Below are 115343 nucleotides of genomic sequence, written 5' to 3'. Positions count from 1 at the left end.
GCGTCCGCCGCTGTCACTGGCGCTGCTGTTTATTGATGTCGATAACTTTAAAGAGATCAACGACTCACTGGGCCATGCAGCGGGCGACAGGGTGCTGATGGTGATTGGCGAGCGGCTGTCGAAAACCCTGCGTGAAGGCGACGTGCTGGCGCGCCTGGGCGGCGATGAGTTTGCTATTCTGCTCGACCCGATGATCTCAACCGCGGAGTCGGTGGCCTTTGCCGAACGCATTGTCGAAATCATGAAAACGCCGGTGATATTGCTTAACAACAAGACGCTGGATGTTTCACTGAGTATTGGTATCGCGCTGTCGCCTTCGCAGGCAAACAGCGCTAAAGAGTTACTGGAAAAGGCCGATGAGGCTATGTACCGCTCGAAAAAAATATCCGGCAGTTGCTGGCATGTCTCAACCGGTATGCCGCTGACCGTCGTGACGAAAGATTAAAAGGAGTTTTCCCCATGCATCCGTATAAAACGTTTAAAACCTGGTCCCAGTTCGCCGCGATGGGACTGTGCATTTTGCTGCTGGCCGCCTGTCAGACCAAACCCGCCGGACTGACCCCGGAACAGATCGCCGTGCTGCAAAAAAATGGCTTCACCCAGACCGCCTCCGGCTGGGAACTGGGTCTGGATGCGAAAGTGCTGTTCGGGAACAATCAGGCCAAACTGTCTCCTGAAAGTGAACAGACAGTGGAGAAACTGGCGAACGAGCTCATGCACGTTGGCCTGACCAAAGTGAACCTCGACGGCCACACCGATAACTACGGCGACGCCAGCTATAACAACGATCTCTCGCTGCGCCGCGCCAATACCGTGGCCGACGCTTTTGCAAAGGCAGGTATGCCACGCGCCAATATTCACACTCGTGGATTAGGCCAGAGCCAGCCGGTCGCCAGCAATAAAACGCAGGAAGGCCGCGCGCAAAACCGCCGCGTGTCGGTGATTATTGTCGTATAAATCGCGTCGTGTGATGAAGATGGGGTGATAACACGTTTATCACCCCCTTTTATAATAATCCCACCAGATGCAGCGCGGCCTTGCAGTTATCCGTCCGGCGCCAGGCCAGCGCAATTTGCGTCGTCAACGTCTGCCCGGCAATGGGCAGACAGCGCACATTATTCTCATCAATTTTTCCCAAAGACGCAGGTACCAGCGCGTACCCAAATCCCGTCGCCACCATACTCAACGATGACGTAATTTGCGGACACTGCTGACCGTATCGCGGTGAGAACCCGGCCTCTTCGCAGGCATGAGTGACGGCATCGTAGAGCCCAGGCGACAGGTCGCGCGGGAAGGTAATCAGATTGTCATGCCGCAGCGCCGCCAGCCGCACATCTTTCCCCTGACCCAGCGGATGCGTTTTCGGCAGCGCCACCATCATCTCTTCGATATCCATCACTTTAAAGCTGAACGCTTTGCTGCGCTCGCATGGCAGGCGGATGAACGCCACATCGAGCACGCCTTCGCCCAGCGCCGTCATCAGCCCGGCCATGTCCTTTTCCTGCGGCTCCATCACCATGCCCGGATATTTGTCCCGAAAACGGTGCAGCAGTGCAAAAACTTGCGGGTTAAATGCGGTCGAGTTCGCAAAGCCGATGCGCAGCGTGCCGTTCATGCCGCGCGCCACCGCACGGGTACTCTCGAGGGCGGCATCGGTCAGTTTGATGATGTTCAGGGCTTCGTCGTACAGCACTTTTCCGGCTTCGGTCAGTTCGACGCCGCGGGTCAGACGTTTGAGTAAAGGGGTACCAATTTCATGTTCAAGCCGCTGTATTTGCTGGCTAAGAGGAGGCTGGGAGATGCCCAGCTGTTCGGCAGCACGGGTGAAGTGTCCCGTCTCTGCCACCGCAACAAAATAGCGCAGATGACGAAGTTCCATATCAAAAACGTCTCAAAGAGAACACCTCCTCATATTGGAACTCAGGGCGGAATGGCGTCAACCTTTAGTTAGCTAAGTTAACCATTCCACTGCGGAGCTCTGCATGAAAAACCATTCTGATTCCTGTTCCTGCGTCGCCGACATTGCCCGTACTGCCAGGGCGTTTACGCAACAGCATCCTGACCGTGTGCTCTATCAGTCCTCGCTGATGAGCGCCCTGCTGAGCGGCGTGTACGAAGGCGAGACCACGATGGCCGATCTCCTCAAACATGGCGATTTTGGCCTCGGTACCTTTAACCATCTCGACGGCGAGCTGATTGCATTCAACAACAATATTTTCCAGCTGCGCGGCGACGGCAGCGCACGACGTGCCAGCCCCTGTCAAAAAACACCGTTCGCCGTGATGACATTCTTCAATCCCACGAATGAATACCGCATCGAGCGCCCACACAGCCGCGAGCAGATCCACAAGGTAATCGACGACGTGGTTGCCAGCCAGAATTCCTTCTGCGCGCTGCGCATCGACGGGACCTTCAGCCGCGTCGATACACGCACCGTGCCAGAACAGCATCGCCCATATAAACCGATGCTGGAAGCCATTGAAGCCCAGCCGACCTACCACATCGAACACACTCAGGGCGTGCTGATCGGTTTTCTGACTCCGGCATACATGCAGGGCATCAACGTCGCGGGATATCACGAACACTTTATTAATCAGGAACGCAGCAGCGGTGGCCACGTGCTGGATTATCAGGTCGAGAGCGGCACGCTCACTTTCGGCACCGTCGAAAAATTGCTGATCGACTTCCCGCAGGACAGCGATTTTCTGCACGCCAATTTATGCCCGGACGATTTGAACGACGCCATCCAGTCTGTAGAGAGTTAATCACCGCATTTCGCGAAGGAGTGACACCATGAAAAATTCAGACAGTAAAACCGAGTGGAACTGCGGTGCGGATCTGGTGGTCGCACAGCTTGAAGCGCAGGGCGTCAAACACGTCTTCGGCATTCCCGGCGCCAAAATCGACCGCGTTTTCGATTCCCTGCTCGACTCCAACATCACGTTGATCCCGGTGCGGCACGAAGCCAACGCCGCCTTTATGGCCGGTGCCGTTGGCCGCCTGACCGGTAAAGCAGGCGTCGCGCTGGTCACCTCCGGCCCCGGCTGTTCGAACCTGATCACCGGCGTCGCAACCGCAACTTCTGAAGGCGATCCGCTGGTGGCGCTTGGCGGCGCGGTTAAACGCGCTGATCATGTGAAACAGGTTCACCAGACCATGGACACCGTGGCGATGTTCCGCCCGGTCACCAAGTATTCCGCCGAAGTCACCGCCCCTTCCGCGCTGGCTGAAGTGCTGGCGAACGGCTTTCGCGCCGCCGAGTTTGGTCGCCCCGGCGCGGCTTTCATCAGCCTGCCAATGGACATCGTCAACGAACCGGCCAGCGGCAAACTCCTGACCTCGCAGGCACCGGTACTGGGCAGCGCGCCGCACGATGCAATCATGCAGGTCTCACGCCTTTTGCGGCAGGCCAAAAATCCGGTGCTGTTGCTCGGCCTGATGGCCAGCCAGCCGCGTAACGCCGAAGCCATCCGCCGGTTACTGCATAAAAGCGATCTGCCGGTCACCAGCACCTATCAGGCAGCCGGGGTTATTGACCAGGCGTCATTCCATCGTTTCGCAGGCCGCGTCGGTTTGTTCAACAATCAGGCCGGTGACCGGCTGCTGCGCAACGCCGATCTGGTGATCACCATCGGTTACAGCCCGGTCGAGTACGAACCGGCGCAGTGGAGCAACGACAACGCCGAGCTGGTGCACATCGACGTGGTGCCTGCCGAGACCGACAGCGACTACCTGCCGGACGTCGAGCTGGTGGGCGACATCGCCGACACGCTGGATTTGCTGACCGAACAGATTCATCATCGCATCGATCTCAGCCCGGCCTCGATCGATATTCTGGAAGACCGCCGCCAGCAGCGCGCACTATTGGACCAGAAAGGCCGCAGCCTGAACCAGTTTGCGATACACCCGTTACGTTTGGTTCGCGCGATGCAGGACATCGTCAACAGCGACGTCACGTTGTGCGTCGATATGGGCAGTTTCCACATCTGGATCGCCCGCTACCTTTACAGCTTCCGCGCACGACAGGTTCTGATTTCCAACGGCCAGCAGACCATGGGCGTCGCCCTGCCGTGGGCGATTGGCGCAGCGCTGGTCGATCCCGGCCGCAAAGTGGTGTCAGTTTCCGGCGACGGCGGCTTTATGCAATCGAGCATGGAACTGGAAACCGCCGTCCGCCTCGGCGTAAACTTGCTGCACATCATCTGGGTCGATGAGGCCTACAACATGGTGGCGATTCAGGAACAGAAAAAATACCAGCGCACCTCCGGCATCCAGTTCGGCCCGATAGATTTCAAAGCCTACGCCGACGCCTTCGGCGCGAAAGGTTTTGCCGTCACCTCCGCCGACACGCTGGAAAGCACCCTGCGCGCCGCCATGGACGTACAAGGCCCCGCCGTCGTCGCCGTGCCGGTGGACTACAGTGATAATGCACTGCTGATGGGACAGTTGAATTTGGGGGAGATGTTTTAGGGGGAATAAACCGTAGAAATGTCAGCCGCAGTGAAAACAGACAGATCGTAAAGACGCCGTAAAATCATCCCTGATGGCTCGAACCGCGCCATCCATGGCGCGGACGCTTTACTCTTCTGCCTGTTTTTACCATCGGAGATTGGATCATCGAAACTTTATAGTCACTTGAAGCGATCTAATTAGAGCGTTTGTTTATTGGTAGCAATCATGATTTTTAATTCTTTAATCGTCAGCGTCCGGTCTTTTTTACGATGAATGACTCCGTGACAGTTAGCACATACGGGAACGAGATCGGTTTTAGGATCAACATTCTTCGAACCGCCAAACTCAGATACCGGTACAACGTGATGAATATGGATAAAGTCTTTCGCATATTCACCGTAGAAATCACCAAAATTAAAACCGCAGGCAAAACAGGTGGTCCCATGCAGACTTTTGGCCAGTTTTTTTAGCTTCTGATCTCTTTCATATATCGTGACAAACTTAGAGGTTTTCTTCCCTTCCTCATAAGAGACCAAGGATTCTTCGTCATCTTCCTTTTCAATATGAACATCTTCATTTTTGATATCACTAATGATCAGAAATGGTTCTGATATTGCCGCAGCCACGGCGATATCTGCGAATACCTCTTTTGAAATAGGACGAACGCTCGGCCGCCAATAGTTTGATTTTTGCTGTTCCGGGATATTTTCATAATATCCATCATCCTTCTTGGCGATGACAGCATGCTCGAACTTTTGGAAATCGGTCAAAGTGGCATAGAGATGACCATCTTGATCCGGTATAATTTCTTTAATTCGCCCAATACCAAAGTAATGTGGCGAATCGGATAAACGCTGTGCAGAATATTGCCGATTCTCAGACTTTAACTTTCCTTTGTAGTACACAAAGCGCATTCCTGGCTTGATATGTCTTCTGTACATTTTGGGAAAATGATATCGAACCCCAGTTTCATCATCCCACTTCGAAACATCATTCTCCGCAAGAACAACGCACATCTCTTCTTCCATCATCTATCGATACCCGTTACTTGAATCAATAGGTTGGAAGTATATGACGATCGTGGGTTCACACAACTAATGCATTTAGAGTTTGGATGATTAGATCACACTGGCTGTAAAATTAACCCATAAGATGATGAACTTATAGAGGGATGTTGGGTTTATCGTCATAGTGATTTTTGCGAGCATTTACGCAACTCGCCCCCAAGATTTCGTCCGGGATAGGCTAGCCTCTGCCTTGGTGATTTCATCTCATTTACATGCATTTCCAAGACATCTCGCAAGAATTAAAACAGCCTAAAAAACTGCTTACAGTGCTCATTTTCCCAGTAGTAGACTCTCCTCGCTGCGGCAAAATCCGTGGTCAGAATTAGCGTTCTGTCATTTTCTGGTACCTACAACCCTATGAAGAATTGGGAAATGTGGTACGGTCTGTTCTCACCCCAATTATGGTGGCTCAGACAGTGGCTTCTCACGAAGCACCGGATCCAGAAAACCGGTAACGCTAACGCTGTTTGAGCTACCACCCCGAGGTTAGCGTCTCCAGTGGTAGCAAACTCACTATTTTCTGGAGTACTCAAAATGCCAACCCTCTACGACAATACCCCGCTGGAACTGGAAGAGATCGTCGATCACTGCCGTGCGCTATCTTATGCGATTGTGACGCTGGAGAATCCACAGGCGAAAGACCTGCTGAGCTACATTCTGTGTGAACGGCTGGAAGTGCTAAATAAGGCGCTGGAACTGCCGATTGACGATGATGATGGCATTGCGGTTTGCATGGAGCAGGAACAAGCGCTTGCGCATTAAGGCAAGATAACCAGTTATGAAAAGCCAGTGCGTATGCGCTGGCTTTATGACAATCTCAACATCGTAATAGCATCCATTCATTTCCCCTAGTGTTGACCCTTCAAACTATAAATTGGATCACGCATACAGCTGCGCCGATTTTGCGAGATACCTTCCACTTCCCGCAACAAAACACTGTAAATAAATACAGGTTATTTCTTTGATGCATCAACAGGGATAGAGTCACTTCGCAGCGGCAACATCCCTGCCGGAAATGGGATTTCAACTCACTGACAATGGAATGAACATCATGACTGATACCGACAACGCCGCCTTTACCGCCAACTCCATCACCGTGTTCCGCTCGCTCATAGCCGAGATGGATTTGGGTAGCTTCGCCGAAGCGCAGCTTTACGATCTCGGTGCGCTTGCCACTGAATCCGCCGAAGGACTATGTCAGGGATTGCTCTGCCTGAGCGAAGGGCTGGAGAACTGCGAGATGCTGCCGCCGGAAGGCATTGCGCAGGTTAGCGGGTATCTGAAGGCCTCCGCCCACCTCATCCCCGCGCTGTTTGAATTGTGTGAGAAGGCCAATAATGGTCTGGCAAAAACAAAGAAGATTACAGCTTACCCAATGTATTAATGCGCCAGGCAAGATCTTGCATAAGATGGCGCGCCGCCAGGCTGTAAAAGGCGTGAATAAAAACCAAAATTGTCGAATGGGGACAAGAGTAAGAATCACCGAATTCCAGACATAAAAAAAGACACCTCAAAGGGTGTCTTTTTTTACATACTAATGGTGCGAAGGCCGGACTCGAATTTTTCACTCAACAGACTGATATCAATGTAGTTTACAAAAAGACACAAATAGTTATACCCGCACTTGTACCCACAAGTTAAAATCCGTACAAAAAACAGACATCAATAGTGGGTATAAAGCCATGCTAGTGGAACACCAATATGGCTATCAAAGAAAGATTCAAGCAGGAAGGAAAGTTTTCTTCAGAGGCACCAAAAGTTTGGTCTCAATATCGACTTGCTCGTAGTTCTCAATAAGCGCACGGACGAGATCGTCAAGCGTCCAGAGCGTCAGAGGTATCGTCGAACGGTCGGCTTCATAGCGAGCATCTTTCGTAAAGCCTCCCGTACTGACATAAAGCCCGCGATCGTCTTTATGGCGACCGCCGATAAAGCTGCGAATCTGCTGGCTCCCCATTTGCTCCCTACGATGTTTTACCTCAACGATAATTCGTGGATTTTCAAAACCGAATCCATCAGGTGAAGCAATGATGTCTTTACCCCGATCGGCACCCGCAGGTGAAACCTGCGTTTTATAGCCCATACTGCGTAAAACTCCGGCAACCAGATTTTGCATCTCATCCCAATCAAGAGAGTTGATGCGATCTTTGATACCCTCAAACGCCAGCATTTCCATATCGCGAAGCGGATCAGAAACGACCTCATCTTCATCTATCACAATTGGATTCTGAGTAATAACATCTGCAGTGGGTTTCTTATCCTGCAAAAGCTCCTCTAACGCATATTCTGGAAGCTGGAAAACCGTCAACGTGGAACCCAATGTGTTTTTGGTAGCAACAGACAATCGATCGCGATCGATTTCTTGAGTATTCCATTTAACCTGCCGAGCGATCCCCATCCCCTCTTCCACCCATTCAGGATGATATTGGAAGTCTGATGTAACTTTGCCTAGCAGATAAGTACGGTTGGCTGGAGAATAGGTAATAACCCAATCACCCTTTTGGATTTCGTTCACAAAACGCCAGACCTGCGATGCTCCAGAACGGGCTGTTCCTAGCTTCGTTAAGGGGTCTGCTTCCTGGTATAAAGCGAGCAACTGGGATCGGGACAGACCGGGTTTGACCAAAGGAGCCAGCTGAGGCCAACCGATTCCCACAATTTGTTTATCGCGGAAATCGTCATAGAGTTTGCCGCCGTCACCGCGAATCATCCACATTCTGTTGCCCATACCCGTCCCTTCATGAGGAAAAGAAATTAAGCTGGATCATAAGCTTGTTCGCCGTATGCGTCAAAACCATCAATAACGACGGACCAGCATTCCCGGATTGTGTTTGCGATGATGTGCCCAGTTAAAATTGCAGCTTCAATTTGCATGATATTTCGTCCATATAAGCAAAAGCACCGGCCCGCATCAGCTGGTGCTTTTGTAATAAGTAAATAAATATGTCTGGAATATGAATCAGGGAGGCTATTCCCAATATTCAAGGTGTTGCGTTAATACGATTTCTTTTCAATAAACCAGTTGCCTGTCGCGCCCGCAGAATATCGACAGCCCGCAGGTATGGGGACTGTTCTTGCCAGTTGAATCCCCTGCGATCAATACGAACCAGTTCGTACTTATCCACCAGAAAGTTAACGGCATCAGCCAGTGTAATACCAGCAGTGATATGTTCCTGAATAACAGTTTCATCACAGAATGGTGTGTCGTTCAGTGTCAGGCCATAGTGCTGTTCCAGCAGGCGTGTCAGTAACATTTGCCAGACAGACACGGGCGACAGACATAGCTTCGCCGCCTGCGGAGTCGTTGCAGGTAGAGTTTTCATGTTTGCTCTCGTGAAATTAGTTAGCGTTGAGTGGGATAAACGGCGATGTATATGTAGCCGCAACTGCCAAGGGTATCGGCTTCACAGGTAAAGCCGTTGTGGTACAGGGTGACGCAGTGGGCGTGGCGAGGATTCATTTCACCAGTGGTCAGCATCGACTCCAACTGGCTGATAAAATGTGGAAATGCTACATTCAGCTTGAGACACTCGGGGTCACTGAACTTACCGGTAATACTGGCCCGGTCAGCCAGATAGTGCAGCCGATTGCCCTCCTGCACCAGACGGGCTCCCAGGCGCGGCGTGATATCCCGCTGCAGGCCCCATGTGTCGTTACTTCTCATCAGGCTTCTCCTTTATCGTCAGTTCAGGGTGATACTCATCAGACAGGCATAAGGTCCGTTGCGGTCCTGGCGGCGTTCGGCGTATACCGCCAGCACTCCGGGAATGTCAGGAACTACCTTACCGGTGTAATGACAGACACTGCCGTGCCACTGGTATCTGCCGGTGCAGTATCGAAAAATGCGGGAGGCCGGATACTGACGGTATATCGTCATTGCCCGGCGTTTACTGATAATTTTCATGTCATACCTCACAGCAGACCGTGTTCAGCGAACGAATAGATTTGCTTGCCACCGACAATCAGATGGTCAGGCACACGGATATCAATGAGCTGAAGCGCCTGCACCAGACGCTGGGTTATGGTCTTATCTGCTGGGCTGGGCGTGGTGTTGCCGGAGGGGTGGTTATGCGCCAGAATCACTGCTGCTGCATTGAAATACAGAGCGCGTTTGACCACCTCCCGGGGATGTACCTCGGTGCTGTTGATGGACCCGGCGAACAGAGTTTCATGGGCAATCAACTGATTTTGCTGGTTCAGATACAGCACCATGAACTCTTCGCGTTCCAGTCCCGCCATTTTCAGTGTCAGCCAGTCACGGGCAACCTGGGTAGACGTGAATGCCACGCCTGTTTCTCGCAAGTGTCGGTCAAGCAGCGTTAAGGCGCGTTTTACCGTGCGTTGTGCGGTTAGTGGAAGTACCGGAGCCAGTGGGATAAGTGACTGTTCCATCATGAGTATCCTTAATCAATAATGCGCAAAATGGCGCTGGATTCAGGGTGCTGCAGGGCGTAATCCCGCAGGCGGTAATAGTGCTCCGTCATGGCATCGCATTCGGTGCGACAGGCGTGATGGCTGTATTCGATCAGGCAGACAGCAACGCCTGCGGCTTCCGCGCTCATTTCCGCACCATTGCCGTTCATGCCATTGAAAAGATGCCATTTATCGTCACCGTCAGCATCAGGAGCCATAAACGCTCCGCCATTGCTGAGCGTGTAAAAGGACCAGATACCACCGCTGTACTCATCACAGAAGCGATCCATCCAGGCGAAAATACGGGGTTCCAGTGTTATCCACTGCGGGATTGCGCCAAAGTACAGCGGCCAGAAATCGAGACGCTGTTCGTCAGGTACTGTTGTTGCGGTAAGGTCAAATTGAGGTTCATTAGCGGACATCAATTCGCATTGCGTTTGTGTCGTCATGGATATTCTCCGTCAATAAAAACGCCAGCGACGATGGCTGGCGTATGGGGGATAAACGATATGCAGGGATGATGAATAGCTATGGTTAGTCGGAGGAGGATGCCCTGAGGACTTAACTGTCGGATATAACAGTTAAGTCCTTCACCGGCATCAGGTTCGAAGCTCCACGCCCGCCAGACCATTCGACCTTCAGAGTCACGAACCACCAGGCGGAAGTGACTGGGCCGGACATCTTCAATGGCGATGTTTTGATACCGGCTGGTAATAGCGTCGGCCTGCTGTCGGGTAAAAGGTCCTGACGGCAGTAATTGACGTTCAGACATTCTGATAATATTTAAAGACAAAGCCCCTGACGCATGTGCGTCAGGGGCTTTAAGAGAGTGTAGTTGTGCGGATTCAGTCAGAAACCCGTCTGCACCTTATACAGGCGCAGAGTTTTGCTGCCCCTGACAATCTTCACATACAGGGCATTATCTTTTGTGCCACGCACAAACCCGGCCTTTACATCCCCTTTGCAGTCGCCGCCGTCATAAGGGATGTTAAGTCCGGTGTTAAATACCAGGTCAATAACCCCGAAGCTTCGATCTTCACAGGCTGGACCGGGCAGATCCTGAATCAGGGCAAACTTACGGTCATCACTGACATCGGCCAATGAGCAGACGGTAGTGTTGATGTCGTTTCCCTGGCACCAGTATTCCTGACCGGGATTGTCTTTATCCATCAGGCTTACTGGAAGCTGTGCGGCACCGGTACTGAAGGTGGTTAGTGATAGAATGAGAGCGGGTATGGCTGAGGTGATAATTCTTAACATGGCATTCTTCCTGAATTAATGGGTGTTCTATACACCCGATAGATTGCCAGGCATCTGTTGTGATTTAAAACGCCTGTAACCAGATTCTCAGCAGTTACCGGTACGGCGGCACAGTTCAGCCATGCTTTGCTTTGCCACCCACTGCTGCAGTTCGCGGTCTTTTTGAGAACGCTTAGCCGCCAGCGCGGCCTGTTGTTTTGGATTGACGCAATTATCAGGCACGACCAGCAGGGCTTTCGGTACGTAGGTAGACCGGGCATGATTCAACGCTTCTGTCGGATTATCTGTTCCACCCGATCTCTGTTGCGCCTCGTCCAGCAGCGAGGCTTGGGTATCAATCAGAGTGAACCCACACGCCTTACCCTCACCCTTATAAACAGAGGTCAAATCAGAGGAAGAGCCACTGGCCGTTTTGAGTGCAAGTTTGCGTACCGTTTTGGTGTTTTTGTCCGCGAGAAAATAACCTCCGTTGTATCCCATCCGCAGCAGAAACTGCCGGGTCCAGGGGTAATTATCAATGACTCTGGCACCGTAGAGCGCATTGCTGAGGGTGTTATTGTCCAGACCATCGGCTGATTTCCAGCCGTCAGCTTGCATGTATTGCCAGGCCTTAACAGTCCCTACGACATTTTCAGCGGCTACTGGCAAAATGGTACCCGCGCACAGACTGAGCGCCAGCGCCGTGGTAGTAAGTAATTTCATATCTGTTCCTTTTGGGGTGAAAACCCGTCGTCACTGACAACGAGCAGTGAGTGGAAGGTTTGAAAGTGAGGTAATACCCGAAGAAAATCGGGATGTGACAGCAAGTTACGCACCCGTGCATCCGGCACGAACAGTGCCGGGTGGAAGGTTACCGTGTGAATATCGCCCAGCGGGAAAACCGTGATATGCCCCCCGAGCTCACCGGTCAGATACCAGCAGCCGTCGCTGCACACCAGGCGGTAAGGAGCCAGGCCGGTGCAGCGACTACCCTCTGCCAGCAGCGTCACCCGACGGTGTTCAGTGATAGCGCGAACCAGTCGCGTAAACACTTCAGGCCGTGCCAGTGCCCGGGAGGTAGCGCTGTGCCAGATAAGGCAGGGAGATTCGCTGGCACTCAGGAGAGAGGTAACCATCTGGTTGTCGATATCCGGAAAGAGCGCCTCCACGCCAGAGTGACGGACGAAGGTCTGCACCGCCAGTTCCCGCTGGCGACTACCGGATAGCAGGCTGCACTGTCCGTCCCGGAACTCCAGGTCGAGATAGGTCAGCCGCTCACGAAAATCCCGACGCAGCGTGCGTACTGACACGCCGAACTCGGCAGCCAGCTTCTGCATGATCAGCGTTTCCCCCGCCACAAGGCGGCTGATAATCAGCGACAAGCGGACCGCAAGGCGCTCATGGCGGCGCTCAGTCTGAGACATGAGAGGCATTCTGCATCCTGTTAATGGACTGAAAATTAAGTGATTAGTGTAACGAGAGGGCCGGACAGGATATGGACAGCAGAAGCTGTATTTTTTTAGCAGGCCGAATACAATCAGAATGCGGCTTCGTGTCCAGTCAGAGGAAAAGTTGCCTGTAAATTGAGCAGTGAACGGACAGGTGATGTCCGCATTAATCCGGAGCTAGTATTTGTTTGTCTGAAACCCGCTGAGCATCGTTTCTGCCATCACCCACAGCGCACGGTTAAGCTTCACGTCGCCATCGATACCTCGTACTGCACGGGTATGAGTTCGCCCGCCTTTTGCACTACGTCCGCTAAGCCCACCTTTAATCAGGTTCTCCTGAATACGCTGGTATGTGGTCCACAGGTCATTGCTCTCATCCTGCCAGCGCCGAGGTGAAAGCACCTGAGGTGCTGTCACCGGCCGGTGGTCCTCACCGAAACGGTACGTTAGTGCAGCCTGTGCCAGAGCCTGTTGTGCAGGTGGTGGCAACATCAGCGACTGCATGGCATCCCGCTTTTCTTCCACACGGTCAAAAATCCCCAGCACCTCATACGCCCCTTCAATCACCTGACTCACCACATCTCCTTTGTGCGGCACCCGCACCTCGCCAAAAGACTCACCGCAGACGAGCCCGTTCTGGCATACCGCCCTGAATAACCCCGGCAACATCTGATACGAACTAGTGCCGTCATGGGAGTTGAGTAGGATTATTTCCGGAACCTGTTTACCGGTAATTTGCCCCTCACGGCGCAGGCGCAACATGTGCTTTGTATGCTCGCGACGCTCCGGGTCACGCACTCGGGTCTGACAGGCAAAGAACGGCTGAAAACCTTCGCGTTGCAGGCTGTCCAGCAGGGAAATTGTGGGAATGTAGGTATACCGTTCGCTACGCGACGCGTGTTTGTCCTCGCTGAATACACTGGGCACTACCCGAAATAACTCTTCACGGGTTAACGGACGGTCACGACGGATAACATTTGCTGCGCCAAAGCGCGAAGCCAGACGGGTCATAAGCAGACTCCTTATTGATTCAGAAAACCGATAAAAGAAAGCCCTGTCGCACAGTGGACAGGGCTCTAGAAATACTGGAACAGAAAGGGTTAAGCTCTCAGAAGAAGAAATCCCAAACGGCGCGAACCGTGCTCACCACCATATCCCGCACACTGCGAATGAGCGATTTCACTGGCTCCGGCACAAAAGGCAGCGAAGCAACAGCATCAACAACCTCACCTGCAGCTTCACCAAAACGGTCCCGGGCTTGCGATTTTACGGGCTCGCTCCGTAATGTTTCATGCAGCTGTGCATTGAGCGGACTGCTGGCACGGGCTGGCAGGCTGCGCATCATCGTTTCCACCAGTGACCCGAGCCCCCATCCCGTTCGTGCTGACACCGCGCACATCGGATTTGATGGTGTAAACAACTGTCGGATATCACTGAGCTTGCGGCTGAGATTGATTTTCTGGAGGGATGACGGAGAGCCGCAGGTGGCATCCCACTGATGGCAGGGCTCCAGTTTGTCTACCTGGTTCACCACAAACATCACTTTGTGCCGGTGAGTACCAATCACTTCACGATAAAAACGTTCATCCACCGACAACGCTCGGTCATCGGCTTTAATCACCCATAGCACGAGGTCCAGCTGTGGTAACTGACGCCGGTACAGCGCCCGATATTCCCGGTCACGGCGTTCACTTTCACCGACACCCGGCAGGTCCACCAGCACCATGCTGTGACGCCCGATACGTAACCGACAGCGCAGTGGCTCGCGGGTACAGGCTGATACATCACTAACCGGAGACACTTCTCCGGCAAACAAGGCATTGCACAGGCTGGATTTACCAGCCCCGGTTTTGCCCATAATCCCAATCACTGGTTCGTAGTGAATCAGCTTATTAAGGTAGTTCAAAATATAGCTGCGGACAGCTTCTGGCAGTAACTCCAGTGGTTTCTCCAGAGCCTGGAGGTCTTCAGATTTTTGCATCGCATTTTCTCAGACAGAAAAAGAAAATCCCCATTCCAGTGAAGGAATGGGGGTGGTCCGCATGTATAATATCTGTCTGAAATTATTTGGATTATTGCTTCCATACATCGTAAGGAAAATTCACTGTAAAATCTCCTTCTTGTCTGACTGCATAGTTTGAGTGTTCTTTGCGTATTGCAGCCATAAACAGATACCCGTCAGCAATTTTTTTTAGCGGAGCCCATGCGAGGTGCAAACGATTTTTGTTTTTAAGATTTCTCTTCATGTAATCGTTAATGCCGCAATAAAAGAAATCTTCCTCTCTGACAAAGCACAGCGAATTAATATCAAAGTAATAGTCATCGACAATTAACGACCTGAAGTTAATTATAACTGATGTGTACATCCCTTCTTTCAGGTAATCAGGGTACAGAACACAAGCATAATAACCATTATCACAGGGCCTGTATATGTCGAGCATTTTGTTTACTTTAGCGTGGAATTGTTCTCTCAGATCAGACCATCGCTCTCTGTCAGGCAATGAAAACTGAATGGCATCGTTGCTTATAACAACATAAGAAATATTTTTTATGCTTTGATTAAAGTGTCTAAAGAAAATCTCATCTTTAGCTAGCTTAGCTTCTACTTCCTTAAGTTCAAATGCAAACAGGTTTAATAACTTGGATTCCATTTCATTTTTTAAATTGTTTTGAAACACCAAATAATCGAGAGCAGGTGATATTGAATTAAGCAAATCAGAAATTACTTTCGACCTTGATACTCCATAGCTTTTTGCATATCTATCAATTGTATTAATTGTCACTTCTTTATCTGAATTAAATGTTATTCTCATAATGACTATCCGTTATGCAAATTCTAAAATATGCATAACAATAGCATGATAACCTCATTTTATCGCGATAAAAGTCACATTTTCTCGTAAAATGGAGATGGTATAACCTTGTTCACCACCCCCCTAAGCCGACAGAAGAAGTATCTGATGAATTATTTTTACGTCATTACTGATTGCTATATCGATACAGAAATCATGATAAACACCTCTCGATATCTACCTAAAATTATCAATCCCAGGCATCCAGGATTTCGATAAAAAGCTCGTTATCGGGCGTAAGTACGTTGGCTGTTTGAGAGGGGGGCTTTGTCCGTAATTTGATAATTAAGGTTAATTGGTATTATAGGGAAGTAGATCTCAGCATATAACAACTATCCCACCAGGGGATGGCACATTACTGATAGTAATAAACAGGCCTGCCAGGCAGGTAACACTTCTGGTTGCATTACAAAAAAACAGTTCCTGCTGTTCCTTTGAGCTCACCCAAAGGAATAAAACAATGCAAAGACATTACCCACACTTTAAAAAATTCACTCCGAATGATTTTCTGCTGAATATGATCAATCACCATCTTAATCAGATCCTGGCATGTCACTCCAAAATACTGGCGTTCCGAATGGATTTTGATTATCAGCGAGGTACCAACCGATTCATTCGTAATTCTTCATTTGAGATACAGGATGACCTCCGGGAGTTAACCCTGGCTGTAATGCAAATGCCTCAATTCTGTGGCTGCTTCTGGGTACTGGAATGGACAAAGACAAATGCTATCCATGCTCATGCCATTTTTTATCTTAAAGGACAGAAGCATCAGAAGTCATTTCCGTTTATTCAACAGACTGGTGAATTGTGGCTGAAGATAACGAACGGCGAAGGGAAATACGAACGTTGCAAACCGAAGGACTACTACCAGGACGATATCAATAACGTCGTTGGTTATGACAACGACGAAGGCGTTAATAGCCTGAGACGTATTGCCAGCTATCTGACGAAAGAATCCCAGAAGAACGGAAATCTGATTTGGGGATGTAATGAGGTTCCTGAACCAGCCAGACAAGGCCGCCCCAGAAAGGGCAAATAATATAACGACTTTTTTACAGCACCACCGGTTGCTATGCCGGAGAGGGCAGCAGTAATTCTTAACCCATCTCCGGTTCCCACTTAGCTACCGGAGAATTCAATCATGACCATTAAACCTACCCTGCTCGAAGACCAGTTTATCAATATGGCTTTTATCACCCAACTCACCGGGTTAACGGATAAGTGGTTTTACAAACTCATCAAAGATGGTGAGTTTCCAAAGCCCACCAAATTTGGACGCAGTTCCCGCTGGCGGAAAAGTGAAGTGGAAGCCTGGCTTCAGGTCCGTATCGAAGAATCCCATAAGCAGCAGTAAGCCTTACTTCACCAAATAACATTCATCCAGACCGTGCTTGCACTATCCGCTCTCTGCGGAGGCTTACGGCTGCATGAAATTTAATAATCAAGGAAAATTACCGATGAAAAACATCCCATTGCTTAACCATTACCAAACCTGGCTCAATGATTTTACTCGAATCAATTTGTTCCATGGTTTGTGTCAGCAGGAAATAGAGCACTGGCACAAGCTTGCGATTACATCGTGCCAGTCATCGGGTGGTATGACATCGGAAATTGTCGTCCCACAGTGTCTGTTACAGGTCACTCAAACATCCCAGGAGGAAGAGTGTGCTGTTATCCCCCGACTGAACAAACGTACTGACTATTCTCTGTTACCCGGTGTGCTGCTCAGTGAATGTTACCGCCTTGGAAAAAGCAGACTGGCGGAACAATTACAGATGTTATTCCGGCTGCATACGCAACCGGGATTTCGGCAGACGCTGACGCTGCTGTGCTGGTGTGAACTGATTACAGGCAAGGATCTGGATGAATGGTATACGCTGCACTTACCGCTTCCTGATACGCTGAAGCAATGGATGTCAGAAAAACAGAAATCATATCGAGGGCTGAAGACACTGACTGAAAATTATATTCGTGCCACCAGGCCAATGTGAGGTCTGGAAAATGCGAGTACAAAAATGTTATATCGCACAGCGCAGCACTGGCGAAATTGTGCCTGCCCGCCAAGTGAATGTGATCGAAGGTGAAGAGTGGTACTGCCATCATTGTCAGTGCCCATTGATATTCCACCTCCCCACCAGAACTTCGCCGCCCTGGTTTGAACATGATATCCCACGGGGACAACCGGAAGCCTTGTTACAGTGCCCCTGGCTGGTACAAACAAGTGGAAAACCTTCTGCCGTAGAGAAACTCCAGCAACTCGTGACACAACTGCCCTCGATTATTACGACCACGGGGTGGCAATGCACGATGTGTGGCCTGTCGTATGGTGGTGAGAAACGCTGCCCTCAATGCAGAAAAGGGATATATAGTCGGGAGATACGAATTTAGTGATACGTACCAGGCAATCATGGGATTGATTGGTACACCAGAAAGTTATTATATGGGGGCATATAACTTCGGAGTAAAAATCAATCACTTTCCATCATCCGGCCCCTGGTGCTGGTGGATTGGTCATTAGTAGCCCACGACGGGTTGGTAATATTAATTAACCAACTGATATATAAACAATATCATCTCAATACCACGCCATATACGGTCACGCATACACGACAGCCTTAATGGCTGGTATTACCACCCTTTAAATCCTTAATCCCTTTAACTGCCCATTGCGGGTAAGGCTTTGTCCTGCCCGTAATTCATTACCCAAGGAGAATTATATGTTTGACAATATCTGTCTCGATAGACGGCATGCACCATTCAACACAACTTACCTACAACGTATTCTACGCGTTATCAATAACGCGACTGCAGAGTACGCACGGACGATGGCAGTTCGGGTAGACCTGCGTCTTCCTGACAATGTGCTCATTAACCGACAGGGTCTGATATCTCATTTCATTGAATCCCTTGATGCAAAGATTACAGCGCGCTACAGAAGTAAGTTGAAGCAGGGTAAACGAACATATCCATGCCACCTGCGCGATGCCTGGGTTCGGGAAGTGGGTGAGATTAATCAGAAATCGCATTACCACATGGTGTTGTTCGTGAATAACGATACGTTCAATGGGCTGGGGAGTTACAAAGAAGATGGGACGGGCCTGGCGTCTCTGATACGAGAGGCCTGGTTAAGTGCTTTAAAGCTTAGTCACCGCCCAGAGCACTGGACGCTAGCCCGCTTTCCCGATAATCCGCTTTATTACCTGGATGTTAATTCAGCTTGTTACAGAGATATTTATGATCAACTGACGTTTCGGTTAAGTTATTTTGCGAAAGAACGCACTAAAGATTACAACAGGGAGGAACGGTCTTTTGGATGCAGCCAAAGTTAATAGGCTCGATATTACAACACGATAAACATTGGTTTTGACCAAGTTAAAATACACTGGTTACATCGTACTTTACCCTCAGCGGCATAGTCTCAACGCTTCCAACTTGGTAAACTCTCACCCAATTTCTCACGCGACAGGCAGCGTTTCAGCACTGATGCTTGTTACCCCCCCCCCTGTCGCGTTCTCAGTATTGTTTTCACCGGACACCATATGGCTATCAAGAAGAACGAACTTTACTCCTCCCTTTGGGCGAGCTGCGACGAGTTGCGTGGCGGAATGGATGCTTCACAGTACAAAGACTACGTGTTGACCCTACTGTTTATGAAGTACGTCTCTGACAAAGCTAAGGGCAACCCTTACGCGATGATTGAAGTTCCGGAAGGGGCAAGTTTTGACGATATGGTGGCCCTCAAGGGCAATAAAGAAATTGGCGAGAAGATTAACAAAACTATCGGATTACTGGCCGAAGCTAATGACCTGAAGGGCGTTATTGATATCGCTGACTTCAATGACGAAGACAAGCTGGGTAAAGGTAAGGAGATGATAGACCGCCTTTCCAAGCTGGTGGCAATCTTCGAAGGGTTGGATCTCTCTGCCAACCGCGTTGAAGGAGACGATCTGCTGGGTGATGCGTATGAATACCTGATGCGCCACTTTGCTACAGAGTCAGGTAAATCCAAGGGGCAGTTTTATACCCCTGCAGAGGTGTCGCGCATTCTGGCGAAAGTAATTGGCATCAGCAAGCAAACACCACAGGATGCTACCGTTTATGACCCTACCTGTGGTTCAGGCTCACTGTTGTTGAAAGCCAGTGACGAAGCAGGTTCCAAGGGGTTAACCATCTATGGGCAAGAGATGGATTATGCGACCAGCGCACTGGCGCGTATGAACATGATTTTGCACGACAACGCTACCGCTAAAATCTGGAAAGGCAACACCTTGGCCGATCCACATTGGAAGGATGGCAACGATAATCTGAGAACCTTCGACTTTGCTGTAGCCAACCCCCCTTTCTCCAACAAAAACTGGACCAGCGGCCTGGATGCTGCGAACGATACTTTTGACCGTTTTGTCTGGGGGACACCGCCAGAAAAGAATGGCGATTATGCTTTCCTGCTGCACATCATCAAAAGCCTCAAGAGTACCGGCAAAGGCGCTGTAATCTTACCTCACGGCGTTCTGTTCCGGGGCAATGCTGAAGCGCGTATTCGTGAGAATCTGCTCAAACAAGGTTATATCAAAGGCATTATTGGCCTGCCTGCTAACTTGTTCTACGGCACGGGCATCCCGGCATGCATCATCGTCATCGATAAAGAAGGCGCACAGGCTAGAGCGTTCAGTGCCAGTGACAATAGCCAGCAAGGCATCTTTATGATCGATGCCAGTAAGGGTTTTATTAAGGACGGCAATAAAAATCGCCTACGCGCCCAAGACATTCACAAAATTGTCGATGCATTTAATCGGGAACAGGAAATCTCTCGCTTCAGTCGCATGGTACCGCTGTCAGAAATTGCAGCCAACGACTTCAACCTCAATATCCCTCGCTATATCGACAGCAGTTATCCTGAAGATCTACACGACCTTTCAGGCCATTTGGCTGGTGGCATTCCTGATCGCGATATTGATGCTCTCAGTGCTTACTGGAAAATTTTCCCGACTTTACGTCAGGATCTGTTCGAACCTGCCCGCCCAGGCTACAGCAATGCTCGAGTAGAAGCAGTTAAAGTGAAAAGTACTATTCTGGCGCACTCGGAATTTACCGCATTCAAAGCAGGAGCACTAATCCCCTTTGAAAGGTGGTTTGCAGGTTGTCAGCTTGAAGAAATTGCTCGCGGTGACTCACCTAAACAGCTAATTGAAGAAATTGGCGAGCGACTTCTCTCTGCATATGCGTCTGAAGCCACTGCTGACACTCCGTTGCTCGAGAACTACGCTATCTATCAGTTATTAATGGACTACTGGATGGATGTGATGCAGGACGATGTTTATGTCCTGAGCCAAGATGGCTGGCAAGCCGGCAAAGTACTACGTGAGCTGGTTGTGGAAAAAGGCGAAAAACTCAAAGAGACGCCGGATCTTGTAATTGGTAAGAAGAAGTATAAGGCTGAACTGTTGCCGCCAGCACTTTTAGTAGTTCGCTATTTTGCTTTTGAGCAGAAACAGATCGATCAACTTCAAGTCGCATATGATGAAGCCGCCCAAGCACTTGAACGCTTCCTTGAAGAAAACAGCGGTGAGGATGGGTTACTTGCTGATGCAATGAACGACAAAGAGAAAGTGACTGCTGCCAGCGTTAAGGCACGACTTAAAGTTGCCACAGATAAAGAAGAAAAGACAGTACTGAAATCTGCTCAGGAATTGTTTGATTCTGAAACCAAAGCCAAAAAAGCGCATAAAGAAGCAGAGGAAAAACTGGATCTTGCTGTATTCGCTTATTATCCAAAGCTCACTGATAACGAAATAAAAATTCTGGTGGTACAGGATAAATGGAAAGCAAGTCTGACTAGTGCTCTGGAAGCGGAGATTGAACGTGTCACACAGCGGCTGGCCAAACGAGTCAAAGAACTGGAGGAGCGCTATAGCGTATCTTTGCCCGTTCTTACTCAAAATGTTACTGAACTAGAGTCAAGAGTTGCAGCTCATCTGAAGATGATGGGGCTGGAGTGGGTATGATGGAGAATCAGAGTGAAATGCATACCGACAAACCAATTCCTGCAGGATTTAAACTTACGGAAGTGGGTGTAATTCCCGAGGATTGGGCTGTTGAGCCGTTATCAATGATTACTGAACCTAAAAGGCCAATCTCCTATGGAATCGTACAAACTGGTCCTTCTGTAGTTAATGGTATCCCCTGCATTAGAGTTGTCGATATATCAAACGGAAAAATCCAAACTGATAACCTAATAACAACATCAGAAAAAATTAGTGAATCTTATCGTAGAACAATACTTCAGAAAGATGATATTTTAATTCCCCTTAGAGGTAAGGTCGGCGAGATAGCTATTGTTGATAAATATACTCAAGGTGCAAATCTCACGAGAGGTGTGGCGTTAATTGCACTAAAGAGTACGTATGATTCAAGATATGTAAAACAATATTTATCCTGTAAGGATTCAGCAGACCGATTCCTCGCATCTATGAACGGATCGGCTCTCCAAGAAATAACAATAGCAACACTAAGAAATTTTTCTCTTGCCCTACCAAGTTCGCTCAAAGAACAGATCGCCATTGGTAATGTGCTATCCGATATCGATGTCCTAATTACCGAGTTTGAGAAGTTAATCGCTAAAAAACAGGCCATCAAAACCGCTACCATGCAACAACTGCTGACGGGTCGTACTCGTCTACCGCAATTTGCTAAACATCCTGATGGAACTCTTAAGGGATACAAAATCTGTGAATTAGGTAAACTACCAGAGGATTGGACCGTATTAACCTATGGTGAAATATTTGATTTTTTATCTACATCCACCAATCCCCGCGCTGACCTCAGCCATAATGGTGAATATGGATATATACACTACGGTGACATCCATACAAAATGGAATAATAAGCTTGACGCTAGTGCCGTAGAATTGCCAAAGATATCAAAAAAATTAGTATCCTCTTCGTTTTTAGAAAATGGTGATGTAATTATGGCTGACGCTTCAGAAGATTACAGTGGCATCGGTAAAAGTATTGAAGTATGCAGTATTGGCAACAAAAAAATAGTGGCTGGCTTGCATACATATCTACTAAGAGATAAATACAAACAGCTATCTGATGGATATAGAGGTTATTTGCATAGCAATTTAAATGTAAAAAAAATAATTGATCAATTAGCAACCGGAATGAAAGTTTTTGGTATTTCAAAAAATAATCTTTTGTCTGTACCAGTACCGGTTCCCTCTAAACAAGAGCAAGCCGCAATTGCTACCATCCTCTCAGATATGGATGCCGAGCTTACTACAATGGAACAAAAACTAGCCAAGGTTCGCGATATAAAACAAGGGATGATGCAACAACTACTGACCGGACGTATTCGACTACCTCTGGAACAATATGCTTGAATATAAACATATTACACAGAATATGGGACATTACGGTAGGATCCTTATACTGTTGTGCTTACTGATTGGTACTAGGAGGACTCCATCTTGATTAGAAAACTGACAATCCATGGTTTCAAATCGATCATGCAGGAACAACCTATTGAGTTAGGAAGAGTGAACTGTTTTATTGGTGCGAATGGAGTAGGTAAAAGCAACCTTCTAGAAGCATTAGGCGTACTCGGTGCTGCTGCCAATGGAGTAGTGGATGATGAAAGCCTCCTACGTCGGGGTGTACGGGCTGGTGTACCACGACTTTATAAGAGTTCATTTGCCAGTGAACGTACACCTTCCCATATCAGAATTACTGCTACGGGTGATATGAGCGAGTGCTATAGGGCATCCCTGCTCAATCCGTTAGATTCCCCGGAACCAGCCTGGTCTTATAAGACAGAATATCTCTATGATGGGGAAAACGAGGTAATTGCCGATGGAGTCCGTAACAAGAAAAATCTCAATCCATTGGCAGGTCTAGCAGCACTTAAGATGGTGGAACTAGAAGAATCCAATCCTGCGGCACAGTTGATGAGATCCTTACAGGAATATGCAATTTATTGTCCTAACACCCCAACTTTGCGTGGAATAACCCCTGATCTTCAATCTCGCCGTCCCGTTGGGCTAAATGGAGGCCAATTAGCTGAAGCATTTGAGCTTTTACGCATCTATCTTGAATCAATGGGAGATGAAGGAGAAGAAATACTTGATGAAGTGCTGACATTGATCGACTGGGTGGCTGATGTTCGTATTACTACACAGGCCGGAAATTTACTTTCTCCCAAAGTGCCCAGGAGTAAGCATTTGCTCAAGTTTACTGACCGCTTCATGCAAAAAAGCCGCAATGAATTGACAGCTTATGATGCAAGTGAAGGAGCTCTATACGTTCTGTTTACAGCGGTATTGTGCCTCTTACCACAATCACCGAAAATATTTGCAGTCGATAATCTCGACCAAGCTCTCAACCCTCGACTACTTGCGAGTCTGACTAAACATTTGTCTAAATGGTTGCAACATTTCGATCCGCAACGTCAATTGCTGTTTACTGCACATAACCCCGCTGTATTGGATGGACTGGATTTAACTGATCCCGAAACTCGATTATTTGCTGTAGAGCGAAATAGCAATGGGCTAACTTGCTTTCGTCGCATTGAGTTGACATCTGCATTGATTAAGTTGAATCAGGAGTACCCATTATCACGATTATGGCTGATGGGTCATTTGGGGGCAGTTCCCAATGTCTGATATTCGTATAGCTCTCGTGGCTGAAGGGCCAACAGATTATGTGGTTATAGAAGCAGCACTAAAGGCAATCTTAGCCCCAAGATCCTTTATCTTGACACAATTGCAGCCAGAACCTACTCAGCCAGCAATGGGCAGTGGTTGGGGTGGTGTCTTAAAATGGTGCTATGAAACGAGCAGGCGACATATCGGTTCTTTAGATGACGATCCGACGCTAAGTAGCTTCGACCTCCTCATTATTCATTTGGATGTTGATGTATCAACCTTTCGGTACGCTGACTGTGGAGCAGACATTGTTGCACTATCACAGCATTATGGTTGGCTGGGACTCCCTTGTGCCCGGCAATGTCCTCCAGCCAGTGATTCAGCCGATGCCCTGGAGAATGTTCTAAGTTCATGGCTCGGTGGTGTAACTTTGGGGAATCATTCAGCATTATGTTTTCCAGCTCAGTCGTCAGGTATGTGGCTTGCAGCAGCAACGTTGAACGCAGGGCATCCATTGTTACTAAATGCGGAATGCAATATTGGTCTTGAAGATGGCTTAAGTCATCTGAATAAAGCGACAAAAATAAAGAAAACTAAACGAGATTATCAAGCTAAAGCACCTAATATTGTTAACAATTGGCAAACGGTTAAAGCACTAAGTATTCAGGCTCAACGATTTGAAAGTGCAATTATCGCTGCCATCTAATTTATGGATAGATTATGAATAATGTCGGCCAGCGTGAACGCATAACACAAAAACGTGTTATCCAACTATTCACCGAGCACTTAGGTTATCGCTATCTGGGAAACTGGCATAAACGCGAAGACAACAGCAACATCGAACCCGGCTTAGTTTCTGCCTGGCTAACAAAATGTGGCGTTTCAGAAGTGCTTATCGACCGAGTATTGCGACAACTTGACCGAGCCGCAAGTCTCGGCGAAGGCCGTATCCTCTACGATGCCAACAAAGAGGTCTATCGCCTGTTGCGCTACGGCGTAAAGGACAAGGAAGGTGCAGGCGAGCAGAATCAGACCATCTGGCTGGTGGACTGGAAAAATCCAGAAGCGAATGATTTTGCTATTGCTGAAGAAGTGACACACAACGGCGAAAATAAGAAACGCCCGGATCTGGTTCTGTATGTTAACGGCATTGCACTTGGTGTGATTGAGCTTAAACGTTCTACAGTGTCAGTTTCAGAAGGTATACGCCAAAACCTCGATAACCAGCAAAAAGCATTTATCCGTAACTTCTTCACCACTATCCAATTGGTGATGGCCGGTAATAATTTAGAAGGGCTTCGCTATGGCGTAATCGAAACGCCGGAGAAATATTATCTCCAATGGAAAGAAGCGGCTGAGTCCCCCCATTCCAACATGCTCGATCGTCATCTGGCCCAGATTTGTAATAAACAGCGCCTGCTGGAATTGATCCACGACTTTATCGTCTTTGATGCTGGGGTGAAAAAAACCTGTCGCCATAACCAATATTTTGGCGTCGCTGCAACGAAACCTTATATTCAACGTAACGAAGGCGGAATCATCTGGCATACCCAGGGCAGCGGTAAAAGTCTGACTATGGTTTGGCTGGCAAAATGGATCAGAGAAAATATCACTGATAGTAGAGTGCTGATCATAACCGACCGCACAGAGCTAGATGAACAAATCGAAAAAGTCTTCAACGGCGTGGAAGAGGAAATCCTTCGCACCCGAAGCGGAGCAGATTTGGTAACTCGCCTTAATCAAACCAAACCCTGGCTTATATGTTCGCTAGTACATAAATTTGGCCGTCACGAAGAGGATGACATAGAGGCCGACACTGACGATTTCATCGAACAAATGAAACGAAGTATTCATGCCGATTTTAGCCCGAAGGGAAAATTGTTCGTATTTGTGGATGAGTGCCACCGAACCCAGTCCGGCAAATTGCATTCGGCAATGAAAAGCATACTCCCAGATGCGCAGTTTATCGGCTTCACTGGCACCCCACTGATGAAGAAAGATAAGAAAAAGTCAGTCGAAATCTTCGGGCCCTATATTCACACTTATAAATTCGACGAAGCAGTGAATGATGGAGTTGTGCTGGATTTGCGCTACGAGGCTCGTGACATCGATCAACGAGTGAAATCTCAGAAAAAAGTCGACCAGTGGTTTGATGCCAAAACCTCTAAACTCTCTCGCCTTGGTCAGCAGCAACTCAAACAGAAATGGGCTTCAATGCAGAAGCTATTGTCGAGTCGCTCGCGACTAGAGCAAATTGTGGCTGACATCCTTCTCGATTTCGAACAAAAACCACGACTCGCCAACGGTCGCGGTAATGCCATGTTGGTCTGTTCTAGTGTTTATCAGGCCTGCAAGTGCTATGAGATGTTCAGTGAGGCAGGTTTCGCCGGTAGATGTGCCATCGTCACTAGCTATCAGCCGAATGCCAGTGAGATTAAAGGTGAGGAAAGTGGCGAAGGGCTGACTGAGAAACTAGCCAAGTACAACATCTATCGCAAAATGCTTGCGGAGTATTTTGAGCAGCCGGAGGCTGAGGCAGCCAAACGCGTGAGTGATTTTGAAAAAGAGGTCAAACAACGCTTTATCAAAGAACCTGGCCAGATGCGCCTATTGATAGTCGTTGATAAGTTATTGACTGGGTTTGATGCCCCCTCTGCAACTTACCTTTATATCGACAAAAAAATGGCTGACCATAACCTCTTCCAGGCGATCTGCCGGGTTAATCGACTCGATGGGGAGGACAAAGAATACGGTTATATTGTCGACTATAAAGATCTTTTCCGCTCGCTGGAAAAAACAGTTCAGGACTACACTGCAGAAGCTTTTGATGGCTACGACAAAGAAGATGTAGCCGGGTTACTGAAAGATCGTTTGCAACAGGCCAAAATTGATTTGGATGGCGCGCTTGATGTAGTTCGCACTCTTTGCGAACCAGTTCGCATGCCACGACATCAGCTAGATTATCAGCACTATTTCTGTGGTGAACCCGGTGCAGTAGCCGAACAATTATCCGAGAAAGAAGCGCTACGACTAACACTTTATCAATCTGTGGCGAGGCTTATCCGCACTTTTACTGGTCTGGCAGGTGAACTGACAGATGCTGGCTATAGTGAGCAGCAGGCAGAGAAAATCCGCCTCGAAGTTGAGTTTTACTCGAAAGTTCGCGATGAAATCAAAATAGCCAGTGGCGATCTCGTGGATATGAAGCAGTTCGAGCCAGGTATGCGGCAGATGCTAGATCTTTGGGTGGATGCCGATCCAAGTGAAACGCTGATGGACTTTGAGCAGCTAGGGCTACTTGAGCTGATTATTGAACGCGGAGAAGGCGCACTGGATGGACTTCCAGCCGACATGCGTGGCAACCAGGAGGCCATGGCTGAGGCGATTGAAAATAACGTTCGCAGAACCATTGTTGATGAAAATCCGGTCAACCCGAAATACTACGAAAAAATGTCGGTGTTGCTTGATGAACTGATTGCACTTCGTCGTCAACAGGCTATCTCCTATCAAGAGTATCTGGAGCACGTACGTGAACTAGCGAAGCAGGTGAAACATCCACAGTCAGGTAGTAAAAGTACTTATCCAGCAAGCATTGATACTCTCGCCAAGAAAGCGTTGTATGACAACCTCGGGCAGGATGAAGTGTTAGCTATAAAGATAGATACTGCAGTACGTCACACTAAAAAGGCCGACTGGTATGGAGATCGTTTTAAAGAGCGCGAGATCAGCTTCGCTATTGCAGAAGAAATTAAAGGTTATGCAGTGACGGTCGCGGATGTGATGGCCTTGGTGAAGGCCCAGAAGGAGTATCGCTGATGCCTTTGGTTACCTTTGGTGAACTCACTTTGGATTTACAGCGAAAAAAAATTAAAAACCTGCATATCAGCGTTCTACCTCCGGATGGCCGAGTAAGAGTATCAGCCCCCGTCTCACTGTCAGACACAGCGATCAGGATGGCTGTAGTCAGAAGGCTGGTTTGGATTCGACAGCAGCAAGCACAATTTCAGGCTCAGCCGCGCCAGAGTGAACGAGAAATGTGTAGTGGCGAAACACACTACCTTTGGGGAAGAGGATATCGGCTGGATGTAGTTTTAGTGGATAAGCCCGCTGAAGTGAAACTCCAAGGTGGTTGGATACGAATGAAAGTACCTCCACATTATGATACGGCCCAGCGGGAAGCCCTTCTCAACCAATGGTATCGCAGTATTTTAAAACAAAGACTGCCAAAGTTAATGGCAAAATGGCAGCCGGAAATGAAGGCTGAAGCCAGTTATGTTGGCATCAAGCGAATGAAGACTAAATGGGGTAGCTGTAATCCTCAGACCGCACGTATCTGGATAAATCTCGAGCTGGTGAAAAAACCTCCTGAATGCCTTGAATTCATTGTGGTCCACGAGCTAGTTCATCTACACGAACGCAAGCACAACGAGCGTTTTACCGCTCTAATGAACATGCACTTACCAAATTGGCGCGAACACAGAGCTAAGTTGAATAAAATGCCCTTGGCTTATAATCATTGGGGATATTGAAATTTAATCAGAAAATGGTTGATACTATTGCATCAACCATCTCCATCAATTATCAATAAAACCTTTCATTTCTCTTTCTAATTCATGCAATGTTGATAGTAGTTCTTCACGCTGTTGACGTAAGCTGTCAAGATCAATAAAAACCTGCTCTTCATGCTTCTTAACATACCGAGATATATTTAAATTAAAATCATTTTCTTGTATTTCATCAAAAGAAGCCACATGTGAAAAATTGCCGACACTACTTCTTTCAAAGTAGCATTCTGATACCTTTCCAATGATTTCATCTGTTATTAAATTGCGCCCCTTTACGGGTTTAGCCAAATCAGATGCGTCGATAAACAGGACATTAGAATTCTTTTTATCTCTCCTGAAGATCAAAATGGCGGTTGGTATCCCTGTCCCAGGAAGCAACCTATCTGGTAGACCTATTACCGCATCTAACAACCCTTCACTAACTAAATTTTTCCTTATGTTCTCCTCTTGACCTCCACGGAACAATACCCCGTGAGATACCAGTATAGCCATTCTACCAGTTGCTCTTTTAAGTGTTGAAACCATGTGCAAAATAAAGGCATAATCACCCTTAGCCTGAGGTGGAAAACCTAAATTAAAACGACCATAATCATTATGTACTAAATCATCATGATTCCAACCGATAATGTTTAACGGTGGGTTAGAAGCAACTACATCAAACTTCATCAATCTATTATCTGTATCCAGAAGCAGAGGGTTAGATATTACATCCCCCCATTCTATCCGGCTATTAATCTCGTTATGCATAATCATATTCATTTTAGCCAAGGCCCAACTGGATCTATTAACCTCTTGACCAAATAAGGTATAATTATTGCTTATAAAGGATTTTTTTATTTTTTCCCCTAGGGTAATTAAAAGAGAACCAGACCCACAAGTAGGATCACAAATACTATCTCCATCCTTAGGCTGCAATAACTCTGCAAATAGTAATGAAATACCTTCTGGGGTATAAAACTCTGCCCCCCTCATCGCCGAGTCAGATGCAATCTTTTCAAAAAGATATCTACATGCCACTTTAATCTTGTCATTACCATCCTGGGTATAACCAAAATTCATTTCAGGACGTGCAAATATAGCGAGTAAATCATTAAGCATCCGATCTCTTTCTGATCTTGCGCCAAAATTAACCGTCGCAAATTGTATAGACTCGAATAAATAACCACCTCTAATTTGACAGACCGAATCAATAGCCTGATCAATTAATCTCAGCGAGTCGTCAATCCTCTCTCCAATATAATCACCATGATTCTTAGCCTCATGATATATCTTATAAAAACTCGCATTCCGTGGTACTCGAGAAACAATTTCTAACAACTCAGAATAGTCTTCATTAATTAAATCATCTGCATAGTCAGTCTTTACATCAGAAATATATTTCAGCAATAACATTGAAAATATATAATCTTTATAAGAAGATGAGTCAACTTTCCCTCTAAATAAATCACAAGCAAGTAAAAGTGATTTGTGAAGTGCCTTCATTTCACTCATTTTCTAACTCCTCGCTATTAATGATATTTTCACATATACCATCAAAGAGCACATCGCCATTTTGTATTAGTGAATTATAAATTACTTTTTGTTTAATCCAGTTTCTATTAATAAAACCAATTTTTTCTTGAACTCCCAAATTTGGGAGTTTAACAATCACTTTAGAAACCGCTTTTGAATTAATTTTACTAATACTAGTACCTTCACTCAAACTGCGAATATATTTACTTCCGGAAGTAGAGTTTATATACCAATGTAAATAATGTGGTAGTATTAGATTTTCATTACATCTTATCACTGCTAACTGATTGGACGTAATGATTGGTTTGCCTAGATTCTCTTCGATAATCCCAGCTGAAAACACAGGCCCCCGCAGACGTAATAAAATATCATTAGGGAAAAGATAATGTTTCTCAGGATTACCTTCTGGGATAACAGAGGTTAAAGCACCAAGATCTAAAATGCCGTCAAGTCCAATATCTTTCGTCTGGATAAGATAACATGAGCCTTGCTCACCAGCATCTTGTATCGCCGATTTAAAGGGCATCCCTAAGCGGATCTCAGCAACACTCTCTAATGTAACAATTTTATGCATAAGTAAGTTAGGGAGATTACTCTCCCTTTCCTCCAGTTGTTTTAAGTACAATCGAGTGTTTCCAATTCACATCCCCCACACGTACATCTAAATCCATCTGCAATGAGGAAAAGGAGAGCGCGTGTATCAGCATGACGATACAAGCCATATTCCCTCCCTTACTTATTGACTTTTTACGCAGGGATTGATATTTTTTCTCGTTCATTTTGTTAGAGCCTCTCATAGCGGGTTTGGTCAGAATGTTTCGGGTAAAAAGCAGCGGCAACTGCTATTTACTCCCTCTCTTACCTAGGTAGTAGCGTCGTACTAGGTCAGTGAGAAGACTTTAACAGGTTTTAGAGAATTTACGCAACAGTAGCGTCGTACTACTTTTTCAAGATATGATTGTCTCTATGCATCATGGGATCATTAAGCTCATGATTATTATCATTTATCTTGCAAATCCATGATGGAAAAATATTTTGGTATTACTTTCCAAAATCAAACGGACTTACTCCTTTCTCCCGATTCGCATCAAGATAATTAGCCCACCACTGCAGCATCAGTCTGCGCTCCCCCAGATGCTCGGCCTTATGAATGTAAGCTGCACGCACTGAGTTACGTTCCTGGTGACTCATCTGACGCTCTACTGCATCCCTCGACCATAATCCAGATTCAATCAGAGAACTACAAGCCATCGTCCGGAAACCATGGCCACACACTTCCATTTTCGTATCATAGCCCATCACTCGCAAAGCCTTGTTCACCGTATTCTCACTCATCGGCTTACGCGGATCGTGATCGCCCACGAAGATAAGGTCACGGTTCCCATTCATGCTTTTGATCTTTTCCAGAATAGCTAAGGCTTGGCGCGACAAAGGAACAAGATGAGGTGTTCGCATCTTTGAACCGCGCTGAGAGTGTTTAACACCTTCCAACGGCTCGCGCTCACCAGGAATCGTCCACATAGCGGTTTCAAAATCCACTTCTGTCCAGCGGGCAAAACGTAGCTCGCTTGAACGGATGAAAACTAATAAAGTGAGTTCCACGGCCAACCTGGTTAACGGCCTGCCGGAGTAGTGATCAATGCGATGAAGTAATTCAGGAATGCGATTGAGTTCTAGCGCTGCGCGATGCTGTCTTTTAGCCGTAGCAACTGCACCGGCAATCTCTTGCGCGGGGTTATAATCGATTAAGCCGCTCTGAACGGCAAATCGCATAATCGCGGTAGTTCGTTGCTGTAAGCGAGCGGCGACTTCGAGCCGTCCGGATGACTCAACTGCTTTGATGGGTACAAGTAGGTCTCGCGTTTTCAGTTCTGCAATGTTCCGCTTACCAATGGCAGCAAAGAGATTATCCTCTAGGCTTTTCAATACACGAGCACTATGCGGTGTGGACCACTTCTGATTACTGGCATGCCAGTCCCTGGCAACTACTTCAAACGTTATCGCTTCTTGCTCCTGCTCCATCTGAACGACTTTCTTGTTCTCACTAGGATCTACACCGTTAGCTAACTGCTTACGGGCTTCGTCTCGCCGTGCCCTGGCATCCGCTAAGGAAACTTCAGGGTATTTCCCCAATGCCAGCATCTTCTCTTTGCCGCCGAAGCGATAACGTAGCCGCCAGTATTTTGAGCCGTTAGGATGAACCAGCAAAACCATGCCGTCACCATCGGTAAGCTTATAGGCTTTTTCTTCAGGCTTGGCCGTACGAACCTTCACATCACTCAGAGCCATGTTGAGTATCCTTTCAAGGGTTCTGTGTGGGTACAAACATTATCGAACCGGGATATACCCGCATTTGTACCCGCATCAGTAAGTTGATGTAGATTGAATCAGGTTGACTTATGTTGACTGAAAAAGCGAGGAAAGCCTTGCGGGGACTGGATTTTAGACATAAAAAAAGACCTCAGTTGAGGTCTATTTACATACTAATGGTGCCGAAGGCCGGAATCGAACCGGCACGCCTTGCGGCGGTTGATTTTGAGTCAACTGCGTCTACCGATTTCGCCACTTCGGCACAGAAAGTAGTATGCGGAAAACGTGGGCATTATACCCAGCCCAGCAGGTCACGCAATACTTATCCTACCTTGTTCGGTTTAAGTGTTGAAAAAACAGGCATTGGCCGCATTGCTAGTAGGTTTTGCTGACAAATATCTTTGGATTGAGCGCTTTTTTCCCATGCCGTTTTAGAAACTTCGCATTAGTATACAAACCACAAATTCTTAATGGCCTGTTGATGGATATCCGCTTGTTGAAAAAAATCTCTCTTTCGCTCCTCGCGCTGGCCTTTGCCAGTACGCCTTTATGGGGCTATGCGCAGCAGAATGCGCGTCTGGCGTCGCAGGTCGTAGATGATCATGCAGAACACATTTTTTACGGCAGCGGCGCGATGGGAATGGCGCTGGTGGTGGTGGATAATAACCAGCAGGTATTCCGCAGCTTTGGCGAGACCCGTCCCGGTTCCGACGTACGCCCGCGTGAAGATTCCGTGGTACGCATCGCCTCGCTGACCAAGCTCATCACCAGTGAAGTGCTGGTCAAAATGGCGCAGCAGGGCAAAGTCAGTATTAACGATCCGCTGCGCAAGTACGCGCCAGCCGGTGCCCGCGTGCCGAGTTACAGCGGTACCAATCCAATCACGTTGTTAAATCTGGCGACGCACACCAGCGGCCTGCCGCGTGAACAACCGGGCGGCGTGGCACATCGTGATGTCTTTACCTGGCCGACCAAAAGCGATCGCTGGAACTGGCTGAGCGTTGCTAAGCTGACCGTACCACCAGGTGCCCGAGCGTCTTACTCAAATCTGGCGTTTGACCTGCTGTCAGATGCGTTATCGAAAGCGGCTAATAAACCTTATCCGCAGCTGCTGCGCGAGCAGATTACCCAGCCGCTGGGTATGACCGATACCACGCTGACGCCTAACGCCAGCCAGTGTTCGCGGCTGATGGTCGGGCTGCGTCCAAGCCCTTGCATCAATACCATTGCCGCAGCGGGCAGCGGCGGCCTGTATTCCACGCCAGCCGACATGGGTCGCTGGATGCGCCAGTTCCTTGGGCAGCGCACCACTACCGCCGAAATGGCGCAAAAGATGTATTACAAACGTTCCGATTTAGTATCGCTGAAAGGCATGGACGTGCCGGGTATGGCGGATTCACTGGGCATGGGATGGGTAACGATGGCACCTACGCCGTTGCTGCCGCGCATCATCCAGAAAACCGGTGGCGGCGGTGGCTTCATTACTTATGTCGCGATGGTGCCTCAGCGCGGTATTGGCGTGTTCGTGGTGGTCACCCGCAGCGAGCTGACTAAGTTCAAAAACATGAGTGATGGCGTTAACGATCTGGTCGCTGAACTGGTGCGAAATAACGAAATCTGACAGCTCAGAGACCAATATACAGACGTAAAAAAAGCAGGCTCAGCCTGCTTTTTGTTTATCTGTATTGGCGGTTTTACTTCTTCTTCAACAGTAAATACATGCTGATGACGAGGAATAGTCCGCTTGGCAACAGCGCGCCTAATATCGGCGGAATACTGTAAACCAGGCTCAGCGGGCCGAAAATCTGGTCAAGTACGTAGAACAGGAAGCCGAAGCAAATCCCCGTCACCACGCGCACACCCATCGGCACGCTACGCAGCGGCCCGAAGATGAACGACAGCGCCATCAGCATCATCACCGCAACAGACAGTGGCGAGAAGATTTTACTCCACATGTTGAGCTGATAACGTTTGGACTCCTGCCCGCTCTGCTTGAGGTATTTCACGTAGTTGTAGAGGCCGCTTATCGACAGCGCATCCGGGTCGAGCGCCACAACGCCCAGCTTGTCGGGAGTCAGGTTGGTTTTCCACACACCAGTCAGCGTCTGGGAGCCGGTGATTTGTAGTTTATCGGTCAGATCGGACTCATCTACTTGCGACAGTTTCCACTCGCCATTATCGAAGGTCGCGGAAGACGCATAACGCACCGACTGCAGCTTGTTCGCGTTATCGAAGTGATAGATGTTCACGCCGGTCAGCTCTTTCTCGCCCGCCACGCGTTCGATATAGATAAAGTCATGGCCATCTTTCGCCCACAATCCATTCTGAGTGGAAAGCAGCGAACCGCCGTACATCTGCTGCGCACGGTAGTTACGCGCCATCTGTTCGCCCTGTGGCGCGACCCATTCGCCGATCGCCATGGTCAACAGCACCAGCGGGATCGCCGTTTTCATCACCGACGCAGCAATCTGCATGCGGGTGAATCCAGACGCCTGCATCACCACCAACTCACTGCGCGTTGCCAGCGTACCCAGACCGAGCAGTGCGCCGAGAAGTGCTGCCATCGGGAAGAAGATTTCGATATCTTTTGGCACGCTGAGTAAGGTGTAAAGCCCTGCGCCCGCCGCTGAATATCCACCCTGCCCGACTTTACGCAGCTGGTCGACAAACTTGATGATGCCAGAGAGTGACACCAGCATGAACAACGTCATCATGATGGTGTTGAAGATAGTGCGACCGATGTACCGGTCTAATACGCCAAACATCAGGCAGCTCCTCTCAAGCGTGCGCGGATCTTACGAACCGGCAAGGTATCCCATGCATTCAGAATCAATGCCAGCCCGAAGTAGACCAGGTTCGTTCCCCACATCCAGATCATCGGATCCAGCTTGCCTTTCGCGCCGTTGGAGCGCAGTGAGGTTTGCAGCAGGAAAAAAATCAGATAGAGCAGAATCGCCGGTAACATGCTGAGAACGCGCCCCTGACGCGGGTTAACCACACTCAGCGGAACCACTAACAGCGCCATGATGAAAACTGACACGATCAGCGTTAAGCGCCAGTTCAGCTCTGCACGCGCTTCCGGTTCATCGGAGTGCCAGAGTTGTGCCATGGTCATCTGATCGGATTCATTCGGATCAAGCTGCACGGTCTGATGGCCGATCACGGCGAGATAGTCGGTGAAGTCAGTAATGCGGAAATCTCGCAGCAGCGCGGTGCCTTCGTAGCGGGTGCCCTGATCCAGCGTGACAACCTGAGAACCATCCGGACGCTGAACCATATGGCCTTTATCAGCCACCACGACGGAAGGACGCTGGTTACCACTCGGACGCAGTTGCGCCAGAAAAACGTTATGGAACTCTTTGCCTTTCACGTTGCCGACGAACAGCACGGCATTGCCGTTCTGCGCCTGCTGGAACTGGCCTTCGACCATGGCTGCCATGCTTGGGTTGGCTTTAGCTTCCGCCAGCACTGCATCCTGATGCTTGGATGACCAGGGGCTAAGCCAGATAGCGTTGACGCCAGCGAAAACTGAGGTAAATAACGCCAAAACCAGCGCAGCGATAACCAGTGACCGTTTTCCGAGGCCACAGGCGTGCATGACCGTGATTTCACTGTCGGTATACAATTTCCCGAGCGTCATCAGCAAGCCGAGGAAAAGGCTGAGAGGAAGAATAAGCTGCGCCATTTCCGGAATACCTAAACCCAGAAGTGACAGAACTAAATTTGTTGGGATATCGCCATCGACTGCCGCTCCAAGCACTCTGACCAGCTTCTGACAGAAGAAGATGAGAAGCAGAATGAAGAGAATGGCAAATTGGCTCTTGAAGGTTTCCCTAACCAGATATCTAATGATGATCACGCTTAATACGCCTGTGAAAACTTGTCTTTTTGAAGGAAAATCGCTAGTTTCATCGCTAATCCGTCATTTATTCTCATCATATGGCAACCTTCACAGCTAAAATAGTATTACAACACCGAGAATTGGGGTGTCCTATAGGAACATGCTTATAGCCGCCAAAATAAAAACTAACGCCGTTTAAGGTTAACACAGGTCGTTAACACAATGACGGGAGAGTGTCTCCGGCGACCATTCTAGCCGTACCTCCCGCCCTTGTCTTTAAGATTCAGGAGAGTGCATGGAGTTCAGCGTAAAAAGCGGTAGCCCGGAAAAACAACGCAGTGCCTGTATTGTAGTCGGCGTTTTCGAACCTCGCCGTCTGTCACCGATTGCCGAACAACTCGATAAAATCAGTGATGGCTACATCAGCGCCCTGCTTCGCCGTGGCGAACTTGAAGGCAAAGTGGGTCAGACCCTGTTGCTGCATCATGTACCGAATATTCTTTCAGAGCGCATTTTGCTGATTGGCTGTGGCAAAGAACGCGAACTGGATGAGCGCCAGTACAAACAAGTTATCCAGAAAACGATCAACACCCTCAACGACACCGGTTCTATGGAAGCCGTTTGCTTCCTCACCGAGCTGCACGTTAAAGGGCGTAATACTTATTGGAAAGTGCGTCAGGCGGTCGAAACCTCCAAAGAATCGCTTTATACCTTTGACCAGCTGAAAAGCAATAAAGTCGAACCACGCCGTCCGCTGCGTAAAATGGTCTTCAACGTGCCAACGCGCCGTGAGCTGACCAGCGGTGAGCGCGCTATCCAGCATGGTCTGGCAGTGTCTGCCGGTATTAAAGCGGCGAAAGACCTCGGCAACATGCCACCTAACATCTGTAACGCCGCGTATCTGGCATCACAGGCGCGTCAGCTTGCCGACGCGTTCAGCACCAACATCACCACGCGCGTCATCGGCGAACAGCAGATGAAAGAGTTGGGGATGAATGCCTACCTGGCCGTCGGTCAGGGTTCGAAAAACGAATCGCTGATGTCGGTGATGGAATATAAGGGTAATCCTAATCCGGACGCTAAGCCTATCGTGCTCGTCGGTAAAGGCCTGACCTTCGATTCCGGCGGTATTTCCATTAAGCCTGCGGCTGATATGGATGAAATGAAGTACGACATGTGCGGCGCAGCTGCGGTCTATGGCGCAATGCGCGTGGTGGCTGAACTGAATCTGCCGCTGAACGTCGTGGGCGTTCTGGCAGGCTGTGAAAACATGCCTGGCGGTCAGGCGTTCCGTCCGGGCGATGTGCTGACCTCGATGTCAGGTCAGACTGTCGAAGTGCTGAACACCGATGCAGAAGGCCGGCTGGTGCTGTGCGATGCGCTGACCTACGTCGAACGTTTCGATCCTGAACTGGTGATTGACGTCGCCACGCTGACCGGCGCCTGTGTGATCGCCCTTGGTCATCACATCACCGGTTTGCTGTCGAACCACAATCCGCTGGCACATGAGCTGATTGGTGCGTCCGAACAGGCGGGTGACCGCGCCTGGCGTCTGCCGCTGGCTGATGAATATCAGGAGCAGCTGGATTCCAACTTTGCAGATATGGCGAACATCGGCGGACGTGCAGGTGGTGCTATCACCGCCGGTTGCTTCCTGTCCCGCTTCACCCGCAAATACAGCTGGGCGCATCTGGACATCGCCGGTACGGCGTGGCGTTCAGGGAAAAATAAAGGCGCAACCGGTCGTCCTGTCGCGCTGCTGGCGCAGTTCCTGCTGAACCGGGCCGGTCTTGACGGCGATGAATGATCTGATTCACCCGTCAAATAAGGTATAATTTTGACAATCAGGGTTTGGTTCGCCAAACCCTTCACAGGCGGGCGCACCCAGTTGCGCCCCTGTTTTTTCTCAGCAGCACAGTGAACTCATCATGAAACAGGCAACCTTCTTTCTTCTCGATGCGCCGGATGCCAGTGGCGAGCTCAGCTCGCACGAAGCGCTGGCCTGTCAGGTCGCCGCTGAACGTTACCGGATGGGCAAACGTGTCCTGCTGGCCTGTGAAAGTCAGGCACAGGCCGAGCGTCTGGATGAAGCACTCTGGAAGCGCGATCCGACCCACTTCGTGCCGCACAATCTGGCGGGTGAAGGCCCGCGTTTTGGCGCACCGGTGGAGCTCTGCTGGCCGGGCAAGCGTGGCAATGCGCCGCGCGACCTGCTGATCAGCCTTTTACCTGAGTTTGCAGATTTTGCTACTGCTTTCCATGAAGTGGTAGACTTCGTTCCTTACGAAGATTCCCTTAAACAACTTGCGCGCGAACGCTATAAAGCCTATCGCAGCGTGGGTTTCTCTTTGACGACGGCCACGCCGCCCTCAGTCACCACATCGACCGACGAAAATACGAAGCGAAATGGATAAGACATATAACCCGCAAGACATCGAGCAGCCGCTTTACGAGCACTGGGAACAACAGGGCTATTTCAAGCCACATGGTGATACCAGTAAAGAAAGCTTTGCCATCATGATCCCGCCGCCGAACGTAACCGGCAGCTTGCACATGGGTCATGCTTTCCAGCAAACCATCATGGACGCCATGATCCGCTATCAGCGCATGCAGGGTAAAAATACCCTGTGGCAGGCGGGAACTGACCATGCGGGTATCGCAACGCAAATGGTGGTTGAGCGTAAGATCGCCGCTGAAGAAGGTAAAACTCGTCACGACTATGGGCGTGAAGCGTTCATCGACAAAATCTGGGACTGGAAAGCAGAATCAGGCGGCACGATCACCCGCCAGATGCGCCGTCTCGGCGACTCCGTGGACTGGGAGCGTGAGCGCTTTACCATGGATGAAGGTTTATCCAACGCCGTGCGCGAAGTGTTTGTTCGTCTGTACAAAGAAGACCTGATTTACCGTGGCAAACGCCTGGTGAACTGGGATCCGAAACTGCGCACCGCGATTTCTGACCTTGAAGTCGAAAACCGTGAGTCCAAAGGATCCATGTGGCACCTGCGTTATCCGCTGGCTGACAGCGCAAAAACCGCTGAAGGCAAAGACTATCTGGTGGTCGCCACCACCCGTCCGGAAACCGTACTCGGTGATACCGGCGTGGCAGTGAACCCGGAAGATCCGCGTTACAAAGACCTGATCGGCAAAGAGATCATTCTGCCGCTGGTTGGTCGTCGCATTCCAATTCTGGGCGATGAACACGCCGATATGGAAAAAGGCACCGGCTGCGTGAAGATCACCCCTGCTCACGACTTTAACGACTATGAAGTCGGTAAACGTCACGGCCTGCCGATGATCAACATCCTGACGTTCGATGGCGATATCCGCCAGACAGCTGAAGTATTCGACACCAACGGTGAAGAAAGCGACGCGTGCAGCAACGACATTCCAGAACAATTCCGTGGCCTTGAGCGCTTTGCCGCACGTAAAGCCGTGGTAGCAGCGTTTGAAGAAGCCGGCCTGCTGGAAGAAATCAAACCTCACGATCTGACCGTGCCTTACGGTGACCGTGGCGGCGTGGTGATCGAGCCAATGCTGACCGACCAGTGGTATGTGCGCACTGCGCCGCTGGCGAAAGTCGCGGTGGAAGCTGTGGAAACGGGCGAAATTCAGTTTGTCCCGAAACAGTACGAGAACATGTACTTCAGCTGGATGCGTGACATTCAGGACTGGTGTATTTCCCGTCAGCTGTGGTGGGGTCACCGCATCCCGGCGTGGTATGACGCCGAAGGCAATGTGTTCGTTGGCCGTGACGAAGCAGAAGTGCGCAGCGAAAATAATCTGGGCGCAGACGTGGTCCTGACGCAAGACGAAGACGTGCTCGATACCTGGTTCTCTTCCGGTCTGTGGACCTTCTCCACGCTGGGCTGGCCAGAGCAGACGCCTGATCTCAAAGCCTTCCACCCTTCAAGCGTGGTCGTGAGCGGCTTCGACATCATCTTCTTCTGGATCGCGCGCATGATCATGATGACCATGCACTTTGTGAAAGATGAAAACGGTAAACCACAGGTTCCGTTCAACACCGTTTACATGACCGGTCTTATTCGCGATGACGAAGGGCAGAAAATGTCCAAGTCAAAAGGTAACGTGATCGATCCGCTGGATATGATCGATGGTATCTCGCTGGAAGACTTGCTGGAAAAACGTACCGGCAACATGATGCAGCCCCAGCTGGCCGAGAAAATCCGCAAGCGCACCGAGAAGCAGTTCCCGAACGGCATCGAACCGCACGGTACCGACGCCCTGCGCTTCACGCTGGCGGCGCTGGCTTCTACCGGCCGTGACATCAACTGGGATATGAAGCGCCTTGAGGGTTACCGCAACTTCTGTAACAAACTGTGGAACGCCAGCCGCTTCGTGCTGATGAACACAGAAGATCAGGATTGCGGCCTGAACGGCGGCGAACTCGAGCTGTCACTGGCAGACCGCTGGATCCTCGCGGAATATAACCGCACGGTGAAAGCCTACCGCGACGCAATGGATACCTATCGTTTCGATCTGGCTGCCAGCATTCTGTATGAATTCACCTGGAACCAGTTCTGCGACTGGTATCTGGAGCTCACCAAACCGGTGATGAACGGCGGCAGTGAAGCACAACTGCGCGGTACCCGTCATACGCTGGTGGAAGTGCTGGAAGGTCTGCTGCGTCTTGCGCATCCGATCATTCCGTTCATCACAGAAACCATCTGGCAGCGCGTCAAAACGCTCAAAGGCATCACAGCTGAAACCATCATGCTGCAACCTTTCCCGGAATATGATGCGGCCAAAACGGATGAACTGGCGCTGGCCGATCTCGAGTGGATCAAGCAGGCAATCATCGCTATCCGTAACGTCCGTGCCGAGATGAACCTGTCTCCGGCCAAGCCGCTGGAACTGTTGCTGCGTGGCGCAAGTGCTGATGCACAGCGTCGTGTGGAACAGAACCTGAGCTTCATCCAGTCTCTGGCGCGTCTGGAGTCCATCACCATTTTGCCTGCAGGCGACAAAGGCCCGGTGTCTGTCACCAAACTGGTGGAAGGCGCTGAGCTGCTGATCCCAATGGCCGGTCTGATTGATAAAGACGCCGAACTGGCGCGTCTGGACAAAGAGATGGCGAAACTGGACGGTGAGATTGCGTCTATCGAAGGCAAACTGTCGAACGAAGGTTTTGTGGCGCGTGCGCCAGAAGCCGTTGTCGCTAAAGAGCGCGACCGTCTGGCAGCCTGCGGCGAAGCCAAAATCAAAATTGCAGAACAGAAAGCGACCATCGCTGCACTGTAATGTTGATGAACGCATGAAATGACGAAGGCCGCGAAAGCGGCCTTTTTATTGTGCTGCCAACTCGATATCTCACGCCCATTCACTCCGACTGTGCCCATAGCGAAGAGCTGGTGATCCCCTGGACAGACTCTTTCATCTGCGGATTTTGTGTCAGCGAATCACTTTGCCGATTTCCAAAAGTCGCCATAGCATCGATCAGCATTTGTACCTGCTCGCTTACCTGCGACTGATCGTCGTCAAGGCTGATCACTTTATTTTGCCAGGCAGAACCTGAGAACACGTTGTTAAGCATTATTGAATCATTCGATTCTGTTTGGCTGGTCATTAAATGGCTATTTTTGCGGGAGAACCAGAGATCCTGAACTTCGGCATCGGTGAATTTGAGTGTATCAACGCTTCCGGTCTGGACTGCCGAATCATAAACAGCATCCTGATTTTGGCTTCGGGCAAACTGATAAGTGTCAGGATCTGCACTGTCGGAAAGTGTGCCATTGCCATGACTGCTGGTTAATACGTTATTCCCTTCGGCGCCGCTGACTCCTATTTTCATCGCCTCAATGTCGGCAAGGCTGAGAGTCTTATCGTCAAAGGCAAAATGCAGAAAGCGATCGCTGCTGCTACTAAAATACCCGCTGACGGTCACGGCATCATCGGCACCATAAGCCTGAATGACCAAATTACTCCCCTGCTTGCTAAACCGGGCTGCCGTCGCATTCACACCGGTAAAGTGAAGCGTATCGGACTGCTCCTCTTTGCTGGCGGATTCATTGACGGTATCTTTCCCGTGCCCTGCGGCGAAAATGTAATGGTCAGAAATATTATTATGCCCAATAAGTTTTTCATCAGCCGAATGACTCACGATGTAATGTTGAGAGCACGAGCTTAATAAACCTGACTCATCAGAAAATTGTGGCGTATAAGCCAATAATCCTGAACCGACGTTCACTAAATTTAGAAAACGAGAAACATCACTTTCTTTCAGGCCTTCCAGATAAATATTAAATGCTGAAAAATTCAGCGTAAAGCCACTCAGATCATTTTTAAATGTCGGCGTGATTAAGGATAGTTCCTCCTTATAAATAGTCTGAGCCAAAATCATTGATGAAACATAATCATGGAATATCTGATATTCTTCACTAAGGATCTTACCTGCATTAACCAGAGGATTAACGGTGCCATTTACAGTGCTTCGATAATCTTCACCGGTGGCCACTTCCAGGACGGCTAATTGTCTGGCATCAATATACGCTCCACGCGATCCTGAAACGGTATTACTCACCCCCGCCCATGCATATATAATCTGGTCCGTCAGAACATCAATATCATTCTGACTGGCAATAGCCTGCCTGACTAATGCTTCAAGTTCACTGTTATCCGCCATCGCCGTCTGTAAATCAGTCATATTGCCGAAACCTCGGATATAACGCATGGCTAAAATATCATCCGGTAAAGGTTGTGAGTGATTCGAACGGGTATCACCTTTGTTCACATCAAACCAGACATCGCTAGAGGCTCCCCGTGTTCCATCATTGAACGTAAAACTACTGTTCTGCTGGTGAGTATTACCGTTATCGTCAATAAGTGTAGAATTGGTATAGCCCGTGGCAATGGAACTGATCTTCAGTGAATCTAGCGAAAGCAATTCTCCGCTATCGACTTTACCGTTACTGTTTTTATCCTGCCAGACATTCAGCTGCTGCCATATTGCGTCTGCACTGTCGATTTTGCCATTGTGGTCGTCATCCAGTTCTTGTAATGCCAGATAACCATTTTTCGCCAGGGTTCCATCTTTAAGATAAGTATTGTTGCCAAAAAGCTCACGACCTGAATCTATATTGCCATCCTGGTTAATATCAAGAACCAGTAAACCGTCATCTTTCCCTACCCAGCCTGATTTTTCTGCGAAAGCATTCCCGTCGTGATCAAAATACACACCGTCAGAAAGACTGATAGTCTCAACACCGTCACTATCCAGATCAAGAATGACAGGTGACGAAGCTCTGAGAGCCTCAAGTATGGAAGGGCCAAAATAAGTCCCTAAGGCTATCGGAATGAACAAAGCCGGGTGATATGCCAGCCATGGATTATTAGCCAGAATATTATTAAAATTATCAGTTGATTGTTTAAATTCACTGCCTTTCCTTTTGGTGTACTCGGCAAGTTCGGCATAGTATTTATTTTTCTCTTCAGGAGATAAATCACTTTGATCTAAGAAGGATGCATAAGCATCTTTGGCGGCTTGGTTTTTATTTAATTCGTCAACGAAAGCATTTAAGAAAGGTATATTATTTCCTATCAAGTCGAAAAAACCTTGCTGATTGTTCTTATTTGCAGCATTTGCCTGATCATATAGATCTTTAAAATCCATAGTCATATCGATAAAACCCGCCGATGGATTTTCATCTTAAGTGGTTAAATCTACGAAATCAGAATTGGGTATTTTATCAGTATTATTTATTTTATTAGCAACGCCGAAAGGTGTTTGCGTGTTATCAAGGAAGTTAATACCGATGTTCTTTAGCACCTCATTGCTTAACCTTGTGCAGTTATAATCATTATCTCCTGCGCCGTCTGGGAGTAAATCATATGTGGGGACATTACCTTTCGTTTCATAAAAAACTTTCATTGCCACAGCAATATCATACTGTTCTTTTGTTACGATAAACTGTATCTGTTCCGTTGGAACTCTCGTAGTGACATGCTCGTAGTCAAATTTCCCTGTTGAGTCAAATCCAAACCATGACCATTCGTCCGTTGGACCGAAACTAAAATAGACAGGCTGATTCAGGCTAGTATCCTCGAATTTCAACTATGTGTGCATATATTCGTTTTTATCAAGATCGACATTAGTACCATTCATTACCGTTATAATATAACTCATAATAACTCCATTTTATTTTAATTCCAAAGTGATTTGGTAGGAACTGCACGTGCAAAGTGAAGGCTATATGCATTTATTTTTTTATTTTTTGATTGTATATAGGGAATGATGACATACCTCCCTTTCACAGGGATATTAACAAGTAAGAGAGGCCCGGACAAATGATTATCCAACTCATACCCTGAATTTAGTGCTTTTGCAGAATCCAGTTCTATTTTCTTAAATAGCTCCCCCGTCTCATAGTTATATATATTTACATAGCCTGTTATGATGTCACCTTTTTTAGACTTCATTATAATCTTACTATCTATCATAATACTAATACCGTAATCATCAGGTTTTTCAACTCTAACCATAAATTGTTGTGCGCTAATAGGGTGTTCTGGAACGACATCCTGGTTGGTTGCTGAATCAGTTTGCACTTCAGGCTTTACTGACTCATTTTTCCCTGTCGGAGACGTTGTCTGCGCAGCGGGCACCGCAACATCGGATGCCATCGCAGAGAAGGTACTTACTATAAATAATAAGCTTGTTAAGCAACTGACTTTGACTGGCTGTTTCATAGAGTTTCCAGAGTTAATAACAGTTTTTATTGATCGCTATAACACAACTCAGAATATTGTTAATTTACTCATGAGTTGTTGAGCCTGATAATTTATGCATTAGCGAATTGCAATAACAGGAAGTTATAGCACTTCACCTTATCCCTCAAGAAACAAAATATATTAATTACGAATATGTGGAGAATATCAACAACTCCGGTTACATCAATCAAGAAAATATATGCGTCGTAACTTTATATATTCACAGTTTATCGTTATCAAGATTTTTATTATATTCGTAATGCGAATGGTTTTGGGTATTTATAATATAGGGTGTGGGGGAATTGAGAAAAAATGAAGGGGACTGGTATCAGTAGTTATTCATCGTCCGGAAAGAAACGGGCAGCCTCACGCGCTGCCCGTCCCGAAGGCTGATAAAGCCTTCAATCGTCATGCGTTACAGACTGACACCAACATCAAATGCCTGCGCGATTTCTTCTGCAACGGCCGAATTGGCAGAGTCACCGTGTGCCTGCACATCCAGCAATGACAGGTCGCCAGAAACAGCCGTCGATGCCGCTACGTAGCGCGCAGTACGCACATGTGCCACCGGCGTTGCCAGACCCAGTGAGAACACCACGATCAGCGCATTGGTGAACAGTAGCCCCAGATAGGAAAGCGTTTTCATTGAAGAATGCAGTTTGACGCCGTCGCCGATACGCGTCTGATTGAACACGTAATTGCGAACCGCGACCACCTGATAGCTGGCAACCACCAGCGAGCCGATCAGAAGAATGACGATGGCAAAGAAGAAGTCGAACATATTGCTCATCAGCATCGCAGCGGCCATTTCATCAGACATGCCGCCCATTAAGACCATCTGATATATCATCGTGAAGAACGAGCCCATCAGCCAGAAGGCAAAAATCAGGAACGGCAGGAATAATAAAATGCCCAGCAGGCTGTATTTAATAAAGGCCGCTTTCTTCAATTCAGCGCGAAATGCCGTCTTTCCAAAGAACATATTATTAACGTATAAATCGTGCGTCATGGCGCTGATAATACCCTGCACCGCAGCCACGCCTGGCACTAATGCTACGGCGACCAGCACCATGCTCAGCAATATCGCGCTGATACTGGCAGTCTGAACGGCCATCAATACCACGAACATTATGGGTATATACAGCGCCAGCATCAGCAGGATCGGGCACAGGTACATGGTCCAGTAAGCACGCCCCACTTTGCAGTGATAGTTAAAACGCACGCCACGGAAACTGGTCATGATCGCGTTATAGCGCCAGCTGCGGACAATCACCCACGGCAGCAAAGCAAAAAATGCCAGTACGAACAGCAACGCCAGTTGTGGCATTAGCTTTGCTGAAATATAAAACACAATAATGCCGGCGATCACCAGCAAACGGCCTTTCAATATTTGAATCGGCTTTGCGTGATAATCAAAACGATCACCATTTATTTCAGTATTACCCAGAAAATAACGACGACGGCGTACTGTCGCCCATGCAGAATAAATCCCCAATGTGACGATGGTTAATAAAGCATTCACCAGCCAGATTGCGAAATATTCCCCGCCTTTACCATGAAAACGTACCTGATGCAGGTTATCGTTGTGTTGATTATTATCAGACATTTTTATCTTTCGTCCTGAAAGGAATGAGAAACCGTCTCTCTTATAATGAAGAAAGAGGCGTAGTGCTTGGTGTAACGCTGAAGATTTAATCACGCACGTATACAATCAGGCAATAAAATCTTTACAATTCAGATGAAAAAAATTCTCATTTGGGATAAGTGTCAGGACGATGAAGGGACGGCGGCGTTGCATCCGACCGCCCTAAAATGGTATTAAAACGGTCTGTTTGATTGCCTATAGTGGAAACTGAGTGAGTAACATGACGACCTCCCTCCCTGTCAGCGTCCTGGTGCGCCCGATCCGCCCTGAAGATAATGCTGCGATCGCCAGTGTGATCCGTCACGTGTCGGCCGAATTTGGCCTGACAGCAGATAAAGGTTATACCGTCGCTGATCCGAACCTGGACCATCTTTATGAAAGTTACAGCCAGCCGCGCTGTGCGTACTGGGTGGTGGAGTTGGACGGCGTAGTCGCCGGGGGTGGCGGTATGGCACCGCTGTCAGGCGCAGAGGACGATTTGTGCGAACTGCAGAAGATGTACTTCATGCCTTCACTGCGCGGTCAGGGACTGGCGAAACGTCTGGCGCTACAGGCTATTGACCATGCACGCCAGCAGGGGTTTTCCCGCTGCTATCTGGAAACCACTGCCAGCCTGACCCAGGCTATCGCGCTGTATGAGCGCCTCGGTTTCCAGCACATTGATGGCGCAATGGGGAATACAGGTCATGTCGATTGCGAAGTGACGATGATAAAATACCTGTAATCGCGTTTCCGCTTTCCATTACCTGACAGGCAGCAACATGTTTACTCACAAAGCCATTTCCGCGTTAAACGAACTGGAACTGACGGTTTATAACTACATCGTCAAAAATGGCGACAAAGTGATGTACATGACTATCCGTGAACTGGCGGACGCCGCGGGTGTATCCACTACCACGGTGCTACGGTTCTGCAAAAAAATGGATTGCGACGGCTACTCGGAATTTCGCATCCGTTTTAAACTGTTTTTAGAACATGAAGAAAAACCGCCCGTGTCATTCGGCATCAGCGAAATCATCAGTTATTTCAAAAGTATTAATAACAGTGAGTTTGATGAGTTATTAGATCAGGCCGCACAACAAATTGCTGATGCACAGCGCATTATATTTGTCGGTGTGGGAACCTCCGGTTCACTTGGAAAATACAGCGCGCGTTTCTTCTCGAATGTCGGGAAATTCAGTACCTTTATTGATGATCCTTATTTTCCAATCAACAGCGATATGTATAAAGACGCTATTGCCATTATTCTTTCGGTCTCCGGTGAAACAGAAGAAGTATTGCGCTTTGCCACCCAGTTTAGTCAGCATAACTGCAAGATCATCAGCCTGACTAACAGCGAAAACTCAACGCTGGCGCGGATGGCCGATCTGAACATCTCTTATCACATGCCGCAAATCGTGCTTGAAGGGCAATATAATATTACTACGCAGATCCCGGTACTTTATATTATCGAGACCATCGGAAAGAAATTACCTTTAATAAAACGTGACGCAGCGCAATGAAAAAACAAGGTGTTTTAAACTTGTGACATATTCCTAACCCTGTTTTTTGTTATATCGTGACATCACCCTTTCTTTTGCTACACTCCTGCCAGCAATTAAAAAAATAAAACATCATCTCTGTATACCCCGGCAGGAGAATAATAATAATGGCTATTGATTACGCTCAGACAGCTCAGGATATTGTTAAATATATCGGCGGCGAAAATAATGTGATTAGCATCACACATTGTGCCACACGCTTACGCTTTGTTCTGAAAGATAATAGCGCCGTCGAGAAAGAAGAATTAAAACGCGTAAAAGGCGTGATTACCGTTATCGAGGCCGGAGGCCAGATGCAGGTGGTGATCGGCAATCACGTCAGCGATGCTTACAAACAGGTGCTGAAGCTTATCCATATAGATGAAAACGCGCCGGTTTCTGCGCCGAATGTCGGTATTGTCAGCCGCGTCATGGATGTCATCTCCAGCATTTTCACGCCATTCCTTTATCAGCTTGCCGCCTGCGGTATTTTACAGGGGATTATCTCTTTCCTCGCCGCGGTCGGCATTATGGACGCCAACAGCGGCACCTACCGTATTCTTAACTTTGTTTCATGGACGGCGTTTACCTTCCTGCCAGTCATGATCGCCTTCACCGCGGCGAAAAAATTCAACGTCAATCCATTCACTGCGGTGATTACCGCCTGTGCGCTGATAAGCCCCGATTACATGAACATGCTGACGGCGTTTAAGATTACGTCGATCAACTCCGCCGATCCGGCCATGCAGCAATTAATGCGTGAAGCGGTGAATAATCCGGAAATTGCCCGCATCCTGACGGACGTGGTCGGCATTCCGATAGCCTCACCAACGCTTGATTTTCTTGGTATTCCGGTGAAATACCTGAGCTATACCGCCTCGGTTATCCCTGTCATTCTGATGGTCTGGGCGATGTCTTACGTTGAACGTTTCTTCAATAAAGTGCTGCCGATTGTTATCCGGAATCTGTTTACCCCGATGTTTTGTATCGCAATTATGGTACCGATGACGCTGCTGGTCTTCGGACCGGTAGGCAATCTTATTGGCGGCGCAATTGGCGGCGTTTATAACTATCTTTACCACCTCAGCCCGACCGTCGCCGGATTCTTCGTCGGTGCATTCTGGCAACCGCTGGTTACGCTGGGCGTCCACTGGGGCATTACGCCGGTCACCGTTGGCAACTACGCGACACTGGGCTACGACACCTTCACCGGGCTGCAGGCCTCCGCGGTCTTCGCAATGACCGGCAGTATGTTTGGTGTATACCTGAAAACCCGCAGCCGCGAGATGAAAGGGATTTCTCTTTCCGCTGGCGTCACCGGGTTGTTCGGCATCACCGAACCGGCCATTTACGGCGTTGCGCTGCGTCTGAAAAAACCATTCCTGTGCAGCTGCGTCGCGGGCGGCATTGGTGGCGCGATAGCCGGTTCCTTCAACGCTGTGTCCTGGAGCTACTGCCTGCCCGGCATCGCCGTGCTGCCGGTATTCTTCAAAGAAGGCCACATGCCGCAGTTCCTCGGCTTCCTGCTGTCGATAAGCGTCGCCTTTGTCCTCGGTGCCCTGTTCACCTGGCTGGTTGGCTTCAAAGATGAGCCAGACGTCGTCGCCACCAAAAAAGTTCAGGCAGAAGCCCGACGTGCCACGCAGGCAGAAATGAATTAACGCTGAAATACCCGTGTAAAGGGTGGAGGTCTCCGCCCGCATTAAACATTAAGGGAGAACGAAATGAGCCATCAGTTACCAAAAGATTTTTTATGGGGCGGCGCTGTTGCGGCGCATCAGGTTGAAGGCGGCTGGAATAAAGGCGGCAAAGGCGTCAGCATCTGTGACGTGCTTTCCGGTGGCGCACATGGCGTTGACCGCGTGATGACCGACGGCGTGCTGGAAGGCTACAGCTATCCGAATCACGAAGCCGTGGATTTCTATTCCCATTACAAAGAAGACATCGCGCTGTTCGCCGAAATGGGCTTCAAATGCTTCCGCACATCGATTGCCTGGACGCACATCTTTCCCAATGGTGATGAATTACAGCCAAACGAAGCCGGTCTGCAATTCTACGACGACATGTTTGATGAGCTGCTCAAACACAACATCCAGCCAGTGATCACCCTGTCCCACTTCGAGATGCCGTGGCATCTGGTGAAAGAGTACGGCGGCTGGAAAAATCGTCAGGTAGTGGATTTCTTCGTGCGCTTTAGTCAGGTAGTGATGGAACGCTACAAAAGCAAAGTGAAATACTGGATGACCTTTAACGAGATCAACAATCAGCGTAACTGGAAATATCCTCTGTTCGGCTACTGCTGCTCCGGCGTGGTCTTCACCGAGCAGGAAAACCCAGAAGAAACCATGTATCAGGTGCTGCATCACCAGTTCGTTGCCAGCGCCAAAGTGGTCAAACTCGGCCACGAGATCAACCCGGGGTTCCAGATCGGCTGCATGATCGCCATGGTGCCGCTGTACCCGTTCTCCTGCCACCCGGACGATGTGATGTACTCCGTGGAAGCGATGCACGAACGCTTCCTGTTCAGCGACGTCCACATGCGCGGCTACTATCCGGCGTATGCACTTAAAGAGTGGGAACGTCGCGGGTTCAACATCAAAATGGAAGACGGCGATTTGCAGGCGCTGCGCGAGGGTTGCGCAGATTACATCGGCCTGAGCTATTACATGAGCAACGCGATTTCCGCGCACAACCCGAGTGATGATAACGGCTTGTCCGGCTTCGCAGGCAGCGTACCAAACCCGCATGTCAAAGCCTCCGACTGGGGATGGCAGATTGACCCGGTTGGCCTGCGCTATACGCTGAATATTCTGTATGAACGTTACCAGAAGCCGCTGTTCATCGTTGAAAACGGTTTTGGCGCGATCGACAAAGTGGCTGACGACGGCATGGTTCACGATGATTACCGCATCGCTTATCTGAAAGCTCACATTGAGCAAATGAAGAAGGCCGTGCTGGAAGACGGCGTTGACCTGATGGGCTATACACCGTGGGGCTGCATCGACTGTGTATCTTTCACCACCGGCCAGTACAGCAAACGCTACGGCTTCATCCACGTCGACAAAAACGACGACGGCACCGGCACCATGGCGCGCTCAAAAAAAGAGAGCTTCGGCTGGTATCAGAAAGTGATTGGCAGTAACGGAGAAGTACTTTAAGAAAATGACAGCCAGCCCTGCACGGGGCTGGCTTCTCTTTGGATTATTCAGCCTTCATCTCGAAATACGCAAACTCGCTGTATCCCTCATCGGCATTCATCGCAGACGATGCCGAATAAATACCGATTTTCGCACCGACCCATTTTCCTGCTGACGCAGCAAACTGCGGGCCGATGGCTTTCCAGTCTTCGTGCTCTTCCTGTTTGTAAAAGAAATGACAGACGCCTCGCGGCAAGACTTTCGTCCTGACAAACACCTCTGGCCCGTGCCGCAAAGCAGTCAGCACCGTTCTTTGCTGGCTCAGTTCGCCCTTATCGCTCATCCAGCCAAAATCAAACACCAGCACATTTTCGCCATCCTGCTGACCCACGGATAACGCGCCATACCTTTCGCCGTAGACGATCACCCCGCTCTGCTCCCCGTCGTGGCTAAATTGAGGGTTCAGACGCGTAGTGACCGTAAACTGCGGTGCAGAGAACTTCTGCAGCAACAGCTGCGGCGTGTCGTACAATGCTCGCGGCCCGCAGGGCAGACACGCCAGCCTCAGGCCAGCCGCAGACGGTTTCACCCAGTCACTTTGCGGGTTCGCCTGCCACTGCCATTGCAGGCCATAGCGGCCTTGTGAAAAATCGTCGGACGTTTGCGGAATACAGGGTAAAACAGACAAGCAACCGGCCGGTTTTGTATGAACCGAAACCGGCTGACCGAGCCCATCAGCATCCACGTCCTCACCGATTTCCGGCCAGTCATCCTGATTCCAGCGCATCGGTTGCAGATGCACAATGCGGCCAGCGTGCGCGGCATCCTGAAAATGCACAAACCAGCATTCGCCGTTCTTCAGCTCCACCCAACCGCCCTGATGCGGGCCATTTACTTTGGATGATCCCTGATGCAAAACGTCGCGAGCCTCATACGGACCGGTAATCTGACGCGCGCGTAAGACCGTCTGCCAGCCACGCTCGACGCCACCGGCAGGCGCAAAGATGTAATACCACCCGTGACGCTGATACAACTTTGGTCCTTCAATTGTCGGATGGGAGACCGTGCCATCAAATATGATCCGACCTTCATCGAGCAGTGATGTCGCATCAGGGGACATTTCGCACAGCTGTAACTGATGCTTGATGCCGGAACGGCTGTGGGCAAACGCATGCACCAGCCACGCGCGGCCATCACCATCCCAGAACGGACAGGGATCGATCCAGCCTTTCACCGCTTTAATACAATGCGGTTCGCTCCAGGCTTGCAGCGGATCTTTGGTATAAGACATAAAAATGCCTTCATCCGGCATGCTGTAAAACACCCAGAACAACCCGTTGTGATAACGAATACTCGGTGCCCAGACTCCTTTGCCTGGCTGCACGCTGTCGTAAGCCGGGTAATTAATCCGCGGCACGACGTGATTAACCAGAGTCCAGTTAACCAGATCCCTTGAATGCAGAACCGGCAGACCAGGAATATGGTTAAAGCTCGAGGCGACCATATAAATATCGTCGCGTACGCAGACGATATCCGGATCCGAATAGTCGGCATGCAGTATCGGATTCTGATAGCGCCCGTTACCTAAATCCGCGCTTCCTTCAGATTTGATTGTCATCGCCATCCCTTTATTTAACAGCCATCACGGGAGTCAGATCACCGTCTTTACTTTCCTGCTCGCGAGCAATATCACCGCTGCGTTTCGCCAGATCGCGCTGAATATTTCTCATCGTGGCATCATCAAGTTTGTAGAAACGGGCAAGGAAATAGAGGATCAGATAGGACACCGAGGGCCCGACCGTCAACAGGCCAATAATGCCAGCCGTGGCAAGCGCGGTTTGGGTTTCCGCGCCTGCATGGTAACCGAACCAGCCGAGAGAGAAACCGACGAACGCACCGGCAAACGCCATCCCAAGTTTTAGGGCGAATAAGTTACCGGAGAAGGATAATCCGGTGATCCGCCGTCCTGTTTTCCATTCACCGTAATCGGCAGCGTTGGCCATCATGTTCCATTTAAATGGCTGATACATCTGGTGTAAAAAGCCAATAATGAAATACAACGGGAAAATAACCGGCAGGAACTTTGGCGGAACAAAGAACATCACCACACCGGCCAGAACTAACAGCAAATTGATATTTTTAAACATAGTCAGCGTACTAAAACGTTTAGCAAAATATCCCGCCGCCATCGCCCCGAATATCGTCCCCACCACACTGGTGGTGATAAACGTACTTTTCATCGCCGTGCCGCTCACCAGACTTTGGCCTTTATCCAGCATCAGGTAGGTTGCGTAATACAGCGTCGCCGAACTGCGCATGACGCCCGCCATGCTGGAGAAAAAGGTGATAATGGCAACTATCCGCCACTGGTCGTTTGACAGCAGATTTTTCAAATCACTGCGCACGGAAACCTGACGGGTGTCCTCAGCAGTGATGCGCTCTTTGGTAAAACAAAAACAAAACACCAGCATACAAATGGCAATAGCACCCATCACCGCCATCGTCGCCTGATATCCGGCCTGCAGATCCTCTTTTCCAAAATAATCCACCAGCCATAGCGTACCGACCGAAACCAGCAAACCGGCCAGCGATGAAATCGTAAAACGATAGGATTGCGCGGAAAGCCGGTCCTTATCATCCGTGGTGATCACGCCGCCCAGCGCGCAATAGGGAATATTGATAAAGGTGTAGCAAAGCATCAGCAACGAATACGTGATGTATGCATAAAGCAGTTTACCGGAATGCCCGAAATCAGGCGTGGTGAAGGTCATGACCGCCAGTACCGCGTAAGGGATCGCAAACCAAATCAGCCAGGGGCGAAAATGTCCCCATCGTGTTTTTACGCGGTCGGCGACAATGCCGGTAAGCGGATCGCTGACGGCATCGAGAATACGCGTAACCAGAAACATCACCCCGACAGCTGCGGCAGAAAGACCGTAGATATCGGTATAAAAGTACGTCAGAAACATCGTGACGGAGGAATAAACGATCCCGCAAGCGGCATCTCCCATACCAAAACCGAGTTTTTCTATAACAGACAATTTCTTTACGGCTACCATAATCTGACTCCACACCATGAGGTAGAATAGCTTTCAGAATTGGTATATTAACTTTTGACCGTTGTGTTGAATTTAACCATATTTCACATAGGGGTTATGAAATTTGCTTAATGAGAGGGGTCTCACAAAGGGGAGTGCCGCTTACCGCGAGGGGTAAAATTTATCTGATTCAAATGAAATATTTTCCCTATTTTTTCCGAAAAAAACAGCTGAGCATAACACTCGTAACAATTTAAATTTTCAGATCCAATAGGATTGAGCCTGGAGTTTTTCATACTCATGGCAAATAGTCCTCTATACTTCCAATATTATTAACGGTATCGTCGATGTAATTGCCATTATCTGAAATCCGGCCGTGGAAATCGTCCCTCAATCCATTATCTTTTTTCAATGCTTCAAGAGCTCGCCCCACTCTCGGCCAGTTAAGTTAACTCCAAATTGATCATCCAATATATTAGCTGTATTTTTTTAAAGTATGCCCCCCAGTTTGTGATAAGCAACCTCCTGAGCCGTTATTAAATTTTCAAGCCCTCTTTTGGTCATTTAGACCATTCCCCATGCTTCGCCTGGATAGCGGGATTCAAGAATTTGAACAGCCCCGTCTTCCAATGTATACGGGATACACGGGGATAGATTTAACTCACATCGTTTACACCATGGATGGGAATAACTATACAAGGCGTCGACTGAGGTTTATCTTCATCTTTATTTCCCGTCTTATATAATAATTGAGTCTCATAAAATTTATCTCTATGATTTTAATTTAAACTCGCCAGTTTAGTTTTAAATAATGAAATCAGATCTGTCCACTCTTTGTAAGTTATCCCTTCAATGTAATAATCCCCTAACCATTTCGGGTGGCAACGTGAAATTAAGCTATTAATTGCTAATTCCCTATCATTACTCTCTGTGTTAGACGATAATATTTTACTGACAAGGTTATCGATCTCATTCGCCTCATCAACATAAGCGGACTGAGTTAATAAAAAACATAATTTTTCACTACATTCTTTTATATTCATAGTCTTTTTGTCGCTCCAGAATATTTCCCACCTGCAGTAACTACCTGCCAGCCGTCACCTGTTTTATCCTCCCCCCATTGAGGCTGAGGTGATACTTTCCCTTCAAGTAAAACTTGATTTCTAGTTAAACTAACTTTTCCTTCATATGTCGCAGAATTACCAGGCGGCAATGCCAGTTTTGAACGTCTTTCAGCAGATGTCAACCCTGCAGAACCTCTGGTAAGATAAACTTGAGAAGCACTCCCGGGAATGTGTTCAGTTATGGTAAAAATGTCACCCTGACGCCCCTTTGAAGCATATATCTGGCCATTAAAGCTATTGATCGTTTCATGTTGTATATTTTTGTTTAACCCTCGACTTTTTAACAATTTCCTCGCCGAATTACGAGATATTGGAATTCTATCGAGAACTTCAACTACCTTAACACCATTTCTTTCTGCCCCCACACTCCCCTTTATTCCAAACTGAACCAATCCTTTAACCAAAAACAGCAATTCCAAGGCTGCTTCGACATCAGCCCCAACCTCCTGTGCTTCGTTATCCAGTTCCAGAAGCCGTTCGTTGGTGTCTGTCTGCTGCAATACTGCTTTGTTCAATTCACTGGCAGCCTCCATGCTGCTAGTATTTATTCCCATCGTATTTATGAACGCCATCTGCTGGTCGGCTTCTATTGTGCCATTCAGCATTCCGGCCTTTCCCAACATATGCCCGAGCATGTACCAGCCGTTTACAAACCCTTTACCCATCCCTTCCCAAATATCCGGCGTCTGTCTGCTGGCTTCCAACTCTGCTTCCGCCTGCTGCAGCTGCGTCTGCCCCACCATTTCCCACAGAGATAGATTGTCAGTAACCGGTATTTCGCCGTTGGCAGGGTTAACTTGGGTGTAAAGCTTACCGACGGTATTGCCATTGTTCATTGCTACCAGCGAATCCTGCCGCGCAACAGGCATTCCTTTGCACTTAATATGCGGCACGCCAGTCATTATTGTGCAGTCGCCACTGTTAAGACTGGTGCCAGAACTGATGCCTTTACCAGCATTGCTTTGCGTTCCGGCGATCACACTTCCCACAGTTAAAATGGGCTTGCCCCGCGCTCTGACATTGGTGACATAGCTTTTAATGTGCGATAAGTCCTGAAAACTGTCGAACGGCACAGGAACATCTCCCACCATGCAGACATCCGGCGCAGTACTGATCACCCTGTACTGTGATTCCTGACTTCCGATATGTTTCTCAGCCATGAGCAACCTCCTGATCCGTTATTAAAATCAGGTTGTCGGGAAGTGAAGCTGACGGCAACGTAAGTCGCCACACCAGAGTCAGTTGTTGCTCATCGGTATAGCAGGTCAGCGTATCTGCCAGTAAGAGCTGCTGTCCCAGCGCCCGACCGCCCTTGTACATTTGCGCCAATACCCGGATCCCCGGTAAGTAACCCGTGAATTTTTCCGTGGACGGAAGCAATCCATTGAGAACAATTTTTTCGTTACCTTTCAGGAAACCAACATACTGTTGCTCGGGTGGCGCGCAGCTCAGGAAAGCAAAATCAAATTCATCGGGATAAAAAGGGCGGGTATGCTTTTTCCAATGTGAATTAAAACCTTTTGCGTAAAGAATTCTCGATGGCCAACTGCGGCAAACCGCACCAGGTGAAAACGATAACTGGGGAGCAGGAAAAACTTGCCCAATATCCTGACCTTCAGGTTGAGGTATTCCGATCGGGTTGATCTCACTGAAAGCGGCCAGTTCAAACTGCAATGGCACACGATCGGTGAGCGCAGGACGGCTCAATTGCCATTTACCCTTTTCATGTTTCCACTCACGTGAACCACTAACCGAAAGAATCCGGTGTAAATCCCCGAGCTGAAATTCAGCCAGCCATTCACGCTTACTTCCTGCGGCACTCCAGGCATGTCCGGAAAAAAGAATCTCTGAGCATTTCTTTTTACAAATAAGGTCTGTCGCCGTCTTCAGACTGCTTAGTTCTGGCGCACCGAACCAGCTATCTGCAAGGACCAACGGACGCTGAACGTCAGAAAGCAGGCAAGCTCCCCGGTCATGTAAAAGATCAAATGTCTGGCTAACCGCTATTACGCTAAAAAGCTCACCGAAATACCCTACCTTTTCGAACTGGAAATGTGGAAACTCAGTATTATTAATAATGTTCATTCATCATTTCCCTGAATTAGTCCATATCAATATCAGCACCCAAAATATTGATTTTATTTTTCCCTGTGATCTGAACACTTGCGCCATTCAACGTAATCGTCCCGTCCTTATTCATTTTCAGCAAGCACGCTCCTACTTTAATGGTCAGACTTTCGGTCACCGTCAGTGTGTAATTTTCACCAATAGTAATGTTCTGAGATTTTGTGACTTTTTCAGTGTCAGCTCCTGCGACTTCACTACTTTGGTTATTACCGATTTTGGTATACCGTTCATTTGTCACTTCCAGATGCTGGTCATTACCCACGGTGGTACTGTGATCGTGCGTAACGTTGAGCGTTTGGTCATTGCCGACCCTAATCTCACGATCGTTCGTCACGGTAGTTTTCTGATCATGCCCGCCCGTCTTCTCTTTACCCACGGTGATTGTCTGCCCTTTCCCCACCGTTTCCGTATGGTCAACCGCCACGTCGGTCGTCCGGTTGTTCAGTACCTTAGTCTGCATATCCTTCTGCGCATGCATCGACAGACGTTCCTGTCCGGTTGCGTCCTCGAACATCAGCTCGTTGTAGCCGCTGCCTTTGTAGGTCTGCGAGCGGATGGCCATTTGGGTTTTGGTCCCCGGAAGACTGCCGGGTGCGCGGTTGCTGGCGTGATAGGTGCGGCCGATGATGATGGGCTGATCGGGGTCACCGTTGAGAAAATCGACAATCACTTCCTGTCCGACCCGTGGGATAGCGATGTTGCCGAAACCGGTGCCCGCCCACGCTTGTGAAACGCGGATCCAGCAGGAGCTGTAGTTGTCGGCTTTGTTATAACGATCCCATGCGAACTTCACCCGTACGCGGCCGTGTTCGTCGCAGAAGATTTCCTCTCCCGGTGGGCCGGTGACGATGGCGATTTGCGGACCGTCGATGCGCGGCTTGGGCTTTGGCACAGGTCGCCAGGTTTGGGTGGAAGGGATGACTTCAAACTCGGTATGCAGCGTGGTGCCCTGACCTTCGTTGCCGATGCGGGCCTGCGGCTGCTCGCCGTGCATTTCAATGGCGACCACCTGCCAGTTGGCGTTCAGGTCTTCGCGCGGATGGCCGGTCAGGGCAAAGCGTACGCCGGGATAAAACTGCGGCGAATTGGTGCTGCCAATCACCACGTCGGCGTTATTGCGCCAGCCTTCCATCTGATATTGGGCAAAATCGGCGCCGTGTTGCTCGTCTTTGAACCGCCCCGGGTAGTCAAAAATGTCGTACACCGTGTGCTGATGCACCATCTTTGTGGCTTTTTCCTGGTACTGCGCCGGCCAGTTCGGCGCGGTAAAGGTGTAGTCCTGCGTGATCACTTTTGAAGGGCGCACCCGCGCGGTGCGGCGGAAGTTGCTGATGCAGTAAGTGGCCGCTTCGGAGGCGGCGTTCGGGTTATACGGGAACGCGCCGATGCTGATCAGAGCGCTACAGTTATCCGCAAAGGTGAGCTTCTGATCGTTGGCCTTGAGGAACTCTTCCTCGTAAAAGAAAATCCCCTCTTCAGCAGCCAGCCGCGAAATAAAATCGTAATCGCTTTCCATAAACTGGACGCAAAACTCCCGCCAGTTATGGCTGGAGCGAAACAGCGTGTCGTGTTTAAGAACGCCCATCTCTCTGAGCAGCGGGTCGAGGATGGCGACGATGTTCAGATTTTGAAAACTGCGGCAGTTTTGTCGCTGGGAGCTGCGCCAGAAATAAGGGCGGATGGTCAGGCGGTACTGCGTCTGGTGTTTGCCGGTGTCTCCCTGCTCGAAAAAGGTCACGATGCCGCGCACCCGCCGTTTTACCTCCTCGCCCTGCCAGATAGTGAGGGTCGCCATTTCGTCTAAAACTTTATCGACGCCGACGGCCGGGTCGCTGCTCACCAGCACTACGTTCAGAGTGAAAAGTTCGGAGTAACATTGGGAAAGATGAAAACTGACGACGGCGAAGGTGTCGCGCGTCGCGGTGCCTGCGGTGAAGGTAAAACGGGTTCCATTGAGTGGCATGATCTCATTCCTTCGATTCACTGGGGATAACGCCCTGCAAACGAGATGCAGGGCGTTGACTTATCACCCGAGGGATCAGGCTTCCAGCGGCGCGCGCCAGTCGTCCGCGCCCGAGGTACCGGCAGAGACGTGTTCCCACTCAATTTTACGGTAAGCCAATGAGACTTCGATCAATTGGGTGAACTCACGTTTTGCAGGGTCCTGACAGTGGGGCATGTGGCAGTTGATATCCACAATGGTTGAGTCAGTCAGACGAGTCGTGAAAAAATGCTCCTGCTTACCTTCAACGGAGGTACGGAACCATTTGAGCTCAGTGACCGGCAACATTTCGCCAGAGGCTAATGCGTTATAAAGCAACGGGACGGCTTTATTCAGCGCCACGGTGAAGATAAACGGTTTGTGTGCTCGCTGACCGGCTGGCTGACCTGATTGCGGGTCGGTCGGAACGGTAACGATGTGCTGAAATTCTTGCACTAACATCTCGTTTTCATGGCCCTGGACATAAATATTTCCCACAGATTCTGCTGAAAAAGCACCTGCAGTGATATTGCCCTGGGTCTGACCATTCATAGAGATATAACATGGGGTAGGCATCGTAAAACTCCTTGTAAATAGAACATACCAGTGGTTATTAAGAATGCCCCTTACCCATCTATTCGTTAACCACTCAGCGCTCGTTATAATGGAAGAAAACAGAAAAAAAGAAATTACACGCAGTTATTTAATTAACTTTTTGGAAAGTATTTTTCCAAAACAACTTTCTGAAAAGGTTAATGTTGACGGGGTGAGGACGGCAGTAAAATAGCACCATTTTTAAAACTTTCAAAATAATAAAATCGTATATCTATCACGCATGAATTTAAATACAACACATGAATGAATCCAACATTTTGCATATTTAAAAACAATCAAAAACAAGAGCTGTAATTAAAATAACCCTTTAAAAACAACACATTAATCAATAAAACACAGGCGTGTGAAAATTTTTTAATTTTTCTGCAATGATTTTTTTAATGAATTCTATATACAAACAAATTTTGATAGTGGTAATTTATCCAGAATCAAACCAAACATTAAAAAATCCACGACCTTGATATAAAGACTGGTTTTTTATCAAACAAACCAATCACATCACTGACAGGCATGTAACATTAAGGATGACCAAACATGAGCAATACCAAAGACGGCAGTGTCGCGCCTAAAGAGAGAATTAATATTCGTTATGTACCCAAAGCGGATGGATTAAGCTCTGAAGTAGAATTACCACTAAATCTTTTGATTGTCGGTGACATGAAAGGCCGCCCGGAAGATATGCCAATTGATGAACGTTCAGCGGTCTCGGTTAATAAAAATAATTTCAACTCAGTGATGGGTGAAACAGGTATCAGCCTGAACTTTAGCGTTGAAAACTCGCTGAGCCCTAAGAAAGGCGAAGATATACAGATCGAACTGGATATCAAAGCAATGGAAGATTTTTCCCCGGACAACATCGTTAAACAAGTGCCTGAATTGAAAAAACTTCTGGAGCTACGCGAAGCGCTGGTCGCTCTCAAAGGGCCAATGGGCAACGTGCCCGCTTTCCGGACTCAATTGCAGGCTCTGCTGGACCAGGAAGAGTCTCGCATGCAGCTCCTTAAAGAGCTCGACATCGTCAACAAAGCGTAATTCAAAAAGGGATTTTTACTATGTCATTACAGGAAGAACTGTCCTCATCCGTTGCTGGAACTGCCGCGCCACAAAAGTCACTTTTGGATGAGATCATGGCGCAAACCCGTATCCAGCCTGAATCCGATGGCTATGATGTCGCCCGTCAGGGTGTGGCTGCATTTGTGGCCAGTATTCTGGAAACCGGCAGCCATGCAGAACCTGTCAACAAGCTTGCCGTTGACCGCATGATTGCTGAACTGGATAAAAAACTCAGCCAGCAGATGAATAACATCCTGCATGCGGAAGCTTTTCAGCATGTAGAGTCATTCTGGCGCTCGATGAAATTGCTGGTAGATCGTACTGATTTTAAAGAAAACATTAAAATCAATATCCTGCATGCAACGAAAGAAGAGCTGCTGGAAGATTTTGAGTTTGCCCCTGAAATTATGCAATCCGGTTTTTACAAACACGTTTACTCCTCCGGATATGGCCAGTTTGGCGGCGAACCGATCGCGTCCATTATCGGCAGCTACGCGTTTAACAACACCGCGCAAGACATGAAACTATTGAATTATGTCAGCGCCGTCGGGGCAATGGCTCATGCGCCATTTCTGACCTCAGTCTCACCTCATTTCTTTGGCCTTAACTCCTTTACGGAGTTGCCAACCATTAAGGATATTTCCTCTATTTTTGAAGGCCCGGCCTACACCAAATGGCGTATGTTGCGTGAAACAGAAGATGCCCGTTATCTCGGTCTGACTGCGCCACGATTCCTGTTACGCCTGCCCTATTCTCCGGTAGAAAATCCGGTGAAGAAATTCAACTATCAGGAAGATGTCAGCAGCCATCACGAAGATTATTTGTGGGGTAACACGGCCTATCTGCTGGCCAGTAGCCTGACCGACAGCTTTGCAAAATACCGCTGGTGTCCGAATATCATTGGCCCACAAAGCGGTGGTGCAGTGAACGATCTGCCGGTGCATATGTTTGAAGCAATGGGTCAAACACAGGCAAAAATCCCGACTGAAATCCTGATCACCGACCGTCGTGAATTTGAACTGGCAGAAGAAGGCTTCATCACGCTGACCATGCGTAAAGGCAGTAATAATGCTGCGTTCTTCTCCGCAAATTCCGTTCAAAAACCACGAAAATTCCCTGGCACACCAGAAGGTAAGGTCGCTGAAACCAACTATAAGCTGGGTACCCAACTACCTTATATGTTCATCATTAACCGCCTGGCTCACTACATAAAAGTCCTGCAACGAGAGCAAATTGGTTCCTGGAAAGTCCGTAACGATCTGGAACGTGAGCTGAACAACTGGATCAAGCAATACATCGCCGATCAGGAAAATCCACCCGCTGACGTTCGCAGCCGTAAACCGCTTCGCGCCGCCAAAATCGATGTGCTGGATGTTGAGGGTGATCCAGGCTGGTATCAGGTCGCAATCTCCGTTCGCCCGCATTTTAAATACATGGGAGCCAACTTCGAACTGTCCTTAGTGGGCAGGCTGGATAAGGAATAATCACGATGATGCCGGGTCGGAAAAGGGATGTCTCTGCCAGTCTGTTTGAACGTATCGGAGGAGAAACGTCAGGTTTTTCTCATTTGGTCCAGATTGAACGTTTACAAAAATCGATTAAACGCAATCTGCGCAACATTCTGAACACCCGGCCTGGTAGCTGTCAGAGCACGTCAGAGTTAGGGGTTATCGACCTTAATGATGCGACAGCAACGTCTGCTGATTTCCGAAAAACGGTTGAAGACGCTATTCAAGAATGCATTGAACATTATGAACCACGGGTAAGAAAAGCAGAAGTTCAGGCGGTCAATAACGACGGATATAACCCGATAGATCTCAACTTTCATATTGTTGCCCATGTGAACTTAAACGGTTTGCAGGAAGTCGTGGAATTCAATATGCAACTCGATAATCACCACCATTATCAGCTGGATTAAGCGCCATGTCATTTGAGGAAAAGTATTTCCGGGAAGAGCTCGATTATTTGCGTCAGTTGGGAAAATTGCTGGCTAAAGAAAAACCTCATCTGGCTCCTTTTTTAGCGGAGAAAGAAGCCGATCCTGACGTTGAGCGCCTGCTGGAAGGTTTTGCATTCTTATCAGGCAATATGCGTTCAAGAATCGAAGACGAATTTCCCGAGCTAACTCACAGCTTGCTAAATATGCTGTGGCCCAATTATCTTCGCCCGACACCCAGCATGACAATCATGGAATACGTCCCTGACCCTAAAACAGTCACGACGGCATTTCGAGTGACAGCCGGGGGACAGGTCATGAGCCCATCGGGAGAGATCACCGGCAGAAAGTTAGACAATGGCTCAGCCGATCCCGTCCCTGCCTGTAAATTCACGCTGGGTCGTGACCTCTGGTTGTTACCGCTCACCCTGGAGAGCTTGTCATCAAGCAGCAGCCATAAACATGGCATGATTGATATCAATTTCCTTACCGGACAGCAAAACATCGGCGCCATAGATTTTAGTAAAATTCGCTTATGGCTGGGCAACGATGATAATTACACCCGCTATCAACTCTATTTGTGGTTTTGCGAATACTTAACTGACGTTGAATTAATCGTTGGCGACAAAATAATACGCCTGCCTGACTTCAGGTTATATCCGGTTGGATTTGAGAAAAAAGATGCCCTGCTGCCGTATCCCAAAAATGTATACAGCGGTTATCGTGTATTGCAAGAGTATCTCTGTTTTCTGGACAGTTTCTTCTTCTTCGACATCATCGGAGTACAAAAACTGCCCGCCGATTTGGTGGCAGACCACTTCACTCTGCGCTTAAACTTCTCGCGCCCGTTGCCACCGGATTTGAAATTACGCAAAGATTCCCTGCGGTTATTTTGCACACCTGCCGTGAACCTGTTCCAGGCACATTCGGAAACTATTGTTTTCGATGAGACTTCTACAGAATATATTCTGGAAGCAAATCACAAACTCATGGAATGCTACGATATTTTTTCCGTAGACCATGTTGAGAGTGGATGGGCACTCAAAAGTGCTGATGGTCGTATTATAGAAACATTTTCTCGAAGTTATGTCTCGTTCGAAAGTTTTCAACATCAGGTTGAATATTCTCAGCAACGTGAGGCCGTATATTACCGTGTCAAAACCCAAAGATCGCACGTTCATCAAGGGTTTGAACATCTTATTTCTTTTATCCATGGTGACGGCGTTTCAAAAAAGCACAATTTCACAGCCGGTATTGAAGAGATCGTTTCTGTCGTTTTAACCTGTACAAACCGGGATCTCCCGGCAACGTTAATGACGGGCGATATTAATCTGGCCGATGGAAAAGATCCGGCCATTAGTTCATTCAGTAATGTCACCAGACCAACTTTACCCCTCTACCCTGTTCTTGATGGCAGTTTACACTGGTCTCTGCTCTCTAACATGAGCCTTAATTATCTATCATTATTGGATATCGAAACATTAAAGCAGGTTTTACGCACCTACGATTTACCCGGAATTCATCACCCTCAGGCAGCCCGTTTATCTCAGCAAAAGCTGGATGCCATTGAACAAATCGAAACGCATCCCGTCGACCGCTTATTTAAAGGTGTACCGGTCCGCGGCCTTTCTTCAACGATTTCTATTCGTCAGGCACCTTTTGTTTGCGAGGGCGATTTATATTTACTGGGCACGGTGCTTTCTCATTTCTTTTCACTCTATGCCAGCGTGAATAGCTTCCACATTTTAAAAGTGGTCAATTTAGATAATCAGGAGTGCTACGAATAGCCGGAAAGAATAGGTCAGCACGCGCTGATTTAATGACAAATATTCCGTTCAGCGATGTACGTCGTTATAACTTCTATGCGCTGGTGGAGGCCATTTATAAGCATACGGGAGCCTACGAGCATATTTCTCTGCAGACTGAGCCTCATGAGGAAGTATTACGTTTTGAAGCAGATGCCAGCATTGCTTTCCCGTTAAGTGATGTTCAGGCACTTGAGATCAATAAATCCCACCAGTTCATCATGACGATTGCTTTCACAGGGCTGAACGGCAGCCAGTCACCTTTGCCGGGCTATTACCTGGATAAACTCGCCTGGGAGGTGGCACAGGGTGAACGGAAACTAACTGATTTTCTCGACCTGTTTTCGCATCGCTGGACACAGTTTATTTATCACACGTGGCGGAAATATCGCTATTACGTTTGTTTTCGCAATGGCGGAACGGATGAGTTTTCACAGCGGATGTATTCGCTGGTCGGGTTAGGTAGCCAGAGTATACGTGGTCGCATGGCGATCAATCACAGCAAAATGCTGGCCTATGCCGGTGCACTGGCCAACCCGGGCCGCTCACCAGAGGTTATTTGCAGCCTGGTTTCGCACTGCTTTGATCTTGATGAAGTCACTCTTCATGGCTGGCAACTGCGGCAAATGATTATCGCCCGCAGTCAGCAAAACCGTCTGGGTGGAAAAGGTCTGAGCGGCTGCAAAATCATTGAAAAATCCGTTCTGGGTCAGAATTTTTCGATAGGCAGTAAAGTACCCGATCGCGGCGGTAAGTTTCTGTTGTGCATTGATAACTTATCCCGTGAGCGTTTCCTTTCATTCCTGCCAAATGGCGATAACTTCCTGCCGTTTACGCTTTTCGTCGCTTTTATTTTGCGTGATCAGTTCGCCTGGGACCTGCGGTTGGGGATCGCGCCTAATCAGGTCGGCGGTATGACCCTGGGCAATGAGCAAAACTCTCTGCTGGGATGGACCAGTTTTATCGGGCAACCCGGCCAGCATCCTCACGTGACAATCGCCGTGAGATCGTAATCAGAACAAAAATGGAGCGCAGTATGGCAAAGGATAAGCAACAACAGCCATCACTCTCATTACAGATTTTAAATGGTAATGAACTGGAAAGTGGCCGGGCGGCAAAATGCCTGTTCACTGCTGAGGGCGGTGATATTGGTCACGCACAAACGTGTTTTTGGTCCGTCCAGGACAGACAACAGGGTATTGAAGAGAAAAGCTGTTCTGTCAGCTGGCAAGACGGGACCTTTTGTCTGCAAAGTTACAGCCGAAACCTGCAGATCAATCAGGCGTCGGTTTCCCTCAATTCAGGGCCAATTCGCCTGAGTCAGGGCGACGAAATCCACATTGGCTCGCTTCGCATCAAAGCCCAGTTTTATCTCGATGAAGCCATCGATTATGACCTGCAGAATGCCACGCCGGAAACGATCGTCATGAACCGGGACAAGCTCACTGAGACCCTGTTAACGACTGAAGGGCAGCCCACCTATCAGGGACATCAAACCTACCGTGAAACCGCACCGACGCTGGTGAATAGCTTTTCTCAAGACCCGCTGGCGGCTTTGCAAAGAGAAAGTCTGACGACTCTGCACGCGGAGTTTTCTGCCTTTGATGAGCCCTCCCATTTACAGTATTCCCATCGTGTCTCGCCGATTGCTCCTGACTCCGATATCGCCCCCAAGAGTGGGATAGATAATAATTTTATGGACCTGCCCACTATTCATACTCATCGCGATTACGCCGAAGAAGACCTTTTTAATTCGAAAGAAAAGGACCTGACCTATCAGCATGTGGCGATGACCCCGCTTATACGCGGATTGGGCCATGCGGTTCCGTTGCACAATTCACAGGATGCGGATGATTTTCTTGAGGAAATCGGGCGAACTTTACAGGCGGCTGTTAAAGGCTTACTGGATCTGCAATGCCAACAAAACAGCCTTTCTGATAAGCACCTTCGTCCGCTGGAAGACAATCCACTGCGTCTGAATCTGAATTACGAAACCGCACTAAGCGTTCTGTTTGCCGATCAAAAAAGCCCGGTGCATCTTTCCGCGCCTGCCGCCGTTTCAGAAAGTCTGCGCAATATGAAGCTGCACAATCAGGCCAATCAGATTGCCATCGTCGAGGCATTAAGAATGATGCTTGATGCCTTTTCTCCCGCCCAGCTGATGAACCGCTTTTCACAATACCGCCGTAGTCATGAGCAACGTCAGGAAATGGATGAAGCATGGGCGTGGCGTATGTATTGCAACTACTACGAAGAATTGGCCTCCTGCCGCCAGCAGGGTTTTGAGAAGCTTTTCAACGAAGTTTACGACCAGGTTTATGACCGGGTACTACGCCAGTCAAACCGGGAGTCGGATGCATCATGAAATGGCGTTTTATCCTGTCATTATCACTGGTATGTCTGATGACCGTGTCTCTGAGCGGATGCGAAACCGTGAAGAAAATTGGCAAAGTGATCGCCAATCCGGACATTAAAGTCGGTGAAAACGCGACCCAGCCCTCAGAGATAACGGTCACGCTTTTAACTGAACCGGACATCAACCCTAACGACAGCGGTGAGGCTTCACCGGTGAGTTTCCAGCTTATTTATATGAGTGAGGACTCGAAGCTCCGCGAGGCTGACTTCGACCAGATTACGACCCAAAAGCTGGATGAGGCTCTGGGTAAAAACTATATCGACCATCAGGACTTCAATTTACTACCCGACACAATGAAAACATTACCGCTCACGAAATTAGAGCCCACCACGCGCTATGTCGGCGTGGTGGCCTATTTTTCCGACGATCAGGTAACCGAATGGAAAGCAATCGAGCGTGTTACAGACATAGGCCATCACTACCACCTGCTGGTACATGTTCGCGACAACCGTATCGAATTAAAAAAAGAGGATGAATGATCGTGGCAACCATGAAAAATAAAGTGATCTGGCAGGAAGGGCTGTTTGTGAGACCTCAGCATTTTCAACAGCTTCAGCGCTATAACGACTATGTGATTCACAATCGCCTGTCAGCTATCAGTAATATTCTGTGGGGCTTTACCGAACTCGATATTGATGAGACACAGCTGCAACACGGCAAAATTAGCATTAATAAAGCCGTCGGGTGCCTGTCGGACGGTACGGTGTTCAGCGTGCCAGATCAGGATGTCGTTCCAGCCCCCTTACTGGTGGATAACTCAAACTCGGCGAATGGCCGGGATATTTTTCTGGCTCTGCCAATTATCAGCGACGTTATCAATGAAGTTGAAGGGATGCACAGCGCGGGTCAGAGCTCAGGTCGTTACAGAATAAACTTCAGCGACGTGCGCGATCTGCATACCAATGAAGGCGACGCCACGCAGTTAGGTTTGGGTCAACTGCTCCCCCGTCTGATGAATGGCTCAGAAGATTTGAGTTCATGGGTCGCAATTCCAGTTTGCCGCATTAAAAACCGATACCCTGATGGAAGACTGGATCTGGATCCTGATTTTATTCCTGGCTGCCAGACCGTCCGCGCCAGCGCGACATTGAGAAGATATCAGGATGAAATCACTTCCGCCCTGGCGAGCCGATGTGCAGAGCTGGCCATGCGTATCGGCTCGCCTTCTCAGCAAGGGATTGCGGATGTGGCTGAGTTTATGATGTTGCAAATGTTCAACCGCAACCAGATTAAATTTGCTCACCGGACAACGCTGTCCCACCTTCACCCGGAAGATTTCTACCGGGACCTGATTGAATTCTACGGTGAGCTGGTAACGTTTACCGACGAATCACGATTGCCAGAAAAACTTGCCCTCTATCAGCACGAGAACCTGACGGACACTTTCGGTCTGGCAATGCAGCGCCTGCGAAAAGCGCTGGGTACCCTGATTGCTCCACGCGCGGTGAATCTGCCGTTTAGTCATACGGATGGGATTTATGTTGCCCTTATCAATGAAGTTTCCCTACTCCAATCAGCCACCTTTGTGCTGGCAGTCAAATCCTTGCTCCCGCACGAAATTCTTCAGCGCCAGTTCGTTCAGCAATCGAAAATCAGCTCTGTAGAAAAAATTCGCAACGTAGTCAGTGTTCAGGTTCCGGGCGTGCCTTTGGTCGTGCTGCATACCGCACCTCGCCAGCTCCCCTATCACGCCAACTATGTCTATTTCTCACTGGATAAGGGCGCGCCGGGCTGGGCAGAAATCATCAAGCAAAACAGCCTTGCGATGCACGTCTCAGGTTCCTTCCCGGAGCTGGATCTGCAGCTTTGGGCAATAAGAGGATAAAGCATGAGCGATATGCAATCCGTGACGCCGCTGATGCCGGATGAAACCCGTGATGATGTGCATCGCCAGTACCGACTGACCTTGCGCGGCAACAGCCTGAATAACATGACCGATGCTGCGACGCCATTGCTGGGCATGGTGCTACGGCTGAAAAGCATGAGCAATCGCGGCTTGCCGGAGCACCTGTTTGGTCAGGTAGTCACGGACATCCGCGCCATCGAACAATTGCTACAGAACCACGGTTATGAACCGGGCACCATCATTTCGTTTCGTTACATACTTTGTACGTTCATCGACGAAACGGCGCTGGGACAGGGCTGGTCTACACAGAATGAGTGGATAAAACAGTCGTTACTGGTGCATTTCCACAATGAAACATGGGAGGGTGAGAAGGTCTTTATTTTGCTTGAAAGGCTGATGGGGGAACCCAAACGTTATCAGGACCTTCTGGAGTTTTTATATCTGTGTTTTTCGCTCGGCTTTCGTGGACGCTACAAAGTCAGCACTCAAAACAATGATGAATTTGAACAGATTTTCCGCCGTCTTCACCACGTTTTGCATCAGCTACGTGGGGACAGCGCGTTCCCGCTGCTGCATCAGAATAAGAAAGGTGAACAGGGTTTTTACCATTTAGCTCAAAGGCTGGGTATCAAACATCTGCTGACAGGAGGCATCGCGATTCTTGTCGTTGTCTACCTGTTCTATTTATTGCGCCTTAATGCCCAGACTCAGGACATTTTGCTTCAACTGAATAATTTACTGAGATAAGAAAAAGGATATTTCTATGATCCAGATTGATTTACCAACTTTGGTTAACCGGCTGAATACATTATCTAAACAGTCGCTGGAATTGGCCGCCGCTGAATGCATCAATCAACGGGCAAGCGAAATCACGGTGGCGCATGTTCTGACACAAATGTTGATGACGTCACGCAGCGATGTTCGCGTCATTATCGAACAAACTGATATCGATACCGATGCGTTACGCGATGCGCTCACCGGTAGCCACCCTCCTCAGCTGTCAGAGAGTTACCCGAGCTTTTCACCCATGCTGGTCGAATGGCTCAAGGATGCGTGGATGCTGGCCTCGGCTGACATGCAACTTTCACAGCTGCGAAGCGGTGTTTTGCTGCTGGCGTTGCTTCACTCTCCGTTACGGTATGTCCCACCGGAAGCCGCGCAGCAGCTCGCCCGGATAAATCGTGATCTTCTGCGTCTGGAATTTTCCCGCTGGACGGTAGATTCCGCAGAGTCCGTAACACACAACGACGGCACCGCAAACCGCTCACTGAGCTCCGGTGAAGAAAGCCTGCTGGCGAAGTACTCAAGCAACGTGACGGAAGATGCCCGCCACGGCAAGCTCGATCCCGTTCTTTGTCGTGATAACGAAATCGACCTGATGATCGACATTCTATGTCGCCGTCGTAAAAACAACCCGATCGTGGTCGGCGAGGCCGGAGTGGGTAAAAGCGCACTGATTGAAGGCCTGGCTTTGCGGATTGTGGCCGGTCAGGTCCCTGAAAAGCTGCAAAATACGGAACTGGTGACGCTGGATTTAGGCGCACTTCAGGCAGGCGCGTCCGTGAAAGGAGAATTCGAAAAACGCTTCAAAGGCATCATGACGGAAATCAGGCTGTCGGCGACGCCTGTGATCTTATTTATCGATGAAGCCCATACGCTGATCGGCGCAGGTAATCAGCAGGGCGGTCTCGATATCTCGAATCTGCTCAAACCCGCACTGGCCCGTGGCGAACTGAAAACTATCGCAGCGACGACGTGGAGCGAATACAAGAAGTACTTTGAGAAAGACGCTGCGCTTTCACGCCGTTTTCAGCCAGTAAAAGTGACCGAACCCACCGCTAGCGAAGCGACGATCATTTTACGCGGTCTGGCCAGCGTCTATGAGCAATCACACGGCGTACTGATTGATGATGAAGCCTTGCAGGCCGCAGCAACACTCAGCGAGCGTTATCTGTCAGGCCGCCAGCTTCCTGACAAAGCCATTGATGTGCTAGACACCGCCTGTGCGCGGGTGGCGATCAATCTTTCTTCTCCACCAAGACAGATGTGTGCGCTGACGACGGCTATTCAACAATATGAGGCAGAAATTCTTCAGCTGGAACGCGAACATCGTATCGGTTTACATCAAAACAATACGCGTCTGAATGAATTACATCAGCTTCATGAAGAAACAAAACTTCAGCTGGATGAACTGGATGTGGGCTGGAAACATCAGTGCAGTCTGGTGCATCGGATCATCTCGTTGCGCCACGAATTTTTAAGCATGACTGACGCTGAAACAGTGAACGACGAGATGCCAGGGAAACGTGAAAAACTGACGTCCCTGATGAACGAACTCGACGGCCTGCATCAGGCACGTACGCTGGTATCACCCCATGTTGATAAAGGGCAGATCGCCGCCGTGATCGCGGAGTGGACAGGTGTACCGCTGAACCGTTTATCGCAAAGCGAAATGGCGCTACTCACCGAACTTCCCGTCTGGCTGGGTGAAAGAATCAAAGGCCAGTCGCTGGCCATTGCCCATTTGCATAAACATTTGCTGACAGCCAGAGCTGACTTGCGTCGTCCCGGCCGTCCGCTGGGCGCATTTTTACTGGCCGGTCCAAGCGGCGTCGGCAAAACTGAAACCGTGCTGCAATTGGCCGAATTATTGTTCGGCGGCCGCCAGTACCTCACGACCATCAACATGTCTGAGTTCCAGGAAAAACACACGGTTTCTCGTCTGATTGGCTCGCCTCCGGGCTATGTCGGATACGGCGAAGGGGGCGTGCTGACCGAGGCGATTCGCCAAAAACCTTACTCGGTTGTTCTGCTCGATGAAGTAGAGAAAGCGCATCCCGATGTACTGAACCTGTTCTATCAGGCCTTTGATAAAGGCGAAATGGCAGACGGTGAAGGACGGCTGATCGACTGTAAAAACGTAGTGTTTTTCCTCACGTCGAATCTGGGTTATCAGGTGATTGTTGACTATGCCGATCATCCGGAACAGATGCACGAAGCACTCTATCCGGTTTTGGTCGATTTCTTCAAACCAGCCCTGCTGGCGCGTATGGAAACCATCCCATTCCTGCCGTTATCGGGCGAAACGTTGATCACTATTATTGCGTCGAAACTTAAAAGACTGGAGACGCTGCTCAATCAGCGCTTTGGTGCTGAAGTCGTCATTGATGCTGAGGTCAGCGACGAAATCATCCTGCGGGTAACCCGCACGGAAAACGGAGCCCGCATGCTCGAATCTATTATCGACGGCGAAGTGTTACCCCCTCTTTCCTTACTGCTTCTGCAAAAACTCGCTGCCGGTTCCTCCATCAGCCGCGTGAATATCGCCGTCGCTGACCATCGGTTTACTGCAGATATTCAGGAAGCTGTCCCTGGGAATAAAGGCGAGTTATGCGTGGAGTGATATTGGCCAGCCTGTTGCTGCCACTTGTCTCAGGTCAGGCACTCTGCGAAATCGCTAAGCCGGAACTGAGCCCGGCAGAATCAACGCTTCAGGCAATGAATGCCTGCCGGATTGAGCCGGCGTCGCTTGAACGCCTCGATTGCTATGACCGTCTGCTTACCCCCACGTATCCAGATTTTTCCGGTGCGCTGGTCAAGGCGCAGGTTCAGGGAGAAGCCTGGCGGCGGGCGTTCGCACAGGAGGCGCAGCGGGAGGACCATTCGACTCAATTTCTAACCCGGCAAACCGAAAGTGAACCCCCCTCAATGGTGATCACCACGCCCGCGCTGGGGATCCTTCCTCCCAGGCCGGTATTGATGTTCAGCTGTATCGACAACATCACCCGTATGCAAATCGCCTTACCGACCCCGCTCAATGGCCAACCGGAACTGGTGCTGACCACGGAAAAAATCCACATTAATGCCCATTGGTTCCTGCGCGAAAACGACTCGCTGCTGGAATCCAGCCGGGGTCTTCCGGGTATTGATGAGATTAAACAGCTATTCGGTGCAAAAACGTTGACGGTGGCATTTCCGCCCTCCGCTCAGGGGACATCAGCCAACAGAAAGACGGTTTTTCCCTCACTGACGTTCAACATCAGTGAACTGGAAAAAAACCTCGCACCAATGAGAGTTGCCTGCCACTGGGCCGACTAGTGCTACCGATTTTAAAAGGGAATTGTTATGGATATACAGACATCAGGCACATGGCACGGGCATATTATTGCTTCGCTACCGGAAGAGAAGATCCGCTCTGCAATGAGCGAAACCGATCCAGACTGGGAGTACATTGACGGCGAAATGGTCAAGCTGGGATCTCTGGCACACGGCCAGTTAGACATCGCAAAAATCCAACAGAAGGCATTGAAATTACTGGCGACGGAAAGTAAAGATTTTCGCCTGATGGTTCACCTGCTGCGCACGCTGCAACATGGCGGCAAAGCCTCTGAGCTTCTTTTGGCTCTGCAACTGCTCACCCAATATATTGAACAATTTTGGCTACCCGCATGGCCGCAAAACATTGCTCATAAAAATCGTTTTGCACAACAGGTGATTAAACGCTTCGAGAAAATGGCCTTCAGCTTTGCCAGCGATGCAGATCAGGCACAGCAGGATACGATGCTGCGGGAATTTGCCCATCTGTCGCAGCTTTGGAGAAAAGCGGAAAATGAATCATTGGCCGGAGCGGCAGACGAACTCTTTTCGCTCTATCAACGCCGCATTCAGGAGCAGGCCGCAAATGCCGCCGCCCGACAGGCAGCGTCTGCGCAGTCGCAGACAGAAAGTGATATAGGCGACATCAGCCAGCCCCAAAGTGCGCGCTCCGTCGCTGCAGTTAACGTCGAAACTCATGACGATAAATCATGGCGCCAGACGCTGCTGAAGGTCGCAGATGTGCTTTGCGAACGCCATCCCCAAAGTTCAACAGGTTATCGGCTGCGCCGTCATGCGCTCTGGCAAAACATCACTTCTGCACCGCAGGGTGAAAACGGCGGGCGAACCTTACTGGCGGCCTTTCCCGCGGATATGATGGCGGATTATCAGGCCAGACTCCTGACGGCAAATCATGAGTTATGGGAGCAAGTCGAAAACAGCCTGTTACTGGCGCCCTATTGGTTTGACGGGCATCGCCTTTCATCCCGTATCGCCAGCCAGCTGGGTTATTTCGACACAGCCGCTGCGATCCGCGACGAACTCCATCTTTTCATCAATCGCATCCCTGTATTAAGGAACTTGCACTTTACCGATCTCACACCATTTCTGGGTGAACAAACCCAGGAATGGCTGGACGAAGACCGTGCCTCGAAAGCCGTTTCGGGTGTGTCAGCAGCGCATGATGATGAAACCAATAATATCTGGCAGTGCTTCTGCGACGAGGGGCTGGCACCGGCTCTACACCTTCTTGACCAACTTGCGCAACAATCTCCCGAACCACGTCAGCAGTTTTACCACCAATACCTCGGCGCGCAGCTTTTGGAAAAAGCCGGTATGACTGCATCTGCGTTTGCGCAATACAAAACTCTGCACCAGACGGCACGCCAGATAACGTTGTCCGGTTGGGAACCGACCTTGCTTGAACAATTAGAAGAAAAAATCACGACGGATCAGTGAAGTAAAACAGGAGTTTTATTGTGTTCAAAATATCAAAGCCTGGCTTTCTCCGGGCATTAAAACCTACGCTCAAACCCGCCATGCCGCGGTTAAAAATCTCTGTTCTGATCGTAGTGATCATCGTCTGGGTATTATCCCTGGTCTGGATCTGGTGGAAAGGCCCGTCATGGACGCCCGGACAACAACATCCCCTGGCTCCGCAGGCTAACCGCTGGCTGGCCACGTCTGTCTGGATTCTCATCGCTCTTGCATGGCTGACATGGCGGGTTATAAAACGTCTTCAGCATCTGGAGACGTTTCAGCGACAACAGCGTCAGCATGAGAAAGATCCGCAGAGTCTGGAAGTTCACCAGCAACAACGCCATCTCGATCATTGGCTGTTACGTTTGCAACGGCATCTGGCACGGCGTAATTACATTTATCATCTTCCGTGGTACATCGTCATTGGTACGGCAGAAAGTGGTAAAAGTACGCTGCTGCGCGAAGGTTATTCTTCCGACACGATTTATGTGCCGGAGAAAGTACGTGGCGAAAATAACGGCGTCTGGCATATCGCGCCGCATGTCGGTGAACATGCCGTCATTTTTGACATTAACGGTGCTCTGATTGAGCAACCGGTCAGCGGTCAGAAGGACGCTAACGTTCACAGTCGCTTGTGGAATCACTGGCTCGGCTGGCTGAGTCAGAACCGCCCCCGTCAGCCACTTAACGGTATTATTCTTACACTGGATTTACCCGAACTGCTGACCGCAACCAAACATCAGCGCGAGCGTCAGCTGACAGTATTACGTCAGCGACTGCAGGATATCCGCCAGCAGCTGCACTGTGAGCTGCCGGTCTATATAGTCCTCACCAAACTGGACTTATTGTACGGCTTCGCCCCGCTATTCCAGCCGCTGGAAAAGCAACAGCGGGAGGCTATTCTCGGCGTCACTTTTACTGAAGGTTCTCACGATAACGATCGCTGGCGCGATGAGCTACAGACCTTCTGGCGGGAATGGATACGGCGTTTTAATCAGGCACTGCCCGATCTCTTGCTAAGCCACGTGGAAGCCAGTCAGCGCAGTATGTTGTTCAGTTTTAATCGTCAGATGAACGGGATTATCGAACATCTGGAAGCATTACTTAGCAGCCTGCTCGCAGGCGATAATATGTCAGTCATGCTGCGCGGGGTTTATCTCACCTCTTCGCTTCAGCGCGGTCAGGTCGACGATATGTTCATTCAGTCAGCCGCCGCTCAGTATCGTCTGGGCCAGACTGCACGCTCTTCGTGGCCGATGGTCGTTACCCAACCTTATTTTACCCGCGATTTGTTCCCACAAGTGTTGCTGGCAGAACCCAATCTGGCAGGGGAAAACCGCGTCTGGCTGAGTAAAACGCGTCGCCGCCGGGCGCTGTTTTCTATCATCGGCGCCGCTGGCGCCGTAGCCTGTATCGCGGGCTGGCATCATTACTACAATTCCAACTATCACGCGGGTGTCACCGTGCTGGCTCAGGCAAAATCCTTTATGGATATCCCACCGCCTCAAGGCATTGATGAGCTGGGTAATCTTCAGCTTCCCCTGCTTAATCCGATGCGCGACGCCACGCTGGCCTATGGTGATTATCGTGAACACAGCGTCCTCACCGATATGGCGCTGTATCAGGGCATCAAAATCGGGCCTTATGTTGAGAAAACTTATCTGCAGTTGCTCGAACAACGCTTCTTACCGTCACTGCTGAACGGGCTGATAAAAGACCTGAACGCCGCACCGCCGGGGAGCGAGAAGAAGCTCGCCGTCCTGCGCGTCATCCGCATGCTGGAAGACAAAAGCGGGCGTGATAATAAAGTCGTCAAACAATATATGTCGCAACGCTGGAGCGAAAACTTCCACGGTCAGCGCGAACTTCAGACACAACTCATGTCGCATTTAGATTACGCACTGGATCACACCGACTGGCATGCGCGACGCGCAAACGGAGATAGCGATGCGGTGAACCGCTTCGTTCCTTATGACAAGCCAATTGCCGCCGCTCAGCGCGAACTGAGCAAACTCTCCATTTATCAGCGTGTTTATCAAAGCCTGAGATCGAAAGCGCAGGGCGTACTCCCGGCAGATCTCAACCTGCGGGATCAAATCGGGCCGAGCTTCGATAAAGTGTTTGTGGCAAATAAAGAAGAAGATCTGGCGATCCCACAGTTCCTGACCCGATATGGGCTGCAAAGCTATTTTGTGAAGCAACGGGACAGTTTGGTCGAGCTCACAGCCCTTGACAGCTGGGTGCTCAATATAACCAAAAACGTCACCTTCAGTGATACCGACCGCGAAGAGATCCAGCGACACATCACCGGGCAGTATGTCAGTGACTACACTGCCACATGGCAGGCAGGGATGAATAATCTGGATATCCGCGAATACGAAGATATGCAGGAAGTCACTGATGCGTTGGAACAGATCATCAGCGGTGATCAACCATTCTACCGTGCACTGCAAACACTGAGAGATAACACCCAGCTTCCACCACCGCCGGCCAGTCTGCCGGATAAAGCGCGGGAAGAGCTGATGTCCTCACTAGACTTCCAGCTACTGACCCGCCTGGGCCGTGAATTTGCGCCTGAAAATAGTGTACTGACCGAGACAAAAGAGAAGGAAAGTACCTTGCAGGCAGTTTATCAGCAACTGACTGAACTGCACCGTTACCTGCTGGCTATCCAGAACTCACCAGTACCGGGTAAATCAGCCCTGAAGGCCGTACAGATGCGGCTGGATCAGAACAACAGCGATCCGATCTTCGCCACCCGCCAGATGGCCAAAACCCTGCCAGCCCCGCTTAACCGCTGGGTCGGAAAGCTCGCCGATCAGGCGTGGCACGTGGTGATGATCGAAGCCGTTCACTACATGGAAGTTGAGTGGAATGACAAAGTGGTCAAAACGTTTAATGACCAGCTGGCAGACCGATACCCGTTTAACCCGAACGCCACGCAGGATACCTCCCTCGATGCGTTCAACCGCTTCTTCAAACCCGATGGCGTGCTCGACAGCTTCTATCAGCAGAACCTGAAACTGTTTATCGAGAACAAACTTACCTGGGGAGAAGACGGCGAGGTGCTGATCCGCCCTGACGTACAACAACAGCTGGAAACCGCGCAAAAAATCCGTGAAACCTTCTTTACGCAGCAAAGCGCACTCGGCACCCAGTTTGCTGTCGAGGCCACCGAATTGTCTTCCAACAAACGCCGCAGCGTTCTGAATATGGACGGACAGTTGCTGGATTACAGTCACGGCCGCAACTACACCGCACATCTCGTCTGGCCAAACACCATGCGTGACGGCACCGAAAGCAAACTGACGCTGGTCGGCAACGACAGCGGCTCTCCACGCAGCATCAGTTTCAAAGGACCCTGGGCACAGTTCCGCCTGATTGACGCCGGTAGCCTGACCAACGTAGATGACGGATCGTTTGACGTTCGCTTTAACGTTGACGGGGGCTATATGAGCTACCGCGTTCATTTCGATACGCAGGACAACCCGTTCACTGGCGGACTTTTCAGCGAATTCACCCTGCCTGACACACTGTATTAAAGGATGCACCCCGGCAGCGATGCCGGGGTATTAAGGAAAAACCATGAGTGACGAAACACACATCATCAAACTGGGTGACGATCCCCGCTTTTTGCCCGAGTTCAGCGCGATCCGCGAAGAGATCAACAAATCCAACCATCCTTCACAACCAGAAGTGAACTGGCGGCTGGTGGAATCACTGGCGCTGACGCTGTTTAAAAGCAATGGCGTCGATTTGCACACCGCAACGTACTACACGCTGGCGCGCACCAAAATTAACGGGCTCTCGGGATTTTGCGAAGGGTGCGAGCTGCTGGCGGGATTGATCACCGCCGAATGGGAGCGCTTCTGGCCGCAAAACGATCAGGCGCGCAGCGATATGCTGGAGTGGTTCAACACCCGCATTGGCAATATTCTGCGTAAAAATCCGTCTCTGGCGCTCGGCGACGTCCAATTGCTTTACCGCACAGAACACACCCTGCAACTCATCTGCGACAAACTTCAGCAGGTCGAACTGAAGCGCGTCCCGCGGGTAGAAAATCTGCTCTACTTTGTGCAGAACATCCGTAAACGAACCGAAGCTGAACATCAGACGCAAAGTTCACAGGCTCACCATTACGTCTCGCCAACACTGGTCTATATGCCGGATCAGATATCTCATCCAGACCCTGTTTTTTCACTACTACCCAGCATGGAGCCTGCGCAACAGGCGCCGAAAGTCGAAGTGCATTTCGCCGGTTCCGAAAACAAAAAGCGCCCTTCCCGTAAATCCGTCGTTAGTGGTTTTTTGGCTGGGATCCTTTGCTCGGCGGTTGTCTTCGGCGGTTTGTGGTGGTGGAAAGTTACGCCTTTTCAACAGCAAATCACATTGATCAAAGACACCTCGCAAGGCGGCGCGTCACTTTGGCTGACGTCACCTGAACTGAGAACCTATCCGCAGCAGCTGAACCGCCTGCTTAACGCAACACCGTTGCAGGCACTGGACAGCGGCGAGCGTCTGACAAAAACAGCCAGTGCCATCTGGCCTGAAAATGAACAACAACTACAAGCTACCTCCCGCTGGAACAGCGCACTCAAACTGCGCGCCGATAACAGCCCTGACTTACGCGGATACTTACAAATCCGACAAGATATGCACGCGTTTTCCGACTTATTAGTTCAACGGGAAAAAAGCAAAGAAGGCGTCACGCTTTCTTATCTGAAAACCGTCGCCTATCAGGCCGAAACCTTGCTGAATCAGGCCACGCCCATTGAGGCGTTATTAACCCAGCTGGAAGATGCCAAAAGGCAAAATAAAAATACCCAGACGCTGGAAAAAACACTTAACGAAAGAATGGATTCATTATCCAGTCGCTATTTTTTAATTAAAAATATCAGAAAAACCGATAATTGATATTTAACTCTATCACTTAATACTATGACTAAGATAAAGGAATAACATCATGGCCAATCTCATTTATTTAACTCTCACCGGACAGACCCAGGGACTGATTTCAGCAGGATGCTCATCGCTGGATTCGATTGGGAACAAAGCGCAGATCGCACATTTGGACCAGATAATGGTTTATGAGTTGTCGCATGCGATTTCCCGGAATCAAAATGCAAGCCATCAACCTATAATCATACAAAAACCAATTGATAAATCCTCTCCTTTGCTAGGTAAAGCTATTTCTGAGAATGAATTATTAACCTGCACCCTTGACTTTTACCGTATAAATCGCTTTGGTTCACAAGAGATTTATTACAGGATAAAGTTAACTGAGGCCACCATAAAAAACATTCGATTGCATAGCCCTAACTCATTAAGAGAAAGTGGCGCACAACCAACAGAGTCCATCTCTATAGACTATAAATCAATAACATGGGAGCATCCGGAAGCGGGGACGAGTGCATATAGCTTTTGGGAAGATAGAGTTTTTTAAAGCATTATCTGCAAGCATCTAATGTCCAGAATGACGTGGAGATACGTTGATAACTTCAGCCATCAAAATCATGAATTATTTATACAAAATGATTCATGATTTATATAATACAACCAATTAAACCTACTATCCAACAATCATACTCAATGACTGCTTGACCTGATGACTGTAACTACATACCCTTTTTACAGCCCTGTTGAAATGGAATTAACAACATGCCGACTCTACAATATTTTAGACAAACTCGTGGTGATTATAAATATGCCAGCCTTTTACATACAATATCTGATGTAGACTTTGATTTTGAAGCACTGGGCCAGGCGCTGGACTGTCAGCGTGATTTCTATGGTGTAGGCATCATATATTCTGAAGATCAAAAAGAGTATGTGGTAAGGCAACCAAGGAATGCAGTATCAGTAAAATATGTCATAGTTACAAAAGTCCCGCATATTAATAAAGATGTGGCTGCGGCAAGTCTTAAAGACGCTATATCCACCCCTTCATTAAGTAAAGAAATAACATCTACCGTTTTATCCTGCGGGGGTTTGTTGTTAACTATTGGTGCGGCCATAGTCGGCACAGGCGCTGTTCCTTTTACTTTAGGAGCCAGCTCTGGAATGGTTGCCCTCGCGGTTGCAGGCACAATTGCAACAACAGCACAATGCGTCAACGGTATAGTAAGGGTGGTCGATATGACTACAAATGAAGGTGAAATAACTACCTGGCTGGACTCTCAACAATGGTATCTGACAACATCCTGTATATTAGATATCATGTCAGTTGCCTCCGCCGGCGCGGCACTGAAGGATGTTCTCATCACCTATCGAGCCATGAGAGCATCTTCTTCGCTAAAAGTAAGTCAATGGTTGAGAAGCTTGCCAAGGCAGGATCGTGCCAGAATTACTAAAGAAATAATGCGAATTCAGAACCCAGGAATATCTAACAAAGCAATTAAATCTTTCATTGCTATTGGTAAGTACCCTAAACGCTTTCCTACTGAAGGGCTTCAGAAGACGCTGCAAGTTCAGTTATTGAATAGTTTAAACAGCATGGCAGCTTTTTCAGGAAGTGCGATTGGCGGAGTTTTAAATTCCCCAGCAAGCATTTTAGATTCAGGAGAGTATGTTGTGGGAATGCTACAATCCATTGAGGTATTCGAATGAAAATAATCATAGGCTCGTCTCTTTATGAATTAATGAAATATGGTGAAAACATTGATAAAGATATCAAAAAAAATGACATTAAATCAATAGAGCGTAAAGTAGAAACAAAAACAACTGAATATGTAACTGTGCTATTTTTTCAAAAAAACTTCATGGCACTTTCAACGGCTTTATTTCTCATTATGATTTCCTGGGTTTTTATTACTTTCACAATACTTAGAATTCTAAATATAAAACACTCACCTGCACTACACTTTAGCTTATATATGGCACTGACCATGATTTACATATTTATATATATAGGTGCTGTTTTTTTGATAGCAAGAGGGATCACAACCGGAGTGAAAATGATTTACTTCACTTTCGTTTTTATTGTTTGTGTGGCATGTATATTTTCTTTATATTATCTGGTAAGAATTTATTGGGTCGAAGGCTCATACACTGAAAATATTTTTCACATAGCAATGCTATTACTCCCGCTTTACTTTTCACGCCTGATATTAAACACCACTTTAATCAGAACAGCCATTATGTGGACTATTAACGAGCGCGCCAGAAAGGCTTACTGGAAAATATTTATGAAAGATTATAAGAGCCCGCGTAAAATAAGAAAGCTGCGGGTTGGTTGAAATAATAAAAATGAATGCATCAGAAACCTCACTTAGTGTATATACCTAAATTTAAATAATTACCATGAGGCATCAGGGAAAATGAATAAATTAATAGGAACATCTTTTTATAATCTACTTCAGTACGGCAATGAAATTGAGTCATACATTAAAAAAAATGATATGGCATCAATAGAATGTAAAATAGAAACAAAAATAACTGAACATGCAACAGTTCTATTTTTCCAAAAAAACTTCATGGGACTTTCCGCTGCATTATTTTTATTAATGATCTCCTGGGTTTTTATAATATTTTCCACACTTCAAGTTTTGGATATAAAAAAATCACCATCAATCCATTTTAGTTTGTTTATGTCAATGTTTATGATATACGGGTTTATTTATGCAGTTTCAGTGTATTTAATTGCTAAGGGTCTTACTACCGGAGTGAAAATGATTTACTTCACTTTCGTTTTTATTGTGTGTGTGGCATGTATATTTTCTTTATATTATCTGGTAAGAATTTATTGGGTCGAAGGCTCATACACTGAAAATATTTTTCACATAGCAATGCTATTACTCCCGCTTTACTTTTCACGCCTGATATTAAACACCACTTTAATCAGAACAGCCATTATGTGGACTATTAACGAGCGCGCCAGAAAGGCTTACTGGAAAATATTTATGAAAGATTATAAGAGCCCGCGTAAAATAAGAAAGCTGCGGGTTGGTTGAAATAATAAAAATGAATGCATCAGAAACCTCACTTAATGTAAATACCTAAATTTAAATAAATACCATGAGGCATCAGGGAAAATGAATAAATTAATAGGAACATCTTTTTATAATCTACTTCAGTACGGCAATGAAATTGAGTCATACATTAAAAAAAATGATATGGCTTCAATAGAATGTAAAGTGGAAACACAGCTTAAAGAGTATGTGACAGTCTTGTTTTTTCAAAAAAACTTCATGCTTCTTTCGCTCGCCCTCTTTCTTATGATGTTTTCCTGGCTATTCATTATCTTTACTGCGTTGCAAGGTATAAGCACAAAAGAATCACCAGGCCTTTACTTTGGTCTGTACATGATATCTGCCATGACGTGTGGACTCATAAACATTTTTTCTGTATTTCTGCTGGCCAGAGGGATAACCATTGGCCTGAAGATGGTCTATTATACTTTCAATTTTATTTTAGCAATGGCGATTTTGTTTTCATTCTATTATTTATATACTTTCATTTTTACTGGCAAAACAAATATCTCAGATGTCGTATTTTTCGTACTCATAATCGTACCTCTCTATCTTACTCGCCTGATATTAAATACGCGGTTAATTGGATCAGCACTGGTATGGACTATCAATGAGAGGGCGAGAAAAGCATACCTTAAATTATTAATCAAAACGTATAAGACTCCCCGTAAAATAAAAAAGCTGCGGGTTGGATAAACAACTCTCACTCCTCATGACAATCATTTTTCAGCTGGAGCATTAATTACTCTGCTGATTTCTGCATAAAAAAAGGCTGCTTAATTCAGCAGCCTTTTTGTTTCAGACTCAGAAAGAATCAATGACGTTTGCCGTCATCATCTTCGTCGATGAAATCTTCGTCTTCGCCTTCTTCACCTTCTTCGTCGTCATCGCCTTCGAAGTAAGTGCCCCAGCCGTCGTAGTTTACGCCGTTGGTTTCGGCCAGATTCATCAGTTGCTCAACCTGTGCGTCGATAAGCTCTGCATTCAGCGCCACTTCGCTAATTACGTCACAGCACATCATGACAGTACCGTCTTCAGCTTCCAGCTCTTCCGGGTCGGAAACTTCATAACCCAGTTTGAAAGCTTCTACGACCGCTTTCTCCAGAACTTCGAACTTTTCTGAGGATAAGTGGTGTTCAATGGTGTAAAGCGCGTCAGGATCGCTGCCATCGTCCAGCAGCTCTTCGATGATTAAGCGAGTTTCTTCACGTTGTTCTTCCAGCAATTCACGGTTTGCCATTTCTCAGTCCTCAATCAATTTGACGTTTGTACGCTATTTTCACACACCATAGAGCGCGCCTCCACTATTAAAGAGAAAGTTTTCTCTGTGGGGTTGTAATTGCATATTCATACATATAAATTGAATTTTAATTCAATCCGAAATGCTTACGCGCTATGGAGCGACATCATGAGTTTGTTGAGTAAACGTCATTTTCTCAGGTTACTGGATTTTACCCCGTCAGAGATTTCGTCCCTGCTGAAACTCTCCGCTGAACTAAAAGCAGCAAAGAAAAACGGCACCGAAAAAGCCCGCCTGCAAGGCAAAAACATCGCGCTCATCTTCGAAAAAGACTCAACCCGTACACGATGCTCTTTCGAAGTTGCCGCATACGATCAGGGGGCGAAAGTCACTTATCTCGGCCCAAGCGGCAGCCAAATTGGCCACAAGGAATCGATGAAAGATACCGCCCGCGTGCTTGGCAGAATGTATGACGGTATTCAGTATCGCGGTTTTGGTCAGGATAACGTAGAAACCCTGGCGGAATTCGCCGGTGTACCGGTATGGAATGGCTTAACCAACGAATTCCACCCGACGCAGCTGCTCGCTGACCTGCTGACCATGCAGGAACACCTGCCCGATCAGCCGCTGAAAGGGATGCGTCTCGCCTATCTGGGTGATACCCGCAACAATATGGGTAACTCACTGCTGGAAGCTGCCGCGCTGTGCGGGCTGGATTTACGCCTTGTGGCACCGTCAGTATGCTGGCCCGATGCCGAACTGGTCGCGACCTGTCAACATCTCGCAAATGAAAATGGCGGCACTATCACGCTCACCGAAGACATTGCTACCGGCGTGAAAGATGCGGATTTCCTGTATACCGACGTCTGGGTGTCGATGGGCGAACCAAAAGAAGCCTGGAAGGAACGTATTACCCTGTTGCGCCCTTATCAGGTCAACAGCGCGATGCTGGCGCTGACCGGCAACCCGAACGTCAAGTTCCTGCACTGCCTGCCCGCTTTCCACGACGATCAGACGTCGCTCGGCAAACAGATGGCACAAGAGTATGGCCTGCACGGCGGTATGGAAGTGACGGATGAGGTATTTGAATCGGCGCAAAGCGTGGTGTTTGATCAGGCAGAAAACCGTCTGCACACCATCAAAGCCGTGATGGTCGCCACCCTCGGCGAGGAGTAATTTATCCCGGCATCATTCGCGCTTTTCCCGGATGATGCCGCATTTTTCCACCAGAATGCTCTGCTATCTCCCCCTTTTGCCGTCACAGACCTTCATTTTCAGCTAACCTTTTTACAGTGCGTTGGTTTTATAACTCCGTCAAAAAAACACAAACGCAGTAAGAAGGAACCGATATGAGCTCAGTTAATCTTGAGTATGTCCTGCGGCTGGAAAGCCTGTTAAGCAGGATTTACCCCAGGGAACACATCGCCGATCTGTTGAAAAAAATCCTGCATCTCGCCGACAAATGGAACTATGGCAAACATCGCACCACGCAGTGGGTCGATGGCACCCATATTTATCTGATCACCTACGGCGACAACCTGCGCCACGGCGAGCAGCCACCGCTGGCGACGCTCAATCATTTTGCCAATACGTATCTGCGTGAAATCATCAGCGATATTCACATTTTGCCGATGTACCCGTACAGCTCCGACGATGGATTTAGCGTGATCGACTACCGGCGGATCGACGAGAATCTCGGTGGATGGTCGGATATTCACCACCTTTCTGAAAACTTTAACCTGATGTTTGACTGCGTGATCAACCACATCTCGCGCTCGAGCGACTGGATGAAAGGTTATTTGCACGACGATCCGTACTACCAAAATTATTTTATCGCTTCCAACCCTGAGCTTGATTACAGCCGTGTCGTCCGCCCGCGCGCGTCACCGCTGCTGACGCCGTTTATCAAAGCCGACGGCACTGAGCCCTATTTGTGGACGACGTTCAGCGAAGATCAGGTGGATATCAATTTTAAAAATCCGCAAGTGCTGCTGGAAAGCATCGACGTACTGCTGCAATACGCGGCCAGCGGCGGGCAGTCTATCCGACTCGATGCCATTGGTTATATCTGGAAGGAAGTGGGCACATCGTGCATTCACATGCCGCAGGCGCACAACATCATCAAAGTATGGCGCACCATTCTGGATGAAGTGATCCCCGGCACCCGGCTGATTACCGAGACCAACGTGCCACACCACGAAAACATCAGTTATTTCGGCGAAGGTGATGAAGCGCACATGGTGTATCAGTTCCCTCTGCCGCCCCTGACGTTGCACGCCTTTTTACGCGAAGACACCACTACGCTGACAAAGTGGGCGCAAAGTCTGAATGCCGAAGCGCGCTATCCCGAGACGACATATTTTAACTTTCTCGCCAGCCATGACGGTATCGGGTTACGCCCGACGGAAACTTTCCTCAGCGATGAGGAACGCAAATATATGGCGCAGGAAACGCTGCGCAAAGAAGGTCGCGTCTCTTACAAAGATAACGGTGACGGCACCCATTCGCCTTACGAGCTAAATATCAATTACCTGAGCGCGCTGACCGAACAGGACGATGACATCGAGATAAAGGCGCAGAAATTCCTGGCGGCGCAGGCGCTGTTGCTGTCATTCATCGGCGTGCCGGCAATTTATATTCACAGCCTGCTGGGCAGCGAAAATGATCTTGAGGGGATGCACCAGTCGGGCATCAACCGGCGCATCAACCGTAAAAAGTTGGATCTGGATAAACTGGAAGCCGAGCTGGAGAAAAAAGACGGCCTGCGCGCCCGCGTGTTCAACGGATTACAGGATCTGATTAAGCACCGGCGCGCCCATCCTGCGTTCTCACCACAGGCCGGTCAGCGGGTTTTTGATCTGGGGAAATCGTTGTTTGCGATGGAGCGTTATGACCCAAAAACCGAGGATCGCATTACCTGCGTGTTTAACATCAGCAGCCATTCCCAGATGTTAAAACTGGCAGTGGAGGGTAAGGATCTGATCAGCGGAGAGGTATTTACCGGCCAGACGCGGCTCCAGCCATGGCAGGTGGTGTGGATCAAACACAAACTGAAAGCGCCAGAACGCCTTGGCAGGCTGCGTCGCTGGCGGATGAAGTTGTTTAAGCGAAGTAAGCGATAACCCACAAAAACTTAAACGGGTAAAACGCTGACGTCCATTTTGATCACGGCTTTGCGCACGTTGGCCGGTTCGCCGACGGCGCACAGCGGTTTATGGACTTCACCCGGATAGAAGACCACGAAGTCACCGGCATGCATGACCATGGTTTTTTCCTGTTCGCCGGCGGCGAGAAACGCAATGTCTTTGTCCGCCAGCCAGTCAGTATCGACATATCCCGCCGGTAAGTTACTGAACGTCATCCCTTCGGTGCCGTTCAGGACAATCTGGATATCCAGATAACGCGCATGGAACTCGGCGCGGCGTTCCGCCTGAGGCGCAGTGGAATCATTAGAAATCAGCACAAATACGTCGTCGCCGCAAATATCGTGTTTACCCAGCGAAGTATCGGCGGTGATGTGCTGTTTAACGAACTCGATGGCTTCGCGCAGTGCGGCGGGCAGATAAGGCACTAAGTGCAGCTGATGAATGTTCCCGGTGATCATGAGTTTCCCTTCGTTAAAGTAAAAATGAAATGTTGTTTCAAAGTCGTCTTATAATAAAGCACTCCGGCTGTCCGCCACTTGATCCAGTTAACAGTTTTTGCCTGTGAAGTGGCACGCAGCCAACCGTTTGCCTGTGAGTGATTTTTCCGCTTGATGTCGTCGGTTACGCGCGTATAATGCGCCACAATTTGCCGGGAGAACCCATGAACAATTGCCAGGTTTTGTGCTCAGACGATCGACCAAACGCCGTGCCATCAGGCAGCCCGCTGCCGTTGTTCTTCCGTTGCATTGCCGGTCAGCGTTCAGTTGATCAAAAAGAAAGGCCCCTCATTGCAGGGGCTTTTTTTTGTCCGAAATTTGAGTGCACATTTGTTGAGAGCACATCTTTTAAGAACAAAGAAACAGGAGAATGACGATGGCGAATCCGCTGTATCAAAAAGACATCATTTCAATCAACGATCTCAGCCGCGAGGAGCTGGAGCTGGTGCTCGACACCGCCGCCAGCCTGAAAGCCACGCCGCAGCCTGAGCTCCTGAAACACAAAGTGATCGCCAGCTGTTTCTTCGAAGCCTCAACGCGCACGCGTCTGTCATTTGAGACGTCCATGCATCGCCTCGGCGCGTCGGTAGTCGGGTTCTCCGACGGCAGCAATACCTCGCTCGGCAAAAAAGGCGAAACGCTGGCCGATACCATTTCGGTGATCAGTACCTACGTCGATGCCATCGTGATGCGCCATCCGCAGGAAGGCGCGGCGCGTCTGGCGACAGAATTCTCCGGTGGCATTCCTGTCCTTAACGCCGGTGATGGTGCAAACCAGCATCCGACGCAGACGCTGCTGGATTTGTTCACCATTCAGGAAACCCAGGGACGTCTGGATAACATCAAAATCGCGATGGTCGGCGATTTGAAATATGGTCGTACTGTCCACTCTCTGGCGCAGGCGCTGGCGAAATTCAACGGCAACCGTTTCTACTTTATCGCGCCCGACGCGCTGGCGATGCCGGGCTACATTCTGGCGCTGCTTGAAGAGAAAGGAATTGAATACAGTCTGCATAGCAGCATCGACGAAGTGGTGCCGGAAATCGACATTCTGTACATGACCCGTGTGCAGAAAGAGCGTCTGGATCCGTCCGAGTACGCCAACGTCAAAGCCCAGTTTGTTCTGCGTGCCGCCGATCTGGCAGACGCACAGCCGCATCTGAAAGTCCTGCACCCGCTGCCACGCATCGACGAAATTACTCCGGACGTAGATAAAACCCCTTACGCCTGGTATTTCCAGCAGGCCGGCAACGGAATTTTTGCGCGTCAGGCTTTGCTGGCGCTGGTTCTGAACGCAGACACTGCACAGTAAACTTGAGGAGAAAACGACAATGACTCACGACAATAAACTTCAGGTTGAAGCGATCAAATGCGGCACGGTCATCGACCATATTCCGGCACAGGTCGGGTTCAAATTGCTGTCGCTGTTCAAATTTACCCAGACTGAACAACGCGTGACCGTCGGCCTGAACCTGCCTTCCGGTGAACTTGGCCGCAAAGACATCATCAAAATCGAGAATACCTTCCTGACCGATGAACAGGTCAATCAGCTGGCGGTCTATGCTCCGCGCGCCACGGTGAACCGCATTGATGATTATGAAGTAGTGAAGAAGCTGATGCCGACACTGCCAGACCGGATTGTGGGCGTTTTGCGCTGTCCGAACGGCAACTGCATCAGCCGCTTCGAGCCAGTGGATTCGAGCTTTGCCGTGAAACAGCGTGCTGACGGCGTGCACCTGAAATGTAAGTATTGCGAGAAAGAGTTTGAGCATCAGGTCGTGCTCAACAACGACTGACCGATTATACTGGCTCGAATCTCGTTCCAACTACTCAATAATCAGGAGACATTATGTCCCGCGAAATCAGCACTGAAAACGCACCAGCCGCCATCGGTCCTTATGTTCAGGGCGTAGATCTGGGCAGCATGATCATCACTTCCGGTCAGATCCCCGTGGATCCTAAAACCGGTGCCGTAGCCGAAGACATCGCCGCTCAGGCGCGTCAGTCACTGGAAAACGTGCAGGCTATCGTCGAAGCCGCTGGCCTGAAAGTTTCAGACATCGTGAAAACGACCGTTTTTGTAAAAGATCTGAATGACTTCGCCACCGTTAACGCCACTTATGAAGCATTTTTCACCGAGCATAAAGCGCCTTTCCCTGCGCGTTCATGCGTGGAAGTTGCCCGTCTGCCAAAAGACGTGAAAATCGAAATCGAAGCCATCGCTGTTCGTCGTTAACTCGCGCCCGTGATGCACCAGACCAGCCTGCGGGCTGGTTTTTTTTGCCCCTTTTTCAGGCAAAGAAACCTCAGCACGCCCTATAATTAAGCAGACTCCCCTCTTTTTTACTGATTTTATGCCCGTTTTGCACGATGGCACACTTTATGCCTGATCTTCATCGTTATTGAACGATTCAATTGCAGCCGGTCCAGTTTGTGAGGTGATGATGATTAAGATTGACCTTTCCGATTCACCCTTTTTTGATGAGATGTTAATGGCTGAAGGGAAACACCGCAGCCATTATCAGGCTTACTGGCAGTGGTTGCAGCAGGCCGATCAACAGGCCGTTCAGCGCAAGAAGGAGGAAGCTGCGCTGCTGTTCCACCGGGTGGGGATAACCTTTAATGTTTACGGCGAAGATGATGGCGCAGAGCGGCTGATCCCGTTTGACAGCGTGCCGCGCATTATTCCCGCCGGGGAATGGCAAATGCTCGATCGCGGTATCCGCCAGCGAGTACAGGCGCTGAACGCATTTCTGCATGATATTTACCACGACCAGAAAATACTCAAAGCCGGGCTGGTGCCTGCTGAACAGGTGCTGGCCAACGATCAGTATCAGCCCTGCATGCAGGGTATCGATCTTCATCGCGATACTTACGCGCACATTGCCGGAACCGATATGGTGCGCGGCGGCGATGGTGAATATTACGTGCTTGAGGACAACCTGCGCACACCCTCCGGCGTTTCCTACATGATGGAAAACCGCAAAATGATGATGCGGTTATATCCGGAGCTGTTTGCCGAACAGCGCATCGCGCCGGTTTCGCGCTACCCTTCTCATCTGCTGCAAACTCTGCGTGAAAGCACACCGGTCAACGATCCTACCGTCGTCGTACTGACGCCGGGACGCTTTAACAGCGCCTATTTCGAGCACAGTTTCCTTGCACAGCAAATGGGCGTCGAGCTGGTGGAAAGCGCCGATTTGTTCGTTAAAGACGGTGCAGTATTGATGCGCACCACTGCGGGTCCGTGCAAGATCGACGTTATCTACCGGCGTATCGACGATGCGTTTTTGGATCCGCTGGCGTTTCGCGCTGATTCCATGCTCGGCGTGCCCGGCCTGCTGTCGGTCTATCGCGCCGGTGGCGTGGTGCTGGCGAATGCCATCGGTACCGGCGTGGCGGATGACAAATCGATCTACCCGTATGTACCGGAGATGATCCGCTACTACCTGGGCGAAGATCCTATCCTCAATAACGTGCCGACGTGGCAATGCCGCAAGGAATCTGACCTGTCTTTTGTGCTGGCGAATCTGGACAAAATGGTGGTGAAAGAGGTTCACGGCGCGGGCGGTTACGGCATGCTGATTGGTCCGACGGCCAGCCTTGAGGAACTGGCACGTTTTCGCGATTTACTGAAAACCCGCCCCGAGAATTATATCGCGCAGGAAACACTTGCGCTCTCCACCTGCCCGACGTTTGTCGAAAATGGCCTGGCACCGCGCCATATCGATTTGCGACCTTTCGCGCTCACCGGCGCGGAGATCCGTCTGGTGCCCGGCGGTTTAACCCGTGTGGCGCTGGCGGAAGGTTCTCTGGTGGTCAACTCATCGCAGGGCGGCGGCACGAAAGATACCTGGGTGCTGGAAGAAGAAGATTCGACGGAGGATGACGCATGCTAAGCAGAACCGCCAGTGAGCTGTACTGGATGGCGCGTTATCTGGAACGCGCCGAGAATATCGCCCGTCTGCTGGACGTCACCAACAAGCTGTCGATGATGTCTATCCGTGACGTCATGGCGCGCGATGAAAATAACGATCTGCTGGTGCCACTGACCATGACCGGCACCCGCACGCTGTTTAATGAACATTATTCGCAGCTGACCATGAGCAATCTGCTCAACTTTTTCGCGCTGGATAACATCAATCACGGCAGTATTTATAGCTGTCTGCAAATGGCGTGGAACAACGCCCACGCGGTGCGCGGCAGCCTGTCCTCTGAAGTCTGGGAAAGCATCAACGCCACCTGGATTGAGATGAAACTGATCCGCCGTCAGGGCGTCGGTTCCGCCGGTGCGGACTCCTTCTTCGACTGGGTTAAGGAGCGCTCACATCTGTTTCGCGGCGCGATGTTCGGCACGTTGCTGCGCAGCGACGCCCAAAACTTCATCCGGCTCGGCACCATGCTTGAACGCGCAGACAGTACGGCGCGCCTGCTGGACGCTAAAAATCAACTCCTTAACGCGGATGAAGATCCGGTGCGCGAATATTACCGGATGGACACGCTGCTGCGCGCCGTCAGCGCCCGCGAAGCGTTCCATACACTTTACAAGCAGCAACTCAGCCAGAAGCGCATCGCCGAGCTGCTGATACTGCGCCGTGAGTTGCCGCGCTCCCTGTTGTCATGCGTAGAAATCATGGCCGAACAGCTGGAAGAAATAGGCGGTACGGCGGGTAATCTGCCACGTCGACGCGTGCACACCCTGCATGCGCAGCTACGCTTCACCGAAATGGAAGAAATTGTCGAAATGGGCCTCAGCCCCTGGTTGATGCAGTTCCTCGACCAGACCGGCGCTATCGCAGAGAGCATCCATCAGACCTATCTGGAGGCACAATAATGAAACTGAATGTCAGTCATCAGACGCATTACACCTATGCGCAACAGGTCAAACACAGCACACAATATCTGCGTCTTACGCCGCAGAATTCCAGCCATCAGAAAATCCTGTCATGGGATCTAACACTGCCGGAATACGCCACCCGCACCTTTGATGCCTACGGCAACGTACTGCATGTGCTGACACTGGATCAGCCGCATCAGGCGATCACCATTGAAGCGAATGGCGTGGTCGAAATTGAAGACAATACCGAGGACGATAACTGCGGGCATCTCTCGCCGCTGGTGTTTTTACGCACCAGTCCGCTGACGCTGGCCGATGGTGCGATCCGCGATTTTGCCAACCGCTATTACCGGCCGCAGGCACAACACGAAAGTTTATGCAGCCTGATGGGTGAGCTGTTGCTGAAAATGCCCTACAGCCCCGGCACCACCACGGTGAAAGACAGCGCCTCGCAGGCATTTTCCGCTCAGCAAGGCGTGTGTCAGGATCATACGCACGTTTTTCTCGCCTGTTGCCGCAGCCTGGGCATTCCGGCACGTTACGTCAGCGGTTATCTCTACACTCAAGACTCTGCCCATGTGGCGATGCACGCGTGGGCAGAAGCCTGGCTGGATGACCGTTGGCAAAGCTTCGATGTCACGAATAATACCTGCCAGCCCAATCAGCATTTGAAACTGGCTATCGGCATAGATTATCTTGATGCATGCCCGGTCCGCGGTATCCGGTTAGGTGGGGGATGCGAAGACATGCGCACTGTCGCGGCGGTCGAGATGTTCGACATTCCGCAATAAACCTGACTGATTTAAATAGGAAGATTTTTCTATGACTTACTGTGTGGCCATGCGCTTGTCCTCTGGCCTGGTGTTTGTATCAGACTCGCGCACCAACGCCGGAGTGGATCATATTTCCACTTTCCGAAAACTGCATGTTTTTCATCAAAGCGATGAACGCGTGCTGGTGCTCCAAAGTGCCGGAAATCTGGCAACCACACAGAGCATTATCAGTCTGCTGCATCGCCGCTGTCAGGATGATGAGCGAGAAAATCTGCTCAACGTGAAGTCGATGTATGACGCCGCCAGCCTGCTCGGGGAAACGGTGCGCGAAGTGATTGCCCGTGACAGCGGCGCGAATCAGGGCGGCACCACGGATTTCAGCTGCAACCTGCTGCTCGGCGGCCAGATAAGGGGCGAAGGGCTGCGGTTGTTCCACATTTATCCACAGGGTAACTTCATCGAAGCCACGCACGACACACCCTATTTTCAGGTGGGTGAAAGCAAGTACGGCAAACCGATTATCGATCGCGTGCTGAGCTTCGACACCCCGCTCGATCAGGCGATGCAGTGCGCGCTGATTTCGATGGATTCGACGCTGCGCAGTAATCTGTCCGTCGGCCTGCCGCTGGACGTTCTGACCTATCCGACCGACAGTTACAGCACCGCGCAGCAATACCGGATCACCGAAACACACCCGTATTTCGACATGATCCGCAAAGGCTGGGGCGAAGGCCTGTTAAGTATCTTCGCGCAACTGCCGCCGCTTAAGCTGGAAGAGTAATTCTCCTGAGACGGAGTGAACTCTCACTCCGTCGATTTGTTTTCATCCATCTTCTTCACAATCTTCTTTTCCACCTCGAAAGGATCGATACCCCGCAGTTGCAGGCGGCGGAAGCGGATGATGTTAAAACCGTTCATGATGAGAAAACTGCCCTCGATCAGCGAGCCTCCAATCGATCCAAGCCAGACGTTATGCGCCACCCAGCAGCAAGTTGAACACCACATGATACAGCGCGTGGTCAGCCCGCTGGTGCGAAACAGCGCCCAGGTACTGACGACGGTGGCGCCGACCGGCAATAATTCCATCCAGTGATGCGCGCGGCTCAGGCCTAAGACCAGCGTCAGGACGATGAAAATCACCATAATCCACTGGTTGCGGGTGCGCAGGGAAATCAGGGTACGGATGGAGTTGAGCAAGGCGCTCATGCCTGCGGGTGCGGCGCCCATCAGCAGGAAGTGCACGCCGATAATGGCGCTGTAGGCGGAAAGTTGCTGTTTGAAACGGCGATCGCTGCGGTTGAAAAACATGGTGATGCCGACAATAAAGGCCACCACGCCAATCGACTGGGCAAACCAGTAATACGTCATTTATCAGGCTCTCTGCGTAGAAGACTTCGTCGATTTTTTACGTATCGCTGCTACGCAAAGCTGTCACGTAAAAACGGCGCTTCATAATTGAAACGCCGTTTCATCCTAACGATAAAGCCGCAGGGTTACAATGTGACGCCGCTTTTAAAAATCGCCAGTTCACGGAAATCATTCAATTCGTTTTTAGCTTTACGGCCATCCGCGATTGCCACGATCAGATCCACGAATTCACCCAGCAGTTGATCCATGGAGACATCGTGGATGAGCTGACCAGCGTCGAAATCAATCCAGTGGGTTTTTTTCGCCGCCAGCTCGCTGTTGGTTGCCAGTTTAACCGTCGGAACGAAACCGCCATATGGCGTACCGCGCCCGGTACTGAACAGCACCATGTGGCAGCCGGCGCCGGCTAATGCGCTGGTGGCGACAGCATCGTTACCCGGCGCGCTGAGCAAGTTTAGCCCCGGCGTGGTCAGGCGTTCACCGTATTTCAGTACGTCCATGACCGGGCTTTGACCGGCTTTCTGCGTACAGCCCAGTGACTTCTCTTCCAGCGTGGTGATCCCCCCGGCTTTGTTGCCCGGAGACGGGTTTTCGTAAATCGGCTGATTATGTTCGATGAAGTACTGTTTGAAGTCGTTCACCATGTGGACGGTTTTTTCAAACGTCGATTCGTCGCGGCAACGGCTCATCAGGATACGCTCTGCGCCAAACATTTCCGGCACTTCGGTCAGCACGGAGGTACCGCCGTTGGCAATCACATAGTCGGAGAATCGCCCCAGCAGCGGGTTGGCGGTGATGCCTGACAGTCCGTCGGAACCACCGCATTCGAGACCAAACTTCAGCTCGCTGAGTTTGCCGCTCTCGCGTTTGTCGTCACGCATGACGGCATACAGCTCACGCAGACGCTCAAGACCGGCCTCGACTTCGTCATCGAATTTTTGCAGCGTCATGAAACGCACGCGGTCTTCGTCGACGTCACCCAGCGTTTCGCGGAAAACGTCCACCTGATTATTTTCACAACCCAGGCCAATCACCAGCACCGCACCGGCGTTGGGATGGCGAACCATGTTTTGCAGCATGGTACGGGTGTTGACGTGATCGTCGCCCAGCTGCGAACAGCCAAATGGATGCGTAAACAGGTAAACGCCGTCAGTGCCTTCTGCGTCGTTGGTCTCTTTCAGAAAACGCGTCTGGATCTGACGGGCGATGCCGTTCACACAGCCCACCGTCGGGATAAGCCACAGCTCGTTGCGGATCCCCACCTGACCGTCTTTACGACGGTAGATCTGAACGTCGCGATCGGCCATCTGCTCAGGCACGGTCACAAACTCCGGTTGATACTCGTACTGATCCAAATCGCTTAAATTGGTTTTGCCATTTTGTGAATGAATATGCACACCCGGTTCGATCGCCGACAGCGCATGGCCAATCGGCAGGCCGTATTTGACAATGTTTTCCCCGGCAGCAATCGGGCGCAGGGCAAATTTGTGACCACGCGCCACCGCTTGAGGTAACACAACCTGATAGTCGCCCGCTTCGACGCGCTCACCGGCGTCAATGTCGCGCAGTGCCACGGCGACGTTATCAGCAGGATGAATTTGAATAATACTTTGCATAGTCGCCCTCTTAGCTGTAAGCCGCCAGCGCATCGCGCATGCCACGGTCTTCGATCGCCTGTAACTGTTCGGTCACTTTGGCGGTCAGGCCAGGCACGGTATTGAGATCCCGTCCCCAGTGTTCTTCATCGGCCAGTACGGTTTCCACCAGTCCGGCCAGCGGTAATTCGCCAGTACGCACGCCGCTCCACAGTTCTGAAAAACGGCTCAGCCAGTGCGCGTCATCCTGCAACGGATAGATTTCACCATTGCGTTCACCACGATAAAACGCCAGCAAGGCGGCCAGCGCGAAGGTCAGGCGCGGCGGCAGGATCTGATGTTTTTCCTGACTTGCCAGCAGCTGCGGCAGAATGCGGGTGCGGTATTTGGTCATACCGTTCAGCGCAATCGACAACAGCTGATGCTGAATGAACGGGTTGCGGAAACGGCTCAGCACCGCCTGCGCGAAGGAGGTCAGTTCATCCTGCGGCAGATCCAGCACCGGCGAGATTTCTTCAGAGATAGCCAGCTCCACAAAGCGGCTTAACTGCGCATCATTCATGGACTCGCCGACGGTGTTCAGACCACAGAGAAATGCCACCGGCACCAGCGCGGTGTGCGCACCGTTGAGGATCGCTACTTTGCGTTCTTTGTATGGTTTGATGTCGTCAACCAGACGAATGTTCAACGGCAGTTTGTCCAGACGGAGTTCCTGAGCAAGACTTTTCGGCCCCTGGATCACGAACAGATAGAAGTGTTCGGCGCTGTCGAAGAAGCTGTCCTGATAGCCCAGTTCCTGCTGCAGGCTGTCCACTTCGCTGCGCGGATAACCGGTTACGATGCGGTCAACCAGCGTTGAGCAGAAAGTATTGCTGGTTTGCAGCCATTGGGTAAAGGCCGCTGGTAACGCCCACTGTTGGGCATAACGCAGCACCAGTTCCTGTAAGGCTTCGCCGTTGTAGTCGATCAGTTCACACGGCAGTAAAACCCAGCCTTTATCGGCGGCACCGGAGAAGTGAGTGAAACGCTCGAACAGTAAACGGGTCAGTTTGGCCGGGAAGCTGACAGGTGGCGCATCTTCCAGACGATCGCTCTCGACGTAGCTGATACCTGCTTCGGTGGTATTGGAAAACACAAAGCGAATATTCGGATCGCGCGCCAGCGCCAGATATTCATCGAACTGATGGTAGATATTGATTTCACGGTTCACGGAACGAATGATACGGGTGTCACGCACCGTTTCACCCTGCTCGTTCAGACCGCTGATGATAGTGGTGTACAAGCCATCTTGCGTGCTGAGCGAAGGCGGGAAATCGGTGTCAATCGGGCGAACGATCACGATACCGGCGTTCAGATCGGTATGTTCATTTAGCAGGTCGATTTGCCAGTCAACGAACGCCCGCAAAAAGTTACCTTCACCGAACTGAATAATTTTGTCGGGATGATGACGGCCTGGAAAGTCACGGCGATTTAACCTTTGCATCTTACATTTACCTTAATTTGCTCAGACGCCGGTCTTTGAGGACAAAGAATGTATCCTGTGGCCGCCGTACTAAAGGGGATAATGAGTTGTTATTGCGCTGTTTATTATCGGAGCACAGGAACCTGTGCTCCGACATGCACTTCTAGTTCAGTTCGATCTGAAAATACTGTTTGGCGTTGTCGAAGCAGATATTTTTCACCATAGTACCCAGCAGTTCGATGTCTGCCGGCGCTTCGCCATCTTCCACCCAGCGACCGATCATCTGGCACAGAACGCGGCGGAAGTATTCGTGACGGGTATAAGACAGGAAGCTGCGGCTGTCGGTCAGCATGCCGACGAAACGGCTGAGCAAGCCGAGGTTAGCGAGCTGAGTCATCTGGCGCTGCATGCCGTCTTTCTGGTCGTTGAACCACCAGCCAGAGCCGAACTGCATCTTGCCCGGCATCCCTTCGCCCTGGAAGTTACCCACCATAGTGCCGATCACTTCGTTATCACGCGGGTTCAGGCAGTACAGAATAGTTTTCGGCAGGCCACTGGCCATACCTTGTGCACCCAGTAATTTGGACAGCGGTTCGGCCAGCGGCTGGTCATTAATAGAGTCGAAGCCGACGTCTGCGCCGATCAGCTGGAACATACGGGTATTGTTATTACGTAGCGCGCCAATGTGGTACTGCTGTACCCATTCGCGACGCTGATATTCAGAAGCCAGATACAGCAAAACGCCGGTTTTGAACTGCGCGATTTCTGCCGGAGTTGGCGTTTCACCGCTCAGACGACGTGCCAGAATGCCGTCCAGCGTCGCGTCGTCCGCTTCGCCGTATACCACAACGTCCAGCGCGTGGTCGGACACTTTGCAGCCGTGCGCCGCGAAGTGATCCATTCGTTTTTTCAGGGCATCACGCAGATCGCTGAAACGAGTGATCGACACATCAGAGGCCGTTTCCAGTTTCTTCATGTAATCCACGAAGGTCGCTGCTTCAATGTTGAAGGCTTTATCCGGACGCCAGCTTGGCAGCACTTTGATGTCAAAGCTGCTGTCCTGCGCCACGGCTTTGTGATGTTCCAGAGAATCGATCGGGTCATCGGTGGTACCGACCATTTTCACGTTCATCTGTTTCATGATGCCACGGGCTGTGAAGTTATCCTGCGCCAGCAAAGCATTACCGCGTTCCCAGATTTCGCCAGCGGTAGACGGAGAAAGCAATTTACCGGTGATACCAAACGGACGGCGCAGCTCGAGGTGGGTCCAGTGGTACAGCGGGTTACCGATAGTGTGCGGAACCGTTGCCGCCCAGGCGTCAAACTTCTCGCGGTCACTGGCATCGCCGGTACACATACGCTCAGGCACACCATTGGCACGCATCGCACGCCATTTGTAGTGATCGCCTTTCAACCAAATGTCATACATGTTTTTAAATTGATAATCCTGCGCAATCAGCTCAGGTGGCAAATGGCAGTGGTAGTCGAAAATAGGCTCATCTTTCGCATAGTCGTGATACAGGCGACGTGCGAATTCAGTGTCGAGAAGGAAGTCTTCCGTTAAAAACTGCGCCATCTTAGGTTCCTCATCATGAATTCTGTAGAGTTGTCTCTCAATGGTGCGAAGTTATCACACCAATTCAGTTTATCGTCCAGCTCTTTTTAGGGGTACTCTTGTGCGAAAGTGGGCGATTTCCGTTGTAAAACACACACTAATTCTCTGTAAAACAAAAACTTTAGAGTCTTGAAGCACTGGCCGCTATTATCCTCACATTCCGAGTGTGATTTTGTGATGTCACTCAAACTTTAAATCGGTATGACAAGTTATTTATCAGCCAGCAACCTTAGCCGCCCGCAATTGGCTTGCACAGAGGGGCTTTTGCTCTCCTTTCCGCGATTGTGAACAAATCGTAAAGTTGTTACACCACTTTGGTTTGATTTTTCGGGCACTGGTTGTTACTCAACCAACGAAAAGTGTGACGGCAATCGATAAAAAATCAATTAACTCTGTAAAATCAAGTAAATAACCGTGAAGTTAAAAAAGTTAAGTAAGCACACAGTTTAAATGTGGTTTTGTGATGTCATTCAAATTTTAAATCTGTATGACAAGTTATCTTTGCTGCGTCCGGACAAGAGCGTCAGAGATTACCTGCCACGTCCTTTCGCTGTTGCCGGACAACACTTCTCAGGTGCAGTCAGCCGGAAGGTGAAGAAGTTGTTCTGGTGTGCAGGAAGTTCATCGGACCCTTACGCACAGATAAGAATAAAGCAGTGCGTGAGTCATCGGGCAGCTCCCCCCAGCGAAATCCTCTGGCGGCGATGTTCCCGGAAAACACTTTAAGGAAAAGCCAGAAGCCCATGCTGAGTCAGATGGCGCGAAATGCGCGATGACAGCCATAGGCGCCATCGCCGGATTATTTACTGGGAGTGAGTTAAATGGGTAAGATCAAAGGGTTACGCTGGTACATGATCGGGCTGGTCACAGTCGGTACTGTATTAGGTTATTTAACACGTAACGCCATAGCCGCTGCAGCACCAACGCTGATGAGCCAGCTCAACATCAGTACACAACAATATTCTTATATTATCGCCGCCTACTCCGCCTGCTATACCCTGATGCAGCCAGTTGCCGGTTATGTGCTTGACGTAATGGGCACCAAAGTCGGTTACGCCATGTTTGCCATCATGTGGGCCATCTTCTGTATGGCAACCGCACTGGCCAGCAGCTGGGGTGGCCTCGCCATCGCTCGTGGCGCTGTCGGTATGGCAGAAGCCGCGATGATCCCTGCCGGTCTTAAAGCCAGCAGCGAATGGTTCCCGGCAAAAGAACGTTCTATTGCCGTCGGCTACTTTAACGTCGGTTCTTCTATCGGCGGCATGATTGCACCACCGCTGGTTGTCTGGTGCATCATCATGCACAGCTGGCAGCTCGCATTCGTTATCACCGGTGCGCTTAGCATGATTTGGGCGATCAGCTGGTTGGTTCTGTACAAACACCCGAAAGATCAGAAAAAACTCAGTGACGGTGAACGCGACTACATTCTGGAAGGTCAGGAAGCACAGCACCAAACCACTAACGGCAAGAAAATGTCTGCCTGGGAAATTCTGCGTAACCGTCAGTTCTGGGGTATCGCGCTGCCACGTTTTCTGGCTGAACCAGCCTGGGGCACATTCAACGCCTGGATCCCGCTGTTTATGTTCAAGGTGTATGGCTTTAACCTGAAAGAAATCGCGATGTTCGCCTGGATGCCGATGCTGTTTGCTGACCTCGGCTGTATCCTGGGTGGTTATCTGCCGCCGTTCTTCCAGAAGCATTTTAAAGTGAACCTGATTGTTTCCCGCAAAATGGTCGTGACCATGGGTGCTGTCCTGATGATTGGCCCAGGCATGATCGGCTTGTTCACCAGCCCGTACGCTGCTATCGCTTTATTGTGTGTTGGTGGCTTTGCTCACCAGTCACTGTCCGGCGCGCTTATTACGCTCTCTTCTGACGTGTTTGGTCGTAACGAAGTGGCGACAGCCAACGGACTGACCGGAATGGCCGCCTGGACAGCAAGTACCCTGTTTGCACTGGTCGTCGGTGCGCTGGCCGATACCATCGGTTTCAGCCCGCTGTTTGCGGCGCTCGCCGTCTTTGACTTGTTGGGTGCAATCATCATCTGGACAGTATTGCAAAACCGTTCTGCAGTAGAACCGGTACCGGCTCCGCTAAAAACCGCGAAAGCCTGATCCGCTGATTAAGCCCGGTATGATCCTTTGCCGGGCTTTGCTTTTTCTGCGATATCCCCCCTGCCTTTCTGACCAATGCACGGTGCATCCCCTCTTCTTAAACCGTATACTGGTACTTGTATAACAGGTCCCGGGATCTGTCAGACTCATTCGTTGCAGGTTCACTACTTTAAAGAGCACTCACATGGAATCCACAGACACCAGACGCCTATATCAACAACTGGCTGCCACACTCAAGGAGCGCGTTGAAACCGGAGTCTATCCGGTTGGCGAGAAACTTCCCGCCGAACGTCTGATTTCCGAAGAAATGAATGTCAGCCGTACCGTGGTGCGTGAAGCGATTATCATGCTGGAAGTGGAAGGTTACGTGGAAGTCCGTAAAGGATCGGGCATTCATGTGATGTCCAACCAGCAGCGCCATCTGGTCGTACCGGACTCCGGTATTGAATTTGGCACTGCAGGTCCGTTTGAGCTGTTGCAGGCCCGCCAGTTGATTGAAAGTAACATCGCGGAGTTTGCCGCCACGCAGGTCACCAAGCAGGACATCATGCGTCTGATGGAAATTCAGGAACATGCACGTCAGGAAGACCGGTTCCGCGATTCAGAATGGGATCTTAAATTTCACGTGCAAGTGGCGCAGGCGACGCAAAACAGCGCGCTCTCGACCATCGTGGAAAAGATGTGGAGCCAGCGCTTACACAACCCCTACTGGCGCAAGCTGCATGAACATATTGATGAAAAGTCGATTGAAAGCTGGTGTGAAGATCATGACCTGATCCTCAAAGCGCTGATCCGCCGGGATCCGCATGCGGCAAAACTGGCAATGTGGCAGCATCTGGAAAACACTAAACAAATGCTTTTCCGCGCCACCAGTGATGATTTTGAATTCAACGTAGACCGTTATCTGTATTCAGAAAATCCGGTGGTACATCTCGATCAGCCTGTAGTGAATAATAAATAAAGCCGCATTACGGCAGGTTCATTCACCCAACCTGCCATTTTCCTGCCTCTGTATGAAACATCCCTTCCCTGTCAGCCAGTGTCGAGTAGTGTCAGCCAATGTAAAACCCTTTTCCATAACGAGCTTCACGCTTAAATGATCGGCCCCGACGCGCTATATTTACCTGTCTGAGCTATTGTTATTTTGTTACAGTTAGACGACTTTTCTTACCCGTTTGCGCCAGGTGAAACACGGCAAAACGACGTGTAGGAACATGCAATTCACGCAACCAGACCGCACGCCAGGGACAGGCGACCAATATCAGCCGTACAGGCAGCGTCGAGACAGTTTCTCCGCTGATGTATTAGCTGACTCACTGAACATGATGGAGTTTTAGGAAACAGATGGAAATTATCAGTTCTCTCATCGATGCACTCTGGCAACAAGATTATAAAACCCTGGCTGACCCTTCGCTGGTCTGGGCGCTGTACCTGATTTTATTCATGATCATTTTTCTTGAAAACGGCCTGCTGCCTGCCGCGTTTTTGCCCGGTGACAGCCTGTTAATTTTGGTCGGCGTGCTGATCGCCAAAGACGCGATGAATTTCCCGCTCACCATTTTCCTGCTGACCAGCGCCGCCAGCCTCGGTTGCTGGCTCAGTTATGTGCAGGGGAAATGGCTGGGAAATACGCGAATAGTCCAAAGCTGGCTGGGGCATCTGCCGGTGCATTATCACGAACGAGCCCACGCGCTGTTCCATAAGCATGGTCTGTCGGCGCTGCTGGTCGGCCGCTTTCTGGCCTTCGTTCGCACTCTATTGCCAACCATCGCCGGTTTATCTGGCCTAAGCAACAGCCGCTTTCAGTTCTTCAACTGGGTCAGCGGATTCCTGTGGATCATAATCCTCACCTCACTGGGCTATTTCCTCGGTAAAACGCCGCTGTTCCTGAAATACGAAGATCAGGTGATGAACTGTCTGATGTTATTGCCGGTGCTATTGCTGATCGGCGGGCTGGTCGGTTCGATTGTCGTGCTGTGGCGTAAAAAACACGCTGACCGACAGAACAAAGGCAAAAGCGCATAATGAGCCGCAGGTTTCTGAAACGTTCTCTTCTCTTGCCGGTGATGATCATGTTGCTGGCAGCCGCCGCCATGATAGGGCTGGCTGTCTCGCGAATACCCACGAATGGTAATGCGCTGCAAATCCGCCCGGCCAAAGCGGGTATTTCGCTGCCTGATGGATTTTTTGTTTATCAGGGGCTTAGCCAGCGAGGGATCCACATCAAAAGTATTACGCCGCTCGATGACGGCCTGGTTGTTCAGCTCGATTCCGCTGAACAACGTCAGATGGCGCAAAGCGTTTTGCAGGACATTCTGCCGCCAGGATTTCTCATTCAGAACTGTGAGCCGCCCCATGCGAGGGTGTGGCTGGATAAGATTAACCGCGACCGGTTGAAGTTTGGATAAGCACTCAGCTGTTTTGGTCAAATAGTCTGATACCACCGTCCATTTGGCGGTAGTATTATTTATAAGCTAGTTATTCACAAAATCTATTGTTCGACGTTCTCTGTTCAAGGAATTAAGTGCCACACTCACTTAACCATCAAAAGGAAGCTATACGATGAAACTGACCTTATCTGCACTGGTATTAACCCCCGCGTTACTTTTCACTACGACCAGCTTTGCTGCACCACAGCCTGAAAGCTGCGTGACCAAACAACACGAAATTCAGAAACAAATCGATGAAGCCAGTGCGCACAAAAACCAGAACCGCGTAGACGGTCTGGAAAAAGCGCTGCGTGAAAATAAAGCGCATTGCACTGACGCCGGCTTGAAAGCTGAAAATGAAAAACGTGTTGAAGAGAAACGTGAAAAAGTCCGCGAGCGCGAGCAGGAATTGAAAGAAGCGCAGACCAAAGGCGATCACGATAAGATCGTTAAAAAACAGCAGAAGTTGCAGGAAGCGCAAGCGGAACTGAAGCAGGCTCAGGGCCACTGATTTCGTTGCATCAGATGTAATTTGCACCCGGCCACGGTGGATTTTTGGGTGATCTTGCTTTTTGAAACAGACAATTCGCATTTGCGATCACCTGAATATCCGCTATGTTAAAAGTTCGAATCAGTTAACGTATGGAGTGACTTACACATGGCGAGTAATACATCAGAACAACTGCGGGCTGAATTAAAGTCATTGGCAGATACACTGGAAGAAGTGCTCCAGACCTCTACCGATAAGCCGAAAGCTGAACTCGATAAACTGCGTGGTAAAGCAGAATCCCTGCTCAAAGATACCCGCGCACGTCTGAGCGATACGGGCGACAAAATTGCCTATCAGACCAAAGAAATTGCCGGCAAAGCCGACGATTACGTTCATGAAAAACCCTGGACGGGCGTCGGTATTGGTGCCGCGGTCGGCGTAGTCATCGGCGTTCTGCTAGCTCGCCGATAATTATGGCTGAACCGTTAAAACCTGCGCCACAAGGACCGGGTAAAGGGCTTTTCGACATTATTCAACGTGTCGCCACCGTGGTGGTCGGCATTGTCGAAACGCGTGTCAGACTGGCCGTTATTGAGCTGGAAGAGGAAAAGGCCAATATTTTCCAATTGCTGCTCATGGCCGGTATTACCCTGATCTTTACCGCCTTCGGCCTGATGAGCCTGCTGGTTGTCCTCTTTTGGGCAATCGATCCGGCTTATCGCCTGTTGGCCATGGGCACTACGACCGGCGTACTGTTGCTGCTGGCGGTGATTCTGGGGGCAATGACGCTGGCGAAAGCCAAGCGCTCCACGCTGCTCAGCCTCACGCGTAAGCAACTTGATGTCGATCGCGCCCTGCTTGAGAAGGATGACGAGCAATGAGTACCCCGGACCGCGCTATCGAGAAAGTCAGAATTTTGCGCAAGATACAGCGCCAGCGGAATGAGTTATCTCATGCCGGTGCTGACTGGCTGGATGCCACCGCAAAGATCGACCGCGGCTGGGTGAAACTCGTGGATATGCGCAAATATCTGGTGGTCGGCTCCAGTCTGGTCGCCGTCTATGGTATCCGCCATCCCAGTGTGATTGTCCGCTGGTCACGACGCGCTTTCGGGATCTGGGGAACGGTACGTTTATTCCGTAAAACTTTCGCTCAGAAATAAGCGCTCTGCTCTTCGCGTCAATGCTTTCATGTCTGAGGGCCGGATGAATATTCATCTGGCCCTTTTCTTTTTGAATAACAATCCTAATCCCGTTCAATTTTTTTGAAGCTTTCAGACAGATTTACTTGCTAACAAAGCGTCTTCATTCCCCCTATTATCTCGTCATCAACTGATGCGGTAACGGCAGGAAACATTTTCCGACCGGACCGGTAACATTTAAAGCTCAATTTGAGCATATGACGTTCGGAGAGAAATAAGATGACCAAGTTACAAGACACTGCCCTGCTGGTTGCTCGTATTCTGATGCCAATTCTGTTTATCGTTGCAGGCTGGGGCAAAATCAATGGTTATGCCGCCACCGCTGGTTACATGACTTCCATGGGCGTGCCAAGCTTCTTCCTGCCCCTCACCATCCTGCTGGAATTCGGCGGCGGTCTGGCGATTCTGTTCGGTTTCTTCACCCGTACCACGGCGTTGATTACCGCAGTCTTCACCATCCTGACCGCGCTTATCTTCCACACTGATTTCGCTCAGGGCGTAAACCAGATGATGTTCATGAAAAACTTGTCCATCGCCGGTGGTTTCTTCGTCCTGTTTGCTTCGGGCCCTGGTGCATTCAGCATCGACCGTCTGATCAAGAAAAACTGGTAATTGCCCGACACCAGGGATAACGACGGACATCGCTCCGGCAATACCCCGCTATACTTGAATAATTAGATAATATGTAAGACCTGCAGGGCGATGTGATTTATCACCTCGCCCTTTTTTATTTCTGAAAAAACATCTGAAAACAAGGTAGAAGACCATGGGACAATTAGTAGACGGTATCTGGCAAGACACCTGGTACGACACTAAATCTACCGGCGGACACTTCAAACGTTCCGTATCGCAATTCCGTAACTGGATCACTGCAGATGGCACTCCCGGTGAGCATGGCGTAGGCGGTTTTGCGGCAGAACGCGATCGCTATCATCTGTATGTTTCTCTCGCCTGCCCGTGGGCGCACCGGACTTTACTGATGCGCACGCTAAAAGGCCTCGAAGACATTATTCCGGTTTCCGTGGTGCATCCGCTGATGCTGGAGAATGGCTGGACTTTCGGAACCGATTTTCCGGCTGCCACCGGCGACGATTTGTATCACCTGAATTTTGCCTATGAAGTTTATCTGCGCGCGCAGAAGGATTACACCGGTCGCGTCACCGTGCCTATCCTGTGGGATAAAAAACAGCAGACCATCGTCAGCAACGAGTCTGCCGACATTATACGTATGTTCAACAGCGCGTTTGACGCTGTGGGCGCGCAGGCTGGCGATTATTATCCGCTTTCTTTACGTGCGGCGATCGATGAGATTAATGAGTGGGTATATCCTCAGATTAACAACGGCGTGTACAAAGCCGGTTTTGCAACGTCTCAGGCTGCTTACGATGAAGCTGTCGAAGGCGTGTTTGCTGCGCTGGAACGCGCGGAGGATTTACTGGGTAAACATCGCTATCTGACTGGCAATCAGCTGACCGAGGCCGATCTGCGCCTATGGACCACGCTGGTGCGATTTGATCCGGTGTATGTTACGCATTTCAAATGCGACCGTCACCGCATCAGCGATTACCCGAATCTGTACGGCTTCCTGCGCGATATCTATCAGATTCCGGGCATCCGTGACACCACCGACTTCGCGCACATCCGCAACCACTATTACCGCAGCCACGCGACGATCAATCCTTATGGCATTATCTCCACCGGCCCGGCGCAAGATTTGGAGTCGGAACACGGTCGTGATACCCGCTTTTAACCTGTACCTTCCCCTTTAATAAGGGGAAGGTCGGGATGAGGGATGGGCGTGTTAATGAGCGAAGATAAAATCACTTCACTTCCCGTGTGCCCAGCAGTTTGACGATTTCACGCAGGAACCAGGCTTTAGCTTCGCCCATGCTGTCGCGACGCCACGCCATAATGATGTCGGTTTCGTGATTGTATTCCGCACTCACTACCCGCAAACGCCCTTCGGCGATGTCTTTTTCCACCATCGGATAAGGCATCGTCGCCACACCTAAGCCTGCCAGCAAAGCCTGACGCTTTTCTTCCAGCGTACTCACCGTCAGACGCTGTTGTTTATCCAGCAGCTGCACAGTCAGCACTGGGCGCTCTCGGGCAGTATCGGCAACGGCAATCCCGCGATATTTCACGCGGCTGACGTCTGAGAGCGGTTCAGCTTCCAGATGGATCGGATGATCCGGTGCGGCAACGTACACGCTGACCAGTTTGTACAGCTTGCGACTGTTGATTTCCGTTGATGAGCGGAAGTGCATATCGGGGGCGATGACGATGTCAGCGCGACCCTGCTCAAGACGTTCCCAGGCACCGGCCAGCACTTCAGTGATCAGTGACACTTGTGTATTGGCTTTCAGCGCCAGCTTTTCGACCAGCGGAAAGAGTTTCGTCGCCGGTGACAACGCTTCACAGACGATAGTGATCTGCGTTTCCCAGCCACGCGCCAGCGCTTCGGCATCGACGGTCAGTTTATCCGCCGCTTCAAGTAGTACGCGGCCACGTTCAAGCAGCATACGGCCCACATTGGTGAATTTTGTCCGATGACCTGAACGGTCGAACAATACCACATCCAGCTCTTCTTCCAGCTTCTGCATGGTATAGCTCAGGGCTGACGGGACGCGGCCCAGCTCATCGGCAGCGGCGGCAAAACTGCCGCGCCGGTCTATGGCATCCATAACCCTTAAGGCTTCCAGTGTGAGTGCGCGATCCTTAGCCATTCTTTTCTCTTTCAGGAAATTTGAATATAGCGACCAGATTAACTGGCTAACAATCACACGTCCAGACGCTTACCATTTATCCATTGAAATTTTTAACTGAGGCGACCGCCATGATTACCAGCAGAACGGCAAAAGAGTGCGGCACCGCTGACTTTGGCTGGCTGCAAGCCCGCTACACGTTTTCCTTTGGTCACTACTTCGATCCTAAACTGATGGGCTACGCCTCACTGCGCGTGCTAAATCAGGAAGTGCTGGCACCGGGTGCCAGTTTTCAGCCACGAACCTATCCGCGGGTTGATGTGCTGAATCTGGTGTTGCAGGGTGAGGCTGAATACCGTGACAGCGAGGGGCACAGCGTTCGGGTGAGTGCGGGTGAAGCTGCATTGCTCTCGACACAGGCCAACGTTAGCTACAGCGAACTAAACACCAGCGAAAAACAGCCGCTGACGCGAATGCAGCTGTGGCTCGATGCCTGCCCGGAGCATGAAAATCCGGTGACGCAAAAAATAGCGCTGCCAAATACGAAGAGTTTCCTGCTCGCCTCTCCGGATGGCGAAGCGGGCAGCCTGCAACTGCGGCAAAGTGTGTGGATCCATCATCTGGATTTAGCCGCGGGCGAACATATTTCGATTCCGATCCGCGGACCGCGTGCCTATTTGCAGTCGATTCATGGACAAGCGGATGCGCAGGGATCTGCCAGCCGCGAATCTCAAAAACTGACCTGCGGCGATGGTGCATTCATTCATCAGGAAAATAGCCTGACCGTCTCCGCTAGCACGCCGCTGCGAGCATTACTGATCGATTTACCGGTCTAAACCATTTTCCGAATTACAGAAAGGCGAAAGCCCGCACAGAGTTATCTGCGCGGGCTTTCTTTTGACGAGGGAGTTGACCGTTAAGCCGGGTTCTGTCGTGGACAGTCATTCGTCTAGGCCAGCAATCGCTCACTGGCTCAAGCAGCCTACCCGGGTTCAGTACGGGCCGTACCATGTGAACCCCTATTTGGCCTTGCTCCGGGTGGAGTTTACCATGCCACGAACTGTTGCCAGCCGCGCGGTGCGCTCTTACCGCACCCTTTCACCCTTACCTGATCCCACTTGCGTGGGCCATCGGCGGTTTGCTCTCTGTTGCACTTGTCGTAAGCTCGCGCTTCCCAGGCGTTACCTGGCACCCTGCCCTATGGAGCCCGGACTTTCCTCCCCTCCATCTGTCTCCCCCGAAAGGGACGGCAACGAAGCGGCGACTGTCTGGTCAACTCCGCGGCGGATGATAGGGTATTACGCCCTATTTGTCACCCTCTTGCTCATCAAGCGCGTATTTATACAACGCATTCTTTTTCACACCGTGGATTTCGGCGGCCAGCGCGGCGGCTTTTTTCAACGGAAGTTCTTTTTGCAGCAGCGTCAGGGTCCGTAATGCTTCTGCCGGTAAAGCCTCGGTATCGGCTTTATGGCCTTCGACGATCAGCACCATTTCGCCGCGCTTGCGGGTTTCATCTTCACGCACCCAGGCCAGCAAGGCGCCGACGCCGTCGCCGCGAATATTTTCCCAGGTTTTGGTCAGCTCGCGGGCAAGGACAACGTAGCGATCTGGCCCCCAGACTTCCACCATATCTTGCAGACTGTCTAGCAGGCGATGGGTGGATTCGTAGAAGATAAGCGTGCGTGGCTCTTCAATCAGCGCCTGAAGAGTATCTTTTCGCGATTTTGTTTTCGCAGGCAGAAAACCTTCATAACAGAAGCGATCGGAAGGCAAACCGGCAGCGGATAATGCAGCGATCGCCGCACAGGCACCGGGCAATGGCACCACGCGCACACCTGCTTCACGACAGCGACGCACCAAATGGTAGCCAGGGTCATTAATCAGCGGCGTTCCGGCATCGGAAACTAGCGCAATGCTTTGACCTTCCTGAAGTTTTGATAATAAATGCTCGGCTTTTTGCTGTTCATTATGGTCATGAAGGGGATACATTTTGGCGCTGATACCAAAATGATGCAGCAATAATCCGGTATGGCGGGTATCCTCCGCCGCAATCAAATCCACGCTGCTCAGCACGGCCAATGCACGTTGGGTAATATCCCCTAAATTGCCGATTGGCGTGGGTACGATGTACAGCGTTGATGCAGAAATATCTGCTTGATCGTGTTGATTCATTGTTTCATCCGGATTGCCGATTTAATATTGAGCATCTTGAAAAAACATCACTGGAAACTGAATGCCTTCCTCAATGACTTTTCGTACCCGTTCGGGACGTTTACTCCCTGCCATTATCGTGGCGATGCTTCTCGCCAGCTGTACCGGTCAGGCGCCACAGGCACCGACTGAAAGTGTCCAGGGTGCAGCGTCCGGCAGCTCTGATTATTATCTGCAACAGGCACAGCAAAGCGGTGATGATAACAAGGCTGACTGGCAATTGCTTGCAGTGCGTGCCCTTGTGCGCGAAGGCAAAGCGCCGCAGGCCTATAACCAGTTGAACGCGATGACCCAGCAACTGAGTGCAGAGCAACAGTTGGAACAAAAATTGACGACGGCCGAAGTACAGCTTGCCCTCAAAGATTTTGCGCCAGCAGCCACCACGTTAAGCACCATCGACCCGACCTCGCTGAACAACGATCAGATGGCACGTTACTATCAGGCGCAGATCGACGCCAGTCAGGGACGCACCAGCCTCGGCGTGATCCGCGCCTATATTGCGCAGGAGCCACTGTTGCAGGGCCAGCCGCATCAGGACAACATCGACCGCACCTGGATGTCGCTGACGCAACTTTCTGCACAAGACGCAGCGGGTATCGTGATCAACGCGGATGAGAATACGTTGCAGGGCTGGCTGGATTTACTCAGCGTCTGGCAGAGCAATAAGCAGGATCCTGATCTGCTGAAAGCCGGTATTAAAGACTGGCAGCGCCGTTATCCGGTCAATCCGGCTGCCAAAAATCTGCCAACACAGCTTAATAATGTGCTGACATTCCAGCCAGCATCCACCGGTAAAATCGCCCTGTTCCTGCCGATGAGCGGACCGGCGCAGGTTTACGGTAACGCCATCCAGCAGGGTTTCAACGCCGCGATGACCGGCCAGGCTTCACAAGCTGCACCACAAAATACGCAGGGAGATCAAAATACGCAGGCTCAGCCCGCTACTGCTCCTGATGCCGCAGTCAGCACCTCCGCACCCGATGCGAACGCCAGTACAGTAACGCCGGCAGAACAGCCGCAAACGTCTGCTCCTGCCACCGCACCGGTTGCCAGCAGCAATGCACAGGTCAAAATCTACGACACTAATGGCCAGCCGCTCAGCGTGTTGCTGACACAGGCTCAGCAGGATGGCGCAACGCTTGTCGTCGGTCCGTTGCTGAAAGATCAGGTGAACGAACTGTCTTCGGATCAAACGCCGTTAAACGTTTTAGCGCTTAATCAGCCAGAAACTGAGAAAAACAGCCCGAATATCTGTTACTTTGCGCTCTCGCCGGAAGACGAGGCACAGGATGCCGCCCGCCACATGTGGTCTCAGCAAAAACGTATGCCGTTACTGCTGGTTCCGCGTGGTAACTTTGGCGATCGAATCGCACAGGCGTTTGCTAATGAATGGCAGAAGCTGGGCGGTCAGACCGTCCTGAAACAAGGTCTGGGTTCTGCGGGTGAATTACGCTCCTCTATCGGCAGCGGTATTCGCCTGACCGGTACGCCGGTGATGACCAGCAATAGTGCCGCACCTGCGCAGGCTCAGGGCGTGACCATCGGCGGGATTACCATCCCGGCACCGCCGACTGACGCTCAGATTGTTCAGGGCAGCTCAGGTGGCGCAGTAGATTCTGTCTACGTTGTCGCCACTCAAAACGAACTGACGCTAATCAAACCGATGCTCGACATGAGCGGCAGCGGCCGTTCGCGTCCGTCCGTCTATGCCAGCTCCCGCAGCTATCAGGCCGGCGCAGGTCCGGATTATCGTCTTGAAATGGAAGGCGTGCAGTTTAGCGATATTCCATTGCTGGCAGGTTCTAACCCGGCGCTGATGCAACAGGCTTCCGCTAAATTCGGCAACGATTATTCGCTGGTGCGTCTCTACGCAATGGGGATTGATGCCTGGAGTCTGGCCAATCACTTCTCCCAAATGCGCACGTTGCCGGGCTTTGAAGTTTCCGGCAGCACTGGGGATCTGAGCGCCAACGCTAACTGTGTGATCCATCGTAAACTACCGTGGCTGCAATACCGTCAGGGTTCGCTGGTGCCTGTTTCCTCTTAAGACTCGATTCTAAGAGCCCCCTGAAATAGCGAGAGCGAGAGGGAATTCAGAACTTTACAGGTACAAGGACGTACTGATGTTTGGAAATGTGTCAAAGTTGCGCGCAAGATCGTGTGGGGATCAGTATGAAGCTTTCGCACGACGCTATCTTGAACGCGAAGGGTTAACCTTTGTGGCCGCCAATGTGGCATGTCGCACAGGAGAGATAGACCTGATCATGCGCGACCAGCAAACCTGGGTGTTTGTTGAAGTTCGCTACCGGCGCAATGCGAAATTTGGCGGCGCAGCGGAAAGCGTAACGCGTCAAAAACAGCAGCGTTTACTCCGCGCTGCATCTTTCTGGCTTGCCGGACGCCATGCAAGCTTTGACACATCATCTTGCCGTTTTGATGTTTTTGCCATCACTGGCAGCCAGATAGAATGGCTGCGTGATGCCTTCAATGCGGAATAAATATTATGACGACTGACTGGACGAAAACCCGTGCTGGATAGAATCAAAGTCTGCTTTACCGAAAGTATCCAAACCCAGATTGCAGCGGCAGAAGCCTTGCCTGACGCGATTTCCCGCGCCGCGATGACGCTGGTTCAATCGCTGCTCAACGGCAATAAAATTCTGTGCTGCGGTAACGGCACTTCCGCGGCCAATGCGCAGCATTTTTCCGCCAGTCTGATTAATCGTTTTGAAACTGAACGTCCGAGCCTTCCTGCAATCTCACTCTGTGCAGATAACATTGTGCTGACCGCGATCGCCAACGATCGTCTGCATGACGAAATCTACGCCAAACAGGTGCGGGCTTTAGGCCAGGCGGGCGACGTCCTGTTGGCTATATCTACGCGCGGCAACAGCCGTGATATTGTTAAAGCCGTTGAAGCAGCGGTAACCCGTGATATGACCATTGTGGCACTGACGGGTTATGACGGCGGCGAACTGGCGGGTTTGCTGGGTCCTCACGACGTTGAGATCCGTATCCCGTCACATCGCAGCGCCCGTATTCAGGAAATGCATATGCTCACAGTGAATTGCCTCTGTGACCTGATTGATAGCACGCTGTTCCCTCACCAGGACGATTAAGGAGATCCCATGAAGGCAAGTTCCCTCTTTGCAGTAGTGTTTAGCGCCCTTCTTTTACAAGGTTGCGTCGCAGCCGCCGTTGTTGGCGTAGCTGGCGTGGCCACCAAAACGACCACTGACCCGCGCACCGTCGGCACTCAGGTAGATGACAGCACGCTGGAAGCGCGTGTTTCCAATGCCATCAGCAAAGATAAACAGCTGAAAGATGAAGCCCGAATCGTGGCGACCGCCTATCAGGGCAAAGTCCTGCTGACCGGTCAGACACCGACGCCGGACATGGCCGCACGTGCCAAACAGATAGCGGTTGGCGTGGAGGGTGCGACCGAAGTGTACAATGAAATCCGTACCGGCAAACCCGTCAGCATGGGTACTGCGTCGACGGATACCTGGATCACCACTAAAGTCCGCTCACAGTTGCTGACCAGCGATTCAGTCAAATCTTCTAACGTGAAAGTGACCACCGAAAACGGCGAAGTCTTCCTGCTGGGTCTGGTGACACAAGAAGAAGGTAAATCTGCGGCGGGTATCGCAGCGGGCGTGAGTGGCGTGAAACACGTCACCACGGCGTTTACTTACGTGAAGTAATTCGACGGTCATCAGACCTTAGTAACGAAAAAGGACAGCACTCAGGCTGTCCTTTTTTTATGGTTCAACTCAGCCAGACCTAGTGGAGTTTATGTTCCACCAGGAAAGACTCGCCGCCGAGCTGGCTCATCTGGCGCAGGATCCACTGCTGTCGGCGCATGACATACGCCGATGGCGCGTTGACCTTAAACAGATGCGGATTAGGCAGCACCGCCGCCAGTAATGCCGCCTGTGAGGCGGTCAGTTTGCTTGCAGGTTTATGGAAGAAGTGCTGAGCGGCCTGTTCGACGCCGAAGACACCGTCGCCAAATTCCACGATGTTCAGATAAACCGTCAGAATGCGTCGCTTGGTCCAGACCGTTTCAATGCCAACGGTCAGTCCGGCCTCCAGCCCTTTGCGGATCCAGCTGCGCCCGTCCCACAAGAAGAGATTTTTGGCGGTTTGCTGCGACAGGGTCGATGCGCCACGCATCTTACCGCCCTCTTTATCACGATCAAGCACCGACTGGATGGCATCTACATCAAATCCCCAATGTTCCGGGAATTTTTGGTCTTCTGCCGCCATGACCGCCAGCGCCATCGGCGAGGCAATTTCGTCCATAGACACCCAGTCGGAATGTGCGACGTAACCAAAGTCGCCAGTCACCCACGCCGAGACCTGCCTTTCCACCATGACAGCTGAAAATGGCACCGGTAAAAACGCGAAAATAACGATACCTGCTATCCATAAGCAGGGTATCAATATCAGCACACGTTTGAGCCATAACAGTGGCTTACGTAACAGACCTCTTTTAGAAGGTTTATTCATTCAGCACTTTCCACAACACATCTGACCATCTAATCAATCTCCATAAGAACCTGCCGGTTCAGGCTAGCGAAATAACGACTCAAATTGCTAACAATCTGTTTATGTTGTTAAGATTTTTACCTATAAACCGAACAAATAAAAATATTTTTGATCCATATCATCAATGAGTTCCGCATCATGGGAACCGGTTCCCATGCCTTTTGCGCCATTTTTCTCTCGCGTGCTTTCTGGTTGCAACCAGCAACAAATTCAAAAAATATTAATTAACACTACTAATGAATTGGATTATCTAAA

Annotated in this window: 110 protein-coding genes, 1 tRNA gene and 1 other RNA gene (1 of these 112 cut by a window edge); 69 read left to right on the top strand and 43 right to left on the bottom strand. The window is 49.8% G+C overall.

What is annotated here, in order from left to right; genetic code table 11:
• Nucleotides 1-445: the 3' end of a diguanylate cyclase gene (locus GE278_02920; GenBank protein ID QLK59802.1), read on the top strand. 836 nt of this gene lie to the left of the window's left edge; only the last 445 of its 1281 coding nucleotides appear in the window; the start codon falls outside the window, past its left edge; the stop codon is at nucleotides 443-445.
• Nucleotides 446-459: 14 nt separating this feature from the next.
• A complete protein-coding gene (locus GE278_02915) occupies nucleotides 460-957 on the top strand; it encodes an OmpA family protein (protein ID QLK59801.1) in 498 nt (165 codons plus the stop codon).
• 49 nt (nucleotides 958-1006) lie between these two features.
• Here GE278_02915 and GE278_02910 read toward each other — a convergent pair whose 3' ends face one another.
• The gene (locus GE278_02910; protein QLK59800.1) at nucleotides 1007-1879 is read right to left on the bottom strand and encodes a LysR family transcriptional regulator; all 873 of its coding nucleotides are present in this window, start codon (nucleotides 1877-1879) and stop codon (nucleotides 1007-1009) included.
• 103 nt (nucleotides 1880-1982) lie between these two features.
• Between GE278_02910 and budA the strand changes: the two genes are divergently transcribed.
• Nucleotides 1983-2765, top strand: a complete 783-nt coding sequence (budA, locus tag GE278_02905; GenBank protein QLK59799.1) for an acetolactate decarboxylase — start codon at nucleotides 1983-1985, stop codon at nucleotides 2763-2765.
• Nucleotides 2766-2793: 28 nt separating this feature from the next.
• Complete coding sequence (alsS, locus tag GE278_02900; protein QLK59798.1) at nucleotides 2794-4470, top strand: acetolactate synthase AlsS; 1677 nt, start codon at nucleotides 2794-2796, stop codon at nucleotides 4468-4470.
• A gap of 179 nt (nucleotides 4471-4649) precedes the next feature.
• On the opposite strand, the gene GE278_02895 is transcribed toward alsS, so the two are convergent.
• The gene (locus GE278_02895; protein QLK63165.1) at nucleotides 4650-5468 is read right to left on the bottom strand and encodes a restriction endonuclease; all 819 of its coding nucleotides are present in this window, start codon (nucleotides 5466-5468) and stop codon (nucleotides 4650-4652) included.
• Nucleotides 5469-6053: 585 nt separating this feature from the next.
• Here GE278_02895 and GE278_02890 point away from each other — a divergent pair.
• Both GE278_02890 and GE278_02885 read left to right on the top strand, forming a co-directional pair.
• Complete coding sequence (locus tag GE278_02890; GenBank protein ID QLK59797.1) at nucleotides 6054-6281, top strand: hypothetical protein; 228 nt, start codon at nucleotides 6054-6056, stop codon at nucleotides 6279-6281.
• A gap of 289 nt (nucleotides 6282-6570) precedes the next feature.
• Nucleotides 6571-6903: a hypothetical protein gene (locus GE278_02885; GenBank protein ID QLK59796.1), complete on the top strand. Its 333-nt coding sequence runs from the start codon at nucleotides 6571-6573 to the stop codon at nucleotides 6901-6903.
• Between the two features lie 336 nt (nucleotides 6904-7239).
• Here the strand turns inward: GE278_02885 and GE278_02880 are convergent, their stop codons facing one another.
• The 13 genes from GE278_02880 to GE278_02820 all read right to left on the bottom strand — a co-directional run bounded on the left by GE278_02880 (nucleotide 7240) and on the right by GE278_02820 (nucleotide 15432).
• The gene (locus GE278_02880) at nucleotides 7240-8247 is read right to left on the bottom strand and encodes a restriction endonuclease (protein ID QLK59795.1); all 1008 of its coding nucleotides are present in this window, start codon (nucleotides 8245-8247) and stop codon (nucleotides 7240-7242) included.
• Between the two features lie 253 nt (nucleotides 8248-8500).
• Nucleotides 8501-8842: a toxin gene (locus GE278_02875; protein ID QLK59794.1), complete on the bottom strand. Its 342-nt coding sequence runs from the start codon at nucleotides 8840-8842 to the stop codon at nucleotides 8501-8503.
• Between the two features lie 20 nt (nucleotides 8843-8862).
• Nucleotides 8863-9183: a type IV toxin-antitoxin system YeeU family antitoxin gene (locus GE278_02870; protein QLK59793.1), complete on the bottom strand. Its 321-nt coding sequence runs from the start codon at nucleotides 9181-9183 to the stop codon at nucleotides 8863-8865.
• A gap of 18 nt (nucleotides 9184-9201) precedes the next feature.
• The gene (locus tag GE278_02865) at nucleotides 9202-9423 is read right to left on the bottom strand and encodes a DUF987 family protein (protein QLK59792.1); all 222 of its coding nucleotides are present in this window, start codon (nucleotides 9421-9423) and stop codon (nucleotides 9202-9204) included.
• An 8-nt stretch (nucleotides 9424-9431) separates the two neighbouring features.
• Complete coding sequence (gene radC / locus GE278_02860) at nucleotides 9432-9914, bottom strand: DNA repair protein RadC (protein QLK59791.1); 483 nt, start codon at nucleotides 9912-9914, stop codon at nucleotides 9432-9434.
• An 8-nt stretch (nucleotides 9915-9922) separates the two neighbouring features.
• The gene (locus GE278_02855; GenBank protein ID QLK59790.1) at nucleotides 9923-10381 is read right to left on the bottom strand and encodes an antirestriction protein; all 459 of its coding nucleotides are present in this window, start codon (nucleotides 10379-10381) and stop codon (nucleotides 9923-9925) included.
• Nucleotides 10378-10704 carry a DUF905 domain-containing protein gene (locus GE278_02850; GenBank protein QLK59789.1) on the bottom strand — a complete coding sequence of 109 codons (327 nt, stop codon included), beginning with the start codon at nucleotides 10702-10704 and terminating at the stop codon, nucleotides 10378-10380. Before GE278_02850 ends, GE278_02855 begins: the two co-directional genes overlap by 4 nt.
• Before the next feature lie 77 nt (nucleotides 10705-10781).
• Nucleotides 10782-11192, bottom strand: a complete 411-nt coding sequence (locus tag GE278_02845) for a hypothetical protein (GenBank protein QLK59788.1) — start codon at nucleotides 11190-11192, stop codon at nucleotides 10782-10784.
• Between the two features lie 87 nt (nucleotides 11193-11279).
• Nucleotides 11280-11894: a hypothetical protein gene (locus GE278_02840; protein ID QLK59787.1), complete on the bottom strand. Its 615-nt coding sequence runs from the start codon at nucleotides 11892-11894 to the stop codon at nucleotides 11280-11282.
• Nucleotides 11891-12595 carry a WYL domain-containing protein gene (locus GE278_02835; protein ID QLK63164.1) on the bottom strand — a complete coding sequence of 235 codons (705 nt, stop codon included), beginning with the start codon at nucleotides 12593-12595 and terminating at the stop codon, nucleotides 11891-11893. The genes GE278_02840 and GE278_02835 overlap by 4 nt, the downstream gene beginning before the upstream one ends.
• Before the next feature lie 201 nt (nucleotides 12596-12796).
• The gene (locus GE278_02830) at nucleotides 12797-13630 is read right to left on the bottom strand and encodes a DUF932 domain-containing protein (protein QLK59786.1); all 834 of its coding nucleotides are present in this window, start codon (nucleotides 13628-13630) and stop codon (nucleotides 12797-12799) included.
• A gap of 97 nt (nucleotides 13631-13727) precedes the next feature.
• Nucleotides 13728-14600, bottom strand: a complete 873-nt coding sequence (locus tag GE278_02825; GenBank protein QLK59785.1) for a hypothetical protein — start codon at nucleotides 14598-14600, stop codon at nucleotides 13728-13730.
• A 91-nt stretch (nucleotides 14601-14691) separates the two neighbouring features.
• On the bottom strand, nucleotides 14692-15432 hold the full coding sequence (locus GE278_02820; GenBank protein ID QLK59784.1) for a hypothetical protein: 741 nt from the start codon (nucleotides 15430-15432) through the stop codon (nucleotides 14692-14694).
• A 499-nt stretch (nucleotides 15433-15931) separates the two neighbouring features.
• On the opposite strand from GE278_02820, the gene GE278_02815 reads away from it, so the two are divergent.
• The 11 genes from GE278_02815 to GE278_02765 all read left to right on the top strand — a co-directional run bounded on the left by GE278_02815 (nucleotide 15932) and on the right by GE278_02765 (nucleotide 28641).
• Nucleotides 15932-16513 (top strand): inovirus Gp2 family protein, encoded by a 582-nt coding sequence (locus GE278_02815; GenBank protein QLK59783.1) that lies wholly within the window; start codon nucleotides 15932-15934, stop codon nucleotides 16511-16513.
• Nucleotides 16514-16615: 102 nt separating this feature from the next.
• Entirely contained in the window at nucleotides 16616-16828 is a 213-nt protein-coding gene (locus tag GE278_02810; protein ID QLK59782.1) for an AlpA family phage regulatory protein, read from the top strand.
• Nucleotides 16829-16931: 103 nt separating this feature from the next.
• The gene (locus tag GE278_02805; GenBank protein QLK63163.1) at nucleotides 16932-17465 is read left to right on the top strand and encodes a secretoglobin family protein; all 534 of its coding nucleotides are present in this window, start codon (nucleotides 16932-16934) and stop codon (nucleotides 17463-17465) included.
• Between the two features lie 10 nt (nucleotides 17466-17475).
• Entirely contained in the window at nucleotides 17476-17862 is a 387-nt protein-coding gene (locus GE278_02800; protein QLK59781.1) for a hypothetical protein, read from the top strand.
• A gap of 329 nt (nucleotides 17863-18191) precedes the next feature.
• A complete protein-coding gene (locus tag GE278_02795) occupies nucleotides 18192-18803 on the top strand; it encodes an inovirus Gp2 family protein (GenBank protein QLK59780.1) in 612 nt (203 codons plus the stop codon).
• 210 nt (nucleotides 18804-19013) lie between these two features.
• Nucleotides 19014-21476, top strand: a complete 2463-nt coding sequence (locus GE278_02790) for a type I restriction-modification system subunit M (GenBank protein QLK59779.1) — start codon at nucleotides 19014-19016, stop codon at nucleotides 21474-21476.
• Between the two features lie 17 nt (nucleotides 21477-21493).
• Nucleotides 21494-22852 carry a restriction endonuclease subunit S gene (locus GE278_02785; GenBank protein ID QLK63162.1) on the top strand — a complete coding sequence of 453 codons (1359 nt, stop codon included), beginning with the start codon at nucleotides 21494-21496 and terminating at the stop codon, nucleotides 22850-22852.
• 87 nt (nucleotides 22853-22939) lie between these two features.
• Nucleotides 22940-24130, top strand: coding sequence for an AAA family ATPase (locus GE278_02780; protein ID QLK59778.1), 1191 nt, complete (start codon nucleotides 22940-22942; stop codon nucleotides 24128-24130).
• A complete protein-coding gene (locus GE278_02775) occupies nucleotides 24123-24818 on the top strand; it encodes a hypothetical protein (GenBank protein QLK59777.1) in 696 nt (231 codons plus the stop codon). The genes GE278_02780 and GE278_02775 overlap by 8 nt, the downstream gene beginning before the upstream one ends.
• 14 nt (nucleotides 24819-24832) lie before the next feature.
• The gene (locus tag GE278_02770; GenBank protein ID QLK59776.1) at nucleotides 24833-27928 is read left to right on the top strand and encodes an HsdR family type I site-specific deoxyribonuclease; all 3096 of its coding nucleotides are present in this window, start codon (nucleotides 24833-24835) and stop codon (nucleotides 27926-27928) included.
• Nucleotides 27928-28641, top strand: a complete 714-nt coding sequence (locus tag GE278_02765; GenBank protein ID QLK59775.1) for a DUF45 domain-containing protein — start codon at nucleotides 27928-27930, stop codon at nucleotides 28639-28641. The genes GE278_02770 and GE278_02765 overlap by 1 nt, the downstream gene beginning before the upstream one ends.
• A gap of 45 nt (nucleotides 28642-28686) precedes the next feature.
• On the opposite strand, the gene GE278_02760 is transcribed toward GE278_02765, so the two are convergent.
• From GE278_02760 to GE278_02740, 5 genes are all read right to left on the bottom strand, one after another.
• The gene (locus GE278_02760; GenBank protein ID QLK59774.1) at nucleotides 28687-30168 is read right to left on the bottom strand and encodes an N-6 DNA methylase; all 1482 of its coding nucleotides are present in this window, start codon (nucleotides 30166-30168) and stop codon (nucleotides 28687-28689) included.
• The gene (locus GE278_02755) at nucleotides 30161-30763 is read right to left on the bottom strand and encodes a restriction endonuclease subunit S (protein QLK59773.1); all 603 of its coding nucleotides are present in this window, start codon (nucleotides 30761-30763) and stop codon (nucleotides 30161-30163) included. The genes GE278_02760 and GE278_02755 overlap by 8 nt, the downstream gene beginning before the upstream one ends.
• Nucleotides 30764-30779: 16 nt before the next feature.
• Nucleotides 30780-30968 (bottom strand): hypothetical protein, encoded by a 189-nt coding sequence (locus GE278_02750; protein ID QLK59772.1) that lies wholly within the window; start codon nucleotides 30966-30968, stop codon nucleotides 30780-30782.
• Nucleotides 30969-31230: 262 nt separating this feature from the next.
• On the bottom strand, nucleotides 31231-32478 hold the full coding sequence (locus tag GE278_02745; protein QLK59771.1) for a DUF4102 domain-containing protein: 1248 nt from the start codon (nucleotides 32476-32478) through the stop codon (nucleotides 31231-31233).
• A 198-nt stretch (nucleotides 32479-32676) separates the two neighbouring features.
• Nucleotides 32677-32761, bottom strand: a tRNA-Leu gene (locus GE278_02740).
• Between the two features lie 219 nt (nucleotides 32762-32980).
• Between GE278_02740 and ampH the strand changes: the two genes are divergently transcribed.
• On the top strand, nucleotides 32981-34120 hold the full coding sequence (gene ampH / locus GE278_02735; GenBank protein QLK59770.1) for a D-alanyl-D-alanine-carboxypeptidase/endopeptidase AmpH: 1140 nt from the start codon (nucleotides 32981-32983) through the stop codon (nucleotides 34118-34120).
• Between the two features lie 73 nt (nucleotides 34121-34193).
• Here the strand turns inward: ampH and lptG are convergent, their stop codons facing one another.
• Both lptG and lptF read right to left on the bottom strand, forming a co-directional pair.
• Nucleotides 34194-35264, bottom strand: a complete 1071-nt coding sequence (lptG, locus tag GE278_02730) for an LPS export ABC transporter permease LptG (GenBank protein QLK59769.1) — start codon at nucleotides 35262-35264, stop codon at nucleotides 34194-34196.
• Entirely contained in the window at nucleotides 35264-36358 is a 1095-nt protein-coding gene (gene lptF, locus GE278_02725; GenBank protein ID QLK59768.1) for an LPS export ABC transporter permease LptF, read from the bottom strand. The genes lptG and lptF overlap by 1 nt, the downstream gene beginning before the upstream one ends.
• 277 nt (nucleotides 36359-36635) lie before the next feature.
• Here lptF and pepA point away from each other — a divergent pair, with 277 nt between their 5' ends.
• From pepA to GE278_02710, 3 genes are all read left to right on the top strand, one after another.
• Nucleotides 36636-38147, top strand: coding sequence for a leucyl aminopeptidase (gene pepA / locus GE278_02720; protein QLK59767.1), 1512 nt, complete (start codon nucleotides 36636-36638; stop codon nucleotides 38145-38147).
• A 121-nt stretch (nucleotides 38148-38268) separates the two neighbouring features.
• On the top strand, nucleotides 38269-38754 hold the full coding sequence (locus GE278_02715) for a DNA polymerase III subunit chi (protein ID QLK59766.1): 486 nt from the start codon (nucleotides 38269-38271) through the stop codon (nucleotides 38752-38754).
• Nucleotides 38747-41602 (top strand): valine--tRNA ligase, encoded by a 2856-nt coding sequence (locus GE278_02710; protein ID QLK59765.1) that lies wholly within the window; start codon nucleotides 38747-38749, stop codon nucleotides 41600-41602. Before GE278_02715 ends, GE278_02710 begins: the two co-directional genes overlap by 8 nt.
• Before the next feature lie 79 nt (nucleotides 41603-41681).
• Here the strand turns inward: GE278_02710 and GE278_02705 are convergent, their stop codons facing one another.
• From GE278_02705 to GE278_02690, 4 genes are all read right to left on the bottom strand, one after another.
• Nucleotides 41682-43976 (bottom strand): hypothetical protein, encoded by a 2295-nt coding sequence (locus GE278_02705; GenBank protein ID QLK59764.1) that lies wholly within the window; start codon nucleotides 43974-43976, stop codon nucleotides 41682-41684.
• A gap of 30 nt (nucleotides 43977-44006) precedes the next feature.
• The gene (locus GE278_02700; protein QLK59763.1) at nucleotides 44007-44411 is read right to left on the bottom strand and encodes a hypothetical protein; all 405 of its coding nucleotides are present in this window, start codon (nucleotides 44409-44411) and stop codon (nucleotides 44007-44009) included.
• Nucleotides 44412-44500: 89 nt separating this feature from the next.
• Nucleotides 44501-45046, bottom strand: coding sequence for a hypothetical protein (locus tag GE278_02695; GenBank protein ID QLK59762.1), 546 nt, complete (start codon nucleotides 45044-45046; stop codon nucleotides 44501-44503).
• 436 nt (nucleotides 45047-45482) lie between these two features.
• Complete coding sequence (locus tag GE278_02690; GenBank protein ID QLK59761.1) at nucleotides 45483-46673, bottom strand: DUF898 family protein; 1191 nt, start codon at nucleotides 46671-46673, stop codon at nucleotides 45483-45485.
• A gap of 259 nt (nucleotides 46674-46932) precedes the next feature.
• Here GE278_02690 and GE278_02685 point away from each other — a divergent pair, with 259 nt between their 5' ends.
• From GE278_02685 to GE278_02670, 4 genes are all read left to right on the top strand, one after another.
• On the top strand, nucleotides 46933-47436 hold the full coding sequence (locus tag GE278_02685; protein QLK59760.1) for a GNAT family N-acetyltransferase: 504 nt from the start codon (nucleotides 46933-46935) through the stop codon (nucleotides 47434-47436).
• A 37-nt stretch (nucleotides 47437-47473) separates the two neighbouring features.
• Nucleotides 47474-48214, top strand: coding sequence for an SIS domain-containing protein (locus GE278_02680; GenBank protein QLK59759.1), 741 nt, complete (start codon nucleotides 47474-47476; stop codon nucleotides 48212-48214).
• Nucleotides 48215-48360: 146 nt separating this feature from the next.
• Nucleotides 48361-49893, top strand: coding sequence for a PTS beta-glucoside transporter subunit EIIBCA (locus GE278_02675; protein QLK59758.1), 1533 nt, complete (start codon nucleotides 48361-48363; stop codon nucleotides 49891-49893).
• Between the two features lie 63 nt (nucleotides 49894-49956).
• A complete protein-coding gene (locus GE278_02670; GenBank protein QLK59757.1) occupies nucleotides 49957-51390 on the top strand; it encodes a 6-phospho-beta-glucosidase in 1434 nt (477 codons plus the stop codon).
• Between the two features lie 43 nt (nucleotides 51391-51433).
• Here GE278_02670 and GE278_02665 read toward each other — a convergent pair whose 3' ends face one another.
• The 7 genes from GE278_02665 to hcp (GE278_02635) form a co-directional block, all read right to left on the bottom strand.
• Nucleotides 51434-52993 (bottom strand): family 43 glycosylhydrolase, encoded by a 1560-nt coding sequence (locus GE278_02665; protein QLK59756.1) that lies wholly within the window; start codon nucleotides 52991-52993, stop codon nucleotides 51434-51436.
• Between the two features lie 4 nt (nucleotides 52994-52997).
• Complete coding sequence (locus tag GE278_02660) at nucleotides 52998-54428, bottom strand: MFS transporter (protein QLK59755.1); 1431 nt, start codon at nucleotides 54426-54428, stop codon at nucleotides 52998-53000.
• Between the two features lie 758 nt (nucleotides 54429-55186).
• Nucleotides 55187-55450: a hypothetical protein gene (locus GE278_02655; protein ID QLK59754.1), complete on the bottom strand. Its 264-nt coding sequence runs from the start codon at nucleotides 55448-55450 to the stop codon at nucleotides 55187-55189.
• Nucleotides 55447-56691 (bottom strand): DUF4150 domain-containing protein, encoded by a 1245-nt coding sequence (locus tag GE278_02650; protein ID QLK59753.1) that lies wholly within the window; start codon nucleotides 56689-56691, stop codon nucleotides 55447-55449. Before GE278_02650 ends, GE278_02655 begins: the two co-directional genes overlap by 4 nt.
• A complete protein-coding gene (locus GE278_02645) occupies nucleotides 56684-57616 on the bottom strand; it encodes a DUF2169 domain-containing protein (GenBank protein ID QLK59752.1) in 933 nt (310 codons plus the stop codon). The genes GE278_02650 and GE278_02645 overlap by 8 nt, the downstream gene beginning before the upstream one ends.
• 16 nt (nucleotides 57617-57632) lie before the next feature.
• Entirely contained in the window at nucleotides 57633-59621 is a 1989-nt protein-coding gene (gene tssI / locus GE278_02640) for a type VI secretion system tip protein VgrG (GenBank protein QLK59751.1), read from the bottom strand.
• A gap of 75 nt (nucleotides 59622-59696) precedes the next feature.
• Nucleotides 59697-60215, bottom strand: a complete 519-nt coding sequence (gene hcp, locus GE278_02635) for a type VI secretion system tube protein Hcp (GenBank protein ID QLK59750.1) — start codon at nucleotides 60213-60215, stop codon at nucleotides 59697-59699.
• A 573-nt stretch (nucleotides 60216-60788) separates the two neighbouring features.
• Here hcp (GE278_02635) and tssB point away from each other — a divergent pair.
• The 19 genes from tssB (at nucleotide 60789) to GE278_02540 (ending at nucleotide 83547) form a co-directional block, all read left to right on the top strand.
• Nucleotides 60789-61286, top strand: coding sequence for a type VI secretion system contractile sheath small subunit (gene tssB, locus GE278_02630; GenBank protein QLK59749.1), 498 nt, complete (start codon nucleotides 60789-60791; stop codon nucleotides 61284-61286).
• Nucleotides 61287-61306: 20 nt separating this feature from the next.
• The gene (gene tssC / locus GE278_02625) at nucleotides 61307-62791 is read left to right on the top strand and encodes a type VI secretion system contractile sheath large subunit (GenBank protein ID QLK59748.1); all 1485 of its coding nucleotides are present in this window, start codon (nucleotides 61307-61309) and stop codon (nucleotides 62789-62791) included.
• 5 nt (nucleotides 62792-62796) lie between these two features.
• On the top strand, nucleotides 62797-63225 hold the full coding sequence (tssE, locus tag GE278_02620) for a type VI secretion system baseplate subunit TssE (GenBank protein ID QLK59747.1): 429 nt from the start codon (nucleotides 62797-62799) through the stop codon (nucleotides 63223-63225).
• A gap of 5 nt (nucleotides 63226-63230) precedes the next feature.
• The gene (tssF, locus tag GE278_02615; protein ID QLK59746.1) at nucleotides 63231-65030 is read left to right on the top strand and encodes a type VI secretion system baseplate subunit TssF; all 1800 of its coding nucleotides are present in this window, start codon (nucleotides 63231-63233) and stop codon (nucleotides 65028-65030) included.
• Between the two features lie 32 nt (nucleotides 65031-65062).
• On the top strand, nucleotides 65063-66061 hold the full coding sequence (gene tssG / locus GE278_02610) for a type VI secretion system baseplate subunit TssG (GenBank protein ID QLK59745.1): 999 nt from the start codon (nucleotides 65063-65065) through the stop codon (nucleotides 66059-66061).
• A gap of 23 nt (nucleotides 66062-66084) precedes the next feature.
• The gene (gene tagH / locus GE278_02605) at nucleotides 66085-67413 is read left to right on the top strand and encodes a type VI secretion system-associated FHA domain protein TagH (GenBank protein ID QLK59744.1); all 1329 of its coding nucleotides are present in this window, start codon (nucleotides 66085-66087) and stop codon (nucleotides 67411-67413) included.
• A complete protein-coding gene (gene tssJ, locus GE278_02600) occupies nucleotides 67410-67943 on the top strand; it encodes a type VI secretion system lipoprotein TssJ (GenBank protein QLK59743.1) in 534 nt (177 codons plus the stop codon). Before tagH ends, tssJ begins: the two co-directional genes overlap by 4 nt.
• 2 nt (nucleotides 67944-67945) lie before the next feature.
• Nucleotides 67946-69289, top strand: coding sequence for a type VI secretion system baseplate subunit TssK (gene tssK / locus GE278_02595; GenBank protein QLK59742.1), 1344 nt, complete (start codon nucleotides 67946-67948; stop codon nucleotides 69287-69289).
• A gap of 3 nt (nucleotides 69290-69292) precedes the next feature.
• Nucleotides 69293-70057 carry a DotU family type IV/VI secretion system protein gene (locus GE278_02590; protein ID QLK59741.1) on the top strand — a complete coding sequence of 255 codons (765 nt, stop codon included), beginning with the start codon at nucleotides 69293-69295 and terminating at the stop codon, nucleotides 70055-70057.
• Nucleotides 70058-70073: 16 nt separating this feature from the next.
• A complete protein-coding gene (gene tssH / locus GE278_02585; protein QLK59740.1) occupies nucleotides 70074-72713 on the top strand; it encodes a type VI secretion system ATPase TssH in 2640 nt (879 codons plus the stop codon).
• Nucleotides 72701-73408 (top strand): type VI secretion system-associated protein TagO, encoded by a 708-nt coding sequence (tagO, locus tag GE278_02580; protein ID QLK59739.1) that lies wholly within the window; start codon nucleotides 72701-72703, stop codon nucleotides 73406-73408. The genes tssH and tagO overlap by 13 nt, the downstream gene beginning before the upstream one ends.
• A gap of 27 nt (nucleotides 73409-73435) precedes the next feature.
• Nucleotides 73436-74863, top strand: a complete 1428-nt coding sequence (tssA, locus tag GE278_02575; protein QLK59738.1) for a type VI secretion system protein TssA — start codon at nucleotides 73436-73438, stop codon at nucleotides 74861-74863.
• Between the two features lie 20 nt (nucleotides 74864-74883).
• A complete protein-coding gene (tssM, locus tag GE278_02570; GenBank protein ID QLK59737.1) occupies nucleotides 74884-78426 on the top strand; it encodes a type VI secretion system membrane subunit TssM in 3543 nt (1180 codons plus the stop codon).
• Between the two features lie 43 nt (nucleotides 78427-78469).
• Complete coding sequence (locus GE278_02565; GenBank protein QLK59736.1) at nucleotides 78470-79798, top strand: hypothetical protein; 1329 nt, start codon at nucleotides 78470-78472, stop codon at nucleotides 79796-79798.
• 49 nt (nucleotides 79799-79847) lie between these two features.
• Entirely contained in the window at nucleotides 79848-80327 is a 480-nt protein-coding gene (gene hcp, locus GE278_02560) for a type VI secretion system tube protein Hcp (GenBank protein QLK59735.1), read from the top strand.
• Between the two features lie 215 nt (nucleotides 80328-80542).
• Entirely contained in the window at nucleotides 80543-81490 is a 948-nt protein-coding gene (locus tag GE278_02555; protein QLK59734.1) for a hypothetical protein, read from the top strand.
• On the top strand, nucleotides 81487-82119 hold the full coding sequence (locus tag GE278_02550) for a hypothetical protein (protein QLK59733.1): 633 nt from the start codon (nucleotides 81487-81489) through the stop codon (nucleotides 82117-82119). The genes GE278_02555 and GE278_02550 overlap by 4 nt, the downstream gene beginning before the upstream one ends.
• An 81-nt stretch (nucleotides 82120-82200) precedes the next feature.
• Nucleotides 82201-82833 carry a hypothetical protein gene (locus GE278_02545; protein ID QLK59732.1) on the top strand — a complete coding sequence of 211 codons (633 nt, stop codon included), beginning with the start codon at nucleotides 82201-82203 and terminating at the stop codon, nucleotides 82831-82833.
• A gap of 81 nt (nucleotides 82834-82914) precedes the next feature.
• Entirely contained in the window at nucleotides 82915-83547 is a 633-nt protein-coding gene (locus tag GE278_02540; GenBank protein ID QLK59731.1) for a hypothetical protein, read from the top strand.
• 118 nt (nucleotides 83548-83665) lie between these two features.
• Here the strand turns inward: GE278_02540 and rraB are convergent, their stop codons facing one another.
• Nucleotides 83666-84091, bottom strand: coding sequence for a ribonuclease E inhibitor RraB (gene rraB, locus GE278_02535; protein ID QLK59730.1), 426 nt, complete (start codon nucleotides 84089-84091; stop codon nucleotides 83666-83668).
• 168 nt (nucleotides 84092-84259) lie between these two features.
• Here rraB and argF point away from each other — a divergent pair, with 168 nt between their 5' ends.
• Both argF and GE278_02525 read left to right on the top strand, forming a co-directional pair.
• A complete protein-coding gene (gene argF, locus GE278_02530; protein ID QLK59729.1) occupies nucleotides 84260-85267 on the top strand; it encodes an ornithine carbamoyltransferase in 1008 nt (335 codons plus the stop codon).
• 173 nt (nucleotides 85268-85440) lie between these two features.
• Complete coding sequence (locus GE278_02525; protein ID QLK59728.1) at nucleotides 85441-87213, top strand: sugar phosphorylase; 1773 nt, start codon at nucleotides 85441-85443, stop codon at nucleotides 87211-87213.
• 11 nt (nucleotides 87214-87224) lie between these two features.
• Here GE278_02525 and GE278_02520 read toward each other — a convergent pair whose 3' ends face one another.
• Nucleotides 87225-87695 (bottom strand): YhcH/YjgK/YiaL family protein, encoded by a 471-nt coding sequence (locus tag GE278_02520; protein QLK59727.1) that lies wholly within the window; start codon nucleotides 87693-87695, stop codon nucleotides 87225-87227.
• Nucleotides 87696-87898: 203 nt separating this feature from the next.
• Between GE278_02520 and GE278_02515 the strand changes: the two genes are divergently transcribed.
• The 8 genes from GE278_02515 (at nucleotide 87899) to GE278_02480 (ending at nucleotide 94125) form a co-directional block, all read left to right on the top strand.
• Nucleotides 87899-88108: a hypothetical protein gene (locus tag GE278_02515; GenBank protein QLK59726.1), complete on the top strand. Its 210-nt coding sequence runs from the start codon at nucleotides 87899-87901 to the stop codon at nucleotides 88106-88108.
• A 2-nt stretch (nucleotides 88109-88110) separates the two neighbouring features.
• Nucleotides 88111-89046, top strand: a complete 936-nt coding sequence (pyrB, locus tag GE278_02510; protein QLK59725.1) for an aspartate carbamoyltransferase — start codon at nucleotides 88111-88113, stop codon at nucleotides 89044-89046.
• Nucleotides 89047-89065: 19 nt separating this feature from the next.
• Nucleotides 89066-89530, top strand: a complete 465-nt coding sequence (gene pyrI / locus GE278_02505) for an aspartate carbamoyltransferase regulatory subunit (GenBank protein QLK59724.1) — start codon at nucleotides 89066-89068, stop codon at nucleotides 89528-89530.
• A gap of 53 nt (nucleotides 89531-89583) precedes the next feature.
• Nucleotides 89584-89970 (top strand): 2-iminobutanoate/2-iminopropanoate deaminase, encoded by a 387-nt coding sequence (locus GE278_02500; protein QLK59723.1) that lies wholly within the window; start codon nucleotides 89584-89586, stop codon nucleotides 89968-89970.
• 208 nt (nucleotides 89971-90178) lie between these two features.
• The gene (locus tag GE278_02495; protein QLK59722.1) at nucleotides 90179-91633 is read left to right on the top strand and encodes a circularly permuted type 2 ATP-grasp protein; all 1455 of its coding nucleotides are present in this window, start codon (nucleotides 90179-90181) and stop codon (nucleotides 91631-91633) included.
• On the top strand, nucleotides 91627-92568 hold the full coding sequence (locus GE278_02490) for a hypothetical protein (protein QLK59721.1): 942 nt from the start codon (nucleotides 91627-91629) through the stop codon (nucleotides 92566-92568). Before GE278_02495 ends, GE278_02490 begins: the two co-directional genes overlap by 7 nt.
• Nucleotides 92568-93362: a transglutaminase family protein gene (locus GE278_02485; protein ID QLK59720.1), complete on the top strand. Its 795-nt coding sequence runs from the start codon at nucleotides 92568-92570 to the stop codon at nucleotides 93360-93362. The genes GE278_02490 and GE278_02485 overlap by 1 nt, the downstream gene beginning before the upstream one ends.
• Nucleotides 93363-93393: 31 nt before the next feature.
• Nucleotides 93394-94125: a peptidase gene (locus GE278_02480; protein QLK59719.1), complete on the top strand. Its 732-nt coding sequence runs from the start codon at nucleotides 93394-93396 to the stop codon at nucleotides 94123-94125.
• Nucleotides 94126-94148: 23 nt separating this feature from the next.
• Here GE278_02480 and GE278_02475 read toward each other — a convergent pair whose 3' ends face one another.
• From GE278_02475 to uxaC, 4 genes are all read right to left on the bottom strand, one after another.
• Nucleotides 94149-94712, bottom strand: a complete 564-nt coding sequence (locus GE278_02475; protein ID QLK59718.1) for a YgjV family protein — start codon at nucleotides 94710-94712, stop codon at nucleotides 94149-94151.
• Between the two features lie 125 nt (nucleotides 94713-94837).
• A complete protein-coding gene (locus GE278_02470) occupies nucleotides 94838-96328 on the bottom strand; it encodes an altronate dehydratase (GenBank protein ID QLK59717.1) in 1491 nt (496 codons plus the stop codon).
• A gap of 10 nt (nucleotides 96329-96338) precedes the next feature.
• On the bottom strand, nucleotides 96339-97790 hold the full coding sequence (locus GE278_02465) for a tagaturonate reductase (protein ID QLK59716.1): 1452 nt from the start codon (nucleotides 97788-97790) through the stop codon (nucleotides 96339-96341).
• A 142-nt stretch (nucleotides 97791-97932) separates the two neighbouring features.
• Entirely contained in the window at nucleotides 97933-99345 is a 1413-nt protein-coding gene (uxaC, locus tag GE278_02460; GenBank protein QLK59715.1) for a glucuronate isomerase, read from the bottom strand.
• An 860-nt stretch (nucleotides 99346-100205) separates the two neighbouring features.
• Here uxaC and GE278_02455 point away from each other — a divergent pair.
• The 10 genes from GE278_02455 to GE278_02410 all read left to right on the top strand — a co-directional run bounded on the left by GE278_02455 (nucleotide 100206) and on the right by GE278_02410 (nucleotide 107368).
• On the top strand, nucleotides 100206-101498 hold the full coding sequence (locus tag GE278_02455; protein QLK59714.1) for an MFS transporter: 1293 nt from the start codon (nucleotides 100206-100208) through the stop codon (nucleotides 101496-101498).
• Nucleotides 101499-101682: 184 nt separating this feature from the next.
• Complete coding sequence (gene exuR / locus GE278_02450; protein ID QLK59713.1) at nucleotides 101683-102459, top strand: transcriptional regulator ExuR; 777 nt, start codon at nucleotides 101683-101685, stop codon at nucleotides 102457-102459.
• A gap of 383 nt (nucleotides 102460-102842) precedes the next feature.
• Nucleotides 102843-103523 carry a DedA family protein gene (locus GE278_02445; protein ID QLK59712.1) on the top strand — a complete coding sequence of 227 codons (681 nt, stop codon included), beginning with the start codon at nucleotides 102843-102845 and terminating at the stop codon, nucleotides 103521-103523.
• Nucleotides 103523-103906 carry an EnvZ/OmpR regulon moderator MzrA gene (gene mzrA, locus GE278_02440; protein ID QLK59711.1) on the top strand — a complete coding sequence of 128 codons (384 nt, stop codon included), beginning with the start codon at nucleotides 103523-103525 and terminating at the stop codon, nucleotides 103904-103906. The genes GE278_02445 and mzrA overlap by 1 nt, the downstream gene beginning before the upstream one ends.
• Nucleotides 103907-104060: 154 nt before the next feature.
• On the top strand, nucleotides 104061-104438 hold the full coding sequence (locus GE278_02435; protein ID QLK59710.1) for a DUF1090 family protein: 378 nt from the start codon (nucleotides 104061-104063) through the stop codon (nucleotides 104436-104438).
• 147 nt (nucleotides 104439-104585) lie between these two features.
• Nucleotides 104586-104888, top strand: coding sequence for a DUF883 family protein (locus GE278_02430; protein ID QLK59709.1), 303 nt, complete (start codon nucleotides 104586-104588; stop codon nucleotides 104886-104888).
• Between the two features lie 2 nt (nucleotides 104889-104890).
• Nucleotides 104891-105298: a hypothetical protein gene (locus GE278_02425; protein QLK59708.1), complete on the top strand. Its 408-nt coding sequence runs from the start codon at nucleotides 104891-104893 to the stop codon at nucleotides 105296-105298.
• Entirely contained in the window at nucleotides 105295-105579 is a 285-nt protein-coding gene (locus tag GE278_02420; GenBank protein QLK59707.1) for a cell division protein FtsH, read from the top strand. The genes GE278_02425 and GE278_02420 overlap by 4 nt, the downstream gene beginning before the upstream one ends.
• Before the next feature lie 258 nt (nucleotides 105580-105837).
• Nucleotides 105838-106230, top strand: coding sequence for a DoxX family membrane protein (locus GE278_02415; GenBank protein ID QLK59706.1), 393 nt, complete (start codon nucleotides 105838-105840; stop codon nucleotides 106228-106230).
• Nucleotides 106231-106384: 154 nt separating this feature from the next.
• Nucleotides 106385-107368 (top strand): glutathione S-transferase family protein, encoded by a 984-nt coding sequence (locus GE278_02410; GenBank protein QLK59705.1) that lies wholly within the window; start codon nucleotides 106385-106387, stop codon nucleotides 107366-107368.
• 70 nt (nucleotides 107369-107438) lie between these two features.
• Here the strand turns inward: GE278_02410 and GE278_02405 are convergent, their stop codons facing one another.
• On the bottom strand, nucleotides 107439-108344 hold the full coding sequence (locus tag GE278_02405) for a LysR family transcriptional regulator (GenBank protein ID QLK59704.1): 906 nt from the start codon (nucleotides 108342-108344) through the stop codon (nucleotides 107439-107441).
• A 110-nt stretch (nucleotides 108345-108454) separates the two neighbouring features.
• On the opposite strand from GE278_02405, the gene GE278_02400 reads away from it, so the two are divergent.
• Nucleotides 108455-109159 carry a pirin family protein gene (locus GE278_02400; protein QLK59703.1) on the top strand — a complete coding sequence of 235 codons (705 nt, stop codon included), beginning with the start codon at nucleotides 108455-108457 and terminating at the stop codon, nucleotides 109157-109159.
• A 65-nt stretch (nucleotides 109160-109224) separates the two neighbouring features.
• Here GE278_02400 and rnpB read toward each other — a convergent pair.
• An RNA gene (gene rnpB, locus GE278_02395) (RNase P RNA component class A) lies at nucleotides 109225-109603 on the bottom strand.
• 25 nt (nucleotides 109604-109628) lie between these two features.
• Nucleotides 109629-110498, bottom strand: coding sequence for a 16S rRNA (cytidine(1402)-2'-O)-methyltransferase (gene rsmI / locus GE278_02390; protein ID QLK59702.1), 870 nt, complete (start codon nucleotides 110496-110498; stop codon nucleotides 109629-109631).
• A 61-nt stretch (nucleotides 110499-110559) separates the two neighbouring features.
• Here rsmI and GE278_02385 point away from each other — a divergent pair, with 61 nt between their 5' ends.
• From GE278_02385 to yraP, 4 genes are all read left to right on the top strand, one after another.
• The gene (locus GE278_02385; protein QLK59701.1) at nucleotides 110560-112584 is read left to right on the top strand and encodes a penicillin-binding protein activator; all 2025 of its coding nucleotides are present in this window, start codon (nucleotides 110560-110562) and stop codon (nucleotides 112582-112584) included.
• Between the two features lie 76 nt (nucleotides 112585-112660).
• Entirely contained in the window at nucleotides 112661-113035 is a 375-nt protein-coding gene (locus GE278_02380; GenBank protein QLK59700.1) for a YraN family protein, read from the top strand.
• Between the two features lie 30 nt (nucleotides 113036-113065).
• On the top strand, nucleotides 113066-113656 hold the full coding sequence (gene diaA, locus GE278_02375) for a DnaA initiator-associating protein DiaA (protein ID QLK59699.1): 591 nt from the start codon (nucleotides 113066-113068) through the stop codon (nucleotides 113654-113656).
• Between the two features lie 9 nt (nucleotides 113657-113665).
• Nucleotides 113666-114241 (top strand): divisome-associated lipoprotein YraP, encoded by a 576-nt coding sequence (gene yraP / locus GE278_02370; protein QLK59698.1) that lies wholly within the window; start codon nucleotides 113666-113668, stop codon nucleotides 114239-114241.
• A 79-nt stretch (nucleotides 114242-114320) separates the two neighbouring features.
• Here the strand turns inward: yraP and mtgA are convergent, their stop codons facing one another.
• Nucleotides 114321-115049: a monofunctional biosynthetic peptidoglycan transglycosylase gene (gene mtgA, locus GE278_02365; GenBank protein ID QLK59697.1), complete on the bottom strand. Its 729-nt coding sequence runs from the start codon at nucleotides 115047-115049 to the stop codon at nucleotides 114321-114323.
• Nucleotides 115050-115343: the final 294 nt, after the last annotated feature.

It is taken from the genome of Enterobacteriaceae bacterium Kacie_13 (assembly GCA_013457415.1).
Classification (GTDB): domain Bacteria; phylum Pseudomonadota; class Gammaproteobacteria; order Enterobacterales; family Enterobacteriaceae; genus Rahnella.
Note: the sequence above shows the minus strand (reverse complement) of the source record. Positions and strands in the feature narration are given on the sequence as shown.

What these genes read in the sequence shown, in the direction of transcription:
- pepA (QLK59767.1), top strand. Translation starts at nt 36,636, where the DNA reads ATGGAGTTCAGCGTAAAAAGCGGTAGCCCGGAAAAACAACGCAGTGCC.
- GE278_02660 (QLK59755.1), bottom strand. Translation starts at nt 54,428, where the DNA reads ATGGTAGCCGTAAAGAAATTGTCTGTTATAGAAAAACTCGGTTTTGGT.
- tssC (QLK59748.1), top strand. Translation starts at nt 61,307, where the DNA reads ATGTCATTACAGGAAGAACTGTCCTCATCCGTTGCTGGAACTGCCGCG.
- GE278_02715 (QLK59766.1), top strand. Translation starts at nt 38,269, where the DNA reads ATGAAACAGGCAACCTTCTTTCTTCTCGATGCGCCGGATGCCAGTGGC.
- GE278_02420 (QLK59707.1), top strand. Translation starts at nt 105,295, where the DNA reads ATGAGTACCCCGGACCGCGCTATCGAGAAAGTCAGAATTTTGCGCAAG.
- GE278_02835 (QLK63164.1), bottom strand. Translation starts at nt 12,595, where the DNA reads ATGTCTCAGACTGAGCGCCGCCATGAGCGCCTTGCGGTCCGCTTGTCG.
- GE278_02545 (QLK59732.1), top strand. Translation starts at nt 82,201, where the DNA reads ATGAATAAATTAATAGGAACATCTTTTTATAATCTACTTCAGTACGGC.
- GE278_02880 (QLK59795.1), bottom strand. Translation starts at nt 8,247, where the DNA reads ATGGGCAACAGAATGTGGATGATTCGCGGTGACGGCGGCAAACTCTAT.
- GE278_02710 (QLK59765.1), top strand. Translation starts at nt 38,747, where the DNA reads ATGGATAAGACATATAACCCGCAAGACATCGAGCAGCCGCTTTACGAG.
- GE278_02445 (QLK59712.1), top strand. Translation starts at nt 102,843, where the DNA reads ATGGAAATTATCAGTTCTCTCATCGATGCACTCTGGCAACAAGATTAT.
- GE278_02650 (QLK59753.1), bottom strand. Translation starts at nt 56,691, where the DNA reads ATGGCTGAGAAACATATCGGAAGTCAGGAATCACAGTACAGGGTGATC.
- ampH (QLK59770.1), top strand. Translation starts at nt 32,981, where the DNA reads ATGGATATCCGCTTGTTGAAAAAAATCTCTCTTTCGCTCCTCGCGCTG.
- GE278_02500 (QLK59723.1), top strand. Translation starts at nt 89,584, where the DNA reads ATGTCCCGCGAAATCAGCACTGAAAACGCACCAGCCGCCATCGGTCCT.
- GE278_02565 (QLK59736.1), top strand. Translation starts at nt 78,470, where the DNA reads ATGAGTGACGAAACACACATCATCAAACTGGGTGACGATCCCCGCTTT.
- GE278_02415 (QLK59706.1), top strand. Translation starts at nt 105,838, where the DNA reads ATGACCAAGTTACAAGACACTGCCCTGCTGGTTGCTCGTATTCTGATG.
- tssE (QLK59747.1), top strand. Translation starts at nt 62,797, where the DNA reads ATGATGCCGGGTCGGAAAAGGGATGTCTCTGCCAGTCTGTTTGAACGT.
- GE278_02480 (QLK59719.1), top strand. Translation starts at nt 93,394, where the DNA reads ATGACTTACTGTGTGGCCATGCGCTTGTCCTCTGGCCTGGTGTTTGTA.
- GE278_02795 (QLK59780.1), top strand. Translation starts at nt 18,192, where the DNA reads ATGTTTGACAATATCTGTCTCGATAGACGGCATGCACCATTCAACACA.
- uxaC (QLK59715.1), bottom strand. Translation starts at nt 99,345, where the DNA reads ATGGCGCAGTTTTTAACGGAAGACTTCCTTCTCGACACTGAATTCGCA.
- GE278_02515 (QLK59726.1), top strand. Translation starts at nt 87,899, where the DNA reads ATGAACAATTGCCAGGTTTTGTGCTCAGACGATCGACCAAACGCCGTG.
- GE278_02810 (QLK59782.1), top strand. Translation starts at nt 16,616, where the DNA reads ATGACCATTAAACCTACCCTGCTCGAAGACCAGTTTATCAATATGGCT.
- GE278_02470 (QLK59717.1), bottom strand. Translation starts at nt 96,328, where the DNA reads ATGCAAAGTATTATTCAAATTCATCCTGCTGATAACGTCGCCGTGGCA.
- budA (QLK59799.1), top strand. Translation starts at nt 1,983, where the DNA reads ATGAAAAACCATTCTGATTCCTGTTCCTGCGTCGCCGACATTGCCCGT.
- tssI (QLK59751.1), bottom strand. Translation starts at nt 59,621, where the DNA reads ATGCCACTCAATGGAACCCGTTTTACCTTCACCGCAGGCACCGCGACG.
- mzrA (QLK59711.1), top strand. Translation starts at nt 103,523, where the DNA reads ATGAGCCGCAGGTTTCTGAAACGTTCTCTTCTCTTGCCGGTGATGATC.
- GE278_02805 (QLK63163.1), top strand. Translation starts at nt 16,932, where the DNA reads ATGAAAAACATCCCATTGCTTAACCATTACCAAACCTGGCTCAATGAT.
- hcp (QLK59735.1), top strand. Translation starts at nt 79,848, where the DNA reads ATGGCCAATCTCATTTATTTAACTCTCACCGGACAGACCCAGGGACTG.
- GE278_02680 (QLK59759.1), top strand. Translation starts at nt 47,474, where the DNA reads ATGTTTACTCACAAAGCCATTTCCGCGTTAAACGAACTGGAACTGACG.
- GE278_02890 (QLK59797.1), top strand. Translation starts at nt 6,054, where the DNA reads ATGCCAACCCTCTACGACAATACCCCGCTGGAACTGGAAGAGATCGTC.
- GE278_02830 (QLK59786.1), bottom strand. Translation starts at nt 13,630, where the DNA reads ATGACCCGTCTGGCTTCGCGCTTTGGCGCAGCAAATGTTATCCGTCGT.
- GE278_02645 (QLK59752.1), bottom strand. Translation starts at nt 57,616, where the DNA reads ATGAACATTATTAATAATACTGAGTTTCCACATTTCCAGTTCGAAAAG.
- GE278_02400 (QLK59703.1), top strand. Translation starts at nt 108,455, where the DNA reads ATGATTACCAGCAGAACGGCAAAAGAGTGCGGCACCGCTGACTTTGGC.
- GE278_02865 (QLK59792.1), bottom strand. Translation starts at nt 9,423, where the DNA reads ATGAAAATTATCAGTAAACGCCGGGCAATGACGATATACCGTCAGTAT.
- exuR (QLK59713.1), top strand. Translation starts at nt 101,683, where the DNA reads ATGGAATCCACAGACACCAGACGCCTATATCAACAACTGGCTGCCACA.
- GE278_02695 (QLK59762.1), bottom strand. Translation starts at nt 45,046, where the DNA reads ATGAAACAGCCAGTCAAAGTCAGTTGCTTAACAAGCTTATTATTTATA.
- GE278_02855 (QLK59790.1), bottom strand. Translation starts at nt 10,381, where the DNA reads ATGACGACACAAACGCAATGCGAATTGATGTCCGCTAATGAACCTCAA.
- GE278_02475 (QLK59718.1), bottom strand. Translation starts at nt 94,712, where the DNA reads ATGACGTATTACTGGTTTGCCCAGTCGATTGGCGTGGTGGCCTTTATT.
- GE278_02785 (QLK63162.1), top strand. Translation starts at nt 21,494, where the DNA reads ATGCATACCGACAAACCAATTCCTGCAGGATTTAAACTTACGGAAGTG.
- lptG (QLK59769.1), bottom strand. Translation starts at nt 35,264, where the DNA reads ATGTTTGGCGTATTAGACCGGTACATCGGTCGCACTATCTTCAACACC.
- GE278_02750 (QLK59772.1), bottom strand. Translation starts at nt 30,968, where the DNA reads ATGAACGAGAAAAAATATCAATCCCTGCGTAAAAAGTCAATAAGTAAG.
- GE278_02765 (QLK59775.1), top strand. Translation starts at nt 27,928, where the DNA reads ATGCCTTTGGTTACCTTTGGTGAACTCACTTTGGATTTACAGCGAAAA.
- GE278_02745 (QLK59771.1), bottom strand. Translation starts at nt 32,478, where the DNA reads ATGGCTCTGAGTGATGTGAAGGTTCGTACGGCCAAGCCTGAAGAAAAA.
- rsmI (QLK59702.1), bottom strand. Translation starts at nt 110,498, where the DNA reads ATGAATCAACACGATCAAGCAGATATTTCTGCATCAACGCTGTACATC.
- tssG (QLK59745.1), top strand. Translation starts at nt 65,063, where the DNA reads ATGACAAATATTCCGTTCAGCGATGTACGTCGTTATAACTTCTATGCG.
- GE278_02495 (QLK59722.1), top strand. Translation starts at nt 90,179, where the DNA reads ATGATTAAGATTGACCTTTCCGATTCACCCTTTTTTGATGAGATGTTA.
- GE278_02845 (QLK59788.1), bottom strand. Translation starts at nt 11,192, where the DNA reads ATGTTAAGAATTATCACCTCAGCCATACCCGCTCTCATTCTATCACTA.
- tssB (QLK59749.1), top strand. Translation starts at nt 60,789, where the DNA reads ATGAGCAATACCAAAGACGGCAGTGTCGCGCCTAAAGAGAGAATTAAT.
- GE278_02760 (QLK59774.1), bottom strand. Translation starts at nt 30,168, where the DNA reads ATGAGTGAAATGAAGGCACTTCACAAATCACTTTTACTTGCTTGTGAT.
- GE278_02655 (QLK59754.1), bottom strand. Translation starts at nt 55,450, where the DNA reads ATGAATATAAAAGAATGTAGTGAAAAATTATGTTTTTTATTAACTCAG.
- GE278_02555 (QLK59734.1), top strand. Translation starts at nt 80,543, where the DNA reads ATGCCGACTCTACAATATTTTAGACAAACTCGTGGTGATTATAAATAT.
- GE278_02425 (QLK59708.1), top strand. Translation starts at nt 104,891, where the DNA reads ATGGCTGAACCGTTAAAACCTGCGCCACAAGGACCGGGTAAAGGGCTT.
- GE278_02820 (QLK59784.1), bottom strand. Translation starts at nt 15,432, where the DNA reads ATGAGAATAACATTTAATTCAGATAAAGAAGTGACAATTAATACAATT.
- radC (QLK59791.1), bottom strand. Translation starts at nt 9,914, where the DNA reads ATGATGGAACAGTCACTTATCCCACTGGCTCCGGTACTTCCACTAACC.
- GE278_02915 (QLK59801.1), top strand. Translation starts at nt 460, where the DNA reads ATGCATCCGTATAAAACGTTTAAAACCTGGTCCCAGTTCGCCGCGATG.
- GE278_02910 (QLK59800.1), bottom strand. Translation starts at nt 1,879, where the DNA reads ATGGAACTTCGTCATCTGCGCTATTTTGTTGCGGTGGCAGAGACGGGA.
- tagH (QLK59744.1), top strand. Translation starts at nt 66,085, where the DNA reads ATGGCAAAGGATAAGCAACAACAGCCATCACTCTCATTACAGATTTTA.
- GE278_02380 (QLK59700.1), top strand. Translation starts at nt 112,661, where the DNA reads ATGTTTGGAAATGTGTCAAAGTTGCGCGCAAGATCGTGTGGGGATCAG.
- GE278_02755 (QLK59773.1), bottom strand. Translation starts at nt 30,763, where the DNA reads ATGCATAAAATTGTTACATTAGAGAGTGTTGCTGAGATCCGCTTAGGG.
- mtgA (QLK59697.1), bottom strand. Translation starts at nt 115,049, where the DNA reads ATGAATAAACCTTCTAAAAGAGGTCTGTTACGTAAGCCACTGTTATGG.
- alsS (QLK59798.1), top strand. Translation starts at nt 2,794, where the DNA reads ATGAAAAATTCAGACAGTAAAACCGAGTGGAACTGCGGTGCGGATCTG.
- tssJ (QLK59743.1), top strand. Translation starts at nt 67,410, where the DNA reads ATGAAATGGCGTTTTATCCTGTCATTATCACTGGTATGTCTGATGACC.
- GE278_02800 (QLK59781.1), top strand. Translation starts at nt 17,476, where the DNA reads ATGCGAGTACAAAAATGTTATATCGCACAGCGCAGCACTGGCGAAATT.
- GE278_02525 (QLK59728.1), top strand. Translation starts at nt 85,441, where the DNA reads ATGAGCTCAGTTAATCTTGAGTATGTCCTGCGGCTGGAAAGCCTGTTA.
- tssA (QLK59738.1), top strand. Translation starts at nt 73,436, where the DNA reads ATGGATATACAGACATCAGGCACATGGCACGGGCATATTATTGCTTCG.
- GE278_02895 (QLK63165.1), bottom strand. Translation starts at nt 5,468, where the DNA reads ATGTGCGTTGTTCTTGCGGAGAATGATGTTTCGAAGTGGGATGATGAA.
- yraP (QLK59698.1), top strand. Translation starts at nt 113,666, where the DNA reads ATGAAGGCAAGTTCCCTCTTTGCAGTAGTGTTTAGCGCCCTTCTTTTA.
- pyrI (QLK59724.1), top strand. Translation starts at nt 89,066, where the DNA reads ATGACTCACGACAATAAACTTCAGGTTGAAGCGATCAAATGCGGCACG.
- GE278_02670 (QLK59757.1), top strand. Translation starts at nt 49,957, where the DNA reads ATGAGCCATCAGTTACCAAAAGATTTTTTATGGGGCGGCGCTGTTGCG.
- GE278_02825 (QLK59785.1), bottom strand. Translation starts at nt 14,600, where the DNA reads ATGCAAAAATCTGAAGACCTCCAGGCTCTGGAGAAACCACTGGAGTTA.
- GE278_02875 (QLK59794.1), bottom strand. Translation starts at nt 8,842, where the DNA reads ATGAAAACTCTACCTGCAACGACTCCGCAGGCGGCGAAGCTATGTCTG.
- GE278_02410 (QLK59705.1), top strand. Translation starts at nt 106,385, where the DNA reads ATGGGACAATTAGTAGACGGTATCTGGCAAGACACCTGGTACGACACT.
- GE278_02775 (QLK59777.1), top strand. Translation starts at nt 24,123, where the DNA reads ATGTCTGATATTCGTATAGCTCTCGTGGCTGAAGGGCCAACAGATTAT.
- tssH (QLK59740.1), top strand. Translation starts at nt 70,074, where the DNA reads ATGATCCAGATTGATTTACCAACTTTGGTTAACCGGCTGAATACATTA.
- GE278_02385 (QLK59701.1), top strand. Translation starts at nt 110,560, where the DNA reads ATGCCTTCCTCAATGACTTTTCGTACCCGTTCGGGACGTTTACTCCCT.
- GE278_02685 (QLK59760.1), top strand. Translation starts at nt 46,933, where the DNA reads ATGACGACCTCCCTCCCTGTCAGCGTCCTGGTGCGCCCGATCCGCCCT.
- GE278_02540 (QLK59731.1), top strand. Translation starts at nt 82,915, where the DNA reads ATGAATAAATTAATAGGAACATCTTTTTATAATCTACTTCAGTACGGC.
- GE278_02430 (QLK59709.1), top strand. Translation starts at nt 104,586, where the DNA reads ATGGCGAGTAATACATCAGAACAACTGCGGGCTGAATTAAAGTCATTG.
- tssF (QLK59746.1), top strand. Translation starts at nt 63,231, where the DNA reads ATGTCATTTGAGGAAAAGTATTTCCGGGAAGAGCTCGATTATTTGCGT.
- rraB (QLK59730.1), bottom strand. Translation starts at nt 84,091, where the DNA reads ATGGCAAACCGTGAATTGCTGGAAGAACAACGTGAAGAAACTCGCTTA.
- GE278_02665 (QLK59756.1), bottom strand. Translation starts at nt 52,993, where the DNA reads ATGGCGATGACAATCAAATCTGAAGGAAGCGCGGATTTAGGTAACGGG.
- GE278_02690 (QLK59761.1), bottom strand. Translation starts at nt 46,673, where the DNA reads ATGTCTGATAATAATCAACACAACGATAACCTGCATCAGGTACGTTTT.
- GE278_02885 (QLK59796.1), top strand. Translation starts at nt 6,571, where the DNA reads ATGACTGATACCGACAACGCCGCCTTTACCGCCAACTCCATCACCGTG.
- GE278_02550 (QLK59733.1), top strand. Translation starts at nt 81,487, where the DNA reads ATGAAAATAATCATAGGCTCGTCTCTTTATGAATTAATGAAATATGGT.
- hcp (QLK59750.1), bottom strand. Translation starts at nt 60,215, where the DNA reads ATGCCTACCCCATGTTATATCTCTATGAATGGTCAGACCCAGGGCAAT.
- GE278_02520 (QLK59727.1), bottom strand. Translation starts at nt 87,695, where the DNA reads ATGATCACCGGGAACATTCATCAGCTGCACTTAGTGCCTTATCTGCCC.
- GE278_02455 (QLK59714.1), top strand. Translation starts at nt 100,206, where the DNA reads ATGGGTAAGATCAAAGGGTTACGCTGGTACATGATCGGGCTGGTCACA.
- tagO (QLK59739.1), top strand. Translation starts at nt 72,701, where the DNA reads ATGCGTGGAGTGATATTGGCCAGCCTGTTGCTGCCACTTGTCTCAGGT.
- GE278_02405 (QLK59704.1), bottom strand. Translation starts at nt 108,344, where the DNA reads ATGGCTAAGGATCGCGCACTCACACTGGAAGCCTTAAGGGTTATGGAT.
- argF (QLK59729.1), top strand. Translation starts at nt 84,260, where the DNA reads ATGAGTTTGTTGAGTAAACGTCATTTTCTCAGGTTACTGGATTTTACC.
- GE278_02840 (QLK59787.1), bottom strand. Translation starts at nt 11,894, where the DNA reads ATGAAATTACTTACTACCACGGCGCTGGCGCTCAGTCTGTGCGCGGGT.
- GE278_02815 (QLK59783.1), top strand. Translation starts at nt 15,932, where the DNA reads ATGCAAAGACATTACCCACACTTTAAAAAATTCACTCCGAATGATTTT.
- GE278_02790 (QLK59779.1), top strand. Translation starts at nt 19,014, where the DNA reads ATGGCTATCAAGAAGAACGAACTTTACTCCTCCCTTTGGGCGAGCTGC.
- GE278_02435 (QLK59710.1), top strand. Translation starts at nt 104,061, where the DNA reads ATGAAACTGACCTTATCTGCACTGGTATTAACCCCCGCGTTACTTTTC.
- GE278_02465 (QLK59716.1), bottom strand. Translation starts at nt 97,790, where the DNA reads ATGCAAAGGTTAAATCGCCGTGACTTTCCAGGCCGTCATCATCCCGAC.
- GE278_02485 (QLK59720.1), top strand. Translation starts at nt 92,568, where the DNA reads ATGAAACTGAATGTCAGTCATCAGACGCATTACACCTATGCGCAACAG.
- GE278_02590 (QLK59741.1), top strand. Translation starts at nt 69,293, where the DNA reads ATGAGCGATATGCAATCCGTGACGCCGCTGATGCCGGATGAAACCCGT.
- GE278_02490 (QLK59721.1), top strand. Translation starts at nt 91,627, where the DNA reads ATGCTAAGCAGAACCGCCAGTGAGCTGTACTGGATGGCGCGTTATCTG.
- GE278_02850 (QLK59789.1), bottom strand. Translation starts at nt 10,704, where the DNA reads ATGTCTGAACGTCAATTACTGCCGTCAGGACCTTTTACCCGACAGCAG.
- GE278_02705 (QLK59764.1), bottom strand. Translation starts at nt 43,976, where the DNA reads ATGACTATGGATTTTAAAGATCTATATGATCAGGCAAATGCTGCAAAT.
- GE278_02770 (QLK59776.1), top strand. Translation starts at nt 24,833, where the DNA reads ATGAATAATGTCGGCCAGCGTGAACGCATAACACAAAAACGTGTTATC.
- GE278_02870 (QLK59793.1), bottom strand. Translation starts at nt 9,183, where the DNA reads ATGAGAAGTAACGACACATGGGGCCTGCAGCGGGATATCACGCCGCGC.
- pyrB (QLK59725.1), top strand. Translation starts at nt 88,111, where the DNA reads ATGGCGAATCCGCTGTATCAAAAAGACATCATTTCAATCAACGATCTC.
- GE278_02675 (QLK59758.1), top strand. Translation starts at nt 48,361, where the DNA reads ATGGCTATTGATTACGCTCAGACAGCTCAGGATATTGTTAAATATATC.